The organism is Microbacterium phycohabitans (genome assembly GCF_032464935.1).
In the GTDB taxonomy this organism is placed as follows: Bacteria; Actinomycetota; Actinomycetes; order Actinomycetales; family Microbacteriaceae; genus Microbacterium; species Microbacterium phycohabitans.
In genome coordinates this window covers 112,528-224,246 of the sequence record NZ_JAWDIT010000005.1, presented here as the reverse complement: position 1 = coordinate 224,246, position 111,719 = coordinate 112,528, and the positions used below count along the sequence as shown (strand labels likewise).

Sequence of the window (111,719 nt, the reverse complement as noted above, 5' to 3'; positions counted from 1 at the left end):
CCGGATGCCATGATCTCGAGGCCGACGGCATCCAATCCGTCCACCACCAGGTCGGCGTGCAGCTCCTCGTCGGCCGTGGTTCCGGTCAGGGCGATCACGGCGCACCCCGCCGCGCGGGCGGCAGCGATTCCGGCGGGGGCATCCTCGACGACGAGGCAGTGCGACGGGTCGACACCCAGTCGGGTGGCGGCGAGGAGGAACGGCTCGGGGTCGGGCTTGCCGTGGACGACGTCGTCGACCGTGACGAAGACGTCGGGCTGGTCGTAGCCGGCCGCGGCCAAGCGTGCCGTGGCGATGGGCACCGAGCCCGACGTCACGATCGCGCGGCGGTCTGCGGGCACCGAGGCGAAGAACGCGGCGGCGCCCCGGATGGGCGCGAGGCCCACGGCATCCGTCACCTCGAGGTCTGTGACGTGGGCGAGCGCCTCGGCGTGACGGTCGGGGGGCAGCAGCAGGCTCACGAGCGTGCGCGCGGGCTGGCCGTGATTGGCGTGCAGGGCCTCCATCGAGACGTCGAAGTGCTCCGCGAAGCGCCGCCAGGAGCGGGCGACGGATGCCGTGGAGTCGACGAGGGTGCCGTCGAGGTCGAACAGCACGGCGTCGAATTCGCGCGCGAAGATCGCGGCTCCCGCGTCGAGCGGGCGGCGGATGCCGAGGGCGGGCAGCGCGCGGGCGAGCTGCTGCGCGGTCGTGAGCTCGGCGTCGACGGCGACCACGGGCACGGCGGGCGCGACCGGAGGGACGTCCACGCGGTGCGCGTCGCGGGCGGCGCCGCGCGCGACGCGGCGTGATGCCAGGATCTCCGGATCCCCGTCGACGTGGAGGACGACCGGTTCGGTGGGGAAGAGCGCGTCGCGCAGCGCCTGCCAGTCGTCGCCGCCGGTGAGCTCGGCGGTGAAGGGGGCCACGACGACCACGCGGCCCGCGGTCGAGAGGGCGTCGGCGGCCGTCGCACGCAGCGCGGCGTAGCGACCGGCGCGGATGACGCCGGCGTGCCGGGAGGTGAGCCAGTGCCCGCCGAGGGCATCGGCGGGGAGGGCTTCGAGCAGCGGCGTGGTCACGCTGTCGAGGTCGACCAGGGGTGCCCGCAGTTCGGCGGCGAGGGCGCGTCCGAGCGTGCTCTTGCCGCTGCCGGCGGGGCCGGCGACGACGACGGCGAGCGGTTCGGGTATTTGACACGGCGACGGCATACCTCCACCATAGACGTAGCAAGTCACCGGTGTCATGCTCGTCATTCCGGGACTCGAAGAGGTTCCGGAGAGGACGGCCGCTCATGCAAGACACCGGTGACATGGATGCCGCCGAGCCACGACTGCACGGAGGGATCGACCTCGGCAGCACGGGCATCAAGATGCTGGTCATCGACGACTCCGGCGCCGAGATCGCGGGGGCGCAGGTACCGACCCCGTGGCGCGTCGGGGCCGGCGGCACGACCGACATCGACGCCGACGACCTGCTGTCGGCCGTGCGCACGCTCATGGACCTCGTCGACGCCGAGCTCGCGGCGGTGTCGTCTGCTCCGTTGACGTCGCTCGCGGTGGCGGGCATGGGTGAGACCGGCATCCTGATCGATGCCGACGGCGCGGCGGCAGCGCCCGGCTTCGCGTGGTTCGACCCGCGGGGGTGGGAGCAGATCGCCGCCTTCCCCGCCGAGGTGCGCGAGGAGTTCGCCGGGCGCACCGGCCTGCCGCTCGGCGCGCAGGTCAGCGTCGCCAAGCTCGCGTGGCTGCGCGACCAGGGCACCGACCTCGCGGGGCTGCGCTGGCTCGACCTGCCCGAGTTCGTCGTCGCCGCCCTCGGCGGAGACGTGGCGCTCGAGCTCTCCCTCGCCTCGCGCACCGGCCTCATCGATCAGGACTCCGGCGCCGCCTGGCCCGCGATGCTCGACGCCCTCGGCGTCACCGTCGACCTGCTCCCTCCGCTGCGAGGAGGAGGGACGGCCTGGGGAACGGCATCCACCGCGTTCGGGCCCCGCGTCGCGGGAGCCGCGCTCACGGTCGCCGGGCACGACCACCTCGTCGCCGCTCAAGCCAACGGCACCCTGGATGCCGACGGGTACCACGTCTCGCTCGGCACGGCCGAGGTGCTGCTGCGGGTGCTCGACGAGCCCCTCGGCTTCGCCGCACGCCGGCGCCTCGCCGATGCGCTCATCAACGAGGTGCGCCATGTCGTCCCCGGCAAGCACGTGCTCGTCGCCGGGGTGAAGACCGGTCTGCTGCTGCGCCGGGTGCTGCACGCCGCCGGTATCGGCGATCGCGCCGGTCGCGACGCGCTGGATGCCGCGGTCATGACGCTCCCCGTCGAGGGGGAGCTGCCGCCCGGGGCGATCGAGGTCACCGGCGCCCGCAACGACGACGGCGTGCTCCGGCTGACGCTGCACGCCGAGGCGAGCCCGGCCGAGATCTTCGGCGCGGTGCTGCGGCACAGCAACGACGAGATCGCCGCGCTCATCGCCGCGATGGACCGCGAGGTGGCCCCGGCGACCCACGCGACCCTCACCGGGGGATGGGCGGGCATGGCCTCCGTCCGCCGCGCCCGCTGCGAGGTTCTCCCGAACGTCGCCCTGTCCACCCGCGAGCAGGACGTCGCGTGGGGAGCCGCCGACCGGGCGCGACGCCTCGTCACGGCATCCGTCCCCTCCTGACCCCGACCCCGCACCGACCTCCGCGCTCACCTGCGCGATGACCCCAGAGAAGAGAGATCATGAACGCACTCACCACGCTCGAGCGCCGCGCGCTCCAGTCCATCAGCACCCCCGACGGCCATATGCTCATCGTCGCCGCCGACCAGCGCAACGGCATGAAGGCCGCCATCAAGGACGCCCCGAACGGCTCCGACGCGATCTCGCGCGAAGAGCTCGCCGAGGTGAAGGCCGACCTCGTGCGCCACCTCGCCAACCACGCCCCCGCGATCCTGCTCGACCCCGAGGTCGCGCTTCCACAGATCGTCGACGACGGCGTGCTCGCGCGCGACACCGCCCTCGTCGTCGGTCTCGACGCCTCGGGCGCCGAGACGGTCGACGGCCTCAAGTACACGCGCTACGTTCCCGGGACCACGCCGCACTCCATCCGCGAGCAGGGCGCGGACGTCGCCAAGATGCTCTGGTACACCCGCCCCGACAAGCAGGATGCCGACTCCCGCGTCGCGCACGAGATCCGCGACCTCGTGAAGGCGTGCGACGAAGAGGGGCTGCTCCTCATCGTCGAGCTGCTCACCTACCAGCTCGAGGACGAGAGCGACGAGGAGTACCGGGCGAAGTTCGCCGACCTCGTCGTGGACGGGGCCGCCCTGGCGGTGGCCTGCGGTGCGAAGATCCTGAAGCTCCAGTACCCCGGATCGGCCGAGGCCAGCGCCCGCGTGACCGAGGCCGCGCAGGGCGTGCCGTGGGCCGTGCTCTCGGCCGGCGTCGACCACGAGACCTTCATCGAGCAGGTGCGCACCGCCGTCGCGAACGGCGCCTCGGGTGCCATGGCCGGTCGGTCGCTGTGGAAGGACAGCCTCTCGATCGACGCCGACCGCCGCGAGGAGCTGCTCTCGGGCCGTGCGCTTCCTCGCCTGCGCGAGCTGGCCGACGCCGTCGACGGTCGCTGAGGTGACCCCGCCCGCCCGGCGGCGGCTCCGTCATCCGGTCGTGTCCGACTCCCCTCGGGCCGGCTCGCCGCGGGTGCACGCGGGAGACGGATGCCGCCGGGCCGGGCGGGCGGGCGGGTCGCTCCGAGACGCCGGTCGCGCGATGTCCGCGCGCGCGACCGGCGACGGCACGGCATCCGTCCGCCGTGCCGCGGCGCGGAACGAGTGCTCGGCCCGGCGGATAGGGTTGCACGTCGAAGCCCCCACACGCCCACACCCCGGAGGTGCCTCGTGACCACGATGCGCGACGTCGCCCTGCGGGCCGGGGTGAGCACGAAGACCGTGTCGCGCGTGTTCAACGACGACCCGCACGTGCTGCCCGACACCCGCGCCCTCGTCGAGGCCGCCATGCGCGAGCTCAACTACGTGCCCAACGCCCTGGCGACCACCTTCCGCGCCGGACGCGCCTCGGTCATCGGGGTCGCCGTTCCCGACGTCGTCGACCCGTTCTTCGCCGCGATCGCGCGCGCGGTGGAGGACACCGCGCGCCGCCACGGACTGTCGACCCTCGTCACGAGTCTGGGCGAGAACCCCGACGACGAGCGGCCCGCCCTGGAGTCGCTCCTCGGCCGTCAGCTCACGGGGCTGGTGATCGCCCCCGTCGGCACCGATCACTCGTGGCTCGAGAGGTGGCGCGGACACACCCCGATCGTGTTCGTCGACCGCGCCCCGGTCGACCTGCTCACCGACACGTTCACCGAGAACGACGAGGCCGGCGCGCACCTGGCCACCACTCACCTGCTCTCGCACGGGCACCGCCGCATCGCCTACGTGGGCGACATGGTGCACCTCTCGACCGAGACCAACCGCGTCGAGGGCTGGCGACGGGCCCTGCGTGACGCCGGCGTCGACGTCGACGAGCGACTCGTCGCCTCGCAGGTCTCCGACCGTGCCTCGGCGGCGTCCGCCCTCCAGCGTCTCCGCAGCCTCGACGAGCCGCCCACGGCCCTCTTCTCCGCCAACGCCCGGTCGTCGATGGCTCTCGCCCACGTGCTGCGCGGCGATCCGCTGCCCTTCGTCGGCTTCGGCGACTTCCCCATGGCCGACACGCTCACCCCGTCGGTCACGGTGATCGACCAGGATCCGCGTCGCATCGGTGCGCTCGCCGCCGAGCGCGTGTTCGCGCGCCTGCAGCCCGACGCCGGCCTCGGCCTCGACGAGGTCACGGTGATCGACGTCTCGCTCGTCGAGCGGGAGTCCTGCGCGCTCTGACCGCGGGTCGAGCACGGGGAGGAGAGCGGCGCAAGCGCTCGCCCGACGCCGGGCGCGCGCGATAGGAAGAGGGTCCACCGCCACCGCTCCCGAGAAGAGGGCTCCGATGACGACCTCCCCGCACCCCGAACGCCGCGCCGCCGATCGGACGGAGGTGACGTCGTGAGGCTCACCGACACCAGTGATCTGTGGTGGAAGACCGCCGTCTTCTACAACCTCGACGTCAAGACCTACCTCGATGCCGACGACGACGGTGTCGGCGACCTGCGCGGCCTCGCGCAGCGCCTCGACCACCTCGCCGAGCTCGGCGTGACGTGCCTGTGGCTCGCGCCGTTCTACCCGTCTCCGCAGCGCGACAACGGCTACGACATCGAGGATTACTACGGCGTCGATCCGCGCTACGGCTCGCTCGGCGACATGGTCGAGGTGCTGCGCACCGCCCACGACCGCGGCATGCGGGTGATCGTCGATCTCGTCGTCAACCACACCTCCGACCGGCATCCGTGGTTCCAGCAGGCGCGGCAGAGCCCCGACAACCGCTACCGGCACTTCTACCAGTGGAGCGACGAGGTGCCCGACGACGCCCCCGCGAGCATGTTCCCCGACGTCGAGGACGGCGTGTGGTTCTTCGACGACACGGCCGGGCAGTACTACAAGCACTCGTTCTACCGTCATCAGCCCGACCTCGCCACCGACCACCCCGAGGTGCGCGAGGAGATCGCCAAGGTCATCGGTTTCTGGCTGGAACTCGGTATCGACGGATTCCGTGTGGATGCCGTGCCCCACCTCATCGACGGCGATGCGGGGCCCGAGCACGACTTTCTCCGCGCGCTGCGGGGCTACGTCTCGCGTCGCAGCGGTCACGCCATGATGCTCGGCGAGGTCAACCTCCCCTACGACGAGCAGCTGCGTTTCTTCGGCGACGCCGACGGCGACGAACTGACCATGCAGTTCGACTTCGTCGCCAACCAGCGGCTCTACCTCGCCCTCGCCCGTCAGGATGCCACGCCGCTGCGGGAGGCGCTGGAGTCGCGGCCCGAGATCGCCCGCGGCAACCAGTGGGGCAATTTCGTGCGCAACCACGACGAGCTGACCCTCGACCAGCTCTCGGAGACGGAGCGCGAGGAGGTCTTCGCCGCGTTCGCCCCGGAGAAGGGGCAACGCATCCACGGACGCGGAATCACGCGCCGGCTGCCGGCGATGCTCGACGGCGACCCGCGCCGCATCCGCATGGTCTACAGCCTGACCTTCTCGCTGCCGGGAGCGCCGGTGCTGTACTACGGCGAGGAGATCGGCATGGGGGAGAACCCGAGCATCGAGGGCAGCCGATCCGCGGTGCGCACGCCCATGCAGTGGACCGGGGCTCCCGACGCGGGTTTCTCCGGCGCCGACGAGCTCATCGCCGACGTCGTCCCCGGCGGCTTCGCGCCCGAACACGTGAACGTCGCGCAGCAGCGCCGTGATCCTGACTCGATGCTGCGGTTCGTGCAGAACCTCGTGCGCCAGTACCGGGCCTCGCCCGAGATCGGATGGGGGGAGCTCGGCATCCTGGATCAGCCGCACGCGTGCGTGCTGGCCCACTCGGTGTCGAGCGAGCTCGGCATGCTCGTCGCGGCGCACAACTTCGCCCCCGACGGGCGGACGTTCCGGCTGCGCGTCGAGGGGGCGGATGCCGGGGGATGGAGCATCGTCGAGCTGCTCGACGATGCGGGCGGGGCCCGGCCGCTGGACGGCGACGGGTTCGACGTGACGCTCGACGGCTACGGGTACCGGTGGTGGCGGGTGATCCGGCCGGGGGAGCGGCGCATCGCCTGAGGGCGCGCACACCGGAGGAGTGAACGGACGCGGCGCCCCCCAATGGCGCCGCGCCCGTCACCGAGCGGATCGGGAAGCCTCTCCCGATCCCTCGCGCGCAGGGGTTCCCCCACGTCCGCCCGGCGCGCGGTCTGATCCATAAAAGCACAGCGTCCCGTAATTAGCACCCGGGGGGTGGTCGTAAATACGACCTTGGGTGATTCGGAGGGTCGTCTACGATCGGAAGGTGGGTCGCGGCGCAGTCGGACCACCCTCCCGGTACTCCCGTCGAGTGGTGGCGAACGTGGATCGCCTGCGGAGGGCCAAGGGGCTCACCGTCGGCGAGCTGCTCAGCCGCGCCGGAATGACGAAGAGCTACTACCAGTCGCGCGCCGGCTTCTCGCTGCCTTACAACACGAACGACCTGGAGGCCCTCGCGGGTGCGCTCGGCGTCTCGCCCGAGGAGCTCGCGAGCCCCGAGACGGCGCCGCGGGTCGAGATGCGCGTTCCGGCCGCACCCCTGGCATCCCGCGTCCGACGGCTCATCCTGGCTCGAGGGGCCACCTCCGACGAGCTGCTCGCGCACCTCGACGGCATCGACCCGGCGGCCGCCGACAGCGCTCGCACGCTCCTCGCCGACGGTGCCACCAGCGTCGTGCTCGACGAGGAGGTGCTGCGTCTCATCACCCAGTGGGGCGACGTGCCCACCGAGTACCTCACCGACTACACCGACGCCGCGGTGACGGACCGGACGGATGCCGAGCTCGACCTGCGCGACGCGATGCGCGAGGCCGGGGCCAGCAGCATCCGGTTCCGCGCCCTCGGCGAGATGTCGCCCGACGCCCTGCGCGCCATCGCCCAGTCGCTGCGGAACAGGCCGCCGGCGACATGAGCGACCGCGACGGGGGGAGGGCGGTGACCGAGGCGGATCTGCTGGCGAGAGTGCAGGCGCGGGTCGACCGCGCGATCGCGCGCGCGGAGCTGACGGCGGACATGGGGTTCGACGACGTGGTGCGCGCGGTCGAGCGCGCCGTCGGCATCCGTCTCCGGATCATCCGCGAGATCGACACGAGCGGATGGGGGACGCTCACCGGCTACCTCACCTTGTTCGCCGACCGGGGCGAGGCGAGCATCCACGTGCGCGCGTCGGACGCGACGCTGTACAGCCAGTTCGCCGCCTCGCACGAGCTCGGCCATCTGCTCGACGACGCGCACTGCACCGGGCCCCTGCACGAACCCGGCGCGCGCGAACGCTCCTCGGTCGCGCCCCACGACAACCCGACGCTGACGACGCCCGAGTTCGAGGCCGAACTCGTCGCCGAGCACGTCGCCCACCGCATCGCCCGTCTGCTGTACGCGAGCCCCCGGGTGGCCGAGTCGTCGTGGTGACCGTTCTGCTCATCGACGCGGCTCTCATCGCTCTGCTCCTGCTCGTCGTGGCGCGCGCCCGTGCCGCCCGGCTGCAACCGCGGGCGCGGATCGCGTGGCTCGCGGGTCTCGTCGGCGCCCTCGCGCTGCTGACGCAGGGCACGGTCATCCCCCTCGACGTGCTCGACGGTCTGCTCGGCGGCACGAACGTGCTCAAACTCGTGCAGGGCGTGCTCACGATGGTGGCGCTGTGGCTCGGCATCCAGGCGGGGATCGCGCCCGTGACAGCGCGTGTCTTGACGCTGCGCTGGCGCTTCCCGGCGATCCTGGCGGGGGTGTTCGCCGTGGTGTTCTTCGTCGCCCTGCCCGAGCGCGGACCGACGTCGTTCCGCTTCATCGAAGACGCCGTCACCACCTCGACGGGGGCCTGGGTGTACGGCGTGGTCCACATGGCCGGCATCGCCCTCGTCGGGGTGCTGCTGTGCGTGTCGGCCCGGGTCTCGCTCCCGGGCGTGCGGGGGTTCTTCCGGGCCGGGGCCATCGGCATCGTGCTCGGCTGCGTGAGCGAGATCGTCGACCTCACCCTGACGCGGTTCTTCGCTCCCGTCCCGGTGGTCAGCGCCCTCTTCGACCCGCTCTTCTACCTCGGCGTTCTCGCCTTCGTCATCGGGATCTTCCGCGCCTCGCGCATGACCGGTCGCATCCGTCGTCGCGGCGAAGCGCTGCTCGACGACCTCGATGCCGTCGCCGCGCGGCGCGGGGTCGCGAGCCTGCCGGGACTGACCGACGAGCCGTCCACCGACACGCGGCTGCACGCGCTGCGCGTGGCCGTCGAGGATCACGCCATCGCGACCTCGTCGCCGCTGAGCGCCCCGGAGCGCGCGCTCCTCGACGACATCGACGCCCACCTCACCCGCCGACCCACGGGAGCCCGCCCATGATCCGCCCCCTCGCCCTCGGCGCCGGAGTCGTCGTCGCCACCGTCGCCCTCGCCCACACCGCGCTCGCCGGCTACGTCGCCCGTCGGCTCATCGCCCCGCGCGCGGCGAAGGTCTACGGCCCCGTCACCATCGCGGGCGACACGGTCACCGTGCCCGCTACGCTGGAGAGCCGCGAGCCGGGCACCTACGGCCTGTGGCTCGACGACGGTCGGCACGTGGTGACCGGCGAACCGCTCCGAGTCGAGAAGGACCGGGTCGTGCGCGAGCTCGCGTCGCGCCCGGACGGACTCGCCGACGGCGCCGCCGTGGCGACCTGGACCTCGCAGAGCATCGGCTTCCCCGAAGACGTCGGGCCCACGCGGCACGTCTCCGTGCCGCTGCGGCGCGGCGGGGTCGCCGAGGCGTGGGAGATCGGCGAGCCCGACACGGCCGACGGGCGCTGGACGATCCACGTGCACGGGCTGCGGTCCAGCCGCAACGGAGCACTGCGATCGGCGCCGGCGGCGGTGGATGCCGGATGGATGGCGCTCGTGGTGTCGTACGCCGGCGACGAGGAGTGCGCCCCCGCCGATGCCCTGCCCTCCACGCTGGGCACGCGCGAGTGGCGCGACGTCGACGACGCGATCGCCTACGCCCTCTCGCGCGGGGCCCGCGAGATCGTGTTGGTGGCGTGGTCGATGGGCGGCACGATCGCGATGCTCGCGCTCGAGCACTCGGCGCACCGCGAGGCGATCGTGGGACTGGTCCTCGTGGCCCCGGCGCTCGACTGGCCGCGGGTCGTCGACAACGCCGTGGCGAACGCCCACCTGCCGCGCACGGTCGCGGCGGCGTCGATGCGCGTGCTCGGCAGCCGCCTCGGTGCGCGGGCCCTCGGCCTCGTCGAGGCGGTCGACGCGCGAGCTCTGACGTGGGTGGGGGATTCGCGGCCCGGGCCCGGGGTGCCGACGCTCATCGTGCACAGCCGCGTCGACCCCGTCGTGCCCTTCTCGGGATCGGTGGCGTTCGTCGAACGGCATCCGGATGCCGAGCTCGTGGCCTTCGACGCGACCGGTCACTGCAACGAGGCCAACCAGGAGCCGGAGCGCTTCCACGACACGATCGCCGGCTGGCTGCGCGCCCGCGGAAGGACCGGGGATCGCGTGGGTACCGGTGGCTTCGACGGGCTCAGCCACCTGGGTTCGCGGGGTGGTCGCTGCGTCGTCGAAGGTCCCTGAGCCTGTCGGAGGCCCCTGAGCCTGTCGAAGGGACCGGAGATCGCGCGGGTGCCGGTGGCTTCGACGGGCTCAGCCACCTGGGTTCGCGGGGTGGTCGCTGCGTCGTCGAAGGTCCCTGAGCCTGTCGAAGGGACCGGGCCCCCTGACAGGGCCGGCGTTCAGGCGCCGATGACGCCCGCGATCGCCCCGCGCGCCCCGCGCTCGGCCAGCGCCGCGCGGGCGGCGAGGTAGGCCTCTCGCAGGCGGGCATCCTGCCCGAGGTCGCCGAACACCGGCGTGTAGTCGAGCAGCGACGCCGGGTCATCGGCGACGATCGCCCGCAGCTCGTCGAGGCGGCTGTCGACGGCCGGCGTCTGCTCGCCGGTCTCGGTGCGCCCCTCGAGGAACACGCTCCAGCCGGCCAGCACCAGCGCCGCGTGGTCGATGCGGCCGCCCGAGGCGAGCTGTTCGCGCACGACGGGCAGGAGGAACTTCGGCAGTCGATCGGACCCGTCGACGACCTGACGCGCGAGCGTGTCACGGATCGCCTCGCTGCCGAACCGCGCGATGAGCTCGTCGCAGTACGCGTCGAGGTCGATTCCGGGCACCGGACGCAGCGTCGGGATCGCCTCGTCGTGCATGTACCCCTGCAGGAAGTCGATGAACAGCGGGTCGGTGCACACCTCGTGCACGTAATGGGCGCCCGAGAGGATGCCGAGGTAGCTCATCGCCTGGTGCGACGCGTTGAGCAGGCGCAGTTTCATGAGCTCGTAGGGCTCGACGTCGCCGACCAACTGCACGCCGACCTCGTCGAAGGGCGGGCGGCCGCAGGCGAAATCGTCTTCGAGCACCCACTGCGCGAACGACTCGCTGCGCACGGGCCAGCGGTCCCGGATGCCGAACTCCTCGGCGACCGCGGCTCGGGTCTCATCCGTGGTGACCGGCGTGATGCGGTCGACCATCGAGTTCGGGAACGTCGCGTTCTCGGCGATCCAGGCGGCCAGCTCCGCATCGCGGCGCTCCGCGAAGCCCAGGAGGGCGGCGCGGGCGACGTGGCCGTTGCCCTGGATGTTGTCGCACGACATGACCGTGAACGCCGGGATGCCGGCATCCCGCCGCCGACGCAGGCCCTCGGTCAGCAGGCCCATGACGCTGCGGGGGGAGTCGGAGCCCTCGAGGTCGGCGAGGGTGGCCTCGTCGCGCGGAGCGTAGGCGCCGGTGGCGTCGTCGATGCCGTAACCGCCCTCGGTGATGGTGAGCGAGACGATCGCGGTGTCGGGGTGGGCGAGCTTCGCGATGACCGCCTCGGGGTCGTCGGGGACGAAGAGGTACTCGACGATCGAGCCGACCACGCGGGCCGTCGAGGTGCCGTCGGGGGCGGTGATGACGAGCGTGTAGAGGTCGTCCTGGGCGGAGAGGGCGTCGCGCATGGCCGCGTCGAACGACAGGACGCCGACCCCGCACAGTGCCCACTCGTCGTGGCCCGCCTCGAGCAGACGGTCGAGGTACATGGCTTCGTGCGCGCGGTGGAAGCCGCCGACACCGAAGTGCACGATCCGCGCCCGCACGGTCGCGCGGTCGTAGGTCGGCACGGACACGTTCGCCGCGAGGGAGGGGAGGGCAGCGGCGGTGAGTTCGGTCATGCGGGGCTCCGTGGGGTGGGGGTCGGGGCGCGTGAGTCGCCAGGTTCTGTCGCTTCCCGCGGCGACGTTCGTCGGCAGTTCGCGCGGGGTGGCGGAAGGGGCGGGTCCCGGTCCCTTCGACAGGCTCAGGGACCTGCGGTCGAGCGAGCCCGGTGGCTGGGCTTGTCGAAGCCTTCGGGTGGGAGGGTGTGTCCCGGTCCCTTCGACAGGCTCAGGGACCTGCGTTGGCGCGAGCCCGGTGGCTGGGTTTGTCGAAGCCTCCGGGCGGGAGGGTGTCTCCCGGTTCCTTCGACAGGCTCAGGGACCTTGCGTTGGCGCGAGCCCGGTGGCTGGGCTTGTCGAAGCCTTCGGGCGGGAGGGATGCCGGGACCCTGGCGTCACGCGAGGGTCCCGGCATCCGGGGTGCATCAGCAGCTGGACTTGTAGACCGCGTCCTTGCCGTCGCCGTCGATGTTGTCCTTGGTGAGGATGGTGAAGCCGGTCTGGATCTTGGCTTCCGTGGCCTCACCCTTCAGCGCCGCGATGGCCTGCTTCACGCCGTCGGAGCCGATGCTGGCGGGCTCCTGCGCGACGAGCGCCTGCACCGTGCCGGCCTGCAACGCCTTCACCTGGGCGGGGCCGGCGTCGAAGCCGACGATGGTGACCTGGCCCTGCTTGCCGGCCTGCTGCACGCCGGTGGCCGAGCCTTCGGCGGCGAAGAGGTTGGCGGCGAAGATGCCGACGATGTCGGGGTCCTTCTGCAAGGCGGCCGTGACGATCTCGGCGGCGGTGGAGGGCTCGTTGTGCGAGTACTGCACCCCGACGGATTCGAACTTGCTGTCCTTGGCGACGGCGTCCTCGAAGCCCTGGGCGCGCGCGTCGGTGGTGGAGACGCCGGGGTCGGTGGAGACGACGAGCACCTTGCCGCCGTTGGGGTTGGCCTTCTGGATGGCCTCGAACGCGGCCGCTCCGCCGCCTTCGTTGTCGGAGGAGATCTGCGACACCGCTCCGGAGGGGTCTTCCAGGGTGGTGTCGACGAGGACGACCTTGATGCCGGCGGCTTCGGCGGCGGCGATCGGCGCCTGCATGGCGGAGACGTCGGTCGGGGCGATGAGCAGCGCGTCGGGCTGGGAGGCGACGACGGCGTCGACGATCGGCTTCTGCAACGTCGGGTCGAACTTCTCCGGGCCCTGGGTCGTGACCGTCGCGCCCTCCTTCGCGGCTTCGTCCTGGATGCCGCACTGCATGGAGATGTAGAACTCATCTCCGGCGACGCCCTGCACGAACGCGATCTTGTAGCCGTCCGAGCCGGCCGAGGCGCCGCCCGAGGCCGTGCCGCCGGAGCAGCCCGCCAGGGTCAGGGTCGCCGCCATGCCGAAGACCGTCAGGGCGGTCGCCTTCTTGTTCCACTTCATTGTGATCACCGTTTCTTGGGTCGGGGTGTGGGGTTGTGATGGGGACGGGATGCCGCCGCGGCTCAGCCGCGCCGACCTCCGCTGAGGAACTTGCGCCAGAGGCCCTGCGAGTTGCCGCGCGTGGCTGCGGTGCGGCGCACCTGGTCGACGTACACCGCGGTGATGAGGACCGCGCCGACGGCGACCTGCTGCCAGAAGGGCTGCACGCCGGTGATGACGAAGCCGTTCTGCAGCACGGCGGGGATGAACAGGCCCACGACGGTGCCCATGATCGTGCCGACGCCGCCGAAGAGCGAGGTGCCGCCGATCACGACGGCCGCGATGACGTTGAGGTTCGTCTGCGACTGTCCGGCGATCGCGGTCGTGGAGAACTGCGAGAGCGAGAGGATGCCGCCGAGCCCGGCCAGGGCGCCCGAGATCGTGTAGATCTTGATCAGCTGCGCGTCGACCTTGACGCCGACCCGGCGGGCGGCGATCTCGCTCGAGCCGACGGCCAGCGTGTACAGGCCGAAGCGCGTGTAGTGCAGCACGATCGCGCCGATCACGACGACCACGAGGGCGATGACGCTGATGATCGGGACGCTGCCGAAGACGTTGCCGTAGCCGATGGAGACGGTCAGCACGGTGGGCACGTCGCGGATGTCGACGCCGCCGGTGAGGATCTGTGCGAGGCCCAGTGCCATGCCGAGCGAGCCGAGCGTGACGATGAGCGGCGGGATCTTCGCCTTGGCGATGAGGAAGCCGTTCAGCAGCCCCCAGCAGACGCCGCTCAGGATCGCGACCAGGATGCCGACGATCGCGACGCCCCAGCCCTCCCCGCCCATCGCCCGCATGACGAGGGCCGCGACGACCCCCGAGAACACCAGCACCGAGCCGACGGACAGGTCGATGCCGGCGGTGATGATGACGTACGTCATCCCGACCGCGAGGACGGCGAGGATCGAGGCGTTCTGGATGATGAGGCGGAAGTTGGTCCACTGCGCGAACGAGTCGGGCGCGAGGATGCTGAAGACGATGATGATCGCCAGGAGCACGAGGAGGATCTGGAAGGCCTGCGTGCGGAGGATCCGACGGACCGGGTTCACCTTCTGGTTGTCGTCGAAGGTGCCGATCGCGACGGTCTCGGTGGGAGGGGTCGTGGTGCTCACTTCTGGTCGTCCTTCGTGACGGCGCCGGTCATGAGTCCGACGAGTTCTTCCATGGAGGTGTCCGCGGCCTGGATGTTCGCGACGCGGGTTCCCAGGCGCAGCACCTGGATGCGGTCAGAGACGTCGATGACGTGCGGCATCGAGTGGGAGATGAAGACCACGGCGATGCCCTTGTCGCGCACGCGGCGGATCGTCTCGAGGACGTTCTTCGTCTGGCGCACGCCGAGGGCGGCGGTGGGCTCGTCGAGGAACACGACACGGCTGGCCCAGTGCACGGCGCGGGCGATCGCGATCGCCTGCCGTTGACCGCCCGACATCTCGCCGACGGGGGAGGTGAGGCTGCGCACCGTGGCGCCCAGCTCGTCGAAGGCTTCGCGAGAGGCCGTCGCCATGTCCTTGGTCTTCATGAACCCGAGCGCCCCCGCCAGTCCCGGGCGGCGGATCTCGCGACCGAGGTACATGTTCTGCACCGGGTCGAGGTGCGGGGCGAGGGCGAGGTCCTGGTAGACCGTCTCGATGCCGAGCGACGACGCGACCTGGGGGTTCGACATGTCGATCGGCTTGCCGTCGAAGCGGATTTCGCCCTCGTCGACCGCGAGGTTGCCCGAGAGGGCCTTCACGAGGGTGGACTTGCCGGCGCCGTTGTCGCCGATGAGGGCCGTGACCTCTCCGGGGTAGACCTCGAAGTCGACGTTGTTGAGGGCGCGGACGGATCCGAACTGGCGTGACAGACCTCGCGCCTGCAGCACGGGCACAGCCGTGGTGGTGCTCATGAGGAAGCTCCTTCGTGGTGGCCGAGACCCCCGGCGGGGGCCTCGGAGATGATGACGACGAGATCGGCGCGGTGCCGACCGCCTTCGACGACGGCGGCGTTGCGCTCGTCGACCTCGCGGACCCAGGCCTCGGCCTCGTCGTACGGGTGGCCGTGGGAGAGCCGACGGGCGATCAGGCGCTCGCGGCGGGCGTGCGGTTCGACGTCGAGGAACCAGACCTCGTCGAGACGGGATGCCACGGCATCCCACCCCTGCTCGTCGTGCAGCAGGTAGTTGCCCTCGGTGATGACGAGGGGGACGTCGGCGGGAACGTGCACCGCGGAACCGATGGACTCCTCCAGGCTCCGGTCGAAGCGCGGCGCGTAGACCGCGTGCCCGGCGCGGATGCGATCGAGCAGGTCGACGTAGCCGTCGACGTCGAAGGTGTCGGGCGCACCCTTGCGGTCGCGGCGACCCAGGCGGACGAGCTCTTCGTTGGCCAGGTGGAACCCGTCCATGCCCACGAGCACCGCGTCGGAGGCGAGGGCGGCGAGCAGTGCGTCGCTGACGGTGGACTTGCCCGCTCCCGGAGTGCCGGTGATCCCCAGTACGCGGCGCTCGCCCGACGCCGCGAGCTGCCGGGCACGGTCGACGAGGTCGTCGAGGTGCGCGGTCGCGGCGGTGAGCGGCGCGGCGTTCTGCGAGGTGCGGGTCACGGCGGTGTGGTCCTTCCGGGGACGCCGCACGTCGGAGTGCTGCGTCGATGAAGCGGTCCGGTGGGGCTGTCCACCGGTCGAACGATGGTTACGGTAAGCCCAGCGTGACACCGGTGTCAACACCCGTGACCAATTCGTCATGACACCGAAGTCATCCGCGTGATTCTGTGGTTATCATGGGCCGCGACGACACCGACGTCGTCCCCGCCCTCAGGACCCGCGAAAGAGCCCTCCCATGACCGAATTCACCGACCGCACCATCCTCGTCACCGGCGCCGGTGGCGGTATCGGCGGGGCGACCGTGCGCCACCTCGTCGCCGCCGGAGCGACCGTGCGCGCCGCCGGACGCACCGCCGACAGCGTCGCCGCCATCGCCGAGGAGACCGGCGCCGAGCCCGTCGTCTTCGACCTCGAATCCGAGGACGAGATCCGCTCCGTGATCGAGGGACGCGACCTCTACGGCGTCGTCAACTGCGGCGGCTGGGGCGGCGAGATCGCCACGCCCATGGAGACCGACATCGACGTGTTCGACAAGGTCATGAGCATCAACGCCCGCGGGTCGCTGCTGGTCACCAAATACGCCTCACGCGAGATGATCCGCGTCGGCAAGGGGGGCGCGATCGTCAACGTCTCGAGCCAGGCGAGCCTCGTCGCCCTCACCGGACACATCTCGTACGGCTCGTCGAAGGCGGCCCTCGACAACATCACGCGCGTCTCCGCCCTCGAGCTCGGGGGCTACGGCATCCGGGTCAACAGCGTGAACCCCACGGTCGTCATGACGCCGATGTCGGCCTGGTATTGGGGTCGGCCCGACATCGAGGGCCCCTTCCTCGAGGCGATGCCCCTGCACAAATGGGCGACCGAAGACGACATCGCCGCCCCGATCGTCTTCCTCCTCAGTGACGGCGCCGGCATGATCTCCGGCGTCTCGCTCCCGATCGACGGCGGCTACTCCAGCCGCTGATCCGGATGCCGTGAGGCGGCGCCGCGGTGGGCGGCGCCGCCTCGCGGTGAGCTGCGCGCCGCGCGGGTCCCGGTCCCTTCGACAGGCTCAGGGACCTGGGTGGGCTCAGGGACCGGGTGGACTCAGGGACCGGGTGGACGCAGGAGTTCGGCTCCCGATCCCGACCGCGCGAGAGGTGGCTGAGCCTGTCGAAGCCACCGGTCCCGATCAGCCCCCGAACACTCGCTGCAGGAACGGATTGCGGAAGACGCCGCGCGGGTCCGCCTCGCGAGCGATCGCGTCGAATTCGTTCGCGCGGGGCAACGACTCGAGGATGCGCTCACCCGGCATCGTGAACGCCTTGCCCCAGTGCGGCCGCGCGTCGAACGGGGCGAGCGCCGCCTCGATGCCCGGCAACGCCGAGAGCACGCCGTCGGTGTCGTTGCGCCAGGTGAAGTGGATGGCCAGGACGTCGCGCTCGAAGGCCGGGCTCAGCCACAGCCCGTCGGCGGCGACCGTGCGCAGTTCGGTGACGAGCAGCTGGTCGTGGAAGCCCGGGGCGATCGCCCGCACCGCCGCGAGGGCCTCGCGAGCCGAGGCGAAGGGCACGAAGTACTCCGACTGGATCTCGTCGCCGTCGCTCGGCAGCGCGTCGGCGCGGAAGTGCGGCAGCCGCGTGTGCCACGGACCCGGGGTGCCGCGCGGGGTGGTGTTGTCGACCGTGCGGATGCGGCCGAGGTGGATGTCATCGCCGACCGGGCGTCCGCCGAGCTCCTCGACCCAGGTCGGTTCCCCGGTGTCGCTCTTGGCCCACACGAGGTCGTGCGCCGGATCGCCCCACGTCGTGAAGACGCTCACGCTGCGCGATGAGCCGAAGACCCGGTCGCAGTCGCCGACGATGTCGTCCCACGAGACGCCGGTGTAGGCCTGCTGGGTGACGGTGTAGGTGGGCTCGGTGCGCAGCTCGACGGCCGTGACCACGCCGAAGGCGCCGATCCCGAGAGCGGCGGCCGGAAACCACGCGTGGTCGCGGTCGACGCGGTGCGTGCGGCCGTCGGCATCCAGGATCTCCAGCGCCTCGACGGCGCTGGAGAGGTTGCCGTTGCGCAGCCCCGAGCCGTGCGTGCCCGTCGCAGCGGCGCCGGCGACGGAGATGTGGGGGAGGGAGCCGAGGTTGTGCAGGGCCCGCCCCTCGGCCTCGATCACCGGGGCGAGCTGGGCGAAGGTCACGAGGCCCTCGACGCGCACGCGGTCGCCGCCGACGTCGATACGCGTCGGCATCCGCTCGAGGGAGACGAGGACGTCGTCGGAATCGGCCACGTCGTTGAACGTGTGCCGGGTGGCCTGCACGCGCACGCGCGCGTGCGACGTCACGACCTCGGCGAGCTCGTCGGCGTCGGCGGGCAGGAGCACCTCGGCGGCCCGGTAGCGGTGGTTGCCCGACCAGGTCGATCCGGAGGGTCGTGTGGCGGTCATGGTTCTCCTCGCGTCGGTCCCATCCTGCACCGCGCCGCCGACATCGCCGGCCGCTTCCGGTTTTCGAAAACGTCGGATGCCGGGCCCCCGGGGCCCCGTCCGCTCAGCGGGCGGGGAACAGGGCGGCCTCGAACACCGCCTCCGCGGCACCGACGAGCAGGCGCTTCTCGCCGAGTTCGGCGGCGGCCAGGCGCAGGTCTTCGGCGCACGCGGGCATCGTCTGCGCGCGGACGGCGGCGTCCAGGCCCGGCAGATCGAGGTCGGCGAGGATCGCCAGGAACCCGCCGAGCACGATCACGGCGGGGTTCATGACGTTCGCCGCGTTCGCGAGCGCGGTGGCGAGGATGCGGCGTTGCCGGTCGGTTTCGGCGCGCACCGCGGGGTCTTCGCTCGCGGTGAGGGCGTGAGCGAGCGCCCGGTCGTCGCCCGCCTCGAGCCCGACGGCCTCGAGGAGGAGCGCACGGCTGACCTCGTCTTCGAGCACGCCGTCGTCGGCCCGCCGGTCGCCCGGGTCGACGATGCCGGGACGGTTCTGCCCGAACTCGCCCGCGTAGCCGCCGGCGCCGCCGAGCAGAGCCCCGCCCACGATCACGGCCCCGCCGATGCCGCTCGCGCCGCCGTTGAGGTAGACCACGTCGTGCGAGCCGCGCGCGGCGCCGAAGAGGTACTCGGCCAGGGCGCCGAGGGCAGCGTCGTTGCCGACGTGGACCGGAGCGCCCGTGGCATCCTGCAGCATCGCCCCGATACGCGCTTCGGTCCATCCGAGGTGCGGCGCTTCGCGCACGACGCCGTCGGAGGCGCGGACGGGACCGGGCACGGCGACCCCCGAGCCGACGACGCGGTGCTCGGCGAGAGGCCCCTCGGTCCAGGCGGCGAGACGCTCGGCGACGATCGCGGCCGTGCGCTCGGGGGTCAGGAGCGTGCGCTGCTCGATGCGCTCGCGCACGACGATCGCGCCGTCAAGGCCGACCGCCGCGACGTCGAGGGCGTCGACCTCGGGGTTCACCGCGATCGCGACCACGCGCGGATCGGGCGCGACGATGGGGGAGGGGCGACCGACGCGGCCCTGCGCGTCGGAGGCGCGTTCGACGACGAGGCCCGATCGCTGCAGTTCGCCCACGAGGTCGGCGATCGTCGACCGGTTCAGGCCCGTGGCCTCGGTGAGCGCGGCGCGCGAGCGCGGGCCGTCCCGGTGCACCGTGCGCAGCACGAGCGACAGGTTGGCGCGGCGCATGCCGTCGCCGCGGGTGCCCTCGGTGACCATCCGACCACTGTGCCACGCGTCGGCCGCCCCCGCCGCGGCATCCGACGCTTCCCGGCGCGCCCGGACCACCGATGCCATGCAGCTCGGGGAGTCGACGATTCCCACCCCGGGCAAAGCGGGCGGTGCCAGGATCGGATCATGGACCTCTCCGGCATCCCCATCACCACCATCCGCGGCGAAGAGACCACCTTCGGCGAGCTGACCGCCGGCAAGGCGGCGCTCGTGGTCAACGTCGCGTCGCGCTGCGGCCTCGCGCCCCAGTACGAGGCCCTCGAGGCGTTGCACAAGAAGTACGCCGACCGCGGGTTCACCGTGATCGGCTTCCCGAGCAACCAGTTCCTGCAGGAGCTCAGCGACGAGGACAAGATCGCCGAGTACTGCTCCGCGACGTGGGGCGTGACCTTCCCGATGTCGGAGAAGGTCAAGATCAACGGGCGCAGCGCCCACCCGCTCTACAAGGAGCTCACGACGACCCCGGATGCCGACGGCAAGACCGGTCGCATCTCGTGGAACTTCGAGAAGTTCGTCGTGGCCCCCGACGGCAAGGTGACGCGTTTCAGCCCGCGCACGCTCCCCGACGCGCCCGAGGTCGTCGCCGCGATCGAGGACGCCCTCCCGCGCTGACGCACGGCGCCGGGCCGCGGTGGCCTGACGCTCGCCGCTCGCCGCAGCGCCTGGCGTCCGCCCGCCGCGGTGCCGCGGCGCCTGGCGTCTGCCGCCGCGCGCCCTCGCCGCCGCGCGCGTCGGGCCCTCTCCCGTCGAGTGTCCAGGACACGCCGTCGCGCGGGCGTCCGGTGCGGTGTGTCCTGGACACTCGCCGGGGTGATCGGGGGTGACGCGGCGGGTGCTGGACACACTGCCGGGGCGGGACGAGCTGCGCGGCCTGCCCTATCCTGACCGGGACCCGACCTGTGAAGGAGCCGCCATGGCTGACGCCGTCGTCCTCGTCTCCGGGGGAGCCGCCGTGACCCCGTTCACCGATCCCGAGCGCGCGGCCGCGTCGGGCCTCGCGGCGGGCAACACGATGACGGCCCTGCGCGCGCACCTGCTCGATCGCGGCATCCGGGTCTTCACCGCCCCCGCCCGCATCGGCCCGGGAGAGGTGCGGGAGGATGCCGGGTGGCAGGGCTTCGCCGACGTCCCCGTCGTGCTGCCGGCTGAGGTGACGATCAACGCCGTCGGCCGCGTCGACGACGCCGGGGTCGCGCTCGCCGGGTTCCTACGACGGCTCGCCGCTGAGGAGGGCGTCGGGAGCGTCGCCCTCGTCGGCCACTCGATGGGCGGGTTGTTCTCGCGCGCCGCGATCCGCGAGCTCGGCGGCGCGGGTCCGCGCATCGATCGCCTCGTGACCCTCGGCACCCCGTGGGACGGCTCGGTGCTGGGCGACCTGCTCGACGACGAGATCTCGGAGGTCGACGCGCACGGCGACCCCGCCACGCTGCAGATCTTCGCCGAGGCGCGCCCGTACGCCGACGCGAACTCCCAGGGGGCGGCGGACGAGGTGTCGCGCCGGTTCCTGCGCGAGTGGAACGACGCCCAGGCGGGGGTGCTCGACGGCATCCCGGTGACCGCGATCGGCGCCGGATACTTCGCCGCGGCGACCGCGCCGGTGCAGCTGTGGCCGCACGACGGCCTCGTGTCGATGACCAGCGGTCGCGCCGACGAGGTGCCCTCCGCGGTGCTGCCCGACGTCGAGCGTCACTCGTTCGCCGACCACGTGCACAGCATCTTCTTCGCTGAGGCGTTCGGGCTGCCGTGGGAGCGCGCGCTGACGTGGGACCCCGCGGTGTTCGCCGTCGTGGACGACGCGCTCGGACTCTGACGAGGCCGGGTCAGGGCGTCGGCGCGACGTACTCGTGAGCGAGGTCGGTCACGGCGGCGATGTGGTCGAAGTCGTGGTCTGCGCTGAGGATCGTGGCATCGTTCGCGATCGCGTAGGCCGCGATGAGAATGTCGACCGCGCCCGCCGCTCGAACGAGACCGGCTCGCCAGAGGGCGGACTGGATGCCGACGGCGAGGGACTCGTCGGGTGCCCGTTCGAGGGGGAAGCCCAGCGAGATCTGCTCGAGGTAGTGCGCGTGCTCCTCGGCGGAGCGGGCGCTGTGACAGAACTCCAGCACCTGGGGAGGGCACGTGACGAAGAGGTCGGAGGGAGACCGGGCGATCCGTTCGAGCCGCGTCCGGATGATGGGATCCCCTGAGGCCAACCGCGCCCAGACGGAGTTGTCGACGAGGTAGTCGGTCACGACGTCGGGGCCACCACGGGTGAATCGAGGTGCTCTTCGAGATCGGTGAGTCCCGCGATCCCGGCGATCATCGCGTCTTTCTGCTTGGACGCGATGAGCCGGCGAAGGGCGAGGTCGAGAACCGCGCGGTTGGACGGCTCTCCGGTGAGGATGCGAGCGCGTTCGATGAGGCGCGGATCGAGGTCGACGCTGGTGAGGGCCATGAGGACTCCCTTCGCTATATAGACGATTATATGCCAGAATGCCCGTCCCGAGGGTCTGGACGCCGCGGCATCCGGGGTATATGTTGTGAGAACCAACAAACCCGCCGTGCGTCACTGCGCACTCGTGCGTTTTCATGCGAAGGAGCAGGAATGCCCACCCCCACCCGCGATGACAAGTTCTCGTTCGGACTCTGGACCGTCGGCTACAACGGCACCGACCCCTTCGGCGGCCCGACGCGCGAGCCCCTCGACGTCGTGCACGTCGTCGAGAAGCTCGCCGAGCTCGGTGCCTACGGCCTGACCTTCCACGACGACGACCTCTTCGCCTTCGGCTCGACCGACGCCGAGCGCCAGACGCAGATCGACCGCCTCAAGGGCGCGATGAAGGACACCGGCATCGTCACGCCGATGGTGACCACGAACCTCTTCTCGGCCCCCGTCTTCAAGGACGGCGGGTTCACCTCGAACGACCGTCAGGTGCGTCGCTTCGCGCTGCGCAAGGTGCTGCGCAACCTCGACCTCGCCGCCGAGCTCGGCGCGCAGACGTTCGTCATGTGGGGTGGACGCGAGGGTGCCGAGTACGACTCCGCGAAGGACGTCCGTCAGGCGCTCGAGCGCTACCGCGAGGCCGTCAACCTCCTCGGCGACTACGTCACCGACAAGGGCTACGACATCCGCTTCGCGATCGAGCCCAAGCCCAACGAGCCCCGCGGCGACATCCTGCTGCCGACCCTCGGTCACGCGATCGCGTTCATCGACTCGCTCGAGCGCCCCGAACTCGTGGGCCTGAACCCCGAGGTGGGCCACGAGCAGATGGCCGGGCTGAACTTCGCCGCGGGCATCGCCCAGGCGCTGTACCACGGCAAGCTCTTCCACATCGACCTCAACGGCCAGCGCGGCATCAAGTACGACCAGGACCTCGTCTTCGGTCACGGCGACCTGCACAACGCCTTCGCCCTCGTCGACCTGCTCGAGAACGGCGGCCCCGGCGGGGTCCCCGCCTACGACGGTCCGCGCCACTTCGACTACAAGCCCTCGCGCACCGAGGACGAGTCGGGCGTCTGGGACTCGGTCTCGGCCAACATGAACACCTACCTGCTGCTCAAGGAGCGCGCCGCGGCCTTCCGCGCCGACCCCGAGGTGCAGGAGGCCCTGGAGGCCGCGAAGGTCGCCGAGCTCGCCCAGCCGACGCTCAACGAGGGCGAGTCGTACGACGACCTCCTCGCCGACCGCTCGGCCTACGAGGACTTCGACACCGACGTGTACCTCGGCGGCAAGGGCTTCGGCTTCGTCCGTCTGCAGCAGCTCGCGACCGAGCACCTGCTCGGCGCGCGCTGAGTCGTCCCGGGCCCGGATGCCACCGCATCCGGGCCCTTCCGGGTCGAGGCCGCGCTGCGCCGGCGCCTCCTCCCGCAGCTCGTCGAGTGTCCAGGACACGCCGTGTCGGATTTGCTCGGCACGGCGTTTCCCGGACACTCGACGGGCGGCGGCCGCGGCTCGGGTCCGCGGCTTCTTGCTCGTCGAGAGTCCATGGCACGCCGTGAAGGGGCCCGCTCTCGCGGCGTTTCCTGGACACTCGACACCACGGGAGGCATGGGCCTCCGTGCGGAACACGGGCCGCGCCACTGGCGGCGCGGCGGAGAGAAGGGCAGAGCATGGCGCTCGTCATGGGAGTCGATTCGTCGACGCAGTCGTGCAAGGTCGTCGTGGTCGACGCCGAGACCGGTCGGGTGGTGCGCGAGGGACGCGCCTCGCACCCCGCCGGCACCTCGGTCGACCCCGAGGCGTGGTGGACGGCGCTGCAGGATGCCATCGCCCAGGCCGGAGGCCTCGACGACGTGGCAGCGGTCTCGATCGCCGGACAGCAGCACGGCATGGTCGTGCTGGATGCCGAGGGCGCCGTCATCCGCGACGCGCTGCTGTGGAACGACACCCGCTCGGCGCAGGCTGCGCGCGACCTCATCGACGAGGTCGGCGCCGCCGAGTTCGCCGAGCGCACGGGTGCCGTGCCGGTCGCGTCGTTCACCGGAACGAAGCTGCGTTGGCTGCGGGATGCCGAGCCGGAGAACGCCGCGCGCGTCGCCGCCGTCGCGCTGCCGCATGACTGGCTCACCTGGCGCCTGCGCGGGTTCGGTCCGGGCAACGCGGTGCTCGAGGAGCTGGTCACGGATCGTTCCGACGCCTCGGGTACCGCCTACTGGGGCGTCGACGGCTACGACGTCGACCTGTTCGTCCGCGCGCTCGGCCACGACGCGGTGCGCCCGCGCGTGCTCGGGCCGTGGGAGAGCGCCGGGGCGCTGCCGGGCGGGGCGCTCGTCGGCCCCGGTGCCGGGGACAACGCCGGCGCGGCCCTCGGCCTCGGCGCGGGGGTGGGCGATGTCGTGTTGTCGCTCGGCACCTCGGGCACGGTCTTCGCCGTCTCCGACGCCCCGAGCCGCGACACCACCGGCACGGTGGCCGGCTTCGCCGACGCGACCGGGAAGTTCCTGCCGCTGGTCGCGACCCTCAACGCCGCCCGCGTGCTCGACGCCTTCGCGGGCCTGCTCGGTGTGTCGCACGACGAGCTCGGCGCCCTCGCCCTCGAGGCCGAGCCCGGCGCGGGTGGCGTCGTGCTGGTGCCGTGGTTCGAGGGGGAGCGCACGCCGAACCTGCCGCACGCCCAGGCGTCGCTGACGGGGCTGACTCTGGCATCCACGACCCGTGCGAACTTCGCGCGCGCCGCGATCGAGGGCATGCTGGGCGGGCTCGCCGTGGGGCTCGAGGCGATCCAGGCGCAGGGCGTCGAGGTGCGGCGCATCCTGCTGATCGGCGGGGCCGCCGCGAACGAGGGCGTCGCGCGGATCGCCGCGCAGGTGTTCGACGCCGAGATCGTGGTGCCGTCCGCGGGCGAGTACGTCGCGCTCGGCGCCGCCCGTCAGGCCGCGGGGGTGCTGGCGAGCGGTCCCGTCGAGTGGTCGGTGGCCACGACCCGGGCCGTCGAGCCCGATCACCGGCCCGAGATCCGCGCGCGGTACGACGTGATCGCGGCGCTTCGCGCGGCCGAGAGCTGAGCGCCCCGTCCCGGGCGGCGGGGTGAGGAGCGTCCCGTCTCCGGTGTTCGGGAGCTCATCCGCGCCGTTTCGGGGCGACACGCGGTGGAACCCCGCCGCCGGAGTGGAATCGGGCGCTCGGAATGCGCCAGAGTGATACCGGACCCGTCGACGCCTTGTAAGGGGGGCGTCGGCGGGTTCTTCGCGTGAGCGCTCCCATGTCGAGGGTGACGTGGCGGCGGGACCTGCGGCCAGCCCGGCTGCCGCCGCTCCCGGTCGAGGACGCCGCGGGGTCGCGCGGGCGGGATGCGTGCGCCGGAAGCCGGCGACGGGCCGTGCGCCGACAGATCCTTCCGCGAGCCGCCGGGGCCGACCACGGCGTCGCGCGCCACTACTGTGAGTCACCATGAGCGGCGAGATCGGGACCAAGCGCATCGGCGTGCGCGAGGTCGCCGCCGCCGCGGGGGTGTCGACGCAGACCGTCTCGCGGGTGCTGAACGACTATCCGGGCATCCGCGACGCGACCCGTGAGCGCGTGCTCGCGGCGGTCGCCTCCCTCGACTATCGCGTCAACAACGCCGCCCGCGCCCTCGGCACGAGCCTCACGCGCACCGTGGGGGTCGTGGCATCCGACGCCGTCCTGCACGGTCCGTCGGCCGGGATCGCGGCGCTCGAGCGGGCGGCTCGAGCGCGCGGGCGCTGGATCTCGACCGCGTACACCGACTCGGACGACCCCGCCGACATCGACGCGGCCGTGCGACACCTGCTCGACCAGGGGGTCGACGGGATCGTGCTCGTCGCCGCGCACGGGGTGACGCCCCTCGAGGGGTACGACGTGCCGCTCGTGCCGTTGTACGGCGAGTCCGGGATCCGCCAGCGCGATGCGGCCGCCCTCGTCGTGGAGCATCTCGCCGACCTCGGACATCGGCGCCTCGTCGAGGTCTCCGGACCGGCGGACTGGCGCGAAGCCCTCGCGCGCACAGCGGGCGTGGCCGACGCCGTCGCCCGCCGGGGGCTGAGCCTCGTCGACCGCGTCGAGGGGGACTGGAGCGCCGCTTCGGGCTCCGCTCTCGCCGAGGTCGTCGCCGCACGCCTCGCCGACGGGGCGACTGCGGTCGCCGCGGCCAACGACCAGATGGCGCTGGGGCTCATGGCCGGCCTCGGAGCGCGGGGCGTCCGTGTTCCGCGCGACGTGTCGATCGTCGGATTCGATGACAACCCGGATGCCGCCTTCTACACGCCGGCGCTGAGCACCGTGCGCCTGGACGTCCAGGGCGAGGCCGAGTACGCCGTCGCCGCGGTGCTCGGCGACGCGGCGGCACCGCCGGCTTCGCCCGTGCTGGTGATGCGGGACTCCGCGGCGGCGCCGCGCGACGTCTCGCTTCCGCAGCGATGAGCTGGGCCGAGCGAAACTCCTGACTTTCTGCCGTCGCGTGCCGCGGAACGGCGGCTTCGGCCGCGGGCATCGACGAATGACAGGAGTTTGGCACGTTGCCTCCGCGCCACGGTGCGATGAGGCCCCACTGACACGGTGCTCCGGGGGCCGTCAGCGCGCGGCATCCGTGAACGGGCCGGCCAGCCACTTTCCACCTCGCGCACGGTGCGCAGCCGCACCACGGGCAGATCGGCAGGCACCGCCGGAATGCGCTCGCGGTAGTTGTTGCGGGTCGAGATCGACCACCGCACGATGTGCTCGGGGTCGGTGAAGAACGTATGCAGTGGGGGTTCGATGTTGCCGTTCCACAGTTGCTCGCGACCCGGGCGGCGCCGGAGCGTCCGCGCGATGACACGGGGGAGCGTCACGGTCGCGAAGGGGAGGTCGAGCCAGACCAGCAGGTCGGCGCGCGCAGTCAGCAGCGACCGCGCCGCGGAATACTGCCACTCGGTGACCCACGCCTCGGACGCGACGAGGGCCTGCACGTCATCGAGGAACTCCGGCCGGGGCGTCCAGCTCGGACCGTGGAAAAGCGCGTCGATCTCGGTGTGCGGGATGCCGGCCACCTCTCCGATCCGGCCCGCCAGGGTCGTCTTGCCTACGCCCGATACGCCCTCGACGACGACGCGTCGCGGGCGCACGGGAAGAGGGTCGCCGGCGCGCAGGATTCGTCCACGCTACGACGGGTCTGTCGTGCGCGGCGATCTGCTGCACGCGCCGGGGGTCCGGCGCCACGCTGACCCGTGTCGCGAGCGACGGCCCGGCTCACCTCTCGCGCGGCGGCGGCGCGACCGTAGCGGCGATGTCCGCCGCCGCGGTCAGGCCCGAAGCCATCGCGGTGACGACGGCCGCGGGAATGCGCGGATCGAGGCGGCGCGCGACATCTCCCGCCGCCCAGACGCCGGGCTTGTTCGTGCGCCCGAGCGCATCCACGACGATCCCGTCCGCCTCGACGTGAACGCCGAGGTCGGCGGCGACGCTCGACCGCGGCCTCGGGTTCGGCGGGATGAACACCGCCGCGACCTCTGATGCCCGGCCGTCGTGGCGGGTGATGAGGGCTCGATCGTTCACGCGCGCGACGGATGCCACCTCCCCGGGCTCGAAGTGCGGTACCTCGTCCGTGAGGCCGAGTAGCAGCGCTCCGACGTGGGTCGCGTGCGCGCCAGAGGAGATCACCGCGATGGGCCCCTCCGCGTGCTCGTGGCCGTGGCAGTACGGGCAGGGCAGCACGAGGTCGCCCCAGAGCTCCGTAATCCCCGGGATCGGGAGGAGCGCATCCTCCACCCCGGCGGCGATGAGGAGGTTCTCGGCGTGCCACGGCCCGTCGGCGGTGTCGAGCTCGATGTCCGTCTCGCGGCGCGCCCCGCGGACCGCGTCGTCGACGACGCGCACCCAGGGGTATCGCTGGAGCTCGTTGCGCGCCGCCGCACGGAGCCGCGCAGGGTCCGTCCCGTCCCACCCGAGCACGTTGTGCATGCGGGCCGACGTCGAGTTCCGGGCACGTCCGTCGTCGAAGACGACCGTGTCCACGTGCATCCGGCCCAGAGTCAGAGCGGCCTGCAGCCCGGCGGGTCCTCCGCCGACGACCGCCACTTTCGCGAACCTCGTCATGCGGACATCGTGCCGGGCCGGACTATGGGATCGCCGTGATCTCGGGCTCGCATCCATGGGATGTTACCGGTAACATCAGGTCGCGAGGGCGTCACGCCTCGCCACCCCGAACCCCGTCGAAGGAGACCCGCGTGTCCGATGCCGCCACGTTCGCGCCCGAGGTGCAGGAGGCCATCGACGCCGTCCGCGCCGACGTCGCGCGACTGCACGCCGAGCTCGTGCGCTACAACCTCGTCATCTGGACCGGAGGCAACGTCTCGGGCCGCGTCCCCGGCGCCGACCTGTTCGTCATCAAGCCCTCGGGTGTCTCCTACGACGACCTGGCGCCCGAGAACATGATCCTCTGCGACCTCGACGGCAACGCCATCCCGGGTGCCCCCGGCTCCGAGCGCAGCCCCTCGAGCGACACCGCCGCGCACGCGTACGTCTACCGAAACATGCCCGAGGTCGGCGGCGTCGTCCACACGCACTCGACCTTCGCCGTGGCCTGGGCGGCGCGCGGCGAGGAGATCCCGTGCGTCATCACCGGCATGGCCGACGAGTTCGGCGGGCCCATCCCGGTCGGCCCGTTCGCGATCATCGGCGACGACTCGATCGGTCGCGGCATCGTCGAGACCCTGAGCGGACACCGCAGCCGCGCGGTGCTCATGCAGAACCACGGTCCGTTCACCATCGGCGTCAGCGCGAAAGACGCGGTCAAGGCCGCCGTCATGTGCGAAGACGCGGCCCGCACCGTGCACTACGCCCGCGAGGCCGGGCCCCTCGTCCCGATCCCGCAGGACAAGATCGACGCCCTCTACAACCGCTACCAGAACGTCTACGGACAGAGCACGGACGACCGCCGATGAATGCCCTCATCACCGAAGGCCGCGCTTCGCTCGGCATCGAGCTCGGTTCCACCCGCATCAAGGCGTGCCTCATCGGCCCCGACGCCGAGGTGCTCGCGGTCGGCTCCCACGAGTGGGAGAACGTCTACGCCGACAAGCTGTGGACCTATTCGCTGGATGCCGTCTGGTCGGGCCTGCAGGCCGCCTATGCCGAGCTCGTCGGCGACGTGCAGAAGCACTACGGCGTGACTCCCGAGCGGTACGCCGCGATGGGCGTCTCGGCCATGATGCACGGCTACCTCGCGTTCGACGCCGAGGGCGAGCTGCTCGCCCCCTTCCGCACGTGGCGCAACACGAACACCGGTGTCGCCGCGGCGGAGCTCACGGAACTCCTGGGCGTGAACATTCCGCTCCGCTGGTCGATCGCCCACCTGCACCAGGCGGTCGTGGACGCCGAGCCCCACGTGCCCGAGATCCGCTTCCTCACGACCCTCGCCGGTTACGTACACGAGAAGCTCACGGGCGAGAAGGTGCTCGGCGTGGGCGACGCCTCGGGCATGTTCCCGATCGACTCCGCGACGCGTGATTACGACGCCGAGCTCGTGTCCCGCTACGACGCCCTCGCCGCCGGACGCGTCCCCGCCCTGACCGACCTCCTGCCGCGCGTGCTCGTCGCGGGCGCCGACGCGGGCAGCCTCACCGCTGCGGGCGCGGCGCTGCTCGACCCGAGCGGAACGCTGCAGCCCGGCATCCCGTTCGCCCCGCCCGAGGGCGACGCCGGAACGGGCATGGTCGCCACCGGAGCCGTCGCTCCGCGCACCGGCAACGTCAGCGCCGGCACGAGCATCTTCGCGATGGTCGTGCTCGAGCGTCCGCTGTCGCAGGTGCACCACGAGCTCGACCTCGTCACGACGCCCGTGGGTGACGCGGTCGCAATGGTGCACTGCAACAACGGCGCGAGCGAGCTGGCCGCGTGGGCGAACATGTTCACCGCGTTCTCCGTCGCGGCCGGTACCCCCGCGACCCCGGATGCCACGTACGCGGCGCTCTTCTCGGCCGCGCTCGAGGGCGAGGCCGACGCCGGCGGGCTGCTGGCCTACAACCACCTCGCCGGCGAGCCCATCGCGGGCCTCGACGAGGGCCGCCCGCTCGTGGTCCGCACGCCCGACAGCCGCCTGACGCTGCCGAACTTCATGCGCGCGCAGGTGTACGGCGTGTTCGGCACGCTCGCCCTCGGGATGGACGTGCTGCACGCCGAGGGAGTGGCGCTCGAGAAGATGTACGCCCACGGCGGCATGTTCCGCACCGCCGGGGTCGCCCAGCGCTTCCTCGCGGCGGCGCTCGACGCTCCCGTCGCGGTTGCCGAGACGGCGTCCGAGGGCGGCGCGTGGGGCATGGCCGTGCTCGCGGCCTACGTCGCCGACGGCGCCGGCCGCGACCTCGACACCTACCTCGCCGAGGTCGTCTTCGCCGACGCGCCCATCACCACCGTCGACCCCGACCCGGCCGACGTAGCCGGATTCTCGGCCTACCTCGACCGCTACCGCGCAGGCCTCGCCGTCGAGGCCGCCGCCGTGGCATCCCTCTGAACACCCGAAAAGGAACAGTCATGACCCGCACGAAGCTCAAGAACGACCTCGACGGTTACGAGGTCTGGTTCGTCACCGGCAGCCAGAACCTCTACGGCGAGGAGACCCTGAAGCAGGTCGCCGAGCAGTCGCAGGCCGTCGTCGAGGGCCTCGACGGTCTCCCGGTGAAGGTCGTCTGGAAGCCCGTGCTGAAGGACTCCGACAGCATCCGCCGCATGGCGCTGGAGATCAACGGCCGCGACGACGTCATCGGCGTCATCGCGTGGATGCACACCTTCAGCCCCGCGAAGATGTGGATCGCGGGGCTCGACGCCCTGCAGAAGCCGCTGCTGCACCTGCACACGCAGGCCAACGTCGAGCTGCCGTGGAACGACATCGACTTCGACTTCATGAACCTCAACCAGGCCGCGCACGGCGACCGCGAGTTCGGGTACATCCAGACGCGCCTGGGCGTCTCGCGCAAGACGGTCGTCGGCCACGTGTCGAACCCGGCCGTGCGTCAGCAGATCGAGGACTGGGAGCGCGCCGCCGCCGGCTGGACCGCCGCGCGCACCCTCAAGCTCGCGCGCTTCGGCGACAACATGCGCTTCGTCGCTGTCACCGAGGGCGACAAGACCGAGGCCGAACTGCGTTTCGGCGTGCAGGTCAACACGTGGGGCGTCAACGAGCTCGTCGAGGCCGTCGAGCAGGCCTCGGATGCCGACATCGACGCGCTCGTGCAGGAATACGTCGACAGCTACGACGTGGCCTCCGAGCTGCTTCCCGGCGGCGCGCGTCACCAGTCGCTGCGCGACGGCGCGGCGATCGAGCTGGGCCTGCGCTCGTTCCTCGAGGAGGGCGGCTTCGGCGCCTTCACCACGTCGTTCGAAGACCTCGGTGCGCTGAAGCAGCTGCCCGGTCTCGCGGTGCAGCGCCTCATGGCCGAGGGCTACGGCTTCGGCGCCGAGGGCGACTGGAAGACGGCGATCCTCGTGCGCGTCGCGAACGTGATGGGTGCGGGCCTGCCCGGCGGCGCCTCGCTCATGGAGGACTACACCTACGACCTCGTGCCCGGAAACGAGCGCATCCTCGGCGCGCACATGCTCGAGGTGTCGCCGTCGCTCACGACGAAGAAGCCGCGCCTGGAGATCCACGAGCTCGGCATCGGCGGCAAGGACGACCCGGTGCGCCTGGTCTTCACCGCCGACGCGGGCCCCGCGCTCGTCGTCGCGATGAGCGACATGCGCGACCGCTTCCGCCTCGTGGCCAACGTCGTCGAGAACGTCGACGCCCCCGACCTGCCGAAGCTCCCCGTCGGCCGCGCGGTGTGGAAGCCAGCCCCCGACTTCGCGACATCGGCCGGCTGCTGGCTCGCCGCCGGTGCCGCCCACCACACCGTCATGACGACGGCCGTGGGCATCGAGGTGTTCCGCGACTTCGCCGAGATCGCCAAGACCGAGCTCGTCGTCATCGACGACGACACCACGGTCCGCGGTTTTCAGAGCGAGCTGCGCTGGAACCAGGCGTACTACCGCCTGGCCCAGGGCCTGTAAGACCCGTCGCCCCGGGCCGCCGCACGGCCCCGGGGCGACGCGGCGCGTGCGCCTCGATCTTCGGGGCGCCTTGCGTGCACCGGGGCGTCCGTCGGACATCCCGGTGCACGGACCGTGCCCCGGAACCTCCGCAGCGGTGGGCTGCGCCGGTTCCGGGGCATTTCCGCGTGCGGGCTGCGATCACGTTTCGCGCGCGGGGTCCATGGCATCCGGTGTTCGGGACCCTTGTCCCAGTTCTGGCGGTGCGTGTCCCACTTATGGGGGGGGGGTGTCAGGCTTTGGACTGACCATTTTCGGGACATGGATGCCGCTGTGCCCGGGCTGCGCGGCCGTGTGCGTGGGCGTGTCCCAGTTCTGGTGGTGCGTGTCCCACTTATGGGGGGTTGTCAGGCTTTGGACTGACCATTTTCGGGACATGGATGCCGCTGTGCCCGGGCTGCGCGGCCGTGTGCGTGGGCGTGTCCCAGTTCTGGCGGTGCGTGTCCCACTTATGAGGGGTTGTCAGGCTTTGGACCGACCATTTTCGGGACATGGGTGCCGCTGGGCCCGGGCTGCGCGGCCGTGTGCGTGGGCATGTCCCACTTCTGGCGGTGCGTGTCCCACTGGTGGGGGGTTGTCAGGCTTTGGACTGACCATTTTCGGGACATGGATGCCGCTGGGCCCGGGCTGCGCGGCCGTGCGCGTGACGACCCCCGTCTCATCGGCTCACCCTAGGCACGAGGGTGACGAACACCCCGCCGTTTTCACCGGACGATGACTTCCGCCTGCGCGTTCGTCTCGGTGTTGCACGTCGTGACCTGCCACGCGGGAGCCCCGTCGTCGACGACCCGCCGCATGTCGATGATGAGGGGGCTCGGGTACGTCTCCCCGGACTCCTGGGCCGCGGCCCACGCGGAGGGCGCACCGACTCTCCGCTCGGCATCGGTGAGGTCGACCTCCTGCGACGCGCGCTTCTCGAGCGTCTGCACATCGAGCAGGGCCTCCTCGCCGCGGGTCGGATCGTTCCCGGTCACGCTCCGTACGCGCCAGACCCACTTCTCGTCGAGGTACTCGAGTCGAAGACCCACCACGGTGCCCGTCGACTCCCCCGGGAGGGACTCGAGGAAATCAGTGGGCCAGCTGAGCTGGTCGGGAAGACACGTGCCCGGATAGCCGTATCCGAGCGCGCGCTGCGCGGGCGGGGTCGTCGCGCAACCGACGAGGATGCCGAGCAGAACCGTCGTGGCGCAGGCGGCCATCGCGCGTCGTCTCATCGCCCCACCGTATCGGCGGGCGCGACGTGCGACGCGCCGCGTCGGAATACCCCCGCCTCACCGGTCGTTGCGGACGATTCACCCCCCCCGACCGATGGGAACCCCCGCAGTGACTGACACCCCACACGCCCTCGTGGTCGGCGCGACCGGCATCGCCGGCGGCGCCCTGCTCGACCGCCTCTCCGACGACGGATGGGCGGTGACGGCGCTGTCCCGCCGGCCGGGAGCAGGGCGCGCAGGCATCACGTGGCGCTCCGCCGACCTGCGTTCACCCGATTCGTTGCGGGCTGCGCTGAGCGGCATCCCGGTCACCCACGTGTTCTTCACGGCCTGGTCGCGGCAGGACACCGAGGCCGAGAACATCGCCGTCAACGGCGGGATGGTCCGCGACCTGCTCGCCGCCCTCTCCGACGCCCCGGTGCGCCACGTGGCGCTCATGACGGGACTCAAGCACTACCTCGGTCCCTTCGAGGCGTACGGCCAGGGCGCGATGCCCGACACGCCGTTCCACGAGGACGAGCCCCGGCTCGAGGTCGACAACTTCTACTACGCGCAGGAGGACGAGCTGTTCGCGGCCGCCCGGCGCCAGGGCTTCACCTGGTCGGTGCACCGCTCGCACACCGTCCTGGGCCACGCGGTCGGTAACGCGATGAACATGGGGCTCACGATCGCCGTCGCCGCGGCGATCAGCCGGCACCTCGGCCGGCCGCTGGTCTTCCCGGGCAGCGAGACGCAGTGGAACGGTGTGACCGATGTCACGGATGCCGATCTGCTCGCCGCCCAGATGGTGTGGGCGGCCACGCACCCCGAGGGGGCCGACGAGGCGTTCAACACGGCCAACGGCGATGTCTTCCGGTGGCGGTGGATGTGGCCGCGCATCGCCGCCGACCTCGGGGTCGAGGCGGAGGGCTTCGACACCGCCCCGCGCCCGTTCGAGCAGCAGATGGCCGATGCTGCGCCGGTGTGGGCCGAGATCGTCGAGCACTACGGTCTCGTCGAGCCCGACCTCGCCCGGGTCGCCTCGTGGTGGCACACCGACGCCGACCTCGGACGCGAGATCGAGGTGCTGACCGACATGTCGAAGAGCCGCCTGGCCGGCTTCACCGAGCACCACCGCACGCGGGACTCCTTCACCCGCCTGTTCGACCGATACCGCGCGGCACGCCTCATCCCCTGAGCGTGAGGCTCCCGGCGGTTCGCTTCGCGGAGCGTCCTTTCGCTTGAGGTGGAGAATGCCGCGCGCCGAAGGGTGGAATGGGCCGCGAACCCGGGTCCTACAGCCGCTGCCCCAGCGCCCACAGGCGATCCGCGCGCCCCGAGATCGCTTCCGACAGCGCGAACGCCTGCGCGTCGGTGAGGGATGCCACGTAGTCGACGATTCCGCGCGAGCGGGCGAGGCGTTCCGCGTCGGCATCCGACGGGCGGCGCTCCGCGGACAGGGCGGTGTACTGCTCTCGAGCGAGGGCGATGAGCTCGCGCAGGCGCCGCGGGGTGCGCGCGCGGTCGAGGTCGTCGTCGAGCCACTCGCCGAGCGCCCGCACCGACCGGGCGAGGATCCGGCTCATGCCGCGCTGCTGGATCGCCAGGTCGGGGCGGCTGAGCACGAAGCGCTTGTGCACGAACTTCAGCACCTCGACGTGGTGCCAGGCCGACGCCGACAGCACGACGGGGCCGGCGCGCGGGGTGTCGAGCGGGCGCAGGCGTGCGGACTCCTGGAACCGGCGGATCCACCGGTCGGTGAAGGCGGCGAGCCGGCGCTCGGCCGTCAGCGAGCCGTCGAACGGGCGGGCGAGCAGGTCGGTGACCATCTCGGCATCCACGTCGCTCACAGCGGCGAGGAAGGCCTCGTCGTCGGCGATCCACGGGTCGTCGCGGCGCATCTTGCGGCGCAGGCGCTCCAGGCCCGCGCCCGGCGCGAGCTCGGCGCGCACCTCGGCGTCGTCGCGGTCGCGCCACTCGAGCACGTCGTCGAGCCAGCCGCGGAACTCCGCCGCGATCGGGGCGTGATCCAGGATGCCGGCGCGATAGAAGTCGTCGACGTCGTGCACCGAGTACGCGATGTCGTCGGCGAGGTCCATCACGGCGCCCTCGATGCTCTGGCGCAGGGGTTCGGCATCCACTCCCTCGCGCGCGTCGTCGAGGTCTTCGAGGTCGAGGTCGTACGCGGAGTACTTGTGCACGCGATACGCCCCGTCGGGGGAGCGACGGATGCCGCGGGGCGGGCCGATCCGCTCGACGTCGGCCGCGTCGACCGACGGCGCCCACGGGTACTTCGCCGAGGCCGCCCGCACGGCGGCGGTGAGGTTGAGCCCGCGCGGGGCGTTCTCGACCACGTCGAGCGAGACGAGGATGCGGTAGGTCTGCGCGTTGCCCTCGAACCCGTCGGGCAGGCCCAGCTCTTCGCGCGCGAGGCGGTTGAGCGTCGACTCGCCGAGGTGGCCGAACGGCGGGTGGCCGAGGTCGTGCGCGTAGGCGGCGGCCTCGACGACCGTGGCGTTGCAGATGTCGCCCTCGCCGGCCCGACGCGAACGGGTGTTCAGCTGCAGGGCCACCACGCGCGCGATCGCACTCACCTTCAGCGTGTGCGTGAGGCGGTTGTGCACGGGCGCGCCCGAGATCGACGGCGAGACCACCTGCGTCACCGCCGACAGGCGCGAGAAATACGGCGAGAACTGGATGCGCTCGAGGTCGATCGACCACGGATCCGCGCGGGCATCGTCGTGGTCGGGGAAGACCCGGGATGCCGGATTGCCGACGACCGTTCCCCGCTCGACGCGCGCGGGGTCGGCGGGCAGGGGCGGTGCGTCCGCCGCCGGGGGCGTGGTCTCGTCGTGCAGCGTCATCCGGTCCTCTCGCGGCGTCGATGGCGTGGATCCACGCTAACGCGTATGCGGTGGCCGTTCGCCGCGCGCACACCTCCTGCAGAAATCGACCGTTACGGCGCCAGCGGCTTGATGTGACGCCAGATTGCAGGAGTTGTGCTCGTTGACCGGAGGAGCGGCCGGCAGAACGGGTCAGCACGGGCTGGGAGGCGGGGCGTGCACAACTCCTGCGTGAGACGACAGGAGACGTCGGCGGGGACCGGTTCGGTCGCTTCTGCAGGAGTTGTGCACACAGGGGCGATGGCGCGATACCCCGGCGGGGCGCCAGTCAGCCCCGCCGCACCTCCACGTCGACCACGCGGGCGTCGTCGAGACCGAGCTCGTACGTCGGGCCGGTGATACGGAGCCCGACGGCCTCGTCGACCTCCGCACACGACGGTCCGAGCCGCAGCTCCACCTCGCCCGGCTCGACCACGCGACGCATCGCCCGGTCGCTGTACGCCAGCCGCGAGGCGGGCACCGTCAAGCGCACCTCGGCGCGCTCGCCCGGCTCGAGCTCGACGCGCGCGTACGCGACGAGCTGCGCGACGGGCCGCGTGACACTCGCGACCGCGCGGTGGGCGTACACCTGCACGACATCGGCTCCCCGCACGGCGCCGGTGTTCTCGACGCGTGCCGTCACGGTGAACGCGTCGCCCGCCCGCACCTCGGCGGAGGCACCGGATGCCGACCCCCCGGCCGAGCCGACCCCGTCCACCCGCAGCTCCCGCCGCGCGAACGTCGTGTACGACAGCCCGAACCCGAACGGCCGCACCGGTGTCGGGTCGGTGCTGGTCACGCCCGACGGCCCGCCGAGCAGGGGGTGCAGGTACGAATACGGCTGCGACCCCGCCGAGCGGGGGAGCGAGACGGGCAGGCGCCCCGAGGGGGTGGCATCCCCCGTCAGGAGCGCGGCCAGCGCGGGCGCCCCCTCCTCTCCGGGGAAGAACGCCTGCAGCACCGCCGCCGGAGCCGCGGCCCCGTCGAGCGCCCAATCGAGCGCGTACGGGCGGCCGGTCAGCAGCACCAGCACCACCGGGGTCCCGGTCGCGACGACCGCTTCGACGAGCTGACGCTGCACGCCGGGCAGGTCGAGCGAGTCGGCGTCGTTGCCCTCGCCGACCGTGCCGCGACCGAAAAGCCCGGCGCGGTCGCCGACCACGACGATCGCGACGTCGGCGTCGCGCGCGGTGTCGACGGCGGCGGCGATGCCGGAGGCGTCGGCGCCCTCCACCGCGCAGCCCTCGGCGTACGCGACCTCGCCGAAGCGCGCGGCGACGGCCTCGCGCACCGTCGGGATCTCGAACCCGAGCGGGAACGAGGGGTGGTGCGCGAGCACGTGGTTCGCGAACGAGTAGCAGCCCATGAGCGCCTCGGCGCTGTCGGCATTCGGGCCGATGAGGGCGATGCGCCCGGGCTCCCGCAACGGCAGGACGCCGTCGTTGCGCAGGAGCACCGCGCTCTCGACAGCGAGCCGGTACGCCAGCGCGCGGTGCTCGGCGTCGTCGAGGTCGATGCTCGGCGGGGGCGTGGAGAAGTCGGCATCCAGGAGCCCGAGGTCCTCCTTCTCGGCGAGCACGCGCGCGACGGCGCGGTCGACCACCGCCTCGGGGAGGGCCCCGGATGCCACCCGCTCCGCGAGGAAGGGGTAGGCGTCGGGCCCCGGGAGCTCGACGTCGATGCCCGCCTCGAGCGCGAGCTGCGCGGCCTCACCGCGGTCGGCGGCGATGCCGTGCATCGAGCGGAGGAACTCCACCGCGAAGTAGTCCGAGACCACGGTGCCGTCGAAGCCCCAGCGGCGGCGCAGCAGATCGGTGAGCAGCTCGCGCGAGCTGGCCACGGGCACCCCGTCGATCTCGGTGTACGAGTTCATGACCGACCGCACCCCGCCGTCGCGCACGGCCATCTCGAACGGGGGCAGGAACACGTCCTGCAGCTCGCGCTGCCCGGCGGACACCGGAGCGTGGTTGCGCCCGGCGCGCGAGGCGGAGTAGCCGACGAAGTGCTTCAGGGTTGCGTGCACCCCGGACGCCTGCAGTCCGCGCACGAAGGCCGTGCCGATCGTGCCGACGACGTAGGGGTCCTCCGCGATGCACTCGTCGACGCGCCCCCAGCGCGCGTCGCGCACGACGTCGAGCACGGGAGCGAGCCCCTGGTGCACGCCGAGGTCGTGCATCGAGCGGCCGATCGCGGATGCCATGAGCTCCACGGCATCCGGGTCGAACGAGGCGCCCCAGGCGAGAGGCGTGGGGAAGGTCGCCGCCTTCCACGCCGCGAAACCGGTGAGGCACTCCTCGTGCACCAGTGCGGGGATGCCCAGGCGCGTCTCGGTCTTCAGCCGCCGCTGTTCGCCCCACAGCCACTCGGCGCGTTCGATCGGGTCGACCGGGCGGGTGCCGTAGACGCGGGTGAGGTGGCCGAGGCCGTGCGCGGTGGCATCCACGTAGGCGGTCGAGGTGACCTTCTCGCCCGAGAGGGGGGCCACGACCTCGTCGCCCTGGTCGACCCAGTACCCGACGAGCTGAGCGAGCTTCTCGTCGAGGGTCATGTCGGCCACGAGCGCCCGCACGCGGGCGGAGGTCCCGGGCAGGGCGGCGCCGACGTCGGTGTTCTGGATGGTCATGTGGGGTCAGCCCTTCACGGCGCCGGTGAGGCCGCCGACGATCCGGCGCTCGAAGACGCTGAAGAACAGCAGAGCGGGGATCATCGACAGCGAGGTGAAAGCGAGCACGCGCGCGGTGTCGACGGAGTACTGCGAGGCGAACGCCTGGGTGCCCAGCGGCAGCGTGTACACGGCCTCGTTGTTGAGGATGAACAGCGGCAGCATGTACGAGTTCCAGCTGTTGACGAAGGCCAGGATGCCGACCGTCACCACCGCCGGCACCGCGAGGGGCACGACCATGCGCCAGAAGAAGCCGAGGCGGCCGAGGCCGTCGATCGACGCCGCTTCCTGCAGCTCCTTCGGGATCGCCGAGAGGAACGGCGACAGGATGATGATCGTCAGCGGCAGAGCGAAGGCGATCTGCGGCACGATGACGCCCGCGAGGGAGTTCATCAGACCGAGGTTGCGCACGAGGATGTACAGCGGCGTGATCGCCACCGTCATCGGGAACATCAGGCCCGCGGTGAACAGGGCGAACACCGCGCCGCGTCCGCGGAAGCGGTAGCGCGACAGCGCGTAAGCGGCCATGAGTCCGAGGATCACGACGAACGCCGTGGTGGCGACGGCGGCGATCGCGGAGTTGCCGACCTGCCCCCAGAACACGCCGCTGGCGAGCACATCGGCGTAGTTCTCCCAGTTCCAGCGGCTGGGGAATCCGGCCGGGTCGACCGTGATCTCGGCGTTCGAGCGGAAGCCGCCCAGGATGATGTAGACCACCGGGGCCAGCATCATGCCGATCAGCAGCAGGGCGACGAAGGCCACGAGCAGGGAGCTTGAGCGCTTGGCGCCGGCGGGGGAGCGGTGCACGGAGCGCGGCGCCTTCGGCGCGACGAGCGTGGCGGTGGCGGTCATGAGGTACCTCCCGTGAGGGCGCCGGCGGTGTCGCGGCGCAGCACGAAGCGCTGGTAGACGAGCGCGACGGCGAGAGAGATGAGGAACATCACCACGGCCACGGCGCTGCCGTAGCCGAAGCTGCCGGCGTTGCGACCGTTGGCGACCATGTAGGTGGCCATGGTCGAGGTGCCCGCGGTGGAGGCGACGTACTGGCCCCAGATGATCCAGACGAGGTCGAACAGCTGCAGCGAGCCGATGATCGACAGGAACGCCCAGATGCGGATGGTCGGGCCCATCAGGGGCAGCACGATGTTGCGCTGGATCTGCCAATACGAGGCGCCGTCGATCGCGGCGGCCTCGTTGAGCTCCTCGGGGATGCCCTGGAGGCCGGCGAGGAAGAGGATGACGGCGAAGCCGATGTACTTCCACGTGATGATGATCAGCAGGGTCCAGATCGCCAGGGCCGGGTCGGAGATCCAGTCGGCGCGCAGCGAGCCGAGGCCGATCTTCTCGAGGGCGCCGTTGAGGGCGCCGCCCGACTGCAGCATGAGTCCCCAGCCGAGCCCGACCACGACCTCGGAGATGACGTAGGGCACGAAGATCAGCACGCGGATGAGCGACTGGGCCCGCATCTTGCGGTTCAGCAGCAGCGCGAGACCGAGGGCGAGGGGCCCCTGGAGCACCAGTGAGCCGATGACGATGAACGCGTTGTGCCCGAGCGCCTCGTGGAAGGCGGGGTCGGTGAGGATCGTGACGTAGTTGCGGATGCCGACGAAGTCGGTGGGGGTACCGAAGCCCGACCACTTGTAGAAGCCGTAGTAGGCGGCGAGGGCGACGGGCAGGATGACGAACGAGACGAACACGACCAGGGCGGGGCCCAGGAGGATCGCGAGTTCGCCGCGGATGCGCCAGTTCTCGACGCGCCGACGCGCGGTCGGCCGCCCGGCCGAGGGGGCGCGGTGAGCGCCCTCCCCGGCCGGGCGGCGAGACCCGGCGTCGACCGCCGAGGCGGTGAGTTCGGTGGTCATGACCGTGTCCTCAGCGGGATGCCGCGGCGTTGACCGCGTCGACGATGCCCTGCGGGCTGCCCTTGCCGGCGAACATGTCGACGACGGCGACGTTCAGCGCGTTGCCGACGTTCTGGCCGTACAGCGTGTCGAGCCAGACCGAGACGTAGGGCGCCTCGGAGTAGGCCTCGAGCACCGACTGCAGCGCGGGCGTGGTCACCGCACCCTGCGCCTCGGACGAGGCGGGGAGCGTCTGGAACGCGGTGGCGTACGCCTCCTGGTTCTCCTGGTTGACGAGGAAGTTCAGGAAGTCGGTGCACTGCGCGGGGGCGTTGACCCAGCACGAGTAGCCGTCGACGCCGCCCATCATGGCGCCGGGCTCGCCGTCGCCGCCGGGGACCTCCGGGAAGGGGAACCAGCCGAGGTCGGGCAGCGGCTTCTCATCGGGGGTGAGCGAGGCGATCACGCCCGGGTCCCACGCGCCCATGAGCTCCATCGCGGCCTGCTTGTTGGCCAGGAGACCGGCCGACGAACCGGCGCCCTGCTGGGCGGCGGTGGTGAGGAAGCCCTCGTTGAAGGGCGCGGTCGCCAGGAACGACTCGAGGTCTTCTCCGGCCTTCAGCCAGCACGGGTCATCGAAGCTGCGGCTCGAGGCGGCCGAATCGAGCACGTCCTTGGAGCAGGCGCGCAGGGCGAAGTTGTAGTACCAGTGCGCGGCGGGCCAGGCGTCCTTCGCACCGACGGCGATCGGGGCGACCCCGGTGGCCTTGATCTTGGCGTTGGCGGCCTCGAGCTCGTCGATCGTCGCCGGAGCGGAGGTGACGCCTGCGGCGGTCAGCAGGTCTTGCGACGTGAAGATCCCGGAGGGGAGCACGGCGACCGGCATCCCGTAGTTCTTCCCGTCGATCTCGAAGGCCGAGAGCGAGGAGCCGAGGGCCGTCTTGGCCTCCGGGGTGATCTTGTCGGTGAGGTCCATCGCCTGACCGGCCGTGACGATGTCGGCGAGCTTGCCGCCGCCGCGCGCCATGAACAGGTCGGGGGCGTCGCCGGAGTTCAGCGCCGTCTGCAGCTTGCCGTCCATCTCCTCGTTCTGCACAGCCTGGATCTCGACCGTGACGCCGGGGTTGGCCGCCTCGAAGGCGGCGGCGGTGTCTTCCCAGTACTTCTTGCCGTCGCCCGTGGTGGAGTTGTGCCAGAGCGTCAGGGTGACGCTGCCGTCGGCGTTCTGTCCGCTTCCGCCGCCCGCGGCGCAGCCGCCGAGCGCGAGGGTGCCGGCGACGGCGAGGGCCGCTCCGGCGAGGATCTTGCGCGTGTTCATGTGATTCCCGTTTCTCTTCGTCGAGGTGCGCCGTGGGACGCGTCGGTGTTCGGCTGCTTCGCCGTTCCTGCGCTTCTCGGGGTCTGCTGCCCGCCGAGGTGTCAGCAGTGTCGCCCGGGATCTCAGGCCTCGTCAAACGTTTTCGAAAATGATTTCCACGCTAGGGTCGGATGCCATGACGAGGCGCGCCACCATCCACGACGTCGCAGCGGCGGCCGGGGTCTCGGTGGCCACGGTGTCGAAGGCCGTGAACGGCCGCTACGGCGTCGCACCCGAGACGGTGGGACGCGTGCTCGACGCCGTGAAGACCCTGGGGTACGAGTCCAGCCTCGTCGCCAGCAGCATGCGGTCGCGGCGCACGGGGGTCATCGGCGTGCTGGTGGCCGACATCGAGCCGTTCTCCGCCGAGATCCTCAAGGGCGTGGGCGGTGCCCTGCGCGACACCGGGTACGACCTGCTCGCCTACACCGGGGCCCGCCGCGACGGCGAGGGCTGGGAGCGGCGCTCGCTCAGCCGTCTGAGCGGCACGCTCATCGATGCGGCGATCATCGTCACCCCCACGGTGGTCAACGTCTCGAGCGACGTGCCGATCGTCGCGATCGACCCCCACACCGGCCGCGGAGACGTGCCCACGGTCGAATCCGACAGCTTCAGCGGGGCGCAGCAGGCGGTGCACTATCTCGTGCAGCTCGGCCACCGCCGTATCGGCTTCATCGCCGGACGCCCCGATCTGCGCTCGGCCGTGGCCCGCGCCTCGGGGTACCGCGCGGGGCTGTCGGCCGCCGGCATCCCCTTCGATCCCGCGCTCGTCGGCGTGGGTCGCTACGAGCAGGACGTCGCGCGCGAAGCCGCCCACGCCATGCTCGCGCTGGCCGACCCGCCGACCGCGGTGTTCGCCGCGAACGACCTGTCGGCCCTGTCGATCGTCGAGGTCGCGACCGAGCGCGGCCTGCGGGTTCCCGAGGATCTCTCGGTCGTCGGGTTCGACGACGTGCCCGAGGCCGCCCGCGCCCAACCGGGGCTGACGACCGTACGGCAGCCGATGAAGCGCCTCGGCGCCGAGGCCGTCCGCATCGTGCTCGCCCTGCTCGCGGGCGACGAGCTGCCCGAGACGCACATCGAGCTGCCCACGCGACTCGTCGCGCGCGGCACGACCGCGCCCCCGCGCGAGCGCTGAGGCGGGTCGTCCCGGCGCGCTGGGCCGCATCGCCCGGCGCCACACCGGCTCGGGCGCGCCGCACCACCCCGTGGCTCCGGTACCGTCGAGGTGTGAATCCCGCCAGCAGCAAAGACGACGAGGTCGACCTCCTCATCGACGCGTGGTCGCAGTTGCTGCCCGAGGTCGACCTCACCCCCCTCGACGTGATGTCGCGCCTGCGCCGCGCCGCGTTCCACCTGTCGAAGCTTCGCGCCAAGGCCTTCGCCAGCGCCGGCATCGCCGTGTGGGAGTTCGACGTCCTCGCGGTGCTGCGTCGCGCCGGCACCGAACTGAGCGCCACGCGCCTGATCACGGCGACCATGATCGGCAGCGCGGCGATGACGAACCGCCTCGACAAACTCGCCGACCGCGGTCTCGTCCACCGCCGCCCGAATCCCTCCGACGGGCGGGCGATCCTCGTCGCGATCACCCCTGAGGGGATCGAACGGGTGGATGCCGCCATGACCGAGCTCGTGCGCCTGGAGGCCGATGCCTTGCGCGACGTCAGCCGCGCCGACCAGGCCCTTCTCGCGAGCGCCCTGCGGGTGCTGGCCGCCGGCGAGACGCACGAGGCGTGATCGACCTCCTCGACACGCTCTCCCGACGTCCGGTCGTGCTCGACGGCGGACTCGGCACGCTCCTCGAGGCGAGGGGCAACGACGTCACCTCGGCGCTCTGGTCGGCGCGGGTGCTCCGCGACGATCCCGCCGAGGTCCGTGCCGCGCACGCCGCGTTCGTCGACGCTGGCGCCGAGGTCGTGATCACGGCCTCGTATCAGCTCGGTTTCGGCGGCGACATCCCGGATGCCGAGGTCGAGGCGCTCCTGCGTCGGTCGGTCTCCCTCGCCCGCGAGGCGGGCGATGCGGTGGTGGCGGCATCCGTGGGTCCGGTGGGCGCGCTCCGCGCCGACGGCAGCGAGTACACCGGCGACTACGGCCTCACGGTCGACGAGCTGCGGATCGCCCACCGCCGGCGCCTGGAGGTCCTCGCCGACGCGGGCGCCGACCTGCTCGCCGTGGAGACCATCCCCTCGCCGCTCGAAGTCGAGGCGGTGCTTCTCGAACTCGCCGCCCTCGACATCCCCGCCTTCGTCAGCCTCTCGGCCGACAGCACCGGTTTCGCGACCCCGGGAGCGCTCGCCGCGGCGCTGGGTATCGCGGCATCCGGATCATCGGTCGTCGCCGTGGGCGTCAACTGCTGCTCGCCCGGCGCGGTGCTCGGCGCCCTGACCGAGGGGCCCGGCATCCCGCTCGTCGCCTACCCCAACACGGGGGAGACCTGGGATGCCGCCACGCGCACGTGGAGAGGGGCCGCGGCCCCTTTGGCCGCCGACGCCCCGTCGTGGGTCGCGGCGGGAGCCCGCCTGGTCGGCGGCTGCTGCCGCTCGATGCCGGCCGACATCGCCGCGATCGCCGCCGCGGTGCGCTGACGGCGCGCGGGAGGGGTCGACCGGATCTCAGCGCGCGTCGATCACGCGGTCGAGCCACTCCACCAGGAGCGAGCGTTCCGCGCTCGAGAGGGCGTCGAGTCCGGCCGCGTCCGCGCGCAGCGTGACCGCGGCGGTGCGGTGCGCGGGCTCGGTGGACGCGGCGGTCGCCTCCGGGACGATGATGGATCCGAGCACGGCCTCGAACAAGGCGTCGGCGACGGCGGGATCCCGCGCGTCGCTCGGGTGCTCGAGCAGGGTCAGGACCGCGCCGGTCCCCGCCGCGTGGATGAGGGCGACGGCGTGCGCTTCGGAGACGCGCAGTCGGCCGGACGACGCGACGCGGCGGACGCGTTCCTCCAGCGCGTGCACGCCGGCGGCCAGGGCGGGGGAGTCGCGACCGCGTCTGGGATCGCTGAGGAGGACGAAGAGGTCGGGGTGCTCGAGGCCGAATCGCACCGTCTGATGCCAGCCGTGACGGAGGTCCTCGATCGGGTCGCCCCAGGATCGCTCCACGTCGAGGTCGGCGACCTTGCCCGCGCTGAACGTCGCCATCGTCCACTCGGCGACCGCGTCGAGCAGTCCCTCCTTGTCGCCGAAGAGGCGGTAGATCGTGGGGGCCTGGATCCCTGCCCTCTCCGCGACCGCGCGGGTGGTGACGCCCGCGGTCCCCTGGTCGCGCAGGAGCGCGGCGGCGGAGGCGATGATCCGCTCGCGCACGTCGTCTCGGGGCGTGGCGGGGGTCATGTGACGACGATAACAAATACTTGTAAGCGGCGGTAATGAATGTTACCTTTCGAGCGTTTCCATCGATAACACGAAAGGCATTCCAATGATCACCATCACCGGCGCGACGGGTTCACTGAACCGCGCCACCGTCGATCACCTTCTGCAGAGCCTCGACCCGTCCGAGCTGGTGGTGGTCGTGCGGGATCCCTCCCGCGCGGACGATCTCGCGCGTCGAGGCGTCGAGGTGCGGGCGGGGGACTACGCCGATCCACACGGACTCCGGGCGGCGTTCGAGGGTGCCGACCGTCTGCTCCTCGTCTCCTCGAACGACCAGAACGCCGATGCGGCGGCTCTGCACCGCGGAGCCATCCAGGCGGCGAGCGACGCGGGGGTCGGGCACGTGCTCTACACGAGTCATCAGGGGGCCGACGCCAGCTCGCCGTTCGCCCCCGCGCGGGATCACGCGGCGACCGAGGAGGCGCTCGCCGCCAGCGGCCTCCCCTGGACGGCCTTGCGCAACGGCTTCTACGCCCACTCCCTGCAGTGGCTGCTCGGGCCGTGGCGGAAGACGGGGGCGGTGTCGGTGCCTGCTGATGGCCCGGTCTCCTGGACGTCGCGCGACGATCTCGCCGAAGCGGCGGCACGCTTGCTGGGGCGCCAGGTCCTCCCGCAGGGGCCGGTGACGCTCACCGCCACGCACGCCCCGACCTTCGCCGACCTCGCCCGCTGGGCGGGGGAGACTGCGGGTCGTGAGGTCGCCCTCGACGTGATCGACGAGGAGGAGTGGATGCAGCGCTCGCTCGCCGCGGGTCGGCCCGAGGGCGCGGTCCGCTTCACCCTCGGCGTCTTCCAGGCGGCGGAGGGCGGCTTCTTCGCCGGAACGGATCCGGCGCTGCGCACCCTGCTCGGTCGCGAGCCGGTGACGGCCAGGAGCGTCGTGGACTCCCTGGCGCGGGCCTGATCGTCGTCTGAGCCTCCGGTGCCCGGGCAGCGGACGTTCCGCCGCCCGGCCGGCAGGGGAGCCGCGATCGCCGCGGCGGTGCGCGGCCGACGCCTCACGTCCTCCGGCTGCCGTCGACGCTCTCGCGCAGAAGCGTGAGCTGCGCGGCGCGCCAGCCGTACGCGTCCCTCAGGCGGGACCGTACGGTCGACAGCGCCGACGGCACGAGCATCTCCACGCCCCGGTAGACGTCGACCGCCGAGGGGTCGACCTCGCGGGCGGCCATGCGGAGTTCGGTGAGCAGGGCCAGCAGGCCGTCGGGGCCGAGCTCGGTGCGCGCCCGGGGCCAGTCGCCGAACGCGACCCGCGTCCACGGCGCGGTGGTCGCCGCGCCCCCGAACGCGGGAGAACGGCGCACGAGCACGACCGCCACCCCCGCCAGCAGGACCGTGGCCGTTGCGATCACCCCGGCGGCCTCGATGGAGAACAGCGTTCGAGCGAGAGGGGAGTCGCCGAGGGGGCTCGCCTCCACAGCCACCCTGGCCAGGCAGTACGCCGCGAAGCCGCCGGTCGTGCCGGCCAGCACGAGTGCCGAACGGCGCGGGATGGTTCGGGAGCGCGCGGTCAGCACCGCGCACGCAGCGCTCGCCGCCGCGACCGCGAGAACCCTCACCGTGAGCGCGGTGGGGGCGTCGAGCACCACCGAGGTGACCCCGACGGTGAGTGCGAGCGCCACGGCGGACACGACCAGCACCCGCACCTGCCGGGACCGCGGCGCAGACACCGCGATGCACAGCATGGAGGGGGCGAGCACCATCGCGCACGCGGCGATCGCGAGGGCGATCGGGCCACCGCCCTGGAACGCGAGGACGTACATCGCGGTCGATCCGACCGACAGCACGCCCGCCATGGTCGTGACCCGCAGGAAGAAGTGCAGAGGTGCGCGGCTCCCCAGCTGCGGCAGGATCACCCCGATCATGCTCACACCGAGCGCGACGCACATCACCGCGAGCCCGATCGACAGCACCATGGATCCTCCACGCCACATCATGCTCGCTCCGGCGTGCGCGGCCCTCCCCGACGCTCGGGGTTGACGCCGGCTTTCGCGCGGCTCAGTCGAAGTCCGCGGCGAGGGCGTTGCGGTGGTACTCGAAGATGATGCTGGTGCGGGTGGATGCCACGCTGTGCCGCGCCGAGAGATGATCGACGACGAAGCGACGCACCGCGGAGGAGTCGTCCACGGCGATGTGCACGAGGAAGTCGTCGGCTCCCCCGAGGAAGAAGAGCTGGATGACGTCGGGATGCCGACGGATCTCGTGCGCGAACGCGCGGATGCTCTCCTGCCGCTGACCCGGCCGCAGCGTGACGCCGACGATCGCCTGCAGACCGCGACCGAGCCGGCTCTGGTCGACGGCGGCGTGGAACCCGGTGATGAGACCACGGTCGACGAGGGCGCGCAGCCGCGCGTGAGCGGTGGATGCCGCGACGCCCAGGGCCTCGGCGAGCGCGGCGTTCGTCATCCGGGCGTCGGCGGAGAGCAGCTCGATGATGCGGGCGTCGAGCGGGTGCAGGTCGTCGTCGGCCATCGCAGATCCTTCGCGTCGAAGCCGCGCGAAAGCACGGCAGCGCCGATGATACGGGGAATGTTCGGCCATTTCCCGAATAATGTGCGCGGAAACACCACGGAAACACCCCTTTCTGCGATTCTTCCGGCAACGCTCATCCGCTCGAGGAGGAACCCATGCGCGTCGCCGTGCCGACCGAGATCAAGAACAACGAGAACCGCGTCGCGATGACGCCGGCGGGGGTCGACGCCCTCGTGCATCGTGGACACGACGTGCTCGTGCAAGCCGGAGCGGGCGAGGGCAGCGGTTTCTCCGACGAGCAGTACGCGGCCGCCGGAGCGGAGATCGTCGCGACGGCCGACGAGACCTGGGCACGCGCCGAGCTGCTGGTCAAGGTCAAGGAGCCCATCGCCCCCGAGTACGGATTCCTGCGCCCCGACCTCACGCTGTTCACCTACCTGCACCTGGCGGCCGACCGTCCCCTCACCGACGCCCTGATGGCGGCAGGGACCACCGCCGTGGCCTACGAGACCGTCCAGACCGCGGACCGCGCGCTCCCGCTCCTCGCGCCGATGAGCGAGGTCGCGGGTCGCCTGTCGATCATCGAGGGCGCCCACCACCTGCTGCGCGCGTCGGGGGGCCGCGGCCTGCTTCCCGGCGGCGTTCCCGGAACCCCCCGGGCGAAGGTGGTCGTCATCGGCGGCGGCGTCGCCGGAGAGCACGCCGCGGCCAACGCCCTCGGACTCGGTGCGCGGGTCACCGTCGTCGACATCTCGCTGCCCAAGCTGCGCCAGCTCGAAGAGCGCTTCGGCGGCGCGATCGAGACGCGCGCCTCGACGCGCCTCGAGATCGCGGAGCAGCTCGCCGACGCCGACCTCGTGATCGGCTCGGTGCTGATCCCGGGCGCCGCCGCCCCCAAGCTCGTCACCGATGAGATGGTCGCGGCGATGAAGCCCGGCTCGGTGCTCGTGGACATCGCGATCGACCAGGGCGGCTGCTTCGAGGGCTCGCGCCCGACCACCCACGACGCCCCCACCTTCCGCGTGCACGAGGCGCTGTACTACTGCGTCGCGAACATGCCCGGCGCGGTGCCGCACACCTCCACGCGCGCCCTGTCCAACGCCACACTGCCCTACATCACGCGCATCGCCGACGCGGGCTGGGAGGCCGCGGCATCCGCCGACCCGGCTCTCGCCAAGGGCCTGAACGTGCGCGCGGGCGTGGTCGTCAACGAGGGCGTGCGCGCCGCCTTCGACCTCTGAGCGCCTCTCTCCGCCGCGGCGGAGGTGGCTGAGCTTGTCGAAGCCTCCGGTCGTTGTGCGGCGGAGGTGGCTGAGCTTGTCGAAGCCTCCGGTCGTTGTGCGGCGGAGGTGGCTGAGCTTGTCGAAGCCTCCGGTCGTTGTGCGGCGGAGGTGGCTGAGCTTGTCGAAGCCTCCGGTTGGTCTGCGGCGGAGGTGGCTGAGCTTGTCGAAGCCTCCGATCGGTCTGCGGCGGAGGTGGCTGAGCTTGTCGAAGCCTCCGGTTGTTGTGCGGCGGAGGTGGCTGAGCCTGTCGAAGCCACCGGTCCAGGACCGCTCTGCGAAAGCCGCGGAAGGTCAGCACCGCGGGAAGCGATGAGCGCGAGCTTCTTCTCACGCCGCCAGCCCTGGAGCTGCTTCTCACGCGCGAAGGCCAGCTCGACCGCGTCGAACCACTCGGCGTACACGAGGTGCACGGGCCTGCGCTTCCGAGTGAAGGATGCCGCCATGTCGTCGTCGTTGTTGTGCTCCCAGATGCGGCTCTCGAGTTCGCGACCCGTACTGCCGACGGAGAACGAGCCGCCGCGGCATTCGAGGATGTAGGTCCAGGGCATCCGCTGAGCCTGCCACCCCGACGGACTGCGCGGGGGAGGGTGTGGATGACGTCGAGTGGGGGACGGTCCCTTCGACGGGCTCAGGGGCCTGGGATGGCGTGGGGGCTTCGCGTGGGGTCCGGTCCCTTCGACAGGCTCAGGGACCTGGCGTCGCGCAACTCAGGGAGGTGGCGATCGCGGCTCAGCCGCGCACCCAGGCGTAGGTGATCTCGGGGCGGCCCTGGCCGCCGTAGCGCGGCTCCCGGCGCACGCGGCCCACGTCGGCGAGATGCTCCAGGTAGCGCCGGGCGGTGACCCGCGACATCCCCTCGCTCTCGCCCACCTCCGTCGACGAGACCGCGCCCGCCGCGGTGCGCACGCGCTCGGCAACGGCCTGCAGCGTTGCGTCGCTGAGGCCCTTCGGCAGGGCCGGGGAGGTGACCGTGCGCAGCGAGCCGAGCAGGGCGTCGACCTCGGACTGCGTCGCTTCGCCCGCCGCGCGGTCGAGTCCCTCGACGTACGCGCGGTACGCCTCGAGCCTTTCGCGGAAGGCGCCGAAGGCGAACGGCTTGATGAGGTACTGGACGACGCCGATCGAGACGGCCGCACGCACGGTCTCCGCGTCGCGCACCGCGGTGACGGCGATGATGTCGACGCGCGAGCCCATCGCCCGTGCCCGGCGGGCTACGTCGAGGCCGGTGCCGTCGGGCATGGTCATGTCGAGCAGCACGAGGTCGATGCGGCGGTCCGGTTCGCTCAGCGCCGTGAGCGCCGCGCGGGCGCCGGCCGCCTGCCCGGCCACCTCGAATCCGGGCACCCGCGCGACGTAGGCGCTGTGCAGCTCGAGGGCGAGGGCGTCGTCGTCCACGACGAGCACGCGGATCACGCGGTCACCGCCTCGGCGACCACCGGCAGGAAGACGCGCACCGTGGTGGGGTCCGCGCCCACCTGCAGCGTCCCTCCGCGGGCGGCGACGATGTCGCGCACGAGGGCGAGGCCCACGCCGCGACCGCCGGGAGCGTGGGCGGTCTTCGTCGACGAGCCGAACGCGAACGGATCCTCCAGCGTCGGGTCGAACCCCGCGCCACCGTCGGACACCTCGATCACCACGTCGTCGCCGTTCTCGTGCAGCGTCGCGCGCACCCACCGCGGCTCGGCCCCGGCGGCGGCGGCATCCAGGGCGTTGTCGACGAGGTTGCCGACGACCGTGACGGCCTCCTCCGGCGCGAGGGGGAGGGCGGGGGTGGGCTCGGCGACGTCGAGGTCGAGCCGCACGCCGCGCTCGGCAGCCTCGTCGAGCTTGCCCAGCAGCAGCGCCACGACGATCGCGCCCTCGTCGTGCGACACGAGACGATCGGCCAGTTCCTGCCGTTCCCCCGTGGATGCCACGATCAGACGCCGCGCATCGTCGACACGGCCCAGTTCGAGCAGCGCCAGCAGCGCGTGCAGGCGGTTTCCGTGCTCGTGCGTCTGCGAGCGCAGCGTGTCGCTGAGGGTGCGCACGCCCTCGAGCTCGCCGAGCAGCGCCTGCAGCTCCGAACGGTCGCGCAGCGTCATGACCCGTCCGCGTTCGGGGGCACGACGGCCGCTGAGGTCGCGCGCCTCCTCCTGGTTGACCAGCAGCACGCGGTCGCCGTTCACGACGGTCTCCTCGACCATGCGGCGCCCCGTGGCGATGGCCTCGGCGAGGGCGGCATCCATCTCGGCCTCCCGCGGGTCGAGCGACACCTGACCCGACGTGGCCGGGGGCAGGCCCAGCAGGTCGGCCGCCTCGTCGTTGTAGAGCACGATGCGCCCGGAGCGGTCGGTGACGACGAGCCCTTCGCGCAGTGAGTGCAGCACGGTCTCGTAGCTCTCGACGAGGCGCGACAACTCCTCGGGCGTGTACGACCCCGTCACCCGGCGGGCGGTTCGGCGCACGTACAGGGCTCCCAGCACGCCGAGTCCGACGATGGCGGCGGATGCCAGCACGATCAGCGGAGCGCGAGCGGCGATGTCCTGCTGCACGGCGCCGAGGGTGACCCCCACCGCGACGAGGGCGACGATGCCGCCGCTCTCGTCGCCGCCCGCACGGATCGGCGCGATCGTGCGCACGGAGGGGCCCAGCGTGCCCTCGTAGACCTCGGTGAAGGTGCGTCCGGCGAGGGCCTCGTCGCGCGAGCCGATGTACGGCAGGCCAATCTCCGCGCGGTTGGGATGGGTCAGACGGATGCCGTCGGGCGTCATGATCGTGACGAACGACACGTCGGTCTCACCGAGGATCTGCTCGACCATCGGCTGCAGACGGTCCGAGTCGCCCGCTCCCGCGAGAGCGGCGACGTCGGGTTCGTGCGCGATCGTCTCGGCGACCGAGAGCGTGACCTTCTCGGCCTCGCGCTGCCCGGAGTCGCTCAGCTGCACCGACAGCAGGGCGGCGAGGACACCGGCCACGAGCACCACGACGCCGAGCGACACCAGCGCCAGTCGTCCGCCCACGCTCAACCGCATGCCCACCGCCCTTCGTCGCGCCTGCCGTGAACAATACGACCACAAATCGCCCATCGGTTCGCCGTCGACCACAGTCATGTCATCCACTCCGGCGGTCCCGCCGGACAACGAAGACGTTAGGAAAGGGATAGGCGCTGATGGCTCTCTCACTCCGCACCACTCGCGACGGTCGACCGCGTAAGAAGATCGATCGCAACCACTGGCTCTACATCGCCGTCATCGTCGCCGTCGTGGCGGGCGTGATCGTCGGCCTCGTCGCCCCGCAGTTCGCCGTCGGCCTCGAGTCCGTCGGCAAGGGCTTCGTCAACCTGATCAAGATGATGATCGCCCCGGTCATCTTCTGCACGATCGTCGTCGGCATCGGCTCGATCGCGAAGGCCTCGACGGTCGGCAAGATCGGCGGCCTGGCCCTGGGCTACTTCCTCGTCATGTCGACCTTCGCGCTCGGCATCGGCCTGCTGGTCGGCAACATCATCCACCCCGGCGAGGGCCTGAACATCGGCAGCGCCTCCTACGACGCCGTGCCCGAGGCCACCACGACGCAGGACTTCGTGCTCGGCATCATCCCGACGACGTTCTTCTCGGCGTTCACGGGCGGCAGCATCCTCCAGGTGCTCTTCATCGCCCTCCTCTCGGGCTTCGCCCTGCAGGGCATGGGCGAGCGCGGAGCGCGCATGGTCGAGGGCATCCGCAACTTCCAGGTGCTCGTCTTCCGCATCCTCGGCATGATCTTGTGGCTCGCGCCCATCGGCGCGTTCGGCGCCATCGCCGCGGTCGTCGGCAAGACCGGATTCGGGGCCGTCATCAGCCTCGGCATCCTGATGGGCTCGTTCTACCTGACGTGCTTCCTGTTCATCGCCATCGTCCTGGGCGGTCTGCTCTACGCCGTCACGCGGGTCAACATCTTCTCGCTCATGAAGTACCTGGGCCGCGAGTACCTCCTCATCGTCGGCACCTCGTCGTCCGAGGCCGCCCTGCCCCGCCTCATCGCCAAGATGGAGCACCTCGGCGTCTCGAAGCCCGTGGTCGGCATCACCGTTCCGACCGGGTACTCCTTCAACCTCGACGGCACGGCGATCTACCTGACGATGGCGTCGCTGTTCATCGCCACCGCGATGGGCGCCCCGATGTCGATCCCCGAGCAGATCGGTCTGCTCATCTTCATGATCATCGCCTCCAAGGGCGCGGCCGGTGTCACCGGTGCGGGACTCGCGACCCTCGCCGGTGGCCTGTCGGCCTACCGTCCCGACCTCGTCAACGGCGTCGGCGTCATCGTCGGCATCGACCGGTTCATGTCGGAGGCCCGTGCGGTCACCAACTTCACCGGCAACGCGGTCGCGACCCTCCTCATCGGCGCCTGGACCAAGCAGTACGACGGACAGCGGGTGCGCGAGGTGCTCGCGGGCCAGATCCCCTTCGACGAGACCCTGCTCACCGGCCACGACCACTCGGCCACCCCGGCGGCGGATGCCAAGGAGCAGGCTTCGACCGAGGTCGGCACCGGACCCGCGGCCGTCGACACCCAGGCGCTCAACGCCTTCCGCGCTCAGGCGGAAGCGGAGGCGGCGGCGCGGAGCCGCTCGTGAGCCTGGCGCACACCTCGGCGGGGGCGGCTTCGGCCGCCCCCGCCCCTGCGCGCGTCGACCTCGCGCGCACGTGGATGCTGCGTTCGCCGCTCGCGGGCGACCTCGCGACCGCGGCCGACGTGCTCGTGCTCGACCTCGAAGACGGACTGCCCGCGGCGCGCAAGACCGAGGGGCGCGATCGTGCCCGGCGTGCCGCCACCGAGGCGCCCGTGTGGCTGCGCATCAGCGCCGCCGGAACCCGCGACGGCCAGGCCGACCTCGCCCTCGGTCGCGAGCTCGACGGGCGTCTTGCCGGGGTCGTCCTCGCGATGTGCGCGGGGCCGGCCGACGTGGCGCACGTCGCCGCCTCCCTGCCCGCGGGCACCCCGATCGTCGCGATGGTCGAGTCGGCCGCGGCGCTGTTGGCGGCCCCGGCCATCGCCGCGCATCCCGCGACCCGCCGACTGGCGTTCGGCACCGGCGACTTCCGTCGCGACACCGGCATGTCGGCCGAGCGCATCGCCCTGTCGTGGCCGCGTGCCCAGCTCGTCGTCGCCTCGGCGGCCGCGGGCATCGCGGGCCCCATCGACGGCCCGTGCGGTCCGATCGACCAGGCGCACGACGCGGCGCTCCACGCCGTGGCGATGGGTTTCGCCGGCACGCTGGCGCTCCAGGATGCCGCGATCCCCGGGGCTCACGCGGGCTTCACGCCGTCGTCGGCCGAGGTGGAGGCCGCCCGGTCGCTGCTGTCCACCACTCCCGACGGTCCGGTCGACGGCTCCTACGCGCCGACCCTCGCCCGCGCGCGAGCGCTGGTCGCCCGCGCCGAGGCGCTCGCCGCCCTCTGATCCGCGGCGCCGCGTCCCGCGGTCCCGTCACGGAGGTCCCTGAGCCCGTCGAAGGGACGGGGACCACGGCGGCGTTGGGTTCCGGGGGCTTCGACAGGCTCAGCCCCCTCCCCACACGGGTCCCGGGGGCTTCGACAGGCTCAGCCCCCTCGCGTCGTCACCGGGGCTCAGCGACCGCGCCGGAACCACCGGCGCCGCGGCGGGGGAGCGGCCACGGCGGCGGCCTCTTCACGGGCGCGACGTCGCTCGATCCACGCGGCCACCTCGGCATCCACGTCCACCGTCGGAGTCACCACCGGCGGTCCGCCCTGCAACTGCCGGCGCGCCTCGATCACGCGGCGGTTGAAGTCGTCGACCGCCTCGCGCACCTCGGCTTCGTGCGCGATGGCATCCAGTCGGTCTGCCATCTCCTTGTGCTCGACGCGCAGCGTGAGCGCCGGAGGGCCCAGGCCCGTCAGCTGTTCGGTCTCGATCTTGCGGCGGATCCACCAGTCGGGGTCGTGCGAGGTGCTCAGATCGAGGGGCTTGCCCGCCCCGGGAAGGTTGTCGAACTCGCCGCGGCGGATCGCCTGCTGAATCGACGTCTCGACGAACGCCGCACGTTCAGCGGCCGTCGACCCGCGCGCGGGACCCGTCGGCTCCGCCGGTTCGGGGGCGAGACCGGCGTCGCGCAGTTCGCGGTCGAGCCGGTACCGCTCGGCGGCTTGGCGCGGGTCGTCGCTCACGCGGCCTCCCGGCCGTCACGCTCCAACCGGGCGAGGCGCTGGCGGGCCATGTCCTGGGCCCGCGGACCGGAGCCCAGGGCTCGCTCCGTGACGCGCAGGACGACGCGCGTCAGCGCGAGCACCGGCAGCGGCCACCGGCGCACGCCGAGCATCTTGCGGTACCGGCGCGGGATCGTGGCTACGGCGGCGGCGAACAGCACACGATACGACAGGCCCATCAGGCCGGGGAACGGCGGCTTGCGCAGGAACCGCACGACATCGGCGACCCTCTCGTCGCCGCGGAGTTCCCCGCGCTCGTAGAAACCGTCGATCTCGGCGCGCAGCGCCGCGCGGGTGCGGGGAGGATCGACCACGCGCATCAGCCGGCCGGCCGTCGCCCAGTCTGCGACGTAGGCGTCGGGCCCACCGGGGATGGGCTTCTTCGACACCTCGTGCCCCGCGAGAAAGGCGTCGGTGAAGGCCAGGTGCACCCACCGCACGAGGTCGGCGGCTTCGGCCGTGTAGGCGCGCTCGCTGCCGTCGCCGGCGCGGTATTCGCCCTTCACCCGCTGGTGGAACCTCCCGACGCGCCGAGTCTCGGCATCCGCCTGCGTCCGCGAGCCGTAGGTGAGGGTGATGACCCAGCGCACCGTGCCGGTCAGGCGACCGATCGGGTCCTCGCGGTAACGCGACCAGTCGTGCACCCCTGCCAGTGCTCCCGGGTGCAGCGCCTGCAGGAGGAGGGCCCGGATGCCGGCGACCAGCGTCCCCATTCCGGCGTGGACGGTCCACGCGGGGCCGTTCTCGACGAAGTAGCCGGTGTCGTCACCGTCGGCGATCGCCCGCACGTACGGCGCCATGCCGGTCGGATCTCCCGCGAGGGCGACGAGGATCTTGCCGCGCAGGCTCGCGATCCAACCGGGGACGGAGGGGAAGGTCGCGTCGGTCACTCATCCAGCGTGCCACCGTCTGAGCGGGTGGGCTCGGAAAGTGTTCGACGTCGATGATCCTCTCGGCGGACGAGGATCAGTGGCCCTCGTGCGTGACGACCGGAACGGTGCCGTCGTAACGGAGCAGGACGGCATCCTGCGTCGCGCCGAGGGCGGGGGTGACCAGCACGGCGATCACGGCGGCGGCGACGAGCAGTCCCGTGACGCTCATCGGCTGGGCGGGGCGGGATGCCGTGCGCCCACGGCGACGCAGGTGCACCGCCGAGGTCGCCCCGACGACCACGAGCAGAACCGCGGCCGCGGCGACGCCGATGATGCTGGTGTGCGCCGAGGCGACGAACATCAGGGCGGTCGCGAGGGCGAGTGCCGCCAGAGCGCCCGCGAGGGCGAGTCGGGGGACGACGAGGCGTCCGGTCGACAGGGTCGCGGCTCCCCAGGCGAGGGAGGCGAGGCCCAGGATGACCATCCCGATTCCGAGGCCCGTTGCGAGGGCCCCGGAATCGGGACGGACGATCGCACCCGCGCCGAGGGCGGCGATGATGAGTCCGGCCCCCCACGCGGATACGGAGGGCCACGACCGAACGAAGGTCGCGGCGTTCATGCTCAGACCGCCGCGGTGCGGGGGACGTTGCGCTCGGTGCCGAGACCGACACCCAGCAGCACGACCGCGCTGGCGAGGTGCAGGAAGTGGTCGGCCGTGTTCAGCGCGAGGATGTTGGCCGCGGTGCCCACGAGGAAGAAGCCGACGATACCGAGGAGGAGGTAGACCGCTCCGACGGTGGTGTTGACGCCCTTGGCGGCACGCGCGTTGGCGAGACCGGCGACCAGCAGCGCCGCACCGATCAGCAGGTGCGCGATGTTGTGCAGCGGGTTGACCGCGAAGATGCCGAGCAGCAGCCCGCCCTCGGTCGCGATGAATCCGACGCCGCCAGTCACGGCGAAGCCGAGCAGACCGACGAGAAGGTAGACAGCGCCGAAGACGGTGGCCACGATGCGGTTGGGCGAAGAGCTCATGATGAACCTCCCAGATTGTTGGCAGCGACCGTCCGGCCGCTTCTCATCATCTTCGGAGGCAGACCGTGGATCGGATTGCCCTTTGCTTTCTGGGAGCGCATTCCTGTAGAACCCTCGAGCGGGCGTGCCCGGATACGACAGAAGGCCCCCGAGTACTCTCCGAGGCCCTCCGCAACAGCACGACCTTAGGGCGGACGCTCGAGCCCTCGACGGGGATTGCAATTCCCACGGTGTTCACTTAGTGGCGTTTCTGCCACACTCCCCTCATGCGCTTCGAGACGACACTGCTGCAGATCGGCAACAACACCGGCATCGAAGTCCCCCCGGAGGTGATCGAGGCCCTCGGCGGAGGAAAGCGTGCCGCGGTCGTGGTCGACGTCGACGGGTACGTCTTCTCGAGCACGATCGGCGCGATGGGCGGGCGCTCCCTCATCCCCTTCTCCGCCGATAAGCGCCGGGCGACGGGCCTGTCCGGCGGAGAGGCCATCACCGTGGAGCTGACCCTCGATGCGGAGCCCCGCACGGTCGAGGTCCCCGACGATCTCGCCGCGGCTCTCGCGGAAGCCGGCGCGCGCCCCGCTTTCGACGCCCTCGCGCCGAGTGCCCGCAAGGCCCACGTGGTCAAGGTGGAGTCGGCGAAAGCAGCCGACACCCGCGCGCGTCGCGTCGCCGCCATCGTCTCCACACTCTCGAACGCGTAGCGCCGAGCGCGCCGGGCGATAGCCTGGAGCGGGAGGTCCCGTGGGGCGCACGAAAGAGGCCATCGTCGAAGGGCTGTCGATCGCGACAGCCGCGGCGCGACTGACCGTGCGCAACCGCATCCTGGTCGACACGATCGCCCGCGGCGGGCAGTTCGACAATGACGTGTTCGCGGACTTCGCCCGCTCCACCCTGCGCTCCCTCGCCGACGAGCAGGATCAGGCGGCCGAACGGGTGACCCACCAGCGAAAGCGCGCGTGGGGGCGCTTCTCCGACTCCTCGGGCACGCACGACTACCGTGACCGCGACACCCGCAACCTGCGCCGACGCGCGAAGCAGTCGCGCGGCGTCGCGAAGGAGCTGCGCGCCCTCGCCGACGACCCGGACCGTGTGAAGACCCTCGTGGCCGACGCGCGTATCGCCGCCTGGGGCGACGTCGAGGCCAATCTCCGCCAGCGTCTCGACGTCGAGGGCATGACCGCCGACGCCGATCCCGAGTACGCCCAGATGCGCAAGGCCCGCATGGATGCCTTGCGTATGGTCGACCTCGCCCGTCTCGCCTCGCAGGCGAAACGCCGGGCGAAGGAGCGGGCTGAGACCGACGACGACGATGTCGACGACCCTCCCGCGGAGAAGACCGGCAAGAAGAAGAAGTCGCCCGCGCGCTGACCCTCGTCGACACGTCCGGAGCGGTAGCCTCGGCGGCGAGCAGAGGGGATGCCATGGCGCAACGGCGGTTCGGATGTACGTCCCGGGTGGCACGACCCGGCTACGCCCTGGTCTCGGTGAGCGCGCGCGACGCGAACGGCTTCGTGCACCACTACGACGACATCGAAGCGCCGCTCGGGTCGCTGCACGAGGCGATCGCGATCCTGCAGCTGAACTCCGTCGCCACCGACGCCGCCCATCGGGGCGAGGAGACCGCCTGACCCTGGCCGCCGTCTGCGGTCGGAGTCGCCGGAATCCATCGCGCGCGCAGAACCGGGGGACGAGCTCTTCTCGCCGGGCGCCCACACCGATGCGCGTGCCCATCGCCGACCCGCGCCGCGGAACGGAAAAAGCCCCGGCTCAGAATTTCTTCTCAGCCGGGGCTTGTCACTGTCTCAACACAGTGTGCGCCCGAAGGGACTCGAACCCCTAACCTTCTGATCCGTAGTCAGATGCTCTATCCATTGAGCTACGGGCGCAGGGCCTCCGCGCGAAACGGCGCGCAGGCCGTAGTCCAGCATAGCCGGGACCCCGGGAGACGTCTAATCGGGCCCGAACCGCGTGCATCCCGGGCGTGGCGCAGTGATGACCGGCAGGTGTCGAGCCGGAGACGTACGCTGGCGGGATGAGCGCCTACACCTCCGCGTTCGAGCTGTTCTCCATCGGGATCGGACCCTCGAGCTCCCACACCGTCGGCCCCATGAGGGCCGCGTTCTCCTTCGCCGCACGACTGCGGGGCACCGGTGCCCTGGAGCGGGTGGCATCCGTCTCCTGCGCCCTCTACGGCTCGCTCGGCGCGACCGGCATCGGTCATGGCACCCCCGACGCGGTCGTCGCGGGTCTGCAGGGCCTCGAGCCCGAGACGGTCGATCCGGATGCCGTCCGCCGCGCGTGGTCGGACTGGCCCGAGGGGCGCGCGCTGGCGCTCGCCGGCACGCACGAGGTCCCCTTCGCCAAGACCGACATCGCGCTCGAGCCGCGCACGCGGCTCCCCGGCCATCCCAACGCCATGACGCTCGTCGCGCGCGACCGCGACGGCGGCGTCGTCGCCGAGGAGACGTTCTACTCGATCGGCGGCGGCTTCATCCGCCGGGAGGGGGAGGCCGCGCCGGTGGCGGCCGCGCCGATGCCGCTCGCCTTCGACGACGCCGCGACCCTCATCGCGCTGTGCGACGAGCGCGGCATCACGATCGCCGAGGCGGCTCGACTGAACGAAGAGGCGCTGCGCTCCGACGAGGAGATCGCCGCGGGCCTCGACCGCATCTGGGACGCCATGGCCGCCTGCGTCACCGCGGGCCTGCACAACGACGGCGTGCTGCCCGGCATCCTCAAGGTCAAGCGCCGGGCGGCCGTCATCCGCGGTCAGCTGGATGCCATCGAGGCGGAGGGGCACCGCGAGCTCCCGGGGGAGTGGCTCGGGGCGTTCGCGCTCGCCGTGAACGAGGAGAACGCCGCCGGCGGTCGCGTGGTGACCGCGCCCACCAACGGGGCGGCGGGGATCCTTCCGGCGGTGGCGATGTACTGGTGGCGCTTCCTCGCGGATTCGGGCCTGGGGGTCGGCAACGCCGTCACTCCGCACGGCGAGCTCGTGGGCAGCGCGCTGCTCGGCTACGACGGGCACGCGGTGACCCGCTCCGAGGTGTCGCACTGGGACGACGAAGAGGTCGCCGACGCCAATCGGCGGCGCGGCATCCGTCGGTTCCTGTTGACGGCCGCGGCGCTGGGCTCGCTGTTCAAGGCGAACGCCTCGATCTCGGGGGCGGAGGGTGGATGCCAGGCCGAGGTCGGCTCCGCGTGCGCCATGGCGGCGGGCGGGCTCACCGCGGTCATGGGCGGCACGAACCGTCAGATCGAGAACGCCGCCGAGATCGCCATGGAGCACCACCTCGGTCTCACGTGCGACCCGGTCGGCGGTCTCGTGCAGATCCCGTGCATCGAGCGCAACGCGATCGCCGCGTCGACCGCCGTCACCGCCGCGCGACTGGCCCTGCGCGGCGACGGCAGTCACTACGTCTCGCTGGATGCCGTGGTCGAGACCATGCGGCAGACCGGCATCGACATGTCGACGAAGTACAAGGAGACGAGCGAGGGCGGTCTGGCCGTCAACGTCATCGAGTGCTGAGCGTTCTCGGCGTCACCTGCCCGAGGGCAGGCGGCTGAGCTCGTCGAAGCCTCCGGGTCCGGCGGTGACGGCTCGACCGCAGAGCAGTCGCACCGCGTCCGGCCGATGCGTGGTCAGGCGGGTCCGCGCAGCTTCGCGGTGAGCGCGCGCAGGTGCGCGAGCTCGTCGTCGGTGAGACGCGCCATGCGGTCGGCGATCGAGCGTCCGTGCGCGGCGGCGAGGCGACGGAACGTCACGGCGCCCTCTTCGGTGGCGGTGACCAGTGACCCTCGGCCGTCTTCGGGATCGGCGCACTTGGTCAGCAGCCCTCGCGCGACCATCCGCTCGACCAGACGCGAGACGCTCGGCTGGCTGATCAGCATGTTGCCGGTCACGTCGCGCAGCCGCGCGGTCATGCGGGGGGCACGCGTGACGGTGAGGAGCACGTCGTACTCCGCCTGGGTGAGCGTTTCGCCCTCGAAGTCCGACCGGATGTCTTCGAACACCTCGTGCTGCGCGCGGAAAAGGCTCTCCCAGGCCTGCACGGCGAGGCGGCGATCGGTCATGCCTTCAGCGTAGAGGGAGCGGGATGCCGCGGAGGCAGCGTCGACGCGACGGCAGTGGACAGAGTAAGGGCCGGTCGGAGAGGCTTCCGACCGGCCCTTGTCCCTGCACCAAGAGTGTCCTGCAATCACATGTCGGTAGCTGCCACAGCAAAACAACTACCGTGCATGCACTCTATAACGGTGAGGTAACGGAGGGGAAGGGCTCACCGTTATATTTTCGTGATCGATTTCGTGGAGCGGTCCTGCGGGTTCCGGCCGGCCCTCTCCAGGGCGCGTCAGCGCCCGCGTACGTGGTTCCACTGCGTGATGACCTCGGAGCCGTGCTCGAAGCCCAGCTCGCTCACCGCCGAGGTGCCGAGCACGAAATAGCGGCCGCCCGCGGCTGTGAGGCCCAGCCACGTGCCGGCCAGGGCGCGCAGGAAGTGCCCGTGCGAGAACAGCAGGACCTGCTCGCCGGCCCGCACCCGCGGGCGCAGCTCCGAGACGAGTGACTCCGCTCGTGCGGTGACCTGGGCGACGGTCTCGCCCGGGGTCGCGCCGGCGGGCGTGCCGTCCCAGATCGTCCACGGATGACCGAGCTGCTCGACGATCTCGGGGGTGGTCAGACCCTCGTAGGCGCCGTAGTCCCACTCGACCAGACGATCGTCCGTCTGCACGCCCGGGTACCCGGCCCGTGTTGCCGTCTCGGTAGCGCGCTGCAGGGGGCTCGAGAGGATCAGGTCGTACCGCCGCGTTGCGAGCAGGGTGCCCGCCAACTCGGCCTTGTAGGCGCCGGTCTCGGTCAGCGGAATGTCGGTGAGGCCGGTGTGCCGCCCGGTTCGACTCCACGCGGTCTCGCCGTGCCGCACCAGCACGATGCGTCCGTCGGGTTCGGTCAGTTCGTCGTCCTTCACGCGTCCATCCTCCCGCCGTGGCGATCGTTCGGGCGGCGGGTTCCGGCGCGGCGGCATGAAGAAGGGCCGGTCGGAATCTTCCCGACCGGCCCTTTCCTGCACCAGAGTGTCCTGCAATCACATGTCGGTAGCTGCCACAGCAAAACAACTACCGTGCGAGCACTCTATAACGGTGAGATAACGGAGCGGAAGGGGATGCCGCGGGACATTCCCGATTCATAGGAACCGTCAGCGCCCCGCGGCGTCGAGTGCCGCCGTCAGGTCGGCGACGAGGTCGTCGGCATCCTCGAGGCCGACCGACAGGCGCAGGTGCCCGAAGCGCCGGAACTCGTCGGGATAGGCGGCGGTGCGGGGGCCGTCGGCGGCCGTGTGCACGATGAGGCTGTCGTCGTGGCCGAGCGAGAAGCCCGACGTGATGAGACGCAGGTTCGCCACGAAGCGGTTCTGCAGCTCGGGCCCGCCGTCGAGGGCGAACGCCATCATCCCGCCCGCGGCGTCGCCGAACTGGCGACGAGCGGTCTCGCGCTGCGGGTGCGAGTCGAGACCGGGGTAGGCGACGAAGGCCACGCGCGGATCGGCCTCGAGCATCTCGGCGACGCGCTGCGCCGAGGCGAAGTGCTGCCGCAGCCGCAGGGGGAGGGTGACCGAGCCCCGCTGGATCATCCACGCGTTGAACGGCGAGATCACGCCCCCGACGTCGACCATCGCGTCGGCCTTGATGGGCGCGATGAGCTCCGACCGGCCGATCACGGCCCCGCCCATCGCGTCGCCGTGGCCGTTGATGTACTTCGTCAGCGAGTGCACGACGAGATCCGCGCCGTCGGCGAGGGGACGGTAGAAGGGCGGGGGAGTGAAGGTCGAGTCGACCATGAGGATCGCGCCGGCCGCGTGCGCGATCTCCGCCAGCAGCGCGATGTCGGCGACCTTCGTGGTGGGGTTGGCGATCGCCTCGACGCACACCAGCCGCGTCTCGGGCCGGATCGCCGAGCGCACGGCATCCGGGTCGGTCACGTCGACGAAGGTCGCTTCGATCCCGTAGCGCCCCGGGAGCAGCTCGGTCCACAGGCGCCAGGTGGCCTCGTAGACGACGTCGCTCACGACGACGTGGTCGCCCGCGCGCACGTGCGTGAAGAACACCGCGTGCAGGGCCGCGACCCCGGATGCCAGGGCGACGGCGTCCTCGCCGTGGTCGAGGGCGGCGAGCTTGCGCTCGAGCGCCAGCTGATTGACGCCGGTGTTGCGCGTATACAGGTTCGGTGCGGTGGCCGACCAGCTGATCTCGCTCGGGTCGTCGGGGAGGGCGAACGAGTTCGACATCACCAGGGGGGTGCGCAGGGCGCGCGTGCTGTCGAGTTCGATGCCGCCGTGCACGGCGAGACTCGATTCGCCGAGGGTCGGCGCCTCGGTGCGGTCGGGGCGCGCTCCCGATCCCGTCGGGGTTTCCGCTGCTGCCGTCATCCGCGCGCCCTCTCTCTCGTCGGCGCGGCTCGCGCGCCGCGTCCAGCGTAGTGAGGGCGCTTCCCGCCCCGTCGTCGACTACTGTGACTGCGTCGCCCGGACGCCTCGACGGCTCCGGGCTCGATCATGAAGGCGAGCACCCCCCCATGAGTCGTCCCCTCGATTCCTCCCTCGACACAACCGATCCGGCGAGCGCACCGCGACGCCTGCGCCGGGCCATGGACGCTCGGCATCTGGTCATGATCGCCCTCGGCGGGGTGATCGGCTCGGGCCTGTTCCTGAGCTCGGGGTACACGATCCATCAGGCGGGTCCGCTCGGTGCGGTGCTCGCGTACCTGCTGGGCGCCTTCGTGGTGTGGCTGGTCATGGTCTGCCTGGGCGAGCTCGCGGTGACCTACCCGGTGTCGGGATCCCTCCACATCTACGCCGCACGCACGATGGGGCCCGCGACGGGCTTCACCACGGCGTGGCTGTACTGGCTGTGCTGGGTGGTGGCGCTCGGGTCGGAGTTCACGGCATCCGGGATCCTCATGCAACGGTGGTTCCCGAACGTCGAGGTCTGGGTGTGGTGCATCGTGTTCGCCGGCGTGCTGTTCACCCTGAACGCGATCTCGGCGCGCGTGTTCGGCGAGACCGAGTTCTGGTTCGCCCTCATCAAGGTCGTCGCGATCGTGGCGCTCATCGTGCTCGGCACCATGGCGATCTTCGGCTTCACGCCGCTGTCGTCCGAGCCGCACGCGGCGGTGGGCTTGAGCAACTTCGTCACGCCCGACGGGCTGCTGCCCGCGGGTCTCGGCGGTGTGCTGATCACCTCGCTCGCGGTGTTCTACGCCTTCAGCGGCGCCGAGCTGGTGGGCGTCGCGGCGGGGGAGACGAAGGACCCGGGTCGCAACATCCCGCGGGCCCTGCGCTCGACCGTGCTGCGCCTGCTCGTGCTGTTCGTCGGGTCGATCGTGGTCATCGCCGCCCTCCTGCCCTACGAGCAGGCGGGTCTGTCGTCGAGCCCGTTCGTCGACGTCTTCGAGTACGTCGGCGTGCCCTACGCGGCCGACATCATGAACTTCGTCGTCATCACGGCGCTGCTCTCGGTCGGCAACAGCGGGCTCTACTCGTGCGCCCGGATGCTGTTCTCGCTCGCCGAGGAGGGCTACGCCCCGCGCGCCTTCACGCGGCTCACGCGGCGCGGCATCCCGATGGTGGCGCTGCTGGTGAGCCTCGCCATCGGTCTGGTCTCGCTCATCTCGAGCGTGATCGCGGCCGAGACCGTCTACCTCGTGCTCGTGTCGATCGCCGGGTTCGCGGCGGTGGCGGTGTGGATGTCGATCGTCGCCGCGCAGTTCTTCCACCGCCGGCAATTCGTCCGCGGCGGCGGCGACGTGTCGACCCTCGCGTTCCGCACGCCGCTGTACCCGCTCGTGCCGATCCTCGCCTTCGTGCTGCTGACCGCCTCGATCGTGGCGATCGCGTTCGACGAGAATCAGATCGCGGCGCTGTACTTCGGCATCCCGTTCGTCGGACTCTGCTACCTGTACTTCTGGCTGCGCTACGGGCGCAAAGGCATCACGCCCGTCCGCCGCGACGAAGAGGCGCCGATCGCCTGAGGCGCTGTACACGGCGTCCACTGCCTTCGCTGCGGCTCGCCGGGGCGGCGGATGCTGCCCGGTTCACCCGCGCAGTAGCGTCGCTTCACCACGAGCACGCGGAGGACGCATGGACACGGTGGACACCCTCGTCGTCGGGGCGGGTATCTCGGGCCTGGCCGCCGCCCGGCTGCTCTCCCGACACGGGCAGCGGGTGGTCGTACTCGAGGCCCGCGACCGCGTCGGCGGACGTGTCTTCACCGACCGCACCGAGGGGCACATCACCGATCGCGGCGCGTCGTGGATCCACGGCATCGACGACAGCCCCGTCGCCGAGGCGGCCCGGGCGTTCGGGATGCCGATGGTGGAGTTCACCGTCGGCGGATACCAGCCCGACTCGCGACCGCTGACGTACTTCGACGCTGCCGGGCACCGCCTCTCGGCGGAGGACGTCCGGCAGTACGCCGACGACATCCGCACGCTCAACGCCGCGCTGGTGGGCATCATCGCCGAGGCCGACGACGACGCGACCTACGCCGAGGTGGTGGAACGCGCGCTCGCCGCGCAGGACTGGGATGCCGAGCGTGCCGAGCGCGTGCGGGAGTACAACGACCGCCGGGCCCAGGAGCAGTACGGGATCGGCATGGACGGCCTCGGCGCCCACGGTCTCGACGACGACACCGTCAACGGCGACGAGGTGGTCTTCCCGCGGGGATACGACGAACTCGCGACGCACTTCGCCGAGGGGCTCGACGTGCGGCTGGAGCACGTGGTCTCGCGCGTGCGGTGGGCGCCCGAGGGGGCCGAGGTCGAGACCGATCGCGGCACGTTCCACGCCCGGCACGTGGTGGTCACGGTGCCGGTGGGAGTCCTCCACGCGGGGGATCTCGTTCTCGAGCCGGCCCTGCCCGAGGCGCACGCTCGCGCTCTCGGCCTGCTGCGCATGAACGCGTTCGAGAAGGTCGTGCTGCGTTTCGCCGAGCGGTTCTGGGAGGACGGGGTCTACGGCATCCGGCAGCTCGGAGACGAGGGGGAGTGGTGGCACTCCTGGTACGACCTGGGGCGTCTGCACGACGAACCCGCGCTGCTGACCTTCGCGGCGGGGCCCGCCGCCGTGGCCACGCGCGCGTGGAGCGACGACGAGATCGTCGCCTCCACTCTCGCGCAGCTGCGAAGGCTGTACGGCGACGCGGTCCCCACCCCCGAGAGCGCTCTCGTCACCCGCTGGCAGGACGATCCGTTCTCGCGCGGGTCCTACGCGTACATGCTCCCCGGATCGATCGGCGCCGACCACGACGACCTCGCCGAGCCCCTCGGCGACGGGACGCTGCATCTCGCGGGGGAGGCGACGTGGGGCGATGATCCGGCGACGGTGCCGGGCGCGATGCTGTCGGGTCACCGCGCGGCGCAGAACGTCCTGCGGCGCGAGCTGCCGGTCAGCGACCTCTGGGTGTAGTCCCGCGCCGCGGGAGGTTCCTTGTAAGGCGGGAGGTCTTCTGAGCGGCGGGAGGTCCCTGGACGCGGCAGGTCCCTGAGCGGCGGGAGGTCCCTGAGCCTGTCGAAGGGACCGGAGGCTTCGACAAGCTCAGCCTCCTGCGTGGGGCCGGGGGCTTCGACAAGCTCAGCCTCCTGCGCGGGGACCGGAGGCTTCGACAGGCTCAGCCTCTTGCGCGGGACCGGGGCTCAGCCTCAGCGCGGGGCCGGGCCCGTCGCCACGGGGAGCTCGGGGTGGTTCGACCACTGACTCCACGAACCCGCGTACAGCCGCGGCTCGAACCCCGCGAGCGTGAGGGCGACCGCCTGATGCGCCGCGGTGACCCCCGACCCGCAGTACACCCCGACGCTCATCCCGTCTTCGGCGCCGAGCATGCGGAAACGCGATCGCAGCTCCTCGGGGGAGCGGAACCGTCCGTCGTCGCCGACGTTCTCGGTGGTGGGGGCGCTCACCGCTCCCGGCACGTGTCCCGCGCGCGGATCGATCGGTTCCGTCTCCCCGCGGTACCGCTCCGCGGCGCGCGCGTCGAGCAACAGGCCCTCGGCGGCGAAGCCGGCGACGTCGTCGAGCTCGAGCGCGGGGAGGGCGCCGTAGACGAGCTCGACCGTCCCGGGTGCCGGGGCCGCGGCATCCCCCTCTTCCTGCTCGTACCCGGCGTCGGTCCAGGCCCGGAGGGCGCCGTCGAGCAGGCGCACGTCGGCGAGACCGGCGTAGCGCAACAGCCACCACGCCCGGGCGCTGGCCATGTTGTTCGCGTCGTCGTAGACCACGACGGTGTCGCCGGGATCGATCCCCCACCGCCGCGCCGTCGCCTGCAGGTCGTGGACCGACGGGAGGGGATGCCGGCCCTCGGTCGGGGCGCCGTGGGCGGCGAGGTCGTGGTCGAGCGCGACGTACTGCGCACCGGGAACATGACCCGCGCGGTAGTCGGGGCGGCCGTCGGGGCGGTCGAGCCGCCACCGCACGTCGAGCACGCGCACCGGTCCCCCGTCGGGGTACGCCCCCGCGGCGAGGGCGGCGTTCAGGTCGGCTGCGGTGGTGAGGATCGATTCCATACGCTCATTCTGACCCCGGGGATCCGGCCCGTGCGCCGCCCGTTCGACCGTCGGCCACCCGCGCGCGAGCCCGATCGTGTCGGGAAGAGATCGGTACCACCGCGGTCGCTTTCGGCAGACCCATCGCGGGGGTGTCGACGTAGATGGTCTCGGCTCGATTGACGACGTAGGTCTCGTGCCAGATGCCGACGACGCCCGGGTTCTTCCGCGCTCGCCGGTTGAAGCGGGTCCACGCCGGTCGGTGCTCCTGCGAGGGCGCGGAGGCGTAGGCGTAGAGCTTGTCGAGCGACGACCAGTACTGCACGAGATAAGGCCCGCGCGCTCCGAGCAGCATGGTGAAGCCCAACAGGCCCGAATCGGGGTCGACGCTGAGCTCGCGCAGCATCTTGGGCATGTCTCCCATCAGCGGCATCCACTGGTCGAGGCGCCACCAGCGGTTCACGGTCATGCCGATGTGAAAGACGACGAGTTCGTCGTCCCAGCGATGGGTCACGCGACCCGGATTGATGGATGCCATGGCTCGTCCTCACTCGATAGTGTCACTATCTAGTGTTGGATAGTCTCGCTATCGAGTCAAGGGGGAATGTGCGCATCTCAGAGCTGGCGACGCGGAGCGGCGTCCCCGTCGCCACCATCAAGTACTACCTGCGCGAGAAGGTGCTGCCCGAGGGGGAGCGCTCGTCGGCGACGCAGGCCGCCTACGGCGAGGCGCACGTGCAGCGACTCGGCGTCATCCGCGCCCTCGTCGATGCGGGGGTGGGCATCTCGGGCGTGCGCAAGGTCGTCGCAGTGCTCGAGGAACCCCCGGAGAATCCCTACGACCTGCTCGGCGCCGCCAATGCCGCGATCACCCCGCAGGTGTCGGCCGATCTCGACCTCGCGGCGGCCAACGTTCTGCTCGAGCGGATGGGAGGCTCGGTCGGCAGCTGCTTCCCCGACCAGATCGCCGCGGTCGCCCACGCTCTCGCGACCCTCGACCGCGCCGGCTTCACGGTGCCGGAGCCGGTCATGGACGCTTATATCGAGCACCTCGGCGCGCTCGCCGAGGCCGAACTCGCCGCGACCCCCGAGACCTCCATCGAGGATGCCGTCCGCTACGTCGTTCTGGGCACGGCCCTCGTCGAGCCCCTCATCCTGGCGCTGCGTCGCGTCGCCGAACAGGTCGCGGCCTCGAAGCGCTTCGGCTCCGGCACCGCCTGAACCCGGCGCCGCCGAGACCCGGCAGCGCCGGGGCTCGGGCGAGCTCGACGGCGGGCGCTCCTGGTCCGGCGCCGCCTATGCGTTCGGATTCGACGCGGCACCGTCGAGCCAGAGCTCGTCGCTCGCGTCGCCGTGCGGTCCGCCGCGGCCGACATGCGCGTCGCTGATCTTCGGACCCTTCGTGATCACGTGCACCAGCGCCATCCCGTGCCCGCGACCGAGCTCGTAGTCGTCCTTCAGCCACTGCAGGATGGGACCGGCCTTCGTGCCGGGCCCGAAGCCGCGCTCGTCGGCGAGCGCGAGGAACTGGCGCGGGGTGAGCCCCGTCTTGGTCTCGATGTTGTCGAGGTACGCCTGGAACGACATGACGCGAGGCTAGCGGCACGGCGCCGGCCGGGTCCAGGACGGAGCCGTCGTCGTCCGCGTCGTGCGCGACGCCCGGGTACGGTCGAAGGATGGCCGTCACCCTGCACCGGGCGCCCGTCGCCGACATCGCGCCGCTCACGCTCTACCGCATCCTGTGGATGAGAGTGAGCGTGTTCGTCGTCGAGCAGGAGGCCGCCTACCCCGAGATCGACGGCCGCGACATCGAGCCGGGCGCCGAGCTCATGTGGGCGAGCGAGGGCGACGACGTGCTCGCCACCCTGCGCCTGCTGCGCGAGCCGGCGAACACCCGCATCGGGCGGGTCGCCACCGCCCCGCACGCCCGCGGCCGCGGCATCGCCGCCGACCTCATGCGCGCGGCGGTCTCCCACCTGGATGCCGAGGCTCCCGGCATCCCGGTCCTGCTCGACGCGCAGGCGCATCTGGCCCCGTGGTACGGCCGCTTCGGGTTCGTCGTCTCGGGCGCGCCCTTCGCGGAGGACGGCATCCCGCACGTGCCCATGAGTCGCTCGTCGAGCTCCGACGACGCGTGATGCGACGCGCGCTGCCCGCCGCGGCCCTGGCACTCGTGTGCGCGCTGGTGCTCGCGGGGTGCGACCTGAAGTTCTCGCTCGGGTTCGGTTCCGGCTCCGACGGGTCGTTCTCGGGTTCGGAGCTGACCGTGCCCGTGCTCTACGCGAGCGGTGAGAAGGGCGGGGTGACCAGTCAGCGCATCACGGCCGACTCCGCCGACGGGGGCGAGTTGAGCATCGACATCACCGAGAACGACGTCAGCGGCGTCGATCCGGTCACCCAATCGGCGACGTGGACCGCCGTGACCGCCGCGACGCTGCTGACCGGAGCCCGCCCCGACACGGCCTACACCTTCGGCTTCGACGCGCGCATCGCCACCCCGGCGGCGGGCGCGGTCACCGCGGTCGGCGTGCTCGCGCTGTACTACGGCACCGAGGTGCAGTCCGGGGTCGCGCTCACGGGCGCGGTGACCCCGCTCGGTGCCGTCAGTCCGGTGGCGGGGCTCCCCGAACAGATCTCCGCGGCGATCGAGGCCGGCGGCATCGACACCATCCTGATCCCCGCGGGGCAGCGGACGGCCGTGGATGCCGACGGCACCGCGGTCGATCTCGACCAGCTCGCCGCGACCGGGGGCATGACCGTCACCGAGGTCGCCGACATCGCGAGCGCCTATAGCGTCATGACCGGGGAGGACCTCCCCGAGGGCGCCTTCCCGACGCCCCCGCCCTCGCCGTCGCCCCTGTCCACGGCGGAGGATGCGTCGACGGCTCCGGTCGCGGTGGCCGCCGCGGTCGACGACGCGCTGGATCGCGCACGGTCGTCGCTCGACTCCGCGCCCGAGAGCACCCTCGCCGATCGCGCGCGAGCGGCGATCGCGCGCAGCGAGCAGCTGCGGGAGACGAACGACACCGGCGGCGCGTGGGCCGCGGCGTCGACCGCCGCCGACACCGCGGCTGCGGCTGCGGCTCCCGCACTCTCGCCGGCGGAGGCGGTGGCGCTCGCCGCCGACGCCGCGACCACCGCCGACGCGCTGCTGGACGAGCTGTCGGACGCGCCCTCGACGCTCGACGACGCCGACTCCGTGCTCACGGCGATCGGCTGGGCGGCCGACGCCCGCGCGCTCGCCGATCAGGCGCAGACGTTCCTCGCGGCCGACGCCGACCCCTCCCTCGCCCCCGCGGGGCTGACCTCGGCCGCGCTGGCATCCTCGTCGATGCAGACCGCGCGGGCCCTCGCGGATCTCCGTGGCGAGGTCGACGGCGCCGGTGGTCTCGCGTCCGAGGCCGACCTCGACGGGCTCGCGTCGCTGCTGCGACGGGCCGCGGTCGCCGCGACCGATGCCTACGACGCGCGGCGCGGCGACAGCCCCGTCGCCTCCGACGACCTGAACGGGCTCCGGACGATCGCCTTCGAGGCGGCGCGCGACGAGTTCGGCACGCGCGCCGACGAGCGCGGAGCATGGCTCGCGCTGGGAGTCGCGAACACCGCGTTCGCTCGCAGTTCCGCGGCGTTGTCGGCGTTGTCCGCGGTGCGGGTGCCAGACGGTGTCGATCCCTCGGACGCCATCGCCCAGCGCATCGGCATCGCCGACGAATACACGGTCCGCGCGGTCGACGCCCTCACGGCGACCGGGGCGACCCTCCCGCTACTGCGGGGCGCCCTCACCGATGCGGCGGCCGCCGCGGCATCCGCTCCCGTGCCGGGCGCCTCGGGGGTGTTCACGACGCCGTTCCTACGCGCGCGGGTCCTGGCCTTCGCCGGTGGGGTACAGCGCGACTGACTCCGCTGCGTTCGACCAGCGCTCTTCGCCGCGGCGACGTCAGAGCTGGATGCCGTTGTCGGGGTCGTTCACGCCGACGTTGCGGCCGCGGCTCGATTCGTAGGCGATGAGCCAGCCGACCGAGACGGCCGCGGCGATCACGACGCCGAGCCACACGTTCTGCCAGACGAGGCCGAAGAGGATGCCGAGCCCCAGCAGCAGCACGCTGCCGAGGACCCAGTACGTGCGTCCGCGCGGCCAGCCGGTGCCTGATTGCGTCATGCGCCCAGACTAGGCGGGGTGCATGAGCGGCGCGCGTTCGACCCCGCCGGGTGGTTGCGTGCGTCGTGCGGGTGGCACGCGGGCGGGGTCGGTCACCGGTCGCGATGGTCTTCCGGGTGCAGGCGCGGACCGCGGCGGGGCTCCAGACCGGCACCGGCGTAGATGAGGCGGATGACGCGCTGTCGGTGCCCCGCGAACGGTTCCAGCAGTTCGAGCATGCCGTCGTCGTCGGTGCGATGACCGGTGAGGGCGTACCCCACCTGGTGAGCGAGGTGGTAGTCGCCCACGCTCACGGCATCCGGGTCTCCGAAGGCGCGGATGCGCGTCTCGGCACTGGTCCAGATGCCCACGCCGCGCAGACCGATGAACACGCGGTCGCGCGCCTCGCCGTCGATCGCCGCGCTCGCCGCACGGACGACGGTGGCCCCGCGCCGTGCGGTCTCGACGATGGTGCGCGACTGGGGCGGCTCGAGACCGGCGCGGTGCCAGGCCCACGAGGGGACGTGCCGCCAGCCCTCGATGTCGGGGGGAGCGAACATCGGGCGCGGCGTCGGGCCCGGCGCCCGCTCTCCGTACCAGGTGACGATGCTGCGCCACGCGGAGAACGCCTGCATGCTCGTGACCTTCTGCTCCATGATGGCGCTCACCAGCGCGTCGAACACGAGGTCGGTGCGTCCGATACGGAGGTCGGGATGCCGGTGGTGCCACTGCGCGACCGACGGATGCCGAGACGCGTCGAAGCCGTCGGCATCGTCGAGCGCGCCGCACAGGGCGGGGAGCTGATCGAGCGCCCACGAGGCGCCCGGACCCCATGCTGCCGCGCGCACATCGCCGCCGGCACGCTGCCGGATGGCGAGCGTCGCGACGCCGATCGGCGTACGGCTGACCCGCCAGACGACGCCGCCGCTCGCCAGGGGCGCGGTCGCGAGGTAGGTCGGGTCGTTGACGCCGTGGCGCTGCGCGGAGACCGCGCGCGAGATGTCGACCGCACGAGCGGGGCGGTATTCGGTCTCAAGCGGGCGCTCGGGCGGTGCGAGAAGGTCTCGCGTCGCGCGCCGCGTGCGCTCCCCGGTCGATCTCATGCCGACACCCTACGTGGCATCACCGACATCGTGGCATCCACGGTTCCGATCCGCCGCGCGGAGGCCGCGATGATCAGAAGCGGTCAGGCGAGGGCGTGCCGTGTCCGTAGCGGATCGAGACGTCGGCGTGACGGTCGAAGCGGTAGCCGACGCCGCGCACGGTGCGCACGATGTCCTCGTAGGCGCCGAGCTTCGCGCGCAGGCGCCGCACGTGCACGTCGATGGTGCGCTCGCCCGGGGCGTCTTCGTCGGTCGCGCCCTCCCACAGGGAGGCGACCAGCTCGGTGCGCTCGATCGTGCGCCCCTCGCGCAGGACGAGGTACTGCAGCAGCTCGAACTCCTTGAACGTGAACGCCGCGGACTCGCCGTCGATGAGCACGCGCTTGCGGGAGATGTCGACGACCACGCCGCCGGGCGCGCGGTCCTCCTCGGCGGGTTCGTCCTTGGTACGGGCCACGGCCGACGGCTCGTGAAGCGCGAGGCGGACCACGTCGACGTCGCGGCCGCCCGAGCCCACCGGAGCCAGTGCGACGGTCGCGTACGTCTCGGCGGCGGGAGCCAGTTCACCGAGGGTGCGGCGCAGCGCCTCGACCAACGTGCCGAGGCTGACCCCGGCGGCGGCGGCCTTGGCCTCGTCGATTCCGACGTAGAGAGCGAATCCCCGCGGAGCGGTGGCGGTCGCCGCGCGGGGGGCGTCGGCGGCGGGGTCGGCGGGGGCGCTCACCGCAGAAGGACGCGGGGTCGCGGCGCGAGGAGTGGCGGGCACCGTCACGCGCGGAGTCAGCGGGCGGGCGGCGGAGGCGGTCTGGGGGCGGTCGAGAACAGCGGAGATCGACATGAGAAGAAAGTCCTTGGGTGGGTGAACCCGGAAGCGTCGTCAGAGAGCGGGGTTCGACGGGAGGTGGGGGCCGAAGGGCCGGAGCGCGGAACCGTGGATCGCGTGATCGACGCGAGTCTCAGGTGACCGGGGGACGAGGTCGGCGTTCAGAAGCTCGAGGTCGTCCGGGCGAGGGGTCGCTGTTAGCGGCACATTCGACAACACATGACAGCGCGGCCGGGCATCATCATGCCGGCAGTCCTGTTCGCCTCCCGGGCGGACAGAGAACGCACAGTCACAGTCATGGGGGCGATTATTACCTACCGCGTCGTGAATGGTCAAATCCGGACCGGGCGGGCGAGCGTCGCGCATTCTGCTCAACTGTGAGGGGCCATCCCTGGTGCGAGCTGGGCATTCTGCGTGAGAACGCCTGCCCGTTCGGGAGCGGCGTACTCTCTCGGCATGGCCGACCTGAGTTTCGCCGACGACAAGACGGCATCCCGCTTCACCCTCCACCACGGGGGTGACCTCGTCTCCGTGCTCGATTACCGCGACGACGGGCGCACCATCGCCCTCACGCGCGCATTCACCGTCCCGACCTTCCGGGGGCACGGATACGCCGCCGTCATCACCGAGCGGGCCGTCGATGCGATCGAGGCCGAGGGCGACCGCGAGATCATCCCCGTCTGCTGGTACGTGGGGGAGTGGTTCGAGGCGCACCCCGAGCGGGCGGGACTGCTGCAGGCGCGCCGCTCGTCCTGACCCCCGACCGGCGCCGACGCGTCGGGCCGGGTGTCGGGCTCGTGGTCGATCGGGTCTGAGGCGAACAGCGTCCTCCCGCGCCTACGCGCGCGTGCGGCGAGCGTCAACCCCTGCCCGGCGGCCCCCCGGCCCCGCGAAGCTGGACATCTCGAAAGGGGGAGTCATGAACGACGACCGCGATCTACCCGAAGGCGTCATCGACGCCGACCCGCCCGGAGGCTGGGAGAGCGGCGCCGTCGCCGACGCCGAGACCGCCGCGCGCAACGAGAGCGCCAAGGGATCGCCGCGCCTGAACGACGCCGCGCCCTCGGATCCCATCGAGGGCGACGCCGCCAGCCACGGCATCGACCCCGACCTGAGCACGGAGGAGTGACATGACGAACGAGACCCGGGCCCCCCAGCCCAGCGACAGCGCCGACGGCGGCGCCGGAGCAGCCGACTCGGTGGGCGGCGCCGTGCACCGCGACCGCAAGGTCGCGCGGCCCGACGAGCAGTCGGAGCCGGCCATGGACACCCACCCCACCGATGACGAAGCCCGCATCCAGGGCGTGGTCGTGCAGACGCGCGCCGACGTCGGGGACAAGAGCGAGGAACGCATCGCCGATGTGCTGCGTCAGCGCTTCGCAGAGGTCGGGCTCGACCTGGGCGACGACCGCATCCGGGCACTCGCGGCGGAGGTCGCCGCGTCCTGACCGTCTTCACGAGCGCCCCGCACCCTCCTCGGATGCGGGGCGCTCGTGCGCGCGGAGGGGCCCGCTGTCTCGGGACCACCACGGTCGCACCCCGGCCGGGCGTCGCTGCGAGCCGATGTCGGAGGTGCGACGTACCGTGGCTGCATGCGGATCCTGCACACCTCCGACTGGCACATCGGGCGCACCTTCCACGGGCACTCGACGCTCGACGCGCTGAGCACGGTGCTCGCCACGCTCGTGGAGCAGGTGCGCGAAAACGCCGTCGACGTGGTCATCGTCGCAGGAGACGTGTTCGATTCGGCCGCTCCCTCGGCCGCCTGCTACCCCGTCCTCACGCAGACGCTGGCCTCGCTGGCCGAGACCGGTGCGCGGGTCGTCGTCACCAGCGGCAACCACGACTCGGCGGCTCGGCTCGGCTTCCAGTCGGCGCTGCTGCGCGATGAGATCACGGTGATCACCGACCCCGCGACGGTGGGCACCCCGGTCACCCTCGTCGACGAGCACGGTCCGGTGCACGTGTACGGCATCCCGTATCTCGAACCCGCGATCGTCCGCCACCTGTGGGCGGGCGTCGAGCTGCGCAGCCAAGCGCAGACGATGGCGCACGCGTTCGAGATCGTCCGGGCCGACCTGTCCGCGCGCGGCGGTCGCGCGGTCGTCGCCGCCCACTGCTTCGCTGCGGGGGTCGACTCCACGCCCGGCGTCGAGCGCGAGATCCGTCAGGGCGGTCTCGACGTCGTCCCGCTGTCGACCTTCGACGGACCCGACTACGTCGCCCTGGGGCACATCCACGGTCGTCAGCAGCTGTCCGACCGCGTGCGCTACGCGGGGGCGCCGTTGCACTACAGCTTCGGTGAGGCCGGCAAACCGCGGGGCTCGTGGCTCGTCGATCTCGGCGCCGACGGTCTCGCCGCGGTCTCGTGGCTCGCTCTGCCCGTCCCGCGGCCCCTCGCGACCCTGCGGGGCCCGCTCGACGACCTGCTCACCGACGAGCGTTTCGCCGGCCACGACGAGCACTGGGTGCGCGCCGAATACACCGACGCCACCCCGCAGCCCGATCCGATGCGCCGGCTGCAGGCCCGTTTCCCGTGGTGCGCCACCGTCGTGCACCTCCCCGAGAACACGATGGACGACGACGCCGTGGGCTACGCCCAGCGCGTGCGCGCGGCGCGCGACGACGGCGAAGTCATCGACGCGTTCCTCTCGCACGTCCGCGAGGGCGAGGCGGCGTCCGAGGCCGAACGAGCCCTCATCCGCGAGGTGCTCGACGCGCGTCGAGTCGCGGAGGCGCGGTCGTGAAGCTGCACCGCCTCGAGCTCGAGGGCTTCGGGCCCTTCCTCGAGACGCAGACCGTCGACTTCGACGCCTTCGCCGCCGACGGGATCTTCCTCATCACCGGGCGCACGGGTGCGGGCAAGTCGAGCGTGCTCGACGGCGTCTGCTACGCCCTTTACGGGGGAGTCCCGCGGTACGACGGAGCGGAGCGTCGGCTGCGCAGCGATCACTGCGGCCCCGACGACCCGACGCGGGTGACGCTCGAGTTCAGCGCCGCCGGGCGGCGCTGGCGCATCACGCGATCCCCCGAGTTCGAGCGGCCCAAGCGTCGAGGCGGGGGAACCACCAGAGAACCCCACCGGGCGCTGCTCGAGGTGTCGGCCTCCGAGGGGTGGACCGGCGTGGCCGCACGCCCGGTCGACGTCGCGGCGCACCTCGACGAGATCCTCGGGCTCACGCAGCAGCAGTTCCTCCAGGTCATCCTGCTCGCTCAGAACCGCTTCGCGCGGTTCCTGCTCGCGAAGAACGACGAGCGACTGAGTCTGCTGCGCACCCTCTTCGGCACCCGCACCTTCGAGCAGTACGCCACCGACCTCGACGACCGTCGCAAACGAGCCCACGACGCGCTCGCGGCCGAGGGCGTCGAGGTGGCGACGCTGCTCGACGAGGCGGAACGCCTGGCCGGGGAGCTCGACGCCGTCGGCGCCGCCGATGTCGACGCCGACGCCGACGCGGATCGATCGGCCGGCGTCGGCGCCGATCCCGGTGCGCTCTCGAGCGTCGACCGGCTCGCCCGCATCGTCCGCGCCGTCGACCGTGCCGAGTACCGCGTCGAGACCTTCGCACGCGAGCGCGAGGCCGCCGACGTGCGCCTCGACGCCGCCCTGCTCGCGGAGCGCGAAGCGACCGCCTTGCGGGGGCACCAGGATGAACGGCAGCGGGTCCGCGGACGCCTGGAGACGCTGGAGGCCGATGACGAACGGATCGAGGCGCTCCGCGCGGAGGCTGCTCTGGCGGCCGAAGCGGAGGGCATCCGTGCCGCCCTCGAGGGGGCCGTGGCGACGGCCTCGGCCGCGGCAGACACGAGCGAGCGCGTGCGCACCGCCGCCCGCGGGGCGAGGGAGCTCGGTGAAGCGGTCGGCAGCGAAAGCGACACGGAGCGTGAGACCTCCGAGGAAGCGGCCGGAGGGAGTGGTGCCGTCGACCTCGACGACGACGCCCTGAGTCGTCGCGCCGACGAGCTCGCGGCGTCGCTGTCGCGGGGAGAGACGGCGCTCGCCGCCGAAGTCGAGGCGCGTGAGGTCGATGTCCGCGTCGAGCGCCTCGCCGAACGGGCGGCGAAAGCCGAGGCCGAACGGGAGACCCTGCTCGCCGGGCGTGCCGACGTCCCCGCGATGCTGACCGACCTCGACGAGCGCCTCGCCGAGCTGGCCGCGGGCGCAGCCGGTCGAGAGGCCGCGGTCGCCACGCGCGACGAGGTGCGCCGCCGACTCGAGGCGTCCCGCGAGGCGGCTCGGCTGTCGGAGAAGCGCGATCAGGCCGACCTCGCGTCGCTCGTCCGCTCCGACGCCCTCCAGCGCGCCGTCGAGGCGTGGACCGCGCTCCTGCGGCGGAGGCTCGAAGGGGCCGCCGTCGAACTCGCCCACGATCTCGTCGACGGAGAGCCGTGCGCGGTGTGCGGCGCGCGCGAACACCCCCGCCCCGCGCGGGGCGGCGCCGCACCCGTCTCCGATGACGAGCTCGCGGCGGCCGAAGAGCGCAAGAACCTCGCCGCGGAAGAAGACCGTCTGGCATCCGACGCAGCGCGGGTCGCACGCGACGCCCACGCGCTGGCCGCGGCTCGCGCGGGCGGAGAAGACGTCGAAACGCTGGCGACCCGCCTCACGGTGGCCGAGCAGGCCGTTGCCCAGGCGACCGCCGACGCGCGGGAGCACGAGCGGGTGCGGCTCGAGCGTGCGGCGGCGGCCGACCTCGCGGAGAAGATCGCGCGACGCCTCGACGAGGTGGGCGACGAGCTCGCCGAGTCCCGTCAGGAGCTCGCGCTCGCGCGGCAGCGTGCCGATGACCTCCAGCGGGTGGTGGCCGACGCGCGCGGGTCGTTCGACACGGTCGCCGCGCGACAGCGCGACCTCCGGGCGCGACGCGACGCCATCCGCGAGCTCCGCGACGCGCGCGCCGATCATCTCCGCGCGCTCGACGCGCGGGAGGTCGCCGCCCGCGCCCTCGACACGTCGATCGCGGGCAGCTCCTTCCCCGATGCGGACGCCGTCGCCGCGGCGCTGCGGCCCGACGCCGAGCGACGTCGGATCGACGCGGTGGTCGCCGAGCACGCGGCGAACGTCGCCTCCACGAGACAGCGGCTCCTCGAACTCGAACTGCAGTTGGTCGGATCGGATGACGAGCCCCTCGACCTCGCGCCGTTCGTCGCCGAGGTCGCCTCCGCGCGGGCCGCCGTGCAGGCGGCCGCGGCTGCTCACGCGGCGGCGCGGGCGCTGGCCGAGCGACTCCGGGCGCTCGCGGAGCGCGCCGACGCTGCTCACGCCTCGGTGGCGGCGCTGGCCGAGGATCACGCGGTCATCGCACGCCTGGCCGACACCGTCGCGGGCCGCGCACCGAACACCCGCCGCATGACGTTGGAGACCTTCGTCCTGGCAGCCGAGCTCGAAGAGATCGTCGCGGCCGCCAACGTGCGCCTCGGTGACATGTCGTCGGGCCGCTATCGTCTGCAGCACACCGACGCGCTCGCCGCTCGCGGCGCCGCGAGCGGGCTGGGCCTCGAGATCATGGACGCCTTCACCGGTCAGTGCCGACCACCGCAGTCGCTGTCGGGCGGAGAGACCTTCCTGACCTCGCTCGCACTGGCGCTCGGACTGGCCGAAGTGGTCACCGCCCGGGCGGGCGGCATCCATCTCGACACGCTCTTCATCGACGAGGGCTTCGGGTCCCTCGACGACGACACCCTCGATCTCGCGATGCGCACGCTCGACGAGCTGCGCCAGGGCGGACGCACGGTGGGTGTCATCAGCCACGTGGCGTCGATGAAGGACCAACTGCCCGCACAGTTGCACGTGTCGGCGACCCCGCGCGGCCCGAGCATCATCCGCCACGATCACGGGATGGCGGCGGTCTGAGAACCATCACCGACGCGCCCCTCTAGGCTGAACGCATGCGCAAGAGCACCCTCTGGACCGTTCTCGGGGTCATCGCGGCCGTGATCATCGCCTGGTTCGTGGTGAACGTGCTGTTCTCTCTCGTCGCCTTCGTGTTCCGCCTCGTCGCCGTCGCGATCGTCGCCCTCATCGTGTTCCTCGTGCTGCGGGCCGTGTTCGCCCGACGCGACGTCGACTGAGCCGACGGAGAGGCGCGCCCGTGGGCCGACGACCCGTCGCGGGGCACGGCGGGTCTACGACGCATCCTGCCGATCGATCACCCGCGGCGGTAGCGGCCGGTTCCCGCGACGCAACCCCGGCCGTGGTGTCGGAGGCCGGGAGTAGCGTCCCCCTCGATGCCCGATAAACCGCCCGCCCCCGCAGACACCGCCCACCCCGTCACCCGCGACATCGTGCTGTCGCCGAAGCACCGCTGGAGGGCGTACTGGGTCGCCGTCGCCGTGGCGGCGCTGACCATCCTCGACCTGACGAAGGTCAACGTCGCCCTTCCGTCGATCGAGGCGGCCCTGAACGCCGGCCCCACCGAGCTGCAGCTCGTCGTCTCGGGCTACATCCTCACGTTCGGGCTCGTGCTGGTGCCGGCGGGGCGTCTTGGCGACATCCGCTCGCGCCGGGTGCTCTTCCTCGTGGGCCTGTCGCTGTTCCTGGTCACGAGCCTCGCCTGCGCGCTCGCACCGAACACGACCGTGCTCCTGGTCGCCCGTCTGCTGCAGGGTGTGGCTGCCGGCATCCAGATGCCCCAGGTGCTCGGATTGGTGCAGCAGCTGTTCCAGGGCAAGGAGCGCGGGCGCGCCTTCGGTCTGTTCGGGGCCACGATCGGCATCGCGACGGCCTTCGGCCCGACCCTCGGAGGCCTGCTCATCGCGTTGGGCGGCGACACCGACGGGTGGCGGCTGATCTTCTGGATCAACATCCCCCTCGTGGCGATCGTCATCGCCCTCGCGGCGTGGCTCCTGCCGAACACGCGCGAGAAGTCGCGGCGCCGGCTCGACCTCGACCCGGTCGGCGTGCTGCTGTTCGCGTTGACGATCCTCGCCCTGATGTGGCCGTTCCTCTTCACGACGGGCAGCCCCGACGACGATCCCAACCGATGGTGGCTGCTGGTGGCATCCGTCGTCTTCGCAGCGGCCTTCGTGTTCTGGGAGCGCCGTTACGCGGATCGGGGACGGATGCCGCTGATGCCCTTCTCGATCTTCTCGCTGTCGTCGTACCGCAACGGCGTGCTGATCTCGACGGCGTACTTCTCCGCCGTGCCCGCGATGTTCCTGCTCGGCACGCTCTTCCTGCAGGGCGGTCTGGGGCTCGCGCCGGTCTTCGCCGGGATGGTGACGATCGGGTTCGCGGTCGCCTCGGCGGCGAGTTCGTGGGTCGGCGGCAATCTCGTGACCCGGCTCGGTCGTCCCCTCGTGGTGTGGGGCATCCTCGGGATGGTGGCCACCGCGGGTGGCCTCGTGCTCGTGGCGCTCTTCACCGCTCCCGAGTGGACGCCATGGGCGATGGCCGCCGTGATGGTGTTCGGCGGTTTCGCCGGTGGCCTCGTGATCTCACCGAACCAGACGCTCACCCTCGCCGACATCCCGGTCCGCAGCGGCGGGGTCGCCGGCTCCGTCGGGCAGCTGGGCCAGCGCATCGGCACGGCCGTGGGGACGGCGATCGCCCTGGCCCTGTTCTACGCCACGGTCTATCGCGAGCAGGGCAGCGTCGACGACACCGTCGTGCTGTACCACGACGCCTACGCGTCGGGCATGATCACCGTCGGCATCTTCCTCGGGCTGGCGCTCATCGTCGGCGTGGCCGACCTCGCCGGGCGGGCGCGGTCGGGGTCGCAGACGCCCTGAGCCGTCGCACCGCCCGTGCGATGACGAGGTTCAGACGCCGTAGCGGGTGCGGATCTCGGCGCGCAGCTCATGACTGCAGCGCTCGACCACGTCGTCCCACAGTTCGGTCGCGCCGTCCTGGGCGCGGTCGGACACGGCGCGCAGGATGCGGATGGGCACGTCGAACTGCTGCGCGACCCAGATGAGCGCGTACGACTCCATGTCGACCAGGCTCGCGCCCAGCTCGCGGATGCGTCGCACGGTGTCAGCGTCGTCGACGAAATGGTCGCCCGTGGCGATGACGAGACCGTCGTGGCCCGTCTCGACGCGGGTCGGCAGCGAGACGTGCTCGCCGAACGTCCCGTCCAAGCCCTTCACGTCGTGCTGGATCGCCCCGGCGAGGTCGTAGATCCCGCCCTCGACGGCGTCGTCGATCGCGCCGGCCGTTCCGACGACCACGATCTCCTCGTACTCACCCGTCGACAGAGCGCGCGTGAGCGCATAGGCGGCCGGGATCTTGCCCACGCCGGTGAGCAGGCGTTCGAAGCCGGGAAGGTGGTCTTCGAAGGCGACGAGTTCGGATGCGTGGGCGGCGACCAGGAGTTTCACCCCCTCATTCTCGTCGGTATCGACGCACGAGAACGGATGCCGGGAGCGAGCGGGCGTCGCCCGTGTCCCGCCCGGGGCGGGACACGGGCGCGAACTCAGCCCTGTGCTGCGTCCGACACGGCCGTGAGACGCGAGATCTCCTCCGGGGCCAGCTCGAGCGAGGCGCTGGCCAGGAGATCGGCGACCTGCGACACCTTCGACGCGCTCGCGATGGGGGCCGCGACGGTCGGCTGCGCGCGCAGCCAGGCGAGGGCCGTCGTCGCGATCGACGCCCCGTGAGCGCGACCGACCTCTTCGAGGGCGTCGATCAGGGCGAGACCGGCCGGGGTGGCCAGCTTGGCCGCGCCCTCAGCCCGCGGCGAGTCGCCCGTGGCATCCGCGCTGCGGTACTTGCCCGTGAGGAATCCGCTGGCCAGGGCGTAGTACGGCACGAGCGACATGCCGTACTGCTCGGCGACGGGGACGATGTCGCGCTCGACCTCGGTGCGGTGCACGAGGTTGTAGTGCGGCTGCACGGCGACGGGGAGGTCGGCGCCGGCGGCCTCGGCGAGCGAGATCCACTCGCGGATGCGGGCCGCGGTGTAGTTCGACACCGCGACGTAGCGCACGAGACCGTCCGTGACGAGGTCGGCGAACGCGGCGACGGTCTCTTCCAGGGGCGTCTGCTCGTCGTCGAAGTGCGCGTAGTACAGATCGATGGTGTCGACGCCGAGTCGCGAGAGCGAGGCCTCGGCCGCGGCACGGACGTTCTTCGCGGACAGGCCGCGGAAGTCGGGGTGCTGGCTCACCTTCGTGGCCACGACGACGTTCTCCGGCTTGCGGGAGGCGAGCCACTCGCCGATGAGGGTTTCGCTCTCGCCGCCCGAGTTGCCGGGGGCCCAGGCGCTGTAGGCGTCGGCGGTGTCGATGAAGTTCCCGCCGCCCGCGTGGAACGCATCGAGCACCGCGAACGAGGCGTCGCGGTCGGCGGTCCAGCCGAACACGTTGCCGCCGAGCGAGAGGGGGAGGATGTCGAGGTCGCTGCGTCCGATGCGCGTCATGATGCCCTTTCTGCAGAGGTCGAGTGACCTCGAGGACAACGACCTGCGTCCGTGCGCATTCCCGCGACGCGCGGTGGCGCGCGTTCCCGTGGCGGGCGCTCGCTCGCAGTGCGCTCGACGCGCGCATGGCCGCGACGCGCGCTCGCGCGCATCACCGCGACGCGCGCTCGCGCGCATCACCGCGACGCGCGCTCGCGCGCATCACCGCGACGCGTCGGTCAGCTTCCCCCGGACAGGATGCCGATCAGTCCGCTGACGAGAAGCCACAGGCCGATGCCGGCTCCGGCGATCCAGATCACGACCGTTCCGGCGGGGTACTTCTTCTTGCCGTCGCCGGCGGGACCCTCGGGCGCGCTCACGAGCGCACCATCATCACGATCGAGACGATGAGCACAGCGAGACCTCCGATGACGGCGATGGCGGCGATGATCGGTCCACCTCCGGTGAGGTAGGCGGCCACGCCGAGGGCGAGGAACAGCACGGCCAGCACGATGCCGCCGATCTGGTACACCCGGTACCGCCGATCGGTGCTCGACGTCTTCTGATCGCTCACGCTGTCCCCCTCCCGCCCAGGCTACCGAAAGCTGTGGGTCTCCTGAGCCGATCCGACCCGCCGTGCCCGTTCCGGGCGTAGCGTATCCGCATGCAGCTGCGCCCCGTTCCCGATCCCGTCCGCCCCGGCCAGGAGTCCGTATGGGACTATCCGCGGCCACCTCGCGTCGAGCGGGTGCACAAGCGGGCGCAGATCGACTTCGGCGGGGTGCGGATCGCCGACACCGACGACGTGGTGCGCGTCCTGGAGACGAGTCATCCGCCGGTCTACTACCTGCCCATCGTGGCCTTCGGTGATGCCCTCACCCTCGGGGAGGGGGCCTCGTTCTGCGAGTTCAAGGGCGGCGCGCGCTACTTCGACGTCCACGGCGGTGGGGGAGCGGTCGCCGTTCGCGCGGCCTGGAACTACCCGCATCCGATGCCCGGGTACGAGATCCTCGACGATCGGGTCGCCGTCTACGCCGGGGAGATGGACCGGTGCATCCTCGGCGGAGAGGTCGTCGAACCGCAGCCGGGCGGCTTCTACGGGGGCTGGGTGACCAAGGACCTGGCCGGCCCGTTCAAGGGCGTCCCGGGATCGATGGGCTGGTAGCCCCACTCCTCGTCAGTCGTGAGCGAACGCCTGGGGCACGGCCGCGTGCAGCTCGGCCAGCCAGGCGCGGGCGTTTCCGTCGGACGGCGCACGCCAGTCGCCGCGCGGTGACAACGACCCTGCGGGCGACACCTTCGGCCCGTTCGGGATGGCCGTGCGCTTGAACTGCGCGAATCCGAAGAACCGCGTGAGGAAGACCTCGAGCCACGTCGCGACGGTGACGAGGTCGTACGACGGGCGCTCGCCCTCGGGATAGCCCGGTGGCCAGGCTCCGGCATCCGGATCCGACCAGGCGTGCGCGGCGAGGAAGGCGATCTTCGACGGACGGAATCCGAAGCGCAGCACGTGGTACAGCGTGAAGTCGTGCAGGTTGTAGGGCCCGATGCGGTCTTCGGTCGACTGCATGCGGCCGTCTTGACCCGCCGGCACGAGCTCGGGGCTGATCTCGGTGTCGAGCACCGCCTGCAGCACCGACACCGTCTCGGGGCTCAGCTCTCCCGAGCCGATGACCCAGCGGATGACGTGCTGGATGAGGGTCTTCGGCACCCCGGGGTTGACCGAGTAGTGGCTCATCTGGTCGCCGACGCCGTAGGTCGACCACCCGAGCGCGATCTCGGACAGATCGCCCGTGCCCACCACGATGCCGCCGTGCATGTTCGCGAGGCGGAACAGGTAGTCGGTGCGCAGGCCCGCCTGCACGTTCTCGAATGTCACGTCGTGCACCGGCTCGCCCGCGGCGAAGGGGTGCCCCATGCGGGAGAGCATCTCGGATGCCGCCGGGCGGATGTCGATCTCCTCGATCGTGGCCCCGATGGCCTCGGCGAGGGCGATGGCGTTGCGCTTCGTCTTGGCGCTGGTCGCGAACCCCGGGAGCGTGTACGCGAGGATGTCGCTGCGGGGGCGCCCCATCCGGTCCATCGCGCGGGCGATCACGAGCAGGGCGTGGGTGGAGTCGAGGCCCCCGCTGACACCGAGGACGGGCTTCGGTCGACCGATCGCCTCGAGCCGCTGCACGAGACCCGACACCTGGATGTTGAACGCCTCGTAGCAATCCTGGGCGAGGCGGTCGGGGTCGTCGGGGACGAACGGGAAGCGGTCGAGGGCGCGTCGGAGTCCGATGTCGCCCGCGGGCGGCGTCAGCTCGAACGACACCGTGCGGAACACCGGACCCACCGTGCGGCGGTTGTCGTCGAAGGTGCCCTGGCGCAGGCGGTCCTGGCGAAGGCGATCCAAATCGACGTCGGCCACGCTGTGCCGCGGGCCGTCGGGGAAGCGCTCGGTCGTGGCGAGCAGCTGCCCGCCCTCGTAGATCATCGTCTGGCCGTCCCACGAGACGTCGTTGGTCGATTCGCCCTGTCCGGCCGCGGCGTAGACGTACGCGGCGAGACAGCGCATCGACTGCGACTGCGAGAGCAGGGTGCGGTCGTCGGCTCGGCCGATCGTGATGGGGCTGCCCGACAGGTTCGCCAGGACGGTCGCCCCGGCCAGCGCGGCACCGGAGGAGGGGGGAACGGGCACCCACACGTCTTCGCAGACCTCCGCGTGCAGCGTCAGGCCCGGGACGTCGACGGCGGTGAACAGCAGGTCGGGACCGAACGGCACCGTCTCGCCGGCGATCGTGATGTGCTGGCCGACCTGGTCGTCGCCGCGCGCGTACCAGCGCTGCTCGTAGAACTCGCGGTAGGTGGGCAGATACGCCTTGGGCGCGACACCGAGGATGCGACCGCGGTGGATGACGACCGCGCAGTTGAACAGGCGGTTGCCGTGGCGCAGCGGGGCTCCCACGAGCAGGACGGGGAGCAGATCGACGGATGCCGCGACCAGCCGGGCCACGGCGGCCTCGACGGCGTCGAGCAGGGGGTCCTGCATCACCAGGTCGTCGATCGCGTAGCCCGTGAGACACAGCTCGGGGAAGACGGCGACCGCGACCCCCTCGTCGTGGCACGCGCGGGCCGACGCGAGCACCGCCTCGACGTTGGCGGCGGGGTCGGCCACGGCGACCGGGACGGTGCAGGCGGCGACGCGCGCGAAGCCGTGCCGGTACGCGCTCTCGAACGGCAGGTCGGTGATCACCCGACCAGTCTGTCAGGCCCCTCCGACGGCGTGGGGTGGATCCGCGCGACCTGTGGACTGTGGATGCCGTGAACCCGATGTCGGAGGTCGCGATTAGCGTGGAGCACCATGCGGTACATCGAGCAAGACGATCGGGTCGTCTGGAGCGCCAGCGACCTCAAGGCGGCGGCCGAGTGCGAGTTCGCCTGGCTCCGAGCGATCGACGCCAAGCTCGGGCGGATCGCCCCCGTCGACGATCCCGAAGACGCCACGCTCGAGCGCGCCGCGCGTCTCGGCACCGCCCATGAGCTCCGCGTGCTCGACGACTACCGCGTCCGCTTCGGCGACGCCGTGCGCGAGATCCCCGCCGCCCGTTCGTCCGACGCCGCAGCTCTTTCCGAGGCGGTGCGCCTCACCGACGCCGCCCTCGCCGACCCGGCCGCCGAGGTGGTCTACCAGGCCGCGTTCTCGACGGCCGAGTTCGTCGGCTTCGCCGATTTCCTCGTGCGCGCGTCCGGAGCGGATGCCGAGGGCACGCGGCCCTGGATCGTGCAAGACACCAAGCTGGCGCGCCGCGCGCGCGTCACCGCCCTCATGCAGCTGGCGGCCTACGTCGACCAACTCGATCGACTCGGCGTCCCGCGATCCGACGAGGTGCAACTCCTCCTCGGCGACGGCACGACGAGCACGCATCGCGTCGACGACCTGCTGCCGGTGTTCGCGCTACGTCGCGCGCGCCTGCGCGCCCTGATCGCCGACCGCGACGTCGCGCAGGGGGCCGCGGGCGAGGCGATCGCCTGGGGCGACGGTCGAGGCTCCCTCGACGTCGTGGCGTGCGGTCGCTGCGCCACGTGCGAGCTCGAGGTCGTCGCTCACCGCGACCTGCTGCTCGTGGCGGGAATGCGGCCGGTGCAGCGCGAACGGCTCCGCGCGGCCGGCATCGAGACGATCGACGCCCTGGCCGCGGCCACGCAGGCGCCGCTGGCGATGAGCGCCGACACCTTCGTCTCGCTGCGCACGCAGGCGCGGCTGCAGCTCGAGAGTCCCGCGGGCGTGCCCGGTGCCGAGGTCTCCGCCCACGCCGTGCCGACGTTCGAGGTCGTCGCGCCGAAGTCGCTCGGCGTGCTGCCCCGACCCGACCACGGCGACCTGTTCTTCGACTTCGAGGGCGACCCGCTCTACACCGAGGGAACCGGCGAGCACTGGGGCATCGATTACCTCTTCGGCTGGGTCGACAGCCGCGAGACCTATGGCGCCCTGTGGGCGCACACATTCGCCGAGGAGCGCGTCGCCCTCGAGCGCTTCCTCGACATGGTCGCGCTCCGGCGTCAGCAGTATCCGGGAATGCACATCTACCACTACGCCCCCTACGAGCCGACGCATCTGCTCACCATGGCGGCCCGCTACGGCGTCCGCGAGGCCGACGTCGACCGACTGCTGCGCGACGGGGTCTTCGTCGACCTGTATCCGGTCGTGCGCCGGGCGCTGCGGGTCGGGTCGAGGTCGTACTCGATCAAGAAGCTCGAGCCGCTCTACATGGGCGACGAGGTGCGCACGAGCGACGTGCAGCGCGGCGACGACTCGATCGTCAAGTACGTCGAGGCGCGTGCCCTGGCCGCCGACGGCGACGCCACGGGGGCCCAGCGGGTTCTCGACGACCTCGCGGACTACAACCGCTACGACTGCGTCTCCACCCGGCGTCTGCGCGACTGGCTGGTCGATCGAGCGCGCGAGTCCGGGGCCGTTCCCTCCCGCGCGGCCGAGCCCGACGAGCAGGCCTACGAGCCCTCGCCGCGCGCGACGGCTCTCCAGCGGTGGGCCGCCGACGCCGTCGAGCCCGATGCGACGGCGCTGCGCCTGGCCGCGGCCGCGATCGACTACTACCCGCGCGAAGAGAAGACCTACTGGGCCACCCATTTCCTGCGCCTTCGCGAGCCGGTGTCGGTGTGGGAGGAGACGCGCGACGTGATCGTCGTCGACGCGGTGCGCTCGCGGGTGGTGACCGATTGGCACGTCGCCGAATCGGGCCGCGGGTCGGAGCGACGACTGGTCGAGCTGCGCGGCGAGCTGGCTCCCGGTACTCGGGTGAGCCCGGATGCCGAACCGTTCGCCGTCTACGACCTCCCGGCGCCGTTCCCGCTCGAGACCCGCCCCCGCTGGATCCACGGCGCGCGCCGCGTGACGGTGCGCGAGGTGCTCGACGACGGAGTGGTCGTCGAGGAGATCGCGGCCGACGGCGTCACGTGGGACGAACTGCCGCTCGCGCTCACGCCTCCCGCCCCTCCGCGGGCAGGCAACCAGCAGAAGGCGATCAACGCATGGGCCGATGAGGTGCTCGCGGCCGCGCCGCGCATCCCCGACGGTCCCGCGGCCGACATCCTGCGCCGCGTCCCTCCCCGCACCCGCTCCGGCGGCCTCGCCCCGGTGACCGCGATCGCGGGCGCCCCCGGCGACGACGAGGCGACGGCGATCGCCCGCAGCGTGGCCGACCTCGACCACAGCTATCTCGCGGTGCAAGGTCCCCCCGGCACGGGCAAGACCTACGTCGGGTCGCACGTCATTGCGCGATTGGTCGCCGAACGCGGTTTCCGTGTGGGCGTGGTGGCCCAGTCGCACGCGACGATCGAGCACATGCTCGACCGGGTCATCGCGGCGGGCGTCCCGGCATCCCGGGTAGGCAAGGCGCCGAAAGATCCCGGGGCTGAACACGCCTTCACGGTGCTGCCCAAGAACGGCGTCGCGGCGTTCACGGCCGAGAACGCCGCTCACGGTTTCGTCGTCGGCGGCACCGCGTGGGATTTCAGTCACGAGGCACGCATCCCTCGCGGCAGCCTCGACCTGCTCGTCATCGACGAGGCGGGCCAGTTCTCGCTCGCCTCGACCATCGCCGTCTCCCTCGCGGCGACGCGTCTGCTGCTGCTCGGCGATCCGCAGCAGCTACCGCAGGTCAGTCAGGGCACGCACCCGGAGCCGGTCGACACCTCGGCGCTCGGCTGGATCATCGACGGGGCCGAGGTCGTTCCCGCCGATCTGGGGTACTTCCTCGCTCGAACCCGCCGCATGCACCCCGCGGTCGCCGAGCCGGTGTCGCGGCTGTCGTACGAGGGCCGCCTCGCGGCGCATCCGTCCACGGCGCTCCGCCACCTCGACGGCATCGCCCCGGGAGTGCACGTGCGTCCGGTGTCCCATCGCGGCAACGCCACGGCGTCCGCGGAGGAGGCCGACGAAGTCGTGCGCATCGTCGCCGACCTCGTCGGGCGCCGATGGACGGGGGCCGAGGGCGGGGCCGGAGACACCGCGATCGTCGAGCCACCGCGCGCGCTGCGTGCCGACGACATCATCGTCATCACCCCGTACAACGCGCAGCAGGTCGCCGTCGAGGAAGCATTGGCAGCGGCCGGGTTCTCCGACGTCCCCGTCGGCACGGTCGATCGGTTCCAGGGGAAGGAGGCGATCGTCGCGATCCTCACCCTGGCCGCGTCGTCGGGCCGCGACGCTCCGCGCGGGCTCGAGTTCCTGTTGCTGCGCAATCGCATCAACGTCGCCGTCTCCCGCGCGATGCAGGCGGCCTACATCGTCTCGTCGCCCGCCCTGCTCGACGATCTGCCGCGCACGCCCGAGGGCGTCGCCCGCCTCAGCGCCTTCGCGCGTCTGGTGGGCGCGAACGCCTGACCGCAGGCAGCGACGCCGGGCGTTCGGACCGCATCCCGGCTCGTCGGGCGTTCGGGTCGCATCCCGGCTCGTCGGGCGTTCGGGTCGCATCCCGGCCCGCCGGGCGTTCGGACCGCATCCCGGCCCGCCGAGAGGGTGAGCCCCGGCGTGCCGCGAACCCCGTCGGCTGTCTCAGGCCGTGCCGTACAGGCGGTCGCCCGCGTCGCCGAGGCCGGGCACGATGTAGCCCTTCTCGTTCAGGCGCTCGTCGACGGCGCCCAGCACGAGCGTCACATCGTGACCCTCGACCTGCTTCTCGATCGCCGCGACGCCCTCGGGGGCACCGAGCAGGCAGATCGCGGTCACGTCCTGCGCGCCGCGGGCGAACAGGAACTTGATGGCCGCGCCCAGCGAGCCGCCGGTCGCGAGCATCGGGTCGAGCACGAAGCACTGGCGGTCGCTCAGGTCGTCGGGGAGGCGCTCGGCGTACGTGGTGGGCTCGAAGGTCTCCTCGTCGCGCACCATCCCCAGGAAGCCGACCTCCGCGGTGGGGAGGAGCTTCACCATCCCCTCGAGCATGCCGAGGCCCGCGCGCAGGATCGGGACGACGATCGGCCGCGGCTCGCTGATCTTGACGCCCATCGTCGTGGTGACGGGGGTCTGGATCTCGATCGGGTCGACGCGCACGTTGCGGGTCGCTTCGTAGGCGAGGAGCGTCACGAGCTCCTCGGTGAGCTGGCGGAAGACCGGCGACGACGTCTGCACGTCACGCAGCACCGTGAGCTTGTGGGTGATGAGCGGGTGATCGGCGACGTGGACACGCATAGGCTCAAGGCTAACCTCTTCCTCCGCGCGCCTCAGCCGTCGTTTTTCCGCCATCGTCCTCCGGAGCCCCCGTGACCCCCACCGTTCGCGATCTCGCCGCGATGCGTCGGGCGCTCGTGCTCGCGGACCTGGCGCAGGGGGAGGGCGACGTCCCGGTCGGCGCCGTCGTGGTCGACGCCGAGGGCACCGTCATCGGCGAAGGGCGCAACCTCCGCGAGGCCACGAACGATCCCACGGCGCACGCCGAGATCGTGGCGCTTCGCGCGGCGGCATCCCGGATCGGTTCCTGGCACCTCGCCGACTGCACCCTCGTGGTCACGTTGGAGCCCTGCGTGATGTGCGCCGGGGCGATCCTGCAGGCGCGCGTGCCCCGCGTGGTCTTCGGATCGTGGGATGCCAAGGCGGGCGCCGCGGGATCGATGTACGACGTCCTGCGCGACAGGCGCCTGCCGCACCGCGTCGAGGTGATCGGCGGGGTCGAAGAAGAGCGCGCGGCCGCCCAGCTGCGGGCGTTCTTCGTCGACCGACGATGATCCGCGGCGCCGAGGCCCGTCAGCGCGGCAGCAGGGGCAGCACCTCGGCGCCGACGAGATCGGCGTGCGCGACGTCGCGCAGGTCCATGAGCTGGAAGTAGACGCGCTCCGCGCCGAGCTCGCGGAGCCGGTGGACCTTCTCGGCGATCTGCGCCGGGGTCCCGATGAGGTTGGCACCGTTGTCGAACTGCTCGCGCGTTTGCCCGATGGCCTCGGCTCGACGAGAGATCTCGGCGTCGTCCTGCCCGACGATGGTGGGCAGGGCGACCGAGAGCTTCAGCGTGGCGGGATCGCGGTCGATCGCCTCGCACGCGGCGCGCACGACGGCGAACTTCTCGGCGACGACGTCCTCGGCAACGAAGCCGATGTTGAACTCCGTCGCGTAGCGGGCGGCGAGCGCGGGGGTGCGCTTCGGCCCTCCACCGCCGACGATCACCGGCACACGCTCCTGCTCCGGCTTGGGCAGGGCGGGCGCGTCGTCGAGGCGGTAGTGCGCTCCCGCGAACGAGAACGTCTCGGCATCCGGGGTCTGCCACAGGCCCGTCACGACCTGCAGCTGCTCCTCGAGCAGATCGAACCGCTTCGCGGGGAAGGGGATGCCGTACGCGGCATGCTCCCGCTCGAACCAGCCCGTGCCGAGCCCGAGCTCGGCGCGCCCGCCCGACATCGCGTCGACCTGGGCGACCTGGATCGCGAGGATCGAGGGCACCCGGTAGGTGACCGACGAGACGAGGGTTCCGAGCCGGATGCGCGAGGTCTCGCGGGAGAGGCCGGCGAGCGTCGTCCACGCGTCGGTGGGGCCGGGGCGCGGGTCGCCCTCGCCCATGCGCAGGTAGTGGTCGGAGCGGAAGAACCCGTCGAGGCCGTGCCGCTCGGCCGACTGCGCGAACGCGAGCTGGTCGTCGTAGGTGAACCCCTGCTGGGGCTCGGTGAACAGGCAGTACTCCACGGGAGCCTCCGAAGTCGGGCGCGGCGGGGTCAGTCGGCCGAGCGCAGGATGATCGCCTCGGTGGGCGGTGCCGGGTCGGCGGGTCGGCCTACGTAGCCGATGTGGGTGAGCAGGGCGCGGCGGAACTGGGCCGGCCGCTCGAGGTGCACGGAGTGTCCGGCCCCCTCGACGGCGACCTCGGTCACCTCCCCGCCCTTCTCGGCATAGGCGGCGAGCACGTCGCGGGTCTGCGAGACCATCGGCTGTGCGGGCGCGACGTCGGCGCCCGGCCAGCCCGGGACCACGCCGAGCGCGCCGAGGTGGTTGAGGTCGTAGAATGACGCGTCCGAGACGATCGCGTCGGCCGTGCCGTAGATCCACAGGATGGGCGGCTTCGGGTCGAGGTCGACGATGCCCGAGACGTCGAAGTACTTCGGCGCCATCGTGTTGAGCACACCCGTGGTGCCCGGGGCGAAGCCCGGCCACGTCGCCGTGGTCACGGCATCCCCGGGGTAGTTGCCGCCGGCGGTCGAGGTGGTGAGCATCGACTCGACCCACACGTCTTCGTGCTCGCTCGCGTAGTCGGGTGCGACGTAGCCCGAGCGGAAGACCGAGCGCGGAGACGTGGGGGCGTCGGCGGTGGTGTCGTGGTCGATCAGGCGCTGCACGAAGTCGGGGTTGGCGCCTCCCGCCCCGGTGCCGGCGTCTTCGTCGTTCAGGCGCGACCCGTCGCGGCGCGTGCCACCGAAGCCGTAGGGCGAGACGGGGGCCTGCAGCGTGAGCGAGCGGACGGGGTGATCGAGCGCGTACTGCATCACGACGCCGCCGCCCATCGACCAACCCACGAGGTGGGCTTCGGGGATGCCGAGCGCCTGCAGGGTCGCGAACAGGTCGTCGCTGAAGTCGCGCACGCCGCGGGTGGCGTCGATGGGCGTGTGCTCCGTGCGCCCGAAGCCGCGCAGGTCGACGGCGAGGACCCGCAGCTCGCTCGGCAGATCCTGCATGATCTCCTGCCAGAACAGCGACGACGACACGTTGCCGTGCACGAAGACCACGGTGCGCTCGGGGGTCGCGGCCGGGTCGTCGCCCACCCGCTCGAGCACGTTGACACCCAGCCGGTCGGTCTCGACCAGGCGTGCGCTGATGCCGTCGAAGAGAGTCATGCAGTCCTCCGTGTCGCTCGCCGGTGCCCCGGTACACCGCGTTCCGATGCTAACGCGCGCCCCTTCCGCCCGCACTCAGACTTGCCCCGCACGACCTCGCGCCGCGCGACCCCGCCCCGCGCGACCTCACCCCGCGCGACCCTGCCCCGCGCGACGGAGCCGCTTCATAGACTGAGACCCATGACGGATGCCACGACCTCGCTGCCCCCGATCGCCTTCCTCGGTGCCGGCTCCATGGGGGGAGCGATCCTCCGTGGCCTCGTGGCCGCGGGACTCGTCGACGGGGGAGTGACCGCCACGAACCGCTCGATCGCGAAGGCCGCGGAGCTGGCCGGACTCGAGGGCGTGACGAGTGTGGCGCTCGAGGCCAACCCCCGTGGCAACGTCGAGGCGGCGGCGGCCGCTGACGTCGTGCTGGTGGGCGTCAAGCCCGCGATGGTGCCCGATCTGCTCGACGAGATCGCCCCGCACCTGCGTCCCGGCACGATCGTGGTGAGCCTCGCGGCGGGGGTGACCCTGGCCACCTTCGCCCGACACCTCGGCGACGACGTCGTCACCCTGCGGTCGATGCCGAACACCCCGTCGCTCGTCGGCCGGGGCGTGACCGGTCTGGCCGCGGGTGCCTCGGCATCCCCCGACGACGTTGCGGTCGTGCGGGCCCTCTTCGAGACGGTGGGCGCGGTGGTCGAAGTGCCCGAATCGCAGATCGACGCTCTGTCCACGATCTCGGGATCCGGGCCCGCCTACGTCTTCCTGCTGGTCGAGGAGTTCACCGCGGCCGCCGAACGCATGGGGTTCGAGCACGATCAGGCGCGTCTGCTGGCAGAGCAGACCTTCGTCGGGGCGGCGACGCTCATGGACTCGTCCGACGTCGATCCCGCGGAGCTGCGCCGTCGCGTCACCAGCCCGAAGGGCACCACGGAGCGCGCCGTGGCGGTGCTGCAGGGTGCGCACCTCGCCGACACGTTCACCGAGGCCGCCGAGGCCGCACTGGCCCGCGCGAAAGAGCTCGCCGCCGGGAGCTGATGTGCGCCTGCGCTTCTCGGGGACGATCTGGTACTGGCGCGGTCCCGCGCCCTACCACTTCGTGACCGTGCCACCGCGCGAGGCGAGCACGATCGCCGAGGTCTCGCCGATCGTCACGTACGGGTGGGGCATGATCCCGGCATCCGTCACCGTCGGTTCGACGACCGTGACGACCTCGCTCTGGCCGAAGGACGGGGGATACATCGTCCCCGTGAAGAAAGCCCTTCAGGATGCCGAGGGGCTCGCGGTCGACGACGAGGTCGAGGTGACGCTCGACGTCGACGCCTGACGCGTCGGTGCCGGCTCGCCGCGCGCACCCGCCGCGGCGAGGTCCGAATCAGCGGTCGAGGGCCGCGAAACGCTCGATGTCGCTGTTCGTGCCCGACACGATGATGAGGTCGTGGTTGGTGACGACGGTGTTCGCCTCCGCGTAGCGGAACGGGCGTCCGGGGCTCTTCACCCCGACCACGGTGACGTTGTACTTGCTGCGCACGCCGGATTCATTCAGCCCGACGCCGCGCACGAGCTTCGGCGGGTACATCTTGGCGAGCACGAAGTCGTCGTCGAAGCGGATGAAGTCGAGCATGCGGCCGCTGACGAGGTGCGCGACGCGCTCCCCGGCCTCGGCTTCGGGGTAGATCACGTGGTTCGCGCCCACGCGGGCGAGGATCTTGCCGTGCGACTGCGAGACCGCCTTCGCCCAGATCTGCGGCACCTTGAGGTCGACGAGGTTCGCGGTGATCAGCACCGACGCCTCGATGAGCGAGCCCACGGCGACGACGGCCACCTGGAAGTCCTGGGCGCCGATCTGGCGCAGGGCGTCGATGTTGCGCGCGTCGGCCTGCACGGCGTGCGTGACGCGCTCCGACCACTTCTGCACGAGCTCGAGGTTGCCGTCGACGGCGAGCACCTCGCGGTCGAGTCGGTCGAGTTCGCCCGCGCAGGCCGCGCCGAAACGCCCGAGGCCGATGACCAGGACGGGGGCGTCACTGCGGATGCGTTCAACCAACGATGGGCCTTTCCACGGGGAGCGCGTACAGCTGCGACCGCGACGACGCCGCCACGGCCGCGGCGAGAGTCACTGTACCAATGCGCCCCATGAACATCGTGGCCGCCATGACGTAGACCGCGGGGTCGGGGAGCTCGGCGGTGAGGCCGGTCGAGAGTCCCACGGTCGCGAAGCCCGAGACCACGTCGAAGAGCACGTGCTCGATGGGGGCATCGGTGATGCGGCTGATGGTGACGGTCGACACCGCGACGATCGTCGCTCCCCACGCGACCACCGACAGCGCCACGCGCTGCACGTCGCTGGGGATGCGACGGCCGAACGCCTGCACCGACGGGCGCCCCTTCGCCTCGGAGAAGACCGCGAGGGCGAGCACGGCGAGGGTGGTGACCTTGATCCCGCCGGCGGTGGATGCCGAGCCCCCGCCGACGAACATCAGCATGGAACCCACGATGAGTGTGGCTCCGTTGAGGTCTCCGATGTCGATGACGCTGAAACCGCCGGAACGCGTCATAGCCGACAGGAAGAAGGCCTGGAAGGTGGTGTCCCACGCATCCATGCTTCCGAATGTGAGGGGGTTGTCGTATTCCAGCAGGAGAATGACGCCGGCGCCGACGAAGAACAGCACGACCGTCGTGATGATCGTGAGCTTCGCGTGCAGAGACCACAGGCGGAACCGCCAGTAGTGCCGCCACAGCGTGAAGATGACGGGGAATCCTATCGAACCGAGGAACACGCCGGCCATGAGCACCGTCAGCAGGAAGTAGTCCTGGGCGAAGGGTGCCAGGCCGTCGGCGTTCGGGATGAAGCCGGTGTTCGTGAACGACATGGCCGCGTAGTAGGGCGCCTCCCACAGCGCGACCAGGGGGTGGATGCCCCCGATGATGAGCGAGGGGTAGATGAGCACGGTGAGCGCCGCCTCGATCACGAGCGTCGAGAGGGCCACCGTCCGCAGCAGCTGACCGACCTCGCCCAGGCGCACGGTCTGGCCCTCGTTGACCGGACCGCCGTGGGCGCGCAGCGGGTTGCTGTCGCCGGCGGCGATGAGCTTGGCCCGCAGCCCCAGTCTCTTCGAGATGACGAGTCCGAGGATGGATGCCAGCGTCAGCACCCCGAGCGCTCCCACGTTGACGCCGATGTAGGTGATGACGCGGCCGAGCGGCGACAGGTCCGAGTACATGTTGATCGTCGACAGCCCCGTGACGCAGATCGTCGACACCGCGGTGAACAGCGCGTCGGCGAAGGGGATGCGCTGGCCCGTCGCGGACGCCGCGGGCAGGGAGAACAGCGCGGTGAACAGGGCGATCAGCGTGGCGAACACCAGGACGGCGAATCGAGCGGGCGATGCGGTCGTGAGGTTGCGCAGCCGATCCCATGCCTCGTAGGCGATGCGACGCACCCGCACCGGCAGTCGCGCCTCGTTCGGCGTCGCCGCCATGCGTCGCTCCCTTCGGTGCTCGAACCCGAATCATGGTACTCGGGCCGGGGCGCGGGCTAATCTGATGCCATGGCGGACATCTTCGACGTGATCGCTGACGGAACGCGTCGCGACATCCTTCAGTTGCTCCTCGACCGCGCGACCGGCGGTGAGCGGGGCACGAGCGTCTCGCAGATTGTGGCGGCGCTGGGGGTGAGCCAGCCGACGGTGTCGAAGCACCTGAAGGTGCTGCGCGAGGCCGAGCTCGTCTCCGTGCGCGAGGAGGGTCAGCACCGCTACTACAGCCTCGCGGTCGCTCCGCTCGACGAAGTGGACGACTGGCTGGTGCCCTTCTTCTCCATCGACGAGGAGAACGAACCCGCCCTCCCGGAGTCCGCCGTGCACGCCGCCGAGGTCGTCGGCCGGGCCGCGGCGTCGGTCAAGCACTCCTTCTCCACGGCGTTCCGCAAACTCCCCGGGCGGTGATCGCGCGGATGCGGTGTCCCGGCATCCGGAATGCACATTCGTCACAGGGGTCCCATAGGTTTACAGCCGTCGCGCCCAGACTCTAGAGTGTGCTCAGCATCAGGAGGGTGAGTTCACCCGGAACGAGGGGTGAGCGATGGCCGAGCTGCCGGACGTGCGGTTCTTGACGGTCGCCGAGGTCGCCGAACTCATGCGCGTGTCGAAGATGACGGTCTACCGTCTGGTGCACGCGGGCGAGCTGCCGGCCGTGCGGTTCGGACGCAGCTACCGCGTGCCCGAATCGGCCGTCGTCGAAGCCGTGCAGCGACCGGTGTCCGACGTCGGCTAGACTGATCCGAGGCTTTTTTCCGAACGCCTAGTGTTCCCGGGCGCCGACATCGGCACCCAGACCCCGACTTAGTGAGGTTTTCCGTGGGTTCTGTCATCAAGAAGCGCCGTAAGCGCATGGCGAAGAAGAAGCACCGCAAGCTGCTTCGCAAGACTCGTCACCAGCGCCGCAACAAGAAGTAACGCGGCCACCACACCGAGCGCCTGTCCGATGCGACGGGCGCTTCGTGTATCCGTGCGCTCGTGCACCCGCGCGGCGTCGTCGGCGTCCGCCCGTTCGTCTCTCCGGAGGAAAGCATGCAGTCCATCTCGATCCACGACCTGCACGCGGGGCGCGAGCGTCCCCTCATCGACGTGCGCGAAGAACACGAGTACGCCGCGGGTCACGTACCCGGCGCCGTGAACATGCCGATGTCGACCATCGGCGAGCACCTCGACGAGCTCCCGGGGGAGCCCTTCGACGTCATCTGCCAGGCGGGCGGGCGCTCTGCCCGCGTCGTCGAGGCGTTGTCGGCTCGCGGTCACGACGCGACCAACGTCGAGGGCGGCACCGGCGAGTGGATCGCCGCCGGTTACGACGTCGAAGCCTGAGCCTTCGTCCCGGGCCGGTCCACGCCTCCTAGGATGGAGGCGTGACGACCCTCACGCTGATCGGCAAGCCCGAGTGCCATCTGTGCGACGTGGCCGAGCAGATCGTCGAGAGCGTCATCGACGGCCTTCCCGCCGACGTGGCGGAGCGCGTCGAGATCGAGCACGCCTCGATCGCCGACGACCCCGCGCTCTTCGCGACGTGGTGGGAGAAGATCCCGGTCGTCCTCATCGACGGCGACCTGCACGCGCACTGGCGCGTGTCGGCCGACCGTCTCCGTGCCGCGCTCCTGGCGGCAGACCCCGAAGGAGCCTCGTCGTGAGCATCCGTCACATCGTCCTGTGGAAGCTCGCGGCCGACGACGCCGACACCCGTGCGCTGCACGCCGAGCAGATCGCCGAGCGCCTCCTCGCCCTGCGCGAGGTCATCGACGACATCGCGCACCTCGAGGTGGGCCGCAACATCGCCAACCCGCAGTCCAACTGGGACGTCGCCCTGCTCAGCGAGTTCGCCGACGTCGACGCGCTCGAGCGCTACCAGGTGCACCCGGCCCACCAGGAGGTCGCGGGCTTCGTCCGTTCGGTGGTCGCCGAGCGGTCCTGCGTCGACTACCCGTTCTGAGCGGTCGCCGCGCGGCATCGACATCCCGTGGCGGCGGGCGCGCCGCCGGTAGCGGTCAGCCGAGAGGGCGCACCGTCGCGGGTACGGCCGCGAGGGCGATCCGCACGGCGTCCCGGTCGTCGACGCGCTGATCCGGCGCGTGTTCGACCACCACGCGGCTGCCGTCGCTGGTGAGCACGGTCGAGCGCCGGACGCTGCCCAGGAACGTCGTCTCCTCCACCACGGCATCCACGCCCGGGGCATCGGGGCCCACCAGCAGCACGTTCTCGGGCCGCACGACGACCTCGCAGTGCCCGTCGTGGGCCGAGCCCGCGAGGGGGAGCTCCTGCCCCCAGACCTCGACGACCACTCCCTCGACGATTCCCGGCACCGCGCTCACCGGACCGAGGACCTCGGCGACCGCCGCGTCCGCGACGCGTGCGTAGACCTCGTCGGGGCTGCCCGCCGCGACGATGCGTCCGGCGTCCATGACGACGAGGTGGTCGGCCACCGCCGCGCCCTCGGTGGTGTCGCGCGTGGCCCACAGCGTGGTCACGCCGCGGGCGCGGAGCTCGCGGGCCAGGCGATCGCGCGTCTCGGCGCGGGCGCTGGTGTGCAGGGCCGCAAGGGCATCGTCGAGGACGAGCGCGCGAGGGCGCGAGGCCAGTGCGCGGGCCAGGGCCCAACGTTGACGGTCGCCGTGCGAGAGACGGTGCACACCCTTGTGGCCCGTGGTGAGCCCGACGAGGTCGCAGAGGCGGTCGGCCTCGGCATCCGGATCGATGACGCCCGCCTGCCGGGCGGCGGCCACGATCGCGGCACGGGCACGACCGAAGCGCGCGACGGGCGTGCGGTCCCGCACTTCCGCGACCCGCGGCGCCGCGGGGCCCACGCGCCCCTCGATCGTCACGGTGCCGGCGTCGGGTCGCTCGGCTCCGCCGACCAGCCGCAGCAGCGTGGAGGCTCCGCACCCGGAGGGCCCGACGAGCCCGACGATGCTGCCCGGGGCGACGTCGAGGTCGACGTCGTCCAGGATGACGGTCCCCGCCCGCTCTCGTCGCACGCCGCGGAGGGCGATGGTCCAGCCCGTGGGGCGCGACGCGCCTCTCGACGGGGGATCGAGCGGAGTGACGGCGACCATGACCCGACGCTAGACACGCCGGATGACACGACGACGCCCGGGGGGTGAACCCCGGGCGTCGTCATTGCATCCGTCGTCTCAACTCACGGAGCCAGGCGCGTCGGTCCGCGGAACAGGTAGGTGACCTCGCGGATGGAGGACTCGCCGAGCAGCAGCATCAGCACACGCGCCAGGCCCATGCCGAAACCGCCGTGCGGGGGCGCGCCGAAGCGGAAGAAGTCCAGGTAGAAGTCGAGGTGCTCGGGGTCGAGCCCCTTCTCCTTCGCCTGCTCGACGAGGACGTCGACACGGTGCTCGCGCTGCGCGCCCGTGGTGATCTCGACGCCGTTGAAGAGCAGGTCGTACGACTTGGTGAGGCCGGTCTCCTCGTCACGCATGTGGTAGAAGGCGCGGATCTCGGGGTGGTAGTCGGTGATGAACACGAACTGGTGACCGTAGGTCTCCTGCACGTGCGCCGCGATCTGACGCTCGCCCTCGGGGTCGAGGTCGCCGTCGGTGCGGGGGATCTCGTACCCGCGCGCGGCCACGATCTCGCGCGCCTCGGCCAGCGGGATGCGCGGGAAGGGCAGGGTCGGAACCTGCACCTCGAGACCGAAGAGCTCCTGGATCTCGGCGCCGTGCTTGTCGGCGACGGCCTGGAAGGCGGTCTGCAGGAGCTCCTCCTGCATCCGGGCGACGTCCTCGTGCGAGTCGATCCAGCTGATCTCCGCGTCGATCGAGGTGAACTCGGTCGCGTGACGGCTGGTGAACGACGGGTCGGCGCGGAAGGCGGGCGCGATCTCGAAGATCTTGCCGAAGCCGGCGACCTGGGCCATCTGCTTGAAGAACTGCGGGCTCTGCGCGAGGTAGGCCGTCTTGTCCTCGAAGTAGGGCACCTCGAACAGCTCCGCGTTCGACTCCGACGGGGAGGCCATGAGCTTGGGTGAGTGCACCTCGATGTAGTCGCGCTCGACCCAGTACGTGCGCATGGCGTGCTCGAGCGTCGTCTGCACGCGGAAGATGAGGTTGTTCCGACGCTGACGCAGGTCGAGGAAGCGCCAGTCCATGCGCTTGTCGGGGCTGCTGTCCGCGGCGATCGGCGTCTCGGGGTTCGCCGCAGCGGCCACCACGAGTTCGCCGACCTTGATCTCGACGCCGCCGAGCTTGACGCGCTCGTCGTGCTTGAGCTCTCCGCGCACCGTCAGGAAGGTGCCGGTGGCGAGCGCGCCGATCGTCTCGGTCAGGGCAAGGGCTGCGGCATCCTGTTCGGGAGCGGGCTCGCCCTCGGCGGAGGGGGCGGCCGGACGCGTCGCCGGGTTGACCAGCTGCACGGCGCCGGTCTCGTCGCGGAGCACGACGAACTGCACCTTCTTCTGATCGCGCACGGTTTCGACCCATCCCGACACCTCGACAGCGCCGGCGGGGAGGGATTTCAGCTGGTTGACCAGGACGCGTTCGCTCACGATCGACCAGTCTACGTGCGGGCGGTGTCGGCCCCACCCGCCATCGGGGGCGTCGGCCCCCGGTTCCGCTCGCCTCCGCCCTCGTGCGCGGCGGAAGCCGCCACGCGGACGGCGGACGCGCGGACCGTGCGGGCGCGGAGGCGCCGGGTCGGGACGCGGCATCCCTATGATGGCGCTCGTGACGTTCTCCCTCCCCCCGGAGTCGTTCCGGACGCTGCGTCCGGAACCTCGGGGGCGTGCCCCGCGGCCCTGGGACGTCGCGACGACCATCGTGCTGCTGGTTCTCCTGCCCCTTCTGGCGCTCGGGGCCTCCTACGCCGGAGTGGTCCTCGCCTACGCCGCGCACGTCTGCGGGACGCAGGCGTGCGACGCGGGCCTCATGAATCTCGGGTTCTGGATCGCCGTCATCGCGCCGTGGGTGATCCTGCTGATCGGGGTCGTCGTGGCGATCGTGCGTCTCGTGCGGCACCGCCTAGCGTTCTGGGTGCCGCTGGTGGCGATCGTGTCGATGGTCGCCGTGTGGTTCATCGCCGCGGCCCTCGTGGGCGCCGGGGTATCGGCATCCTGAACCGTTCGGGGGCAACCCCCAGGAATCACGCCTGACCGGGACGTACCCTGGCTCGTGGGCGCCCGGACGGGCGGCCGATCACCGAGCGCGAAGGCACCCGATGACCGACATGTCCCTCTCCCTCTCCCCGCTGCGGGCCGGCTCCGGTTCGGCGGAGGGTGAGTCCTGGCTCACCTCGCTCGCGGACTGGACCGTGTCGCTCATGGAGGTCATCGGCCCCGTGGGTGCCGGCGTCGCGATCGCGCTCGAGAACCTCTTCCCGCCGCTGCCGAGCGAGGTCGTGCTGCCCATGGCCGGGCTCACCGCCAGCCGCGGCTCGTTCACGCTCTTCGAGGCCCTGCTCTGGACGACGCTGGGATCGGTCGTGGGCGCCTTCGCCCTCTACGGTCTCGGTCGGTGGCTGGGTGCGGCCCGACTGCGTGCCTTCGCCGCGAAGATGCCGCTGCTGCACCCCGAGGACGTCGACCGCACGGTCGCGTGGTTCGAGCGGCACGGGGGCAAGGCGGTCTTCTTCGGGCGCATGATCCCGATCTTCCGGAGCCTCATCAGCATCCCGGCGGGTGTGGCGAAGATGCCGCTGTGGCGGTTCGGTCTGCTGACGGGCGCGGGCAGCCTCATCTGGAACACGATCTTCGTGCTCGCGGGATACCTGCTGGGCGAGAACTGGCACATCGTGGAGGAATACGCCTCGATCCTGCAGTACGTCGTCATCGCCGCGGTCGGCATCGGCGTCGCCTGGTTCCTGTACTCGCGCGTCCGCTCGCTGCTCGCGGCACGCAAAGACGCCTGACCCGACGGGATATCTCCACGTCGAGGCAACCGGCATCCGGACTCAGTCAGACCACAGAACCCGCGCCTAGACTGGGATCGTGCCCGCCGATCGCCTTCATCTCGTGCGCCACGGAGAGGTTCACAACCCCCGTCGCGTGCTCTACGGTCGGCTCCCCGGATTCGGTCTGAGCGTCGACGGCCGGCGCATGGCGCGGCAAGCGGCCGAGTACGTCCACAGCCTCGAGCGCCCCGTGAGCGCACTCGTGGTGTCGCCCCTGCAGCGCACGCGCGAATCGGCCGAGCCGTTCGTCGAGCTGTTCGGGGCCGAGCCGTTCATCGACGATCGGGTGATCGAGCCCACCAACGTCTTCGAGGGGCGCCGCATGAAGCAGGCCCTCGCGAACCCCCTGAACTGGCGTCACCTGAGCCGCCCCGCCGTGCCCAGCTGGGGCGAGCCGTACGAGCGCATCGTCGCCCGCATGGTCGCGGCGATGGATGACGCCTGGAACCGCGTGCCCTCGGGCGACGTCGTCGTCGTCTCGCACCAGCTCCCCATCTGGGTGACCCACCTCGCCCTGTCCCACCAGCCCACCCGCCACGACCCGCGCAAGCGTCGCTGCGCGCTGTCGAGCGTGACGAGCTTCGAACGGCGCGACGGCGCCGGCGGTCCGCGGTTCGTCGAGGTGGCGTACGCCACGCCGGCGTCGACCGCCGGCGCCGTCGACGTAGGAGCCGTGTGATGCGCCGAATCCTCACCGCGGCCGGGGCGGTCCTCGCCTCCGCCGCCCTCATCGCGGGCCTGGCGGCCTGCAGTGCCGACCCGCTCGCGGATCAATACCGCGCCGGCGACAACAAGGGCTACATCGCCGCGAACGGCTTCCAGACCAAGGAGATCGCGGCGGATCAGCGCGGCGAGCCCGTCGACTTCTCGGGCACGCTCGACAACGGCTCGCCCGTCTCGAGCGCCGACTTCGCGGGCGAGGTGCTCGTGGTCAACTTCTGGTACGCCACGTGCGGTCCGTGCATCATCGAGGCTCCGCGTCTCGAGCAGGCGTACCAGAGCTTCCAGGGCCAGGACGTCTCCTTCCTGGGCATCAACACCTACGACCAGCCCGCGACGGCGCTGTCGTTCGCTCGCGACCACGGGGTGTCGTACTCCAGCGCGATGGCGGTCGACGACGCCCAGCTCAAGCTCGCGTTCAGCAAGGCGACGCCGCTGAACGCCACCCCCACTACCCTCGTGCTCGACAAGCAGGGCCGCGTGGCCGCCCGCATCGTCGGAGAGCTGCCCGAGGCGTCGATCCTCGAGGCGATCGTGCGCACGCTCGTCGCGGAGAGCGCGTGAACCCCGGCGCCCTCGTCTTCGACGGCGCTCTGTGGGTGGCGGTGCCCATCGCCCTTGCGGCGGGGCTCATCTCGTTCCTCTCGCCGTGCGTCCTGCCGCTCGTCCCGGGCTACCTGGGCTACATCGGCGGTGCCGTCGCCCCGCGTGGGGGCTCGGCATCCGGGGCCGGCCGCGGCCGACTCCTCGGGGGCACCCTGCTCTTCATCGCCGGGTTCACGGTGGTGTTCATGGCGATCAACGTCCTCGGGGGGACCCTGGGGCGGTTCTTCATCGAATACGCCGACGTCATCACGCGCGTGATGGGCGTGGTGATCATCCTGATGGGGCTCGTCTTCATCGGGTTGTTCGGCCTTGCGCAGCGGTCGGTGCGGATGCAGTCGCGCGGCAACATGGGGCTCATCGGCGCTCCGCTGCTGGGCATCGCCCTCGGCATCGGCTGGACGCCGTGCATCGGGCCGACGCTCACGGCGATCCTGTCGGTGTCGTACAACTTGGGCGACCCCGGCCGCGCGGCGCTGCTGGGACTCGCGTACTCGCTGGGCCTCGGCATCCCGTTCGTGCTCCTCGCCCTGGGGCTGGGGTGGGCGACGCGCTCGGTGTCGTTCGTGCGCACGCACATCCGCGTCGTCAACCTCATCGGCGGGGGTCTGCTCATCGTCCTCGGACTGCTGATGGTCACGGGCCTCTGGGGGCAGTGGATGTCGATGCTGCAGGGGGTGATCCAGGGTGTCCAACTCCCGCTCTGATCGAGGGAACACGATGACCGACCCGCTGCGTCCGTCCGACCACGCCGACTCGACCTCCGACGACGTCACCCAGCCGCGGCTGGGCGTCGTGGGATGGCTGCGGTGGGGATGGCGGCAGCTGACGAGCATGCGCACGGCCCTGGTGCTGCTGCTCCTGCTCGCGATCGCCGCGGTACCCGGCTCGCTGGTGCCGCAGCGCAGCGCCGACCCCAACGGCGTCACCCAGTACTTCACCGACAACCCCGACCTCGCGCCGGTGCTCGACAAGCTGAGCCTGTTCGACGTCTACACCTCGCCCTGGTTCTCGGCGATCTACCTGCTGCTGTTCATCTCGCTGATCGGGTGCGTGCTCCCGCGCACGAAGCACCACTGGAAGGCCCTGCGCTCGCAGCCGCCGCGCACGCCCGCGCGACTGTCGCGTCTGGACGACCACCGCTCCCGCACGATCGCGGTCGACGCGGACGCGGATGCGGATGCCGTGGCGGCGGCCGCCGTCGAGAGCGCGGCCGTGCAGCTGCGCAAGAGCGGCTACCGGGTGGCGCGGTACGACGGCCGCGGGACCTTCTCGGTCTCGGCCGAGCGCGGTTACCTGCGCGAGACCGGCAACCTGCTCTTCCACGGCGCGCTCGTGGGCGTCTTGATCGCCGTCGGCGTCGGCGGGGGCTTCACCTACACCGGTCAGCGCGTGCTCGTCGAGGGCCAGGCCTTCGCGAACAGCCTCCTGGACTACTCCTCGTTCAACCCGGGTCGCTTCGTGAGCGGAGACACCCTCACGCCGTATTCGATGACCCTCGATCAGTTCGACGTCACCTACGTGCCCCCCGGGCAGCCCGGATCGGGGCAGGCGGGCGATTTCGTGGCGCACGTCACCACGCAGGCGCCCGGCGGAGACCCCCAGGACGGCGAGGTGCGCGTCAACCACCCGCTCGACGTGCAGGGCGACCGCGTCTACCTGCTGGGCAACGGCTACGCCCCGACCGTGACGATCCGCGATGCGCAGGGCAACGAGGTGTTCCACGACTCGGTCGCCTTCCTCCCGCAGGATGCCAACATGACCTCGCTCGGCGTCATCAAGGTCGCCGACGGTCTTCCCGAGCAGCTAGGCCTGCTGGGCTTCTTCTACCCGACGATGGACGTGCTGCCCTCGGGCGCCCTCACCTCCACCTACGGCGCCCTCGAGTACCCCACCCTCACGCTGCGCGTGTACGAGGGCGACCTCGGGATCGACGACGGCACCCCCCGTTCGGTCTACACGCTCGACCCCTCGGGCATGACGCAGATCGCGGGCGGCGACAGCGGGAACCCGGCCATCCAGCTCATGCCCGGCCAGACGGAAGACCTGCCCAACGGCCTCGGCACGATCACGTTCGAGAACGAGGCGCCCGCGGGCACCGTTGGGTACGAGGGTTCGGTGAAGCGCTTCGCGTCGCTGTCGATCCACCGCGATCTCGCCGGACCCTGGGTGCTCTCCTTCGCCCTGCTGGCTCTGCTCGGTCTGCTCGCCGCGCTGTTCGTGCCGCGTCGGCGCATGTGGGTCAAGGCCACTCCGCAGGGTGACTCGGTGCTCATCGAGTACGCCGGTCTCGCCCGCGGTGAGGACCCCACGCTCGCGGCGGCCGTCGATCAGCTCGCCGCGAAGCACGGGGGCTCGCTTCCCGAGGCGTCCGGCGCCGGCGGCTCCGGGGGTGCCGGTGCGGCGCCTGCGCGGGCGGCCGACCCCGCCTCCGCCGACGGCACGGCATCCACGACTCCTCCCCAGAGCCACCCCGACACCGGAAAAGTAGACTGAGACCATGCCCGGAACCGACCCGCTTCTCCTCGACGAGATCTCCCTCCTCCTGGTGTGGACGGCGGTCGCCATCTACGTGCTGGCGTTCATCGCCTACGCCATCGACCTCGCACGCCGCTCCGACCTCGCGCTCAAGGCGAAAGACGAGGTCGTCGCACGCGAGCTCGTGACCGCGGGCGGCGGGGGAGTGATCTCCGCGGGTGGCGGGTCATCGGCATCCACTCCGGCGGCGAAGCCCCGCTACCTGTGGGCGCGACTGGGCACGGTTCTGACGGCGCTCGGCTTCGTCTTCCACCTCGTCGCAACGGTGCTGCGCGGAATCGCGGCCGAGCGCGTGCCGTGGTCGAACATGTACGAGTTCGCCATGACCGGCCTGCTGCTGATCATCGCGGTCTACCTCGCCGTGCTCACGCGGTACGACCTGCGCTTCCTGGGCTCGCTCATGACCGGCCTCGCGGTGCTGCTGCTCGGCGGCGCGACGCTGGCGTTCCACGTCGAGGTCGTTCCGCTCGCCGACCCGCTGAAGTCGGTCTGGCTCGTCGTGCACGTGTTCGTCGCGAGCCTGGCGACGGCGCTGTTCGCCCTCGCCTTCGGGCTCTCCGTCGTGCAGCTCATCCAGACGCGGCGCGAGCGAAAGCTCGCCGAAGCCCCGGTGGATGCCGCACCCAAGCGCAGCTTCCTGCGCACGGTTCCGAATGCGGACGCCCTGGAGTCGCTGGCCTACCGCTTCGCGATCGTCGGCTTCATCTTCTGGACCTTCACCCTGATCGCCGGTTCCATCTGGGCGAACGACGCGTGGGGCCGCTTCTGGGGCTTCGACACCAAGGAAGTCTGGACCTTCGTCATCTGGGTGCTCTACGCGGGATACATCCACGCCCGCGCGACCCGCGGCTGGCGCGGCACGCGATCGGCGTGGCTGTCGATCATCGGCTTCACCGCGGTGATGTTCAACTTCACGATCGTCAACGTCTTCTTCAAGGGCCTGCACGCCTACAGCGGCTTGACGACGTAAAGCGCTGCGCTTCGCTTTCGGGCCCGTCCGGCTGTCGCCGGGCGGGCCCTCCGCGTGCGCCCGACACTCAAGGCTTTTCGGCCGCGCGGAGAGCACGGGCGACCGGGGCCACGACGTCGCGCTGGGGCGCGTCGAGGTGGTGAGCGACGACTCGGATCAGCGTCCAGCCTTCGCGCGCGATGGCGCGCCAGCGGTCGGCATCCCGGCGGAACTGCTCGGCGTCCGCGTGCTGCCGGCCGTCGTATTCGACCGCGACGCGCTCGTCGGGGTAGGCCAGATCGAGCCGTGCGACGAAGACGCCCTCCGGGGTCCGCAGCGTCCAGTTGATCCGCGGTTCGGGCAGACCGGCGTCGACCAGCAGCAGACGAACGAGCGTCTCGCGTGGAGACTCGACACCCGGTCGGATCAGCTCGACCGCCTCGCGGAGGGTGACGGCCCCGCGCCGACCCGCACGGCCGGCGGCCTCGTGAAGATCCGACGCGGACTCGCCCTGCGTCAGGGCCCAATCGCCCGCGGCGACCAGATCCTCACGCCGCAGCATGGTGCCGAGCTGCGCCCAGGTTTCGACGCGTGTTGCGATCGGCAGGTCATTGAGAAGTGTCACGCCGTCCGGCGGCATCGACACCCGGTGGCCGACGATCCCGGCCGTTCGAGGCTCCCGCGCGGGAGGAATCGCACTCACGTGCAGCAGATCGTCGTGCGGGATGGGGAGAGGCATCCCCCACAGGGAGGCGGCGGTGGAATGGCTGAAGAACTGCGCCCCGACCATTCGTGGGAGGAACGCTCGGCAGCGATCCTCGAGACGGGTCAGAGACTGCTCGCGGGTGATGCGAACACCGTGGAACGGTGACCGCAGATCGTGCGCGCTGAGCCGTCGACGCAGGACGCCGTGTTCGTCTGCCTCCCGCACGTGGAACGCCGAGCCGAGTTCAGGCGGAAGCGGTCGCGATCGCATGTCGCCAGCCCACACCACGTCCGCCAGCCCCGCATCTTATGTCCCCGCGGCCTGTGGACAACACTCCCTGTGGAGGACCCACCGCGTCCAGCGCCCCCTCGGGTGAGTGTCCAAGAAACCCCGTCCGAGCGGGCCGTGCATCGGCGTTTCCTGGACACTCGACTGAGTGGGTGGCGGAGCCGCGACCCGGGCTGGGCCGACGGCGCTCGCGCGGCGCGCGGTTACGCGGGCTGGGCGGCGGCGCGGGCGGAGGTCGTGCGGCGGCGCACCACGATCAGGGTCGTCGCGATCAGCGACAGCACGGCCCACACCACGAACCCGGCGACACCGGCTCCCACTCCGCCGGCCGACGAAAGGGCGCCGAGCATCGCGTCGTAGGCCGGGGCGGTGGGCAGCAGGGATGCCACGGCGGCCAGCGCGGGCGGCACGGTCGAGACGATGCTCGCACCCAGGGCGAGGGCCCCGATCACGGCGGCGATCCATCGTCCGGCCCCGCCGAACACCGCGACGAGAGCCTGATGAACGGCGGCGAAGGCGATGCCGGCCGCGACGCAGACGAGGGCGAAGAGGGCCCAGTCGCCCCAGTCGTACTTCGACGCGATCTGCACGACCGCGGCCACCAGCAGGCCCTGCACGGCGCCGACGAGTGCCGCCGGGGCGAAGCCGCGGAGCGCCACCAGAGCGGAGGGACGGCGGCTGGTGAGAGCGCGCGCCGACACCGCCTGGAACGCCACGAACGACGCGAGCCCGCCGAACCACAGCACGGCCATGGCCAGCAGCGGAACCGCCGCGAGGCCGAACAGCGAGTTGTCGGCGCCGGTCGCCGACACGGGATCGGCCACGACGTCGGCGAGGGTGGTCGCCTGGGTGTCGGTGTACGTCGGCAGCTGCGCGACGGCGGAGTCGAGCCCGTCAGCGAGCGACGAGGTGCCGGTCGCGACCTGGCCCACGCCGTCGGCGAGCTGCGCCGCTCCGTCTTCGGCGCCGGTGGCTCCGGATGCCAGCTGCGCGGCGCCCGAGCTGATGGCAGCGGCACCCGTGCCGAACTGCTTCGCGCCGTCGGCGAGCTTCGTCGCACCTCCGGCGATGCCGTCCATGCCGCCGGCGAGCGTGCCGAGACCGGACGCCGCTTCACGGGCACCGCCGGCGAGGCCGGTCGCACCGTCTGCGAGCTGCTGGTTGGCATCGGCGATGGCGCGGATGCCGGCGGGCAGCTGCGAGGCCTGACCGGCGAGGTCGCCGATCCGCGTGACCGTCTGCGTCGCCTGCGGGAGGGCCTCGTTCGCGGCATCGGAGGCGTCTCGCAGTGCTTGGCACTGCTCGGGAGTGCCGGTGCAGTCGGCGGCGGCTTTCTGCAGGGCCGCTGCGGCGTCGACGAGGGCCGTGTTGACCTGCGGAGCCGCGTCTGCGAGCTTCTGCGCGTCGTCGGAGAAGCCCGGGGGGATCTGATCGGCCAGACCGTTGATCTGCGTCGCGAGCTGCTGATTGCCCGCTGCGATCCCATCGGCCCCGGTCGCGAGCTTGTTCACGCCCGCCGCGGCATCCCGCGTCCCGTTCGCGAGGGCGGTTGAGCCGGATGCGAGCTGCGTCGCCCCGTCGGCGAGCGGACCCGCGCCGGCCGCGAGCTGCGACGCCCCGTCAGCGAGGCTCGAGGCTCCGCTGGACAGCTGACCGAGCCCGTCGCGCAGGTCGCCCGCGCCGGAGGCAGCCTTCGAGGCGCCGTCGGCGAGCTGGTGCGCGCCGCTGGCGGCCGTGCCGAGCTGGTCGCTCAGCGTGGTGAAGCCGAGGAAGACGTTCTTCAGATACTGCGACGACAGTTCGCCGCCGTACACACTGGTCGCGGTGGTGGCGAGCGCGGAGGTGATCGCGCCGTCGACGACGCGCGCGTCGGGGGCCGTCTGCACCCCGATGGTCGCCTTGACCGGCGTCTCGCCGGGCCGCGTCGAGAGCGAGGCGGCGGTGAAGTTCTCGGGGATGGTCACGACCGCGGTGTAGGTCCCGTCGGCGAGACCGGCCGCGGCATCCTGATCGTTCGAGATGACCCAGTCGATGTTGCTCGGCTGGTCGTCGGCGCCCTTCACGAGGCCGCCGGTGAGCTGTCGACCGAGGGGGACGAGCTGACCGTCGAGCTCGACGGCCTTGTCGTCGTTGACGATCGCGGCGGTGATGTTCTCGAGCCGGTCGGTGGGGTTGTAGAGCGCGCCGACCAGGATGCCGCCGATCACGGCGGGCAGCAGCAGCACACCGATCAGCGTCAGCCAGGTGACGGGGCGGCGCGAGCGGGAGCGCTCGACGGGGAGAGTCATGCGAACACCTCGGAGAGATCGGCGTAGGTTTCGGGTTCGGCGCGGTGCCGGCGGGGTGTGGGCAACGGCAGGGATGCCACGTCGGGACGGTGCGCCTCGGACAGCAGGGCGAGGGCTCGGCGCTCGTCGCGAGCGGAGACGACGAGCGTGAAGGGCGACGACGCGTCGCCCGAGCGTTCGCGGGCCTCGACGGCGGCACGGCGGAGCACGTGCGCGACGTCGTCGCGGGCGTCGTCGTCGAGGCGGTCGATGTCGGACACGACGACGATGCGCGTTCCCCGGGCGACGGCCTGGGCCACGTCGGCCTCGGCGGTGTCCGGGTCGTCGAGCAGGGCGACACCGACGCGGGCGCGCACGGCACCCGCGCGCTCGGGCACCAGGAGTCCGTCGACGCGAAGCTTCCCCTCGATCGTCGACAGACGACCGGCGAGGGCGAGCAGGAGCGTGCGCGTGGTGCGCGTCTCTCCGGTCACGAGCAGCGTGCCGCCGTAGCCCAGGCGCAGCGACACGTCGCGGAACACGGGTTCTTCGGCGTCCGAGAGGACGCTGATGCGCAGGTCGTCGGCGGCGATCGCCGTCGCGGGCTCGGAGGGCCAATCGGCGAGGTGCACCTCGCGCTCGACGGCCTCGCCCTCGACGTCGAGCTTGGGCAGGATGCGGTCGAGCCAGCGCGGCATCCACCAGGCCTTCGCGCCCAGCAGCGCGAGGATCGCCGGCACGAGGGTCATGCGCACGAGGAACGCGTCGACCGCGACACCGACCGCGAGGCCCAGGGCGATGGGCTTGAGGCTCGAGTCGCCCT

The 111,719-nt window shown here is 71.7% G+C and carries 109 protein-coding genes, 1 tRNA gene and 1 pseudogene (2 of these 111 only partly in view); 59 read left to right on the top strand and 52 right to left on the bottom strand.

Annotated elements, in window-relative coordinates; translation table 11 throughout:
• A protein-coding gene (locus RWH44_RS14580) for an HAD-IA family hydrolase (RefSeq protein ID WP_316005134.1) crosses the window boundary here: on the bottom strand, positions 1–1,235 show its 5' portion. It extends 31 nt beyond the left edge of the window; only the first 1,235 of its 1,266 coding nucleotides appear in the window; the start codon lies at positions 1,233–1,235; its stop codon lies off the left edge, out of view.
• Between the two features lie 38 nt (positions 1,236–1,273).
• Between RWH44_RS14580 and RWH44_RS14575 the strand changes: the two genes are divergently transcribed.
• From RWH44_RS14575 to RWH44_RS14540, 8 genes are all read left to right on the top strand, one after another.
• Positions 1,274–2,644 (top strand): FGGY family carbohydrate kinase, encoded by a 1,371-nt coding sequence (locus RWH44_RS14575; RefSeq protein ID WP_316005133.1) that lies wholly within the window; start codon positions 1,274–1,276, stop codon positions 2,642–2,644.
• 59 nt (positions 2,645–2,703) lie between these two features.
• Complete coding sequence (locus RWH44_RS14570) at positions 2,704–3,591, top strand: hypothetical protein (protein WP_316005132.1); 888 nt, start codon at positions 2,704–2,706, stop codon at positions 3,589–3,591.
• Between the two features lie 279 nt (positions 3,592–3,870).
• Positions 3,871–4,842, top strand: a complete 972-nt coding sequence (locus tag RWH44_RS14565) for a LacI family DNA-binding transcriptional regulator (RefSeq protein ID WP_298874260.1) — start codon at positions 3,871–3,873, stop codon at positions 4,840–4,842.
• A gap of 162 nt (positions 4,843–5,004) precedes the next feature.
• Positions 5,005–6,657 (top strand): alpha-amylase family protein, encoded by a 1,653-nt coding sequence (locus tag RWH44_RS14560; protein WP_316005131.1) that lies wholly within the window; start codon positions 5,005–5,007, stop codon positions 6,655–6,657.
• Between the two features lie 274 nt (positions 6,658–6,931).
• On the top strand, positions 6,932–7,528 hold the full coding sequence (locus RWH44_RS14555) for a helix-turn-helix domain-containing protein (RefSeq protein WP_316005130.1): 597 nt from the start codon (positions 6,932–6,934) through the stop codon (positions 7,526–7,528).
• A gap of 23 nt (positions 7,529–7,551) precedes the next feature.
• Positions 7,552–8,025 carry a hypothetical protein gene (locus RWH44_RS14550; RefSeq protein WP_316005129.1) on the top strand — a complete coding sequence of 158 codons (474 nt, stop codon included), beginning with the start codon at positions 7,552–7,554 and terminating at the stop codon, positions 8,023–8,025.
• Positions 8,022–8,945, top strand: a complete 924-nt coding sequence (locus RWH44_RS14545) for a hypothetical protein (protein WP_316005128.1) — start codon at positions 8,022–8,024, stop codon at positions 8,943–8,945. The genes RWH44_RS14550 and RWH44_RS14545 overlap by 4 nt, the downstream gene beginning before the upstream one ends.
• Complete coding sequence (locus RWH44_RS14540) at positions 8,942–10,159, top strand: alpha/beta hydrolase (protein WP_316005127.1); 1,218 nt, start codon at positions 8,942–8,944, stop codon at positions 10,157–10,159. The genes RWH44_RS14545 and RWH44_RS14540 overlap by 4 nt, the downstream gene beginning before the upstream one ends.
• A gap of 158 nt (positions 10,160–10,317) precedes the next feature.
• Here the strand turns inward: RWH44_RS14540 and RWH44_RS14535 are convergent, their stop codons facing one another.
• From RWH44_RS14535 to RWH44_RS14515, 5 genes are all read right to left on the bottom strand, one after another.
• Complete coding sequence (locus RWH44_RS14535) at positions 10,318–11,781, bottom strand: mannitol dehydrogenase family protein (protein WP_316005126.1); 1,464 nt, start codon at positions 11,779–11,781, stop codon at positions 10,318–10,320.
• Between the two features lie 407 nt (positions 11,782–12,188).
• Positions 12,189–13,175, bottom strand: coding sequence for an ABC transporter substrate-binding protein (locus RWH44_RS14530; RefSeq protein ID WP_316005172.1), 987 nt, complete (start codon positions 13,173–13,175; stop codon positions 12,189–12,191).
• Positions 13,176–13,237: 62 nt separating this feature from the next.
• Positions 13,238–14,323, bottom strand: a complete 1,086-nt coding sequence (locus tag RWH44_RS14525) for an ABC transporter permease (protein ID WP_298874104.1) — start codon at positions 14,321–14,323, stop codon at positions 13,238–13,240.
• Entirely contained in the window at positions 14,320–15,096 is a 777-nt protein-coding gene (locus RWH44_RS14520; protein ID WP_316005125.1) for an ATP-binding cassette domain-containing protein, read from the bottom strand. Before RWH44_RS14520 ends, RWH44_RS14525 begins: the two co-directional genes overlap by 4 nt.
• Positions 15,093–15,791 (bottom strand): nucleoside/nucleotide kinase family protein, encoded by a 699-nt coding sequence (locus tag RWH44_RS14515; protein ID WP_316005124.1) that lies wholly within the window; start codon positions 15,789–15,791, stop codon positions 15,093–15,095. Before RWH44_RS14515 ends, RWH44_RS14520 begins: the two co-directional genes overlap by 4 nt.
• A 235-nt stretch (positions 15,792–16,026) precedes the next feature.
• On the opposite strand from RWH44_RS14515, the gene RWH44_RS14510 reads away from it, so the two are divergent.
• Entirely contained in the window at positions 16,027–16,755 is a 729-nt protein-coding gene (locus tag RWH44_RS14510; protein WP_316005123.1) for an SDR family oxidoreductase, read from the top strand.
• A gap of 207 nt (positions 16,756–16,962) precedes the next feature.
• On the opposite strand, the gene RWH44_RS14505 is transcribed toward RWH44_RS14510, so the two are convergent.
• Positions 16,963–18,210 (bottom strand): D-arabinono-1,4-lactone oxidase, encoded by a 1,248-nt coding sequence (locus RWH44_RS14505; RefSeq protein WP_316005122.1) that lies wholly within the window; start codon positions 18,208–18,210, stop codon positions 16,963–16,965.
• Positions 18,211–18,313: 103 nt separating this feature from the next.
• The gene (locus RWH44_RS14500; RefSeq protein ID WP_316005171.1) at positions 18,314–19,474 is read right to left on the bottom strand and encodes an ROK family transcriptional regulator; all 1,161 of its coding nucleotides are present in this window, start codon (positions 19,472–19,474) and stop codon (positions 18,314–18,316) included.
• 138 nt (positions 19,475–19,612) lie between these two features.
• Here RWH44_RS14500 and RWH44_RS14495 point away from each other — a divergent pair, with 138 nt between their 5' ends.
• Entirely contained in the window at positions 19,613–20,098 is a 486-nt protein-coding gene (locus tag RWH44_RS14495; protein WP_316005121.1) for a glutathione peroxidase, read from the top strand.
• Between the two features lie 301 nt (positions 20,099–20,399).
• The gene (locus tag RWH44_RS14490; protein ID WP_316005120.1) at positions 20,400–21,296 is read left to right on the top strand and encodes a lipase family alpha/beta hydrolase; all 897 of its coding nucleotides are present in this window, start codon (positions 20,400–20,402) and stop codon (positions 21,294–21,296) included.
• Positions 21,297–21,306: 10 nt separating this feature from the next.
• Here RWH44_RS14490 and RWH44_RS14485 read toward each other — a convergent pair whose 3' ends face one another.
• Positions 21,307–21,720, bottom strand: coding sequence for a PIN domain-containing protein (locus RWH44_RS14485; protein ID WP_316005119.1), 414 nt, complete (start codon positions 21,718–21,720; stop codon positions 21,307–21,309).
• A complete protein-coding gene (locus tag RWH44_RS14480; protein ID WP_316005118.1) occupies positions 21,717–21,923 on the bottom strand; it encodes a type II toxin-antitoxin system VapB family antitoxin in 207 nt (68 codons plus the stop codon). The genes RWH44_RS14485 and RWH44_RS14480 overlap by 4 nt, the downstream gene beginning before the upstream one ends.
• A 150-nt stretch (positions 21,924–22,073) precedes the next feature.
• Here RWH44_RS14480 and xylA point away from each other — a divergent pair, with 150 nt between their 5' ends.
• The 3 genes from xylA to RWH44_RS14465 all read left to right on the top strand — a co-directional run bounded on the left by xylA (position 22,074) and on the right by RWH44_RS14465 (position 26,348).
• The gene (gene xylA / locus RWH44_RS14475) at positions 22,074–23,261 is read left to right on the top strand and encodes a xylose isomerase (protein WP_298874087.1); all 1,188 of its coding nucleotides are present in this window, start codon (positions 22,074–22,076) and stop codon (positions 23,259–23,261) included.
• Positions 23,262–23,578: 317 nt separating this feature from the next.
• Complete coding sequence (xylB, locus tag RWH44_RS14470; RefSeq protein ID WP_316005117.1) at positions 23,579–24,973, top strand: xylulokinase; 1,395 nt, start codon at positions 23,579–23,581, stop codon at positions 24,971–24,973.
• Positions 24,974–25,358: 385 nt separating this feature from the next.
• Complete coding sequence (locus RWH44_RS14465) at positions 25,359–26,348, top strand: LacI family DNA-binding transcriptional regulator (protein WP_316005116.1); 990 nt, start codon at positions 25,359–25,361, stop codon at positions 26,346–26,348.
• An 804-nt stretch (positions 26,349–27,152) separates the two neighbouring features.
• Here the strand turns inward: RWH44_RS14465 and RWH44_RS14460 are convergent.
• Positions 27,153–27,998 (bottom strand): NAD(P)/FAD-dependent oxidoreductase, encoded by an 846-nt coding sequence (locus RWH44_RS14460; protein WP_316005115.1) that lies wholly within the window; start codon positions 27,996–27,998, stop codon positions 27,153–27,155.
• 131 nt (positions 27,999–28,129) lie between these two features.
• Here RWH44_RS14460 and RWH44_RS14455 point away from each other — a divergent pair, with 131 nt between their 5' ends.
• The 3 genes from RWH44_RS14455 to araA are packed head-to-tail and all read left to right on the top strand — an operon-like array spanning position 28,130 to position 31,946.
• Positions 28,130–28,846 carry an L-ribulose-5-phosphate 4-epimerase gene (locus RWH44_RS14455; protein WP_298874083.1) on the top strand — a complete coding sequence of 239 codons (717 nt, stop codon included), beginning with the start codon at positions 28,130–28,132 and terminating at the stop codon, positions 28,844–28,846.
• Positions 28,843–30,414 (top strand): xylulokinase, encoded by a 1,572-nt coding sequence (locus RWH44_RS14450; protein ID WP_316005114.1) that lies wholly within the window; start codon positions 28,843–28,845, stop codon positions 30,412–30,414. Before RWH44_RS14455 ends, RWH44_RS14450 begins: the two co-directional genes overlap by 4 nt.
• 20 nt (positions 30,415–30,434) lie before the next feature.
• Positions 30,435–31,946, top strand: a complete 1,512-nt coding sequence (gene araA / locus RWH44_RS14445; RefSeq protein WP_298874081.1) for an L-arabinose isomerase — start codon at positions 30,435–30,437, stop codon at positions 31,944–31,946.
• A gap of 743 nt (positions 31,947–32,689) precedes the next feature.
• Here araA and RWH44_RS14440 read toward each other — a convergent pair.
• Positions 32,690–33,199, bottom strand: a complete 510-nt coding sequence (locus tag RWH44_RS14440; protein ID WP_316005113.1) for a hypothetical protein — start codon at positions 33,197–33,199, stop codon at positions 32,690–32,692.
• 94 nt (positions 33,200–33,293) lie between these two features.
• On the opposite strand from RWH44_RS14440, the gene RWH44_RS14435 reads away from it, so the two are divergent.
• Positions 33,294–34,376, top strand: coding sequence for an SDR family oxidoreductase (locus RWH44_RS14435; protein ID WP_316005112.1), 1,083 nt, complete (start codon positions 33,294–33,296; stop codon positions 34,374–34,376).
• A 97-nt stretch (positions 34,377–34,473) separates the two neighbouring features.
• Here RWH44_RS14435 and RWH44_RS14430 read toward each other — a convergent pair whose 3' ends face one another.
• The 5 genes from RWH44_RS14430 to RWH44_RS14410 all read right to left on the bottom strand — a co-directional run bounded on the left by RWH44_RS14430 (position 34,474) and on the right by RWH44_RS14410 (position 41,881).
• Entirely contained in the window at positions 34,474–36,042 is a 1,569-nt protein-coding gene (locus tag RWH44_RS14430; protein ID WP_316005111.1) for a deoxyguanosinetriphosphate triphosphohydrolase family protein, read from the bottom strand.
• 307 nt (positions 36,043–36,349) lie between these two features.
• Complete coding sequence (locus tag RWH44_RS14425) at positions 36,350–38,683, bottom strand: beta-xylosidase/alpha-l-arabinosidase (protein WP_316005110.1); 2,334 nt, start codon at positions 38,681–38,683, stop codon at positions 36,350–36,352.
• 6 nt (positions 38,684–38,689) lie between these two features.
• Positions 38,690–39,574: a carbohydrate ABC transporter permease gene (locus tag RWH44_RS14420; RefSeq protein WP_316005109.1), complete on the bottom strand. Its 885-nt coding sequence runs from the start codon at positions 39,572–39,574 to the stop codon at positions 38,690–38,692.
• Entirely contained in the window at positions 39,571–40,584 is a 1,014-nt protein-coding gene (locus tag RWH44_RS14415) for a carbohydrate ABC transporter permease (protein ID WP_316005108.1), read from the bottom strand. The genes RWH44_RS14420 and RWH44_RS14415 overlap by 4 nt, the downstream gene beginning before the upstream one ends.
• Before the next feature lie 10 nt (positions 40,585–40,594).
• Entirely contained in the window at positions 40,595–41,881 is a 1,287-nt protein-coding gene (locus RWH44_RS14410) for an extracellular solute-binding protein (protein ID WP_298874074.1), read from the bottom strand.
• A 175-nt stretch (positions 41,882–42,056) separates the two neighbouring features.
• On the opposite strand from RWH44_RS14410, the gene RWH44_RS14405 reads away from it, so the two are divergent.
• From RWH44_RS14405 to mmuM, 3 genes are all read left to right on the top strand, one after another.
• Positions 42,057–43,058: a LacI family DNA-binding transcriptional regulator gene (locus RWH44_RS14405; protein WP_316005107.1), complete on the top strand. Its 1,002-nt coding sequence runs from the start codon at positions 42,057–42,059 to the stop codon at positions 43,056–43,058.
• Between the two features lie 92 nt (positions 43,059–43,150).
• Positions 43,151–43,657, top strand: coding sequence for a MarR family winged helix-turn-helix transcriptional regulator (locus RWH44_RS14400; RefSeq protein WP_298874072.1), 507 nt, complete (start codon positions 43,151–43,153; stop codon positions 43,655–43,657).
• Positions 43,654–44,508, top strand: coding sequence for a homocysteine S-methyltransferase (gene mmuM, locus RWH44_RS14395; protein WP_316005106.1), 855 nt, complete (start codon positions 43,654–43,656; stop codon positions 44,506–44,508). Before RWH44_RS14400 ends, mmuM begins: the two co-directional genes overlap by 4 nt.
• Before the next feature lie 27 nt (positions 44,509–44,535).
• Here the strand turns inward: mmuM and RWH44_RS14390 are convergent, their stop codons facing one another.
• A complete protein-coding gene (locus RWH44_RS14390) occupies positions 44,536–45,252 on the bottom strand; it encodes a TetR/AcrR family transcriptional regulator (protein WP_316005105.1) in 717 nt (238 codons plus the stop codon).
• 85 nt (positions 45,253–45,337) lie between these two features.
• Between RWH44_RS14390 and RWH44_RS14385 the strand changes: the two genes are divergently transcribed.
• Entirely contained in the window at positions 45,338–46,195 is an 858-nt protein-coding gene (locus RWH44_RS14385) for an NAD(P)H-binding protein (RefSeq protein ID WP_316005104.1), read from the top strand.
• 94 nt (positions 46,196–46,289) lie between these two features.
• Here RWH44_RS14385 and RWH44_RS14380 read toward each other — a convergent pair whose 3' ends face one another.
• Entirely contained in the window at positions 46,290–47,204 is a 915-nt protein-coding gene (locus RWH44_RS14380) for a hypothetical protein (protein WP_298874068.1), read from the bottom strand.
• A gap of 82 nt (positions 47,205–47,286) precedes the next feature.
• Positions 47,287–47,760, bottom strand: coding sequence for an Lrp/AsnC family transcriptional regulator (locus tag RWH44_RS14375; protein WP_298874067.1), 474 nt, complete (start codon positions 47,758–47,760; stop codon positions 47,287–47,289).
• 155 nt (positions 47,761–47,915) lie between these two features.
• Here RWH44_RS14375 and ald point away from each other — a divergent pair, with 155 nt between their 5' ends.
• Positions 47,916–49,001 (top strand): alanine dehydrogenase, encoded by a 1,086-nt coding sequence (ald, locus tag RWH44_RS14370; protein ID WP_298874066.1) that lies wholly within the window; start codon positions 47,916–47,918, stop codon positions 48,999–49,001.
• 374 nt (positions 49,002–49,375) lie between these two features.
• Here the strand turns inward: ald and RWH44_RS14365 are convergent.
• The 3 genes and pseudogenes from RWH44_RS14365 to RWH44_RS14355 form a co-directional block, all read right to left on the bottom strand.
• A pseudogene (locus RWH44_RS14365) lies at positions 49,376–49,591 on the bottom strand (GIY-YIG nuclease family protein); the annotation flags it as partial.
• A gap of 181 nt (positions 49,592–49,772) precedes the next feature.
• On the bottom strand, positions 49,773–50,456 hold the full coding sequence (locus RWH44_RS14360) for a response regulator (RefSeq protein WP_298874064.1): 684 nt from the start codon (positions 50,454–50,456) through the stop codon (positions 49,773–49,775).
• Entirely contained in the window at positions 50,453–52,135 is a 1,683-nt protein-coding gene (locus RWH44_RS14355) for a sensor histidine kinase (protein ID WP_316005170.1), read from the bottom strand. The genes RWH44_RS14360 and RWH44_RS14355 overlap by 4 nt, the downstream gene beginning before the upstream one ends.
• A 59-nt stretch (positions 52,136–52,194) precedes the next feature.
• On the opposite strand from RWH44_RS14355, the gene RWH44_RS14350 reads away from it, so the two are divergent.
• Both RWH44_RS14350 and RWH44_RS14345 read left to right on the top strand, forming a co-directional pair.
• Positions 52,195–53,643, top strand: coding sequence for a cation:dicarboxylate symporter family transporter (locus RWH44_RS14350; RefSeq protein ID WP_316005103.1), 1,449 nt, complete (start codon positions 52,195–52,197; stop codon positions 53,641–53,643).
• On the top strand, positions 53,640–54,470 hold the full coding sequence (locus tag RWH44_RS14345) for an aldolase/citrate lyase family protein (protein WP_316005102.1): 831 nt from the start codon (positions 53,640–53,642) through the stop codon (positions 54,468–54,470). The genes RWH44_RS14350 and RWH44_RS14345 overlap by 4 nt, the downstream gene beginning before the upstream one ends.
• 167 nt (positions 54,471–54,637) lie before the next feature.
• Here RWH44_RS14345 and RWH44_RS14340 read toward each other — a convergent pair whose 3' ends face one another.
• The 4 genes from RWH44_RS14340 to RWH44_RS14325 form a co-directional block, all read right to left on the bottom strand.
• The gene (locus tag RWH44_RS14340) at positions 54,638–55,195 is read right to left on the bottom strand and encodes a DnaJ family domain-containing protein (RefSeq protein WP_316005101.1); all 558 of its coding nucleotides are present in this window, start codon (positions 55,193–55,195) and stop codon (positions 54,638–54,640) included.
• Positions 55,192–56,034 carry an oxygenase MpaB family protein gene (locus RWH44_RS14335; RefSeq protein ID WP_437127303.1) on the bottom strand — a complete coding sequence of 281 codons (843 nt, stop codon included), beginning with the start codon at positions 56,032–56,034 and terminating at the stop codon, positions 55,192–55,194. Before RWH44_RS14335 ends, RWH44_RS14340 begins: the two co-directional genes overlap by 4 nt.
• A 166-nt stretch (positions 56,035–56,200) precedes the next feature.
• Positions 56,201–56,725: a hypothetical protein gene (locus RWH44_RS14330; RefSeq protein WP_316005099.1), complete on the bottom strand. Its 525-nt coding sequence runs from the start codon at positions 56,723–56,725 to the stop codon at positions 56,201–56,203.
• Between the two features lie 2 nt (positions 56,726–56,727).
• Complete coding sequence (locus tag RWH44_RS14325) at positions 56,728–57,138, bottom strand: DUF4383 domain-containing protein (RefSeq protein ID WP_264631631.1); 411 nt, start codon at positions 57,136–57,138, stop codon at positions 56,728–56,730.
• 266 nt (positions 57,139–57,404) lie between these two features.
• Between RWH44_RS14325 and RWH44_RS14320 the strand changes: the two genes are divergently transcribed.
• The 3 genes from RWH44_RS14320 to RWH44_RS14310 all read left to right on the top strand — a co-directional run bounded on the left by RWH44_RS14320 (position 57,405) and on the right by RWH44_RS14310 (position 58,766).
• The gene (locus RWH44_RS14320) at positions 57,405–57,839 is read left to right on the top strand and encodes a YdeI/OmpD-associated family protein (protein ID WP_316005098.1); all 435 of its coding nucleotides are present in this window, start codon (positions 57,405–57,407) and stop codon (positions 57,837–57,839) included.
• Between the two features lie 40 nt (positions 57,840–57,879).
• Entirely contained in the window at positions 57,880–58,506 is a 627-nt protein-coding gene (locus RWH44_RS14315) for an asparagine synthase (RefSeq protein WP_316005097.1), read from the top strand.
• 86 nt (positions 58,507–58,592) lie between these two features.
• Positions 58,593–58,766 (top strand): hypothetical protein, encoded by a 174-nt coding sequence (locus RWH44_RS14310; RefSeq protein ID WP_316005096.1) that lies wholly within the window; start codon positions 58,593–58,595, stop codon positions 58,764–58,766.
• A 185-nt stretch (positions 58,767–58,951) separates the two neighbouring features.
• Here the strand turns inward: RWH44_RS14310 and RWH44_RS14305 are convergent.
• Positions 58,952–59,024, bottom strand: a tRNA-Arg gene (locus tag RWH44_RS14305).
• 146 nt (positions 59,025–59,170) lie between these two features.
• Between RWH44_RS14305 and RWH44_RS14300 the strand changes: the two genes are divergently transcribed.
• Positions 59,171–60,667 carry an L-serine ammonia-lyase, iron-sulfur-dependent, subunit alpha gene (locus RWH44_RS14300; protein ID WP_316005095.1) on the top strand — a complete coding sequence of 499 codons (1,497 nt, stop codon included), beginning with the start codon at positions 59,171–59,173 and terminating at the stop codon, positions 60,665–60,667.
• Positions 60,668–60,780: 113 nt separating this feature from the next.
• Here the strand turns inward: RWH44_RS14300 and RWH44_RS14295 are convergent, their stop codons facing one another.
• The 3 genes from RWH44_RS14295 to RWH44_RS14285 all read right to left on the bottom strand — a co-directional run bounded on the left by RWH44_RS14295 (position 60,781) and on the right by RWH44_RS14285 (position 63,563).
• Entirely contained in the window at positions 60,781–61,212 is a 432-nt protein-coding gene (locus RWH44_RS14295; RefSeq protein ID WP_316005094.1) for a MarR family winged helix-turn-helix transcriptional regulator, read from the bottom strand.
• Between the two features lie 275 nt (positions 61,213–61,487).
• Positions 61,488–62,105, bottom strand: a complete 618-nt coding sequence (locus tag RWH44_RS14290; protein ID WP_316005093.1) for a histidine phosphatase family protein — start codon at positions 62,103–62,105, stop codon at positions 61,488–61,490.
• Between the two features lie 228 nt (positions 62,106–62,333).
• On the bottom strand, positions 62,334–63,563 hold the full coding sequence (locus RWH44_RS14285; RefSeq protein ID WP_316005092.1) for a trans-sulfuration enzyme family protein: 1,230 nt from the start codon (positions 63,561–63,563) through the stop codon (positions 62,334–62,336).
• A 146-nt stretch (positions 63,564–63,709) separates the two neighbouring features.
• Here RWH44_RS14285 and RWH44_RS14280 point away from each other — a divergent pair, with 146 nt between their 5' ends.
• Together RWH44_RS14280 and RWH44_RS14275 are read left to right on the top strand one after the other, a co-directional pair.
• Positions 63,710–65,164 (top strand): amino acid permease, encoded by a 1,455-nt coding sequence (locus RWH44_RS14280; RefSeq protein ID WP_316005091.1) that lies wholly within the window; start codon positions 63,710–63,712, stop codon positions 65,162–65,164.
• 109 nt (positions 65,165–65,273) lie between these two features.
• Positions 65,274–66,599 carry a flavin monoamine oxidase family protein gene (locus RWH44_RS14275; protein ID WP_316005090.1) on the top strand — a complete coding sequence of 442 codons (1,326 nt, stop codon included), beginning with the start codon at positions 65,274–65,276 and terminating at the stop codon, positions 66,597–66,599.
• A gap of 233 nt (positions 66,600–66,832) precedes the next feature.
• Here RWH44_RS14275 and RWH44_RS14270 read toward each other — a convergent pair whose 3' ends face one another.
• Both RWH44_RS14270 and RWH44_RS14265 read right to left on the bottom strand, forming a co-directional pair.
• Positions 66,833–67,693, bottom strand: coding sequence for a sulfurtransferase (locus RWH44_RS14270; RefSeq protein ID WP_316005089.1), 861 nt, complete (start codon positions 67,691–67,693; stop codon positions 66,833–66,835).
• Positions 67,694–67,697: 4 nt separating this feature from the next.
• Entirely contained in the window at positions 67,698–68,210 is a 513-nt protein-coding gene (locus RWH44_RS14265; protein WP_316005088.1) for a DUF4188 domain-containing protein, read from the bottom strand.
• Between the two features lie 68 nt (positions 68,211–68,278).
• Between RWH44_RS14265 and RWH44_RS14260 the strand changes: the two genes are divergently transcribed.
• Entirely contained in the window at positions 68,279–68,893 is a 615-nt protein-coding gene (locus tag RWH44_RS14260; RefSeq protein WP_316005087.1) for a MerR family transcriptional regulator, read from the top strand.
• Between the two features lie 75 nt (positions 68,894–68,968).
• Here RWH44_RS14260 and RWH44_RS14255 read toward each other — a convergent pair whose 3' ends face one another.
• Positions 68,969–69,259 (bottom strand): DUF4287 domain-containing protein, encoded by a 291-nt coding sequence (locus tag RWH44_RS14255; RefSeq protein ID WP_316005086.1) that lies wholly within the window; start codon positions 69,257–69,259, stop codon positions 68,969–68,971.
• A gap of 89 nt (positions 69,260–69,348) precedes the next feature.
• Here RWH44_RS14255 and RWH44_RS14250 point away from each other — a divergent pair, with 89 nt between their 5' ends.
• Both RWH44_RS14250 and RWH44_RS14245 read left to right on the top strand, forming a co-directional pair.
• The gene (locus RWH44_RS14250) at positions 69,349–69,810 is read left to right on the top strand and encodes a GNAT family N-acetyltransferase (protein WP_298874023.1); all 462 of its coding nucleotides are present in this window, start codon (positions 69,349–69,351) and stop codon (positions 69,808–69,810) included.
• Positions 69,810–71,570 (top strand): S16 family serine protease, encoded by a 1,761-nt coding sequence (locus RWH44_RS14245; RefSeq protein ID WP_316005085.1) that lies wholly within the window; start codon positions 69,810–69,812, stop codon positions 71,568–71,570. The genes RWH44_RS14250 and RWH44_RS14245 overlap by 1 nt, the downstream gene beginning before the upstream one ends.
• Positions 71,571–71,609: 39 nt before the next feature.
• On the opposite strand, the gene RWH44_RS14240 is transcribed toward RWH44_RS14245, so the two are convergent.
• The 3 genes from RWH44_RS14240 to RWH44_RS14230 form a co-directional block, all read right to left on the bottom strand.
• Positions 71,610–71,831, bottom strand: coding sequence for a hypothetical protein (locus tag RWH44_RS14240; protein WP_298874020.1), 222 nt, complete (start codon positions 71,829–71,831; stop codon positions 71,610–71,612).
• Between the two features lie 92 nt (positions 71,832–71,923).
• The gene (locus RWH44_RS14235; protein ID WP_316005084.1) at positions 71,924–72,913 is read right to left on the bottom strand and encodes a DNA-3-methyladenine glycosylase family protein; all 990 of its coding nucleotides are present in this window, start codon (positions 72,911–72,913) and stop codon (positions 71,924–71,926) included.
• Between the two features lie 73 nt (positions 72,914–72,986).
• Positions 72,987–73,751 carry a winged helix-turn-helix domain-containing protein gene (locus RWH44_RS14230; RefSeq protein ID WP_316005083.1) on the bottom strand — a complete coding sequence of 255 codons (765 nt, stop codon included), beginning with the start codon at positions 73,749–73,751 and terminating at the stop codon, positions 72,987–72,989.
• A 441-nt stretch (positions 73,752–74,192) separates the two neighbouring features.
• Here RWH44_RS14230 and RWH44_RS14225 point away from each other — a divergent pair, with 441 nt between their 5' ends.
• The 7 genes from RWH44_RS14225 to RWH44_RS14195 all read left to right on the top strand — a co-directional run bounded on the left by RWH44_RS14225 (position 74,193) and on the right by RWH44_RS14195 (position 81,467).
• The gene (locus RWH44_RS14225) at positions 74,193–74,492 is read left to right on the top strand and encodes a GNAT family N-acetyltransferase (RefSeq protein ID WP_298874015.1); all 300 of its coding nucleotides are present in this window, start codon (positions 74,193–74,195) and stop codon (positions 74,490–74,492) included.
• 163 nt (positions 74,493–74,655) lie between these two features.
• A complete protein-coding gene (locus tag RWH44_RS14220) occupies positions 74,656–74,865 on the top strand; it encodes a hypothetical protein (protein ID WP_316005082.1) in 210 nt (69 codons plus the stop codon).
• A gap of 1 nt (position 74,866) precedes the next feature.
• Entirely contained in the window at positions 74,867–75,184 is a 318-nt protein-coding gene (locus RWH44_RS14215; protein WP_316005081.1) for a hypothetical protein, read from the top strand.
• A 144-nt stretch (positions 75,185–75,328) separates the two neighbouring features.
• Positions 75,329–76,483 (top strand): exonuclease SbcCD subunit D, encoded by a 1,155-nt coding sequence (locus RWH44_RS14210; protein ID WP_316005080.1) that lies wholly within the window; start codon positions 75,329–75,331, stop codon positions 76,481–76,483.
• On the top strand, positions 76,480–79,590 hold the full coding sequence (locus RWH44_RS14205; protein WP_316005079.1) for an AAA family ATPase: 3,111 nt from the start codon (positions 76,480–76,482) through the stop codon (positions 79,588–79,590). Before RWH44_RS14210 ends, RWH44_RS14205 begins: the two co-directional genes overlap by 4 nt.
• A gap of 35 nt (positions 79,591–79,625) precedes the next feature.
• Positions 79,626–79,808 carry a hypothetical protein gene (locus tag RWH44_RS14200; RefSeq protein ID WP_298874005.1) on the top strand — a complete coding sequence of 61 codons (183 nt, stop codon included), beginning with the start codon at positions 79,626–79,628 and terminating at the stop codon, positions 79,806–79,808.
• A gap of 156 nt (positions 79,809–79,964) precedes the next feature.
• Positions 79,965–81,467 (top strand): MFS transporter, encoded by a 1,503-nt coding sequence (locus tag RWH44_RS14195; protein WP_316005078.1) that lies wholly within the window; start codon positions 79,965–79,967, stop codon positions 81,465–81,467.
• A 30-nt stretch (positions 81,468–81,497) separates the two neighbouring features.
• Here the strand turns inward: RWH44_RS14195 and RWH44_RS14190 are convergent, their stop codons facing one another.
• The 4 genes from RWH44_RS14190 to RWH44_RS14175 all read right to left on the bottom strand — a co-directional run bounded on the left by RWH44_RS14190 (position 81,498) and on the right by RWH44_RS14175 (position 83,648).
• A complete protein-coding gene (locus tag RWH44_RS14190) occupies positions 81,498–82,055 on the bottom strand; it encodes a phosphorylase family protein (RefSeq protein ID WP_316005077.1) in 558 nt (185 codons plus the stop codon).
• Between the two features lie 95 nt (positions 82,056–82,150).
• Positions 82,151–83,095, bottom strand: a complete 945-nt coding sequence (locus tag RWH44_RS14185) for an aldo/keto reductase (RefSeq protein WP_298874000.1) — start codon at positions 83,093–83,095, stop codon at positions 82,151–82,153.
• A 218-nt stretch (positions 83,096–83,313) separates the two neighbouring features.
• Positions 83,314–83,454 (bottom strand): hypothetical protein, encoded by a 141-nt coding sequence (locus RWH44_RS14180; protein ID WP_167494236.1) that lies wholly within the window; start codon positions 83,452–83,454, stop codon positions 83,314–83,316.
• Positions 83,451–83,648 carry a hypothetical protein gene (locus tag RWH44_RS14175; protein WP_298873998.1) on the bottom strand — a complete coding sequence of 66 codons (198 nt, stop codon included), beginning with the start codon at positions 83,646–83,648 and terminating at the stop codon, positions 83,451–83,453. Before RWH44_RS14175 ends, RWH44_RS14180 begins: the two co-directional genes overlap by 4 nt.
• Positions 83,649–83,738: 90 nt before the next feature.
• Between RWH44_RS14175 and RWH44_RS14170 the strand changes: the two genes are divergently transcribed.
• On the top strand, positions 83,739–84,239 hold the full coding sequence (locus RWH44_RS14170) for a DUF427 domain-containing protein (protein ID WP_316005076.1): 501 nt from the start codon (positions 83,739–83,741) through the stop codon (positions 84,237–84,239).
• A 12-nt stretch (positions 84,240–84,251) separates the two neighbouring features.
• Here RWH44_RS14170 and RWH44_RS14165 read toward each other — a convergent pair whose 3' ends face one another.
• Positions 84,252–86,312, bottom strand: a complete 2,061-nt coding sequence (locus RWH44_RS14165) for an NAD(+) synthase (protein ID WP_316005075.1) — start codon at positions 86,310–86,312, stop codon at positions 84,252–84,254.
• Positions 86,313–86,420: 108 nt separating this feature from the next.
• Here RWH44_RS14165 and RWH44_RS14160 point away from each other — a divergent pair, with 108 nt between their 5' ends.
• Positions 86,421–89,963: a TM0106 family RecB-like putative nuclease gene (locus RWH44_RS14160; protein WP_316005074.1), complete on the top strand. Its 3,543-nt coding sequence runs from the start codon at positions 86,421–86,423 to the stop codon at positions 89,961–89,963.
• A 171-nt stretch (positions 89,964–90,134) separates the two neighbouring features.
• On the opposite strand, the gene upp is transcribed toward RWH44_RS14160, so the two are convergent.
• A complete protein-coding gene (gene upp, locus RWH44_RS14155) occupies positions 90,135–90,767 on the bottom strand; it encodes a uracil phosphoribosyltransferase (RefSeq protein WP_076677423.1) in 633 nt (210 codons plus the stop codon).
• Between the two features lie 101 nt (positions 90,768–90,868).
• Between upp and tadA the strand changes: the two genes are divergently transcribed.
• Positions 90,869–91,300, top strand: a complete 432-nt coding sequence (gene tadA, locus RWH44_RS14150) for a tRNA adenosine(34) deaminase TadA (protein ID WP_316005169.1) — start codon at positions 90,869–90,871, stop codon at positions 91,298–91,300.
• Between the two features lie 19 nt (positions 91,301–91,319).
• Here the strand turns inward: tadA and RWH44_RS14145 are convergent, their stop codons facing one another.
• Together RWH44_RS14145 and RWH44_RS14140 are read right to left on the bottom strand one after the other, a co-directional pair.
• A complete protein-coding gene (locus RWH44_RS14145) occupies positions 91,320–92,249 on the bottom strand; it encodes an LLM class F420-dependent oxidoreductase (RefSeq protein ID WP_316005073.1) in 930 nt (309 codons plus the stop codon).
• A 29-nt stretch (positions 92,250–92,278) separates the two neighbouring features.
• The gene (locus tag RWH44_RS14140; RefSeq protein ID WP_316005072.1) at positions 92,279–93,391 is read right to left on the bottom strand and encodes an alpha/beta hydrolase; all 1,113 of its coding nucleotides are present in this window, start codon (positions 93,389–93,391) and stop codon (positions 92,279–92,281) included.
• A 180-nt stretch (positions 93,392–93,571) separates the two neighbouring features.
• Between RWH44_RS14140 and proC the strand changes: the two genes are divergently transcribed.
• Entirely contained in the window at positions 93,572–94,417 is an 846-nt protein-coding gene (proC, locus tag RWH44_RS14135) for a pyrroline-5-carboxylate reductase (protein WP_316005071.1), read from the top strand.
• Between the two features lies 1 nt (position 94,418).
• Complete coding sequence (locus RWH44_RS14130; RefSeq protein ID WP_316005070.1) at positions 94,419–94,706, top strand: DUF1905 domain-containing protein; 288 nt, start codon at positions 94,419–94,421, stop codon at positions 94,704–94,706.
• A gap of 48 nt (positions 94,707–94,754) precedes the next feature.
• On the opposite strand, the gene RWH44_RS14125 is transcribed toward RWH44_RS14130, so the two are convergent.
• Both RWH44_RS14125 and RWH44_RS14120 read right to left on the bottom strand, forming a co-directional pair.
• The gene (locus RWH44_RS14125) at positions 94,755–95,426 is read right to left on the bottom strand and encodes a potassium channel family protein (RefSeq protein ID WP_076677413.1); all 672 of its coding nucleotides are present in this window, start codon (positions 95,424–95,426) and stop codon (positions 94,755–94,757) included.
• A complete protein-coding gene (locus RWH44_RS14120; protein WP_298873982.1) occupies positions 95,419–96,861 on the bottom strand; it encodes a TrkH family potassium uptake protein in 1,443 nt (480 codons plus the stop codon). Before RWH44_RS14120 ends, RWH44_RS14125 begins: the two co-directional genes overlap by 8 nt.
• Positions 96,862–96,930: 69 nt before the next feature.
• Here RWH44_RS14120 and RWH44_RS14115 point away from each other — a divergent pair, with 69 nt between their 5' ends.
• The 6 genes from RWH44_RS14115 to RWH44_RS14090 all read left to right on the top strand — a co-directional run bounded on the left by RWH44_RS14115 (position 96,931) and on the right by RWH44_RS14090 (position 98,863).
• The gene (locus RWH44_RS14115) at positions 96,931–97,326 is read left to right on the top strand and encodes an ArsR/SmtB family transcription factor (protein WP_136587559.1); all 396 of its coding nucleotides are present in this window, start codon (positions 96,931–96,933) and stop codon (positions 97,324–97,326) included.
• A gap of 136 nt (positions 97,327–97,462) precedes the next feature.
• Positions 97,463–97,654 (top strand): helix-turn-helix domain-containing protein, encoded by a 192-nt coding sequence (locus RWH44_RS14110; RefSeq protein WP_076677409.1) that lies wholly within the window; start codon positions 97,463–97,465, stop codon positions 97,652–97,654.
• Positions 97,655–97,737: 83 nt separating this feature from the next.
• Positions 97,738–97,836: a 30S ribosomal protein bS22 gene (locus RWH44_RS14105; protein WP_003792170.1), complete on the top strand. Its 99-nt coding sequence runs from the start codon at positions 97,738–97,740 to the stop codon at positions 97,834–97,836.
• A gap of 114 nt (positions 97,837–97,950) precedes the next feature.
• Entirely contained in the window at positions 97,951–98,244 is a 294-nt protein-coding gene (locus RWH44_RS14100) for a rhodanese-like domain-containing protein (RefSeq protein ID WP_298873977.1), read from the top strand.
• A gap of 41 nt (positions 98,245–98,285) precedes the next feature.
• Positions 98,286–98,564, top strand: coding sequence for a glutaredoxin family protein (locus tag RWH44_RS14095; protein WP_316005069.1), 279 nt, complete (start codon positions 98,286–98,288; stop codon positions 98,562–98,564).
• Positions 98,561–98,863, top strand: a complete 303-nt coding sequence (locus RWH44_RS14090) for a Dabb family protein (protein WP_316005068.1) — start codon at positions 98,561–98,563, stop codon at positions 98,861–98,863. The genes RWH44_RS14095 and RWH44_RS14090 overlap by 4 nt, the downstream gene beginning before the upstream one ends.
• A 55-nt stretch (positions 98,864–98,918) precedes the next feature.
• Here RWH44_RS14090 and RWH44_RS14085 read toward each other — a convergent pair whose 3' ends face one another.
• Positions 98,919–99,983, bottom strand: a complete 1,065-nt coding sequence (locus tag RWH44_RS14085; protein WP_316005067.1) for an ABC transporter ATP-binding protein — start codon at positions 99,981–99,983, stop codon at positions 98,919–98,921.
• A gap of 83 nt (positions 99,984–100,066) precedes the next feature.
• Complete coding sequence (gene aspS, locus RWH44_RS14080) at positions 100,067–101,425, bottom strand: aspartate--tRNA(Asn) ligase (protein ID WP_316005066.1); 1,359 nt, start codon at positions 101,423–101,425, stop codon at positions 100,067–100,069.
• A gap of 178 nt (positions 101,426–101,603) precedes the next feature.
• Between aspS and RWH44_RS14075 the strand changes: the two genes are divergently transcribed.
• The 7 genes from RWH44_RS14075 (at position 101,604) to ccsB (ending at position 107,656) form a co-directional block, all read left to right on the top strand.
• Complete coding sequence (locus tag RWH44_RS14075; protein WP_367575654.1) at positions 101,604–101,993, top strand: DUF6264 family protein; 390 nt, start codon at positions 101,604–101,606, stop codon at positions 101,991–101,993.
• A gap of 100 nt (positions 101,994–102,093) precedes the next feature.
• A complete protein-coding gene (locus RWH44_RS14070; protein WP_437127301.1) occupies positions 102,094–102,783 on the top strand; it encodes a DedA family protein in 690 nt (229 codons plus the stop codon).
• A gap of 79 nt (positions 102,784–102,862) precedes the next feature.
• Positions 102,863–103,504 (top strand): histidine phosphatase family protein, encoded by a 642-nt coding sequence (locus RWH44_RS14065; protein ID WP_298873966.1) that lies wholly within the window; start codon positions 102,863–102,865, stop codon positions 103,502–103,504.
• Entirely contained in the window at positions 103,504–104,109 is a 606-nt protein-coding gene (locus RWH44_RS14060) for a TlpA family protein disulfide reductase (protein ID WP_316005064.1), read from the top strand. Before RWH44_RS14065 ends, RWH44_RS14060 begins: the two co-directional genes overlap by 1 nt.
• A complete protein-coding gene (locus tag RWH44_RS14055; RefSeq protein ID WP_298873962.1) occupies positions 104,106–104,855 on the top strand; it encodes a cytochrome c biogenesis CcdA family protein in 750 nt (249 codons plus the stop codon). The genes RWH44_RS14060 and RWH44_RS14055 overlap by 4 nt, the downstream gene beginning before the upstream one ends.
• A 13-nt stretch (positions 104,856–104,868) precedes the next feature.
• The gene (resB, locus tag RWH44_RS14050; protein WP_316005063.1) at positions 104,869–106,644 is read left to right on the top strand and encodes a cytochrome c biogenesis protein ResB; all 1,776 of its coding nucleotides are present in this window, start codon (positions 104,869–104,871) and stop codon (positions 106,642–106,644) included.
• 4 nt (positions 106,645–106,648) lie between these two features.
• Complete coding sequence (gene ccsB, locus RWH44_RS14045; protein ID WP_316005062.1) at positions 106,649–107,656, top strand: c-type cytochrome biogenesis protein CcsB; 1,008 nt, start codon at positions 106,649–106,651, stop codon at positions 107,654–107,656.
• 67 nt (positions 107,657–107,723) lie between these two features.
• Here the strand turns inward: ccsB and RWH44_RS14040 are convergent, their stop codons facing one another.
• From RWH44_RS14040 to RWH44_RS14030, 3 genes are all read right to left on the bottom strand, one after another.
• A complete protein-coding gene (locus RWH44_RS14040; RefSeq protein WP_316005061.1) occupies positions 107,724–108,374 on the bottom strand; it encodes an endonuclease domain-containing protein in 651 nt (216 codons plus the stop codon).
• A gap of 458 nt (positions 108,375–108,832) precedes the next feature.
• Positions 108,833–110,917 (bottom strand): YhgE/Pip domain-containing protein, encoded by a 2,085-nt coding sequence (locus tag RWH44_RS14035; RefSeq protein ID WP_316005060.1) that lies wholly within the window; start codon positions 110,915–110,917, stop codon positions 108,833–108,835.
• Positions 110,914–111,719, bottom strand: the 3' portion of a protein-coding gene (locus RWH44_RS14030) for an MMPL family transporter (RefSeq protein ID WP_316005059.1). It continues 2,083 nt past the right edge of the window; the window shows 806 of its 2,889 coding nt (coding positions 2,084–2,889); its start codon lies off the right edge, out of view — the gene reads right to left on this strand; its stop codon occupies positions 110,914–110,916. The genes RWH44_RS14035 and RWH44_RS14030 overlap by 4 nt, the downstream gene beginning before the upstream one ends.

What these genes read in the sequence shown, in the direction of transcription:
- RWH44_RS14325 (WP_264631631.1), bottom strand. Translation starts at nt 57,138, where the DNA reads ATGAGCTCTTCGCCCAACCGCATCGTGGCCACCGTCTTCGGCGCTGTC.
- RWH44_RS14255 (WP_316005086.1), bottom strand. Translation starts at nt 69,259, where the DNA reads ATGTCGTTCCAGGCGTACCTCGACAACATCGAGACCAAGACGGGGCTC.
- RWH44_RS14465 (WP_316005116.1), top strand. Translation starts at nt 25,359, where the DNA reads ATGAGCGGCGAGATCGGGACCAAGCGCATCGGCGTGCGCGAGGTCGCC.
- RWH44_RS14425 (WP_316005110.1), bottom strand. Translation starts at nt 38,683, where the DNA reads ATGACCATCCAGAACACCGACGTCGGCGCCGCCCTGCCCGGGACCTCC.
- RWH44_RS14390 (WP_316005105.1), bottom strand. Translation starts at nt 45,252, where the DNA reads ATGACCCCCGCCACGCCCCGAGACGACGTGCGCGAGCGGATCATCGCC.
- RWH44_RS14435 (WP_316005112.1), top strand. Translation starts at nt 33,294, where the DNA reads ATGGGAACCCCCGCAGTGACTGACACCCCACACGCCCTCGTGGTCGGC.
- RWH44_RS14295 (WP_316005094.1), bottom strand. Translation starts at nt 61,212, where the DNA reads ATGACCGATCGCCGCCTCGCCGTGCAGGCCTGGGAGAGCCTTTTCCGC.
- RWH44_RS14110 (WP_076677409.1), top strand. Translation starts at nt 97,463, where the DNA reads ATGGCCGAGCTGCCGGACGTGCGGTTCTTGACGGTCGCCGAGGTCGCC.
- RWH44_RS14195 (WP_316005078.1), top strand. Translation starts at nt 79,965, where the DNA reads ATGCCCGATAAACCGCCCGCCCCCGCAGACACCGCCCACCCCGTCACC.
- RWH44_RS14140 (WP_316005072.1), bottom strand. Translation starts at nt 93,391, where the DNA reads ATGACTCTCTTCGACGGCATCAGCGCACGCCTGGTCGAGACCGACCGG.
- RWH44_RS14120 (WP_298873982.1), bottom strand. Translation starts at nt 96,861, where the DNA reads ATGGCGGCGACGCCGAACGAGGCGCGACTGCCGGTGCGGGTGCGTCGC.
- RWH44_RS14170 (WP_316005076.1), top strand. Translation starts at nt 83,739, where the DNA reads ATGCAGCTGCGCCCCGTTCCCGATCCCGTCCGCCCCGGCCAGGAGTCC.
- RWH44_RS14430 (WP_316005111.1), bottom strand. Translation starts at nt 36,042, where the DNA reads ATGACGCTGCACGACGAGACCACGCCCCCGGCGGCGGACGCACCGCCC.
- ald (WP_298874066.1), top strand. Translation starts at nt 47,916, where the DNA reads ATGCGCGTCGCCGTGCCGACCGAGATCAAGAACAACGAGAACCGCGTC.
- RWH44_RS14220 (WP_316005082.1), top strand. Translation starts at nt 74,656, where the DNA reads ATGAACGACGACCGCGATCTACCCGAAGGCGTCATCGACGCCGACCCG.
- RWH44_RS14185 (WP_298874000.1), bottom strand. Translation starts at nt 83,095, where the DNA reads ATGACGCGCATCGGACGCAGCGACCTCGACATCCTCCCCCTCTCGCTC.
- RWH44_RS14410 (WP_298874074.1), bottom strand. Translation starts at nt 41,881, where the DNA reads ATGAACACGCGCAAGATCCTCGCCGGAGCGGCCCTCGCCGTCGCCGGC.
- RWH44_RS14490 (WP_316005120.1), top strand. Translation starts at nt 20,400, where the DNA reads ATGGCTGACGCCGTCGTCCTCGTCTCCGGGGGAGCCGCCGTGACCCCG.
- RWH44_RS14495 (WP_316005121.1), top strand. Translation starts at nt 19,613, where the DNA reads ATGGACCTCTCCGGCATCCCCATCACCACCATCCGCGGCGAAGAGACC.
- RWH44_RS14265 (WP_316005088.1), bottom strand. Translation starts at nt 68,210, where the DNA reads ATGGCATCCATCAATCCGGGTCGCGTGACCCATCGCTGGGACGACGAA.
- xylA (WP_298874087.1), top strand. Translation starts at nt 22,074, where the DNA reads ATGCCCACCCCCACCCGCGATGACAAGTTCTCGTTCGGACTCTGGACC.
- RWH44_RS14070 (WP_437127301.1), top strand. Translation starts at nt 102,094, where the DNA reads ATGACCGACATGTCCCTCTCCCTCTCCCCGCTGCGGGCCGGCTCCGGT.
- RWH44_RS14355 (WP_316005170.1), bottom strand. Translation starts at nt 52,135, where the DNA reads ATGACTGTGGTCGACGGCGAACCGATGGGCGATTTGTGGTCGTATTGT.
- RWH44_RS14510 (WP_316005123.1), top strand. Translation starts at nt 16,027, where the DNA reads ATGACCGAATTCACCGACCGCACCATCCTCGTCACCGGCGCCGGTGGC.
- RWH44_RS14450 (WP_316005114.1), top strand. Translation starts at nt 28,843, where the DNA reads ATGAATGCCCTCATCACCGAAGGCCGCGCTTCGCTCGGCATCGAGCTC.
- RWH44_RS14500 (WP_316005171.1), bottom strand. Translation starts at nt 19,474, where the DNA reads ATGGTCACCGAGGGCACCCGCGGCGACGGCATGCGCCGCGCCAACCTG.
- resB (WP_316005063.1), top strand. Translation starts at nt 104,869, where the DNA reads ATGACCGACCCGCTGCGTCCGTCCGACCACGCCGACTCGACCTCCGAC.
- RWH44_RS14540 (WP_316005127.1), top strand. Translation starts at nt 8,942, where the DNA reads ATGATCCGCCCCCTCGCCCTCGGCGCCGGAGTCGTCGTCGCCACCGTC.
- RWH44_RS14230 (WP_316005083.1), bottom strand. Translation starts at nt 73,751, where the DNA reads ATGTCGATCTCCGCTGTTCTCGACCGCCCCCAGACCGCCTCCGCCGCC.
- RWH44_RS14380 (WP_298874068.1), bottom strand. Translation starts at nt 47,204, where the DNA reads ATGGTGCTGTCGATCGGGCTCGCGGTGATGTGCGTCGCGCTCGGTGTG.
- RWH44_RS14240 (WP_298874020.1), bottom strand. Translation starts at nt 71,831, where the DNA reads ATGACGCAATCAGGCACCGGCTGGCCGCGCGGACGCACGTACTGGGTC.
- RWH44_RS14460 (WP_316005115.1), bottom strand. Translation starts at nt 27,998, where the DNA reads ATGACGAGGTTCGCGAAAGTGGCGGTCGTCGGCGGAGGACCCGCCGGG.
- RWH44_RS14520 (WP_316005125.1), bottom strand. Translation starts at nt 15,096, where the DNA reads ATGAGCACCACCACGGCTGTGCCCGTGCTGCAGGCGCGAGGTCTGTCA.
- RWH44_RS14530 (WP_316005172.1), bottom strand. Translation starts at nt 13,175, where the DNA reads ATGAAGTGGAACAAGAAGGCGACCGCCCTGACGGTCTTCGGCATGGCG.
- RWH44_RS14215 (WP_316005081.1), top strand. Translation starts at nt 74,867, where the DNA reads ATGACGAACGAGACCCGGGCCCCCCAGCCCAGCGACAGCGCCGACGGC.
- RWH44_RS14085 (WP_316005067.1), bottom strand. Translation starts at nt 99,983, where the DNA reads ATGGTCGCCGTCACTCCGCTCGATCCCCCGTCGAGAGGCGCGTCGCGC.
- RWH44_RS14160 (WP_316005074.1), top strand. Translation starts at nt 86,421, where the DNA reads ATGCGGTACATCGAGCAAGACGATCGGGTCGTCTGGAGCGCCAGCGAC.
- RWH44_RS14320 (WP_316005098.1), top strand. Translation starts at nt 57,405, where the DNA reads ATGCGCTTCGAGACGACACTGCTGCAGATCGGCAACAACACCGGCATC.
- RWH44_RS14035 (WP_316005060.1), bottom strand. Translation starts at nt 110,917, where the DNA reads ATGACTCTCCCCGTCGAGCGCTCCCGCTCGCGCCGCCCCGTCACCTGG.
- RWH44_RS14420 (WP_316005109.1), bottom strand. Translation starts at nt 39,574, where the DNA reads ATGACCGCCACCGCCACGCTCGTCGCGCCGAAGGCGCCGCGCTCCGTG.
- RWH44_RS14335 (WP_437127303.1), bottom strand. Translation starts at nt 56,034, where the DNA reads ATGGCGCCGTACGTGCGGGCGATCGCCGACGGTGACGACACCGGCTAC.
- RWH44_RS14100 (WP_298873977.1), top strand. Translation starts at nt 97,951, where the DNA reads ATGCAGTCCATCTCGATCCACGACCTGCACGCGGGGCGCGAGCGTCCC.
- RWH44_RS14210 (WP_316005080.1), top strand. Translation starts at nt 75,329, where the DNA reads ATGCGGATCCTGCACACCTCCGACTGGCACATCGGGCGCACCTTCCAC.
- RWH44_RS14570 (WP_316005132.1), top strand. Translation starts at nt 2,704, where the DNA reads ATGAACGCACTCACCACGCTCGAGCGCCGCGCGCTCCAGTCCATCAGC.
- RWH44_RS14300 (WP_316005095.1), top strand. Translation starts at nt 59,171, where the DNA reads ATGAGCGCCTACACCTCCGCGTTCGAGCTGTTCTCCATCGGGATCGGA.
- RWH44_RS14405 (WP_316005107.1), top strand. Translation starts at nt 42,057, where the DNA reads ATGACGAGGCGCGCCACCATCCACGACGTCGCAGCGGCGGCCGGGGTC.
- ccsB (WP_316005062.1), top strand. Translation starts at nt 106,649, where the DNA reads ATGCCCGGAACCGACCCGCTTCTCCTCGACGAGATCTCCCTCCTCCTG.
- RWH44_RS14200 (WP_298874005.1), top strand. Translation starts at nt 79,626, where the DNA reads ATGCGCAAGAGCACCCTCTGGACCGTTCTCGGGGTCATCGCGGCCGTG.
- proC (WP_316005071.1), top strand. Translation starts at nt 93,572, where the DNA reads ATGACGGATGCCACGACCTCGCTGCCCCCGATCGCCTTCCTCGGTGCC.
- RWH44_RS14285 (WP_316005092.1), bottom strand. Translation starts at nt 63,563, where the DNA reads ATGACGGCAGCAGCGGAAACCCCGACGGGATCGGGAGCGCGCCCCGAC.
- RWH44_RS14235 (WP_316005084.1), bottom strand. Translation starts at nt 72,913, where the DNA reads ATGAGATCGACCGGGGAGCGCACGCGGCGCGCGACGCGAGACCTTCTC.
- xylB (WP_316005117.1), top strand. Translation starts at nt 23,579, where the DNA reads ATGGCGCTCGTCATGGGAGTCGATTCGTCGACGCAGTCGTGCAAGGTC.
- RWH44_RS14565 (WP_298874260.1), top strand. Translation starts at nt 3,871, where the DNA reads ATGCGCGACGTCGCCCTGCGGGCCGGGGTGAGCACGAAGACCGTGTCG.
- RWH44_RS14385 (WP_316005104.1), top strand. Translation starts at nt 45,338, where the DNA reads ATGATCACCATCACCGGCGCGACGGGTTCACTGAACCGCGCCACCGTC.
- RWH44_RS14505 (WP_316005122.1), bottom strand. Translation starts at nt 18,210, where the DNA reads ATGACCGCCACACGACCCTCCGGATCGACCTGGTCGGGCAACCACCGC.
- RWH44_RS14575 (WP_316005133.1), top strand. Translation starts at nt 1,274, where the DNA reads ATGCAAGACACCGGTGACATGGATGCCGCCGAGCCACGACTGCACGGA.
- RWH44_RS14275 (WP_316005090.1), top strand. Translation starts at nt 65,274, where the DNA reads ATGGACACGGTGGACACCCTCGTCGTCGGGGCGGGTATCTCGGGCCTG.
- RWH44_RS14350 (WP_316005103.1), top strand. Translation starts at nt 52,195, where the DNA reads ATGGCTCTCTCACTCCGCACCACTCGCGACGGTCGACCGCGTAAGAAG.
- RWH44_RS14270 (WP_316005089.1), bottom strand. Translation starts at nt 67,693, where the DNA reads ATGGAATCGATCCTCACCACCGCAGCCGACCTGAACGCCGCCCTCGCC.
- upp (WP_076677423.1), bottom strand. Translation starts at nt 90,767, where the DNA reads ATGCGTGTCCACGTCGCCGATCACCCGCTCATCACCCACAAGCTCACG.
- RWH44_RS14250 (WP_298874023.1), top strand. Translation starts at nt 69,349, where the DNA reads ATGGCCGTCACCCTGCACCGGGCGCCCGTCGCCGACATCGCGCCGCTC.
- RWH44_RS14535 (WP_316005126.1), bottom strand. Translation starts at nt 11,781, where the DNA reads ATGACCGAACTCACCGCCGCTGCCCTCCCCTCCCTCGCGGCGAACGTG.
- RWH44_RS14040 (WP_316005061.1), bottom strand. Translation starts at nt 108,374, where the DNA reads ATGCCTCTCCCCATCCCGCACGACGATCTGCTGCACGTGAGTGCGATT.
- RWH44_RS14280 (WP_316005091.1), top strand. Translation starts at nt 63,710, where the DNA reads ATGAGTCGTCCCCTCGATTCCTCCCTCGACACAACCGATCCGGCGAGC.
- RWH44_RS14480 (WP_316005118.1), bottom strand. Translation starts at nt 21,923, where the DNA reads ATGGCCCTCACCAGCGTCGACCTCGATCCGCGCCTCATCGAACGCGCT.
- RWH44_RS14440 (WP_316005113.1), bottom strand. Translation starts at nt 33,199, where the DNA reads ATGAGACGACGCGCGATGGCCGCCTGCGCCACGACGGTTCTGCTCGGC.
- tadA (WP_316005169.1), top strand. Translation starts at nt 90,869, where the DNA reads ATGCGTCGGGCGCTCGTGCTCGCGGACCTGGCGCAGGGGGAGGGCGAC.
- RWH44_RS14415 (WP_316005108.1), bottom strand. Translation starts at nt 40,584, where the DNA reads ATGACCACCGAACTCACCGCCTCGGCGGTCGACGCCGGGTCTCGCCGC.
- RWH44_RS14060 (WP_316005064.1), top strand. Translation starts at nt 103,504, where the DNA reads ATGCGCCGAATCCTCACCGCGGCCGGGGCGGTCCTCGCCTCCGCCGCC.
- RWH44_RS14330 (WP_316005099.1), bottom strand. Translation starts at nt 56,725, where the DNA reads ATGAACGCCGCGACCTTCGTTCGGTCGTGGCCCTCCGTATCCGCGTGG.
- RWH44_RS14225 (WP_298874015.1), top strand. Translation starts at nt 74,193, where the DNA reads ATGGCCGACCTGAGTTTCGCCGACGACAAGACGGCATCCCGCTTCACC.
- araA (WP_298874081.1), top strand. Translation starts at nt 30,435, where the DNA reads ATGACCCGCACGAAGCTCAAGAACGACCTCGACGGTTACGAGGTCTGG.
- RWH44_RS14115 (WP_136587559.1), top strand. Translation starts at nt 96,931, where the DNA reads ATGGCGGACATCTTCGACGTGATCGCTGACGGAACGCGTCGCGACATC.
- RWH44_RS14245 (WP_316005085.1), top strand. Translation starts at nt 69,810, where the DNA reads ATGCGACGCGCGCTGCCCGCCGCGGCCCTGGCACTCGTGTGCGCGCTG.
- RWH44_RS14375 (WP_298874067.1), bottom strand. Translation starts at nt 47,760, where the DNA reads ATGGCCGACGACGACCTGCACCCGCTCGACGCCCGCATCATCGAGCTG.